At 62.5% G+C, this 114,504-nt stretch carries 108 protein-coding genes, 2 tRNA genes and 1 riboswitch (2 of these 111 cut by a window edge); of the genes, 65 read left to right on the top strand and 45 right to left on the bottom strand.

All coding sequences use genetic code 11. The features are described 5' to 3' along the window. The 6 genes from FKL89_RS14005 to FKL89_RS13980 form a co-directional block, all read right to left on the bottom strand. On the bottom strand, positions 1-234 hold the 5' portion of the coding sequence (locus FKL89_RS14005; protein WP_156863393.1) for a hypothetical protein. 303 nt of this gene lie to the left of the window's left edge; 234 of the gene's 537 nt are visible here — the first part of the coding sequence; it begins with the start codon at positions 232-234; its stop codon lies off the left edge, out of view. Positions 235-356: 122 nt separating this feature from the next. Continuing rightward, positions 357-1,523 carry a hypothetical protein gene (locus FKL89_RS14000; RefSeq protein ID WP_156863392.1) on the bottom strand — a complete coding sequence of 389 codons (1,167 nt, stop codon included), beginning with the start codon at positions 1,521-1,523 and terminating at the stop codon, positions 357-359. Positions 1,524-1,526: 3 nt separating this feature from the next. Then, positions 1,527-1,889 carry a hypothetical protein gene (locus FKL89_RS13995; RefSeq protein ID WP_156863391.1) on the bottom strand — a complete coding sequence of 121 codons (363 nt, stop codon included), beginning with the start codon at positions 1,887-1,889 and terminating at the stop codon, positions 1,527-1,529. A 379-nt stretch (positions 1,890-2,268) separates the two neighbouring features. Beyond that, positions 2,269-3,597, bottom strand: a complete 1,329-nt coding sequence (locus FKL89_RS13990) for a TRAP transporter large permease (protein WP_156863390.1) — start codon at positions 3,595-3,597, stop codon at positions 2,269-2,271. Next, complete coding sequence (locus FKL89_RS13985; protein WP_238363364.1) at positions 3,594-4,157, bottom strand: TRAP transporter small permease; 564 nt, start codon at positions 4,155-4,157, stop codon at positions 3,594-3,596. The genes FKL89_RS13990 and FKL89_RS13985 overlap by 4 nt, the downstream gene beginning before the upstream one ends. A 66-nt stretch (positions 4,158-4,223) precedes the next feature. Continuing rightward, positions 4,224-5,255, bottom strand: a complete 1,032-nt coding sequence (locus FKL89_RS13980; protein WP_181955198.1) for a TRAP transporter substrate-binding protein — start codon at positions 5,253-5,255, stop codon at positions 4,224-4,226. Positions 5,256-5,409: 154 nt separating this feature from the next. On the opposite strand from FKL89_RS13980, the gene FKL89_RS13975 reads away from it, so the two are divergent. After that, entirely contained in the window at positions 5,410-6,312 is a 903-nt protein-coding gene (locus tag FKL89_RS13975; protein ID WP_156863389.1) for a LysR family transcriptional regulator, read from the top strand. Between the two features lie 10 nt (positions 6,313-6,322). Here the strand turns inward: FKL89_RS13975 and FKL89_RS13970 are convergent, their stop codons facing one another. Beyond that, complete coding sequence (locus FKL89_RS13970; RefSeq protein WP_156863388.1) at positions 6,323-7,234, bottom strand: LysR substrate-binding domain-containing protein; 912 nt, start codon at positions 7,232-7,234, stop codon at positions 6,323-6,325. Positions 7,235-7,384: 150 nt separating this feature from the next. On the opposite strand from FKL89_RS13970, the gene FKL89_RS13965 reads away from it, so the two are divergent. From FKL89_RS13965 to FKL89_RS13925, 9 genes are read left to right on the top strand one after another with little or no spacing between them, the layout of a single operon-like run. Next, positions 7,385-8,095, top strand: a complete 711-nt coding sequence (locus FKL89_RS13965) for a substrate-binding domain-containing protein (RefSeq protein ID WP_238363363.1) — start codon at positions 7,385-7,387, stop codon at positions 8,093-8,095. A 43-nt stretch (positions 8,096-8,138) separates the two neighbouring features. Further along, positions 8,139-9,167: an amidohydrolase family protein gene (locus FKL89_RS13960; protein ID WP_156863387.1), complete on the top strand. Its 1,029-nt coding sequence runs from the start codon at positions 8,139-8,141 to the stop codon at positions 9,165-9,167. A 1-nt stretch (position 9,168) separates the two neighbouring features. Further along, positions 9,169-9,861, top strand: a complete 693-nt coding sequence (gene ligK / locus FKL89_RS13955) for a 4-carboxy-4-hydroxy-2-oxoadipate aldolase/oxaloacetate decarboxylase (protein ID WP_156863386.1) — start codon at positions 9,169-9,171, stop codon at positions 9,859-9,861. A gap of 10 nt (positions 9,862-9,871) precedes the next feature. After that, positions 9,872-10,726 carry a transporter substrate-binding domain-containing protein gene (locus FKL89_RS13950; protein WP_156863385.1) on the top strand — a complete coding sequence of 285 codons (855 nt, stop codon included), beginning with the start codon at positions 9,872-9,874 and terminating at the stop codon, positions 10,724-10,726. A gap of 57 nt (positions 10,727-10,783) precedes the next feature. Continuing rightward, positions 10,784-11,785 carry a Bug family tripartite tricarboxylate transporter substrate binding protein gene (locus FKL89_RS13945; RefSeq protein WP_238363362.1) on the top strand — a complete coding sequence of 334 codons (1,002 nt, stop codon included), beginning with the start codon at positions 10,784-10,786 and terminating at the stop codon, positions 11,783-11,785. 46 nt (positions 11,786-11,831) lie between these two features. Beyond that, entirely contained in the window at positions 11,832-12,764 is a 933-nt protein-coding gene (locus FKL89_RS13940) for an amidohydrolase family protein (RefSeq protein WP_156863384.1), read from the top strand. Positions 12,765-12,766: 2 nt separating this feature from the next. Continuing rightward, a complete protein-coding gene (gene ligA / locus FKL89_RS13935) occupies positions 12,767-13,216 on the top strand; it encodes a protocatechuate 4,5-dioxygenase subunit alpha (RefSeq protein ID WP_156863383.1) in 450 nt (149 codons plus the stop codon). A 2-nt stretch (positions 13,217-13,218) separates the two neighbouring features. Further along, on the top strand, positions 13,219-14,076 hold the full coding sequence (locus FKL89_RS13930; RefSeq protein ID WP_156863382.1) for a class III extradiol dioxygenase subunit beta: 858 nt from the start codon (positions 13,219-13,221) through the stop codon (positions 14,074-14,076). Beyond that, on the top strand, positions 14,073-15,029 hold the full coding sequence (locus FKL89_RS13925) for a Gfo/Idh/MocA family oxidoreductase (RefSeq protein ID WP_156863381.1): 957 nt from the start codon (positions 14,073-14,075) through the stop codon (positions 15,027-15,029). Before FKL89_RS13930 ends, FKL89_RS13925 begins: the two co-directional genes overlap by 4 nt. A gap of 13 nt (positions 15,030-15,042) precedes the next feature. Here the strand turns inward: FKL89_RS13925 and FKL89_RS13920 are convergent, their stop codons facing one another. After that, positions 15,043-15,945: a LysR family transcriptional regulator gene (locus FKL89_RS13920; RefSeq protein ID WP_156864709.1), complete on the bottom strand. Its 903-nt coding sequence runs from the start codon at positions 15,943-15,945 to the stop codon at positions 15,043-15,045. Between the two features lie 151 nt (positions 15,946-16,096). On the opposite strand from FKL89_RS13920, the gene FKL89_RS13915 reads away from it, so the two are divergent. Together FKL89_RS13915 and FKL89_RS13910 are read left to right on the top strand one after the other, a co-directional pair. Further along, positions 16,097-16,438, top strand: a complete 342-nt coding sequence (locus FKL89_RS13915; RefSeq protein ID WP_238363361.1) for a protocatechuate 4,5-dioxygenase subunit alpha — start codon at positions 16,097-16,099, stop codon at positions 16,436-16,438. A 32-nt stretch (positions 16,439-16,470) separates the two neighbouring features. After that, positions 16,471-17,307 (top strand): class III extradiol dioxygenase family protein, encoded by an 837-nt coding sequence (locus FKL89_RS13910; RefSeq protein ID WP_156863379.1) that lies wholly within the window; start codon positions 16,471-16,473, stop codon positions 17,305-17,307. 196 nt (positions 17,308-17,503) lie between these two features. On the opposite strand, the gene FKL89_RS13905 is transcribed toward FKL89_RS13910, so the two are convergent. Next, positions 17,504-17,580: transfer RNA gene (locus tag FKL89_RS13905), tRNA-Pro, on the bottom strand. A gap of 78 nt (positions 17,581-17,658) precedes the next feature. Continuing rightward, a complete protein-coding gene (locus tag FKL89_RS13900) occupies positions 17,659-18,726 on the bottom strand; it encodes a polyprenyl synthetase family protein (RefSeq protein ID WP_156863378.1) in 1,068 nt (355 codons plus the stop codon). A gap of 432 nt (positions 18,727-19,158) precedes the next feature. On the opposite strand from FKL89_RS13900, the gene rplU reads away from it, so the two are divergent. After that, positions 19,159-19,515, top strand: coding sequence for a 50S ribosomal protein L21 (rplU, locus tag FKL89_RS13895; protein ID WP_156864708.1), 357 nt, complete (start codon positions 19,159-19,161; stop codon positions 19,513-19,515). A 12-nt stretch (positions 19,516-19,527) separates the two neighbouring features. Then, positions 19,528-19,800 carry a 50S ribosomal protein L27 gene (rpmA, locus tag FKL89_RS13890; protein WP_156863377.1) on the top strand — a complete coding sequence of 91 codons (273 nt, stop codon included), beginning with the start codon at positions 19,528-19,530 and terminating at the stop codon, positions 19,798-19,800. 99 nt (positions 19,801-19,899) lie between these two features. Here the strand turns inward: rpmA and lptG are convergent, their stop codons facing one another. Continuing rightward, entirely contained in the window at positions 19,900-20,967 is a 1,068-nt protein-coding gene (gene lptG / locus FKL89_RS13885) for an LPS export ABC transporter permease LptG (RefSeq protein ID WP_156863376.1), read from the bottom strand. Beyond that, positions 20,964-22,088: an LPS export ABC transporter permease LptF gene (lptF, locus tag FKL89_RS13880; protein ID WP_156863375.1), complete on the bottom strand. Its 1,125-nt coding sequence runs from the start codon at positions 22,086-22,088 to the stop codon at positions 20,964-20,966. The genes lptG and lptF overlap by 4 nt, the downstream gene beginning before the upstream one ends. Before the next feature lie 86 nt (positions 22,089-22,174). On the opposite strand from lptF, the gene FKL89_RS13875 reads away from it, so the two are divergent. The 4 genes from FKL89_RS13875 (at position 22,175) to FKL89_RS13860 (ending at position 28,012) form a co-directional block, all read left to right on the top strand. Then, positions 22,175-23,650: a leucyl aminopeptidase gene (locus FKL89_RS13875; protein WP_181955197.1), complete on the top strand. Its 1,476-nt coding sequence runs from the start codon at positions 22,175-22,177 to the stop codon at positions 23,648-23,650. Positions 23,651-23,709: 59 nt separating this feature from the next. After that, a complete protein-coding gene (locus FKL89_RS13870) occupies positions 23,710-24,132 on the top strand; it encodes a DNA polymerase III subunit chi (protein ID WP_156863374.1) in 423 nt (140 codons plus the stop codon). Positions 24,133-24,244: 112 nt separating this feature from the next. Further along, on the top strand, positions 24,245-24,889 hold the full coding sequence (locus FKL89_RS13865; RefSeq protein ID WP_156863373.1) for a hypothetical protein: 645 nt from the start codon (positions 24,245-24,247) through the stop codon (positions 24,887-24,889). A 267-nt stretch (positions 24,890-25,156) separates the two neighbouring features. After that, entirely contained in the window at positions 25,157-28,012 is a 2,856-nt protein-coding gene (locus tag FKL89_RS13860; RefSeq protein ID WP_156863372.1) for a valine--tRNA ligase, read from the top strand. 53 nt (positions 28,013-28,065) lie between these two features. Here the strand turns inward: FKL89_RS13860 and FKL89_RS13855 are convergent, their stop codons facing one another. After that, on the bottom strand, positions 28,066-29,235 hold the full coding sequence (locus FKL89_RS13855; RefSeq protein ID WP_156863371.1) for an ABC transporter substrate-binding protein: 1,170 nt from the start codon (positions 29,233-29,235) through the stop codon (positions 28,066-28,068). A gap of 172 nt (positions 29,236-29,407) precedes the next feature. Here FKL89_RS13855 and FKL89_RS13850 point away from each other — a divergent pair, with 172 nt between their 5' ends. Beyond that, the gene (locus FKL89_RS13850; RefSeq protein ID WP_156863370.1) at positions 29,408-30,346 is read left to right on the top strand and encodes an LD-carboxypeptidase; all 939 of its coding nucleotides are present in this window, start codon (positions 29,408-29,410) and stop codon (positions 30,344-30,346) included. 12 nt (positions 30,347-30,358) lie between these two features. Here the strand turns inward: FKL89_RS13850 and FKL89_RS13845 are convergent, their stop codons facing one another. Both FKL89_RS13845 and FKL89_RS13840 read right to left on the bottom strand, forming a co-directional pair. Next, positions 30,359-30,928 (bottom strand): GNAT family N-acetyltransferase, encoded by a 570-nt coding sequence (locus FKL89_RS13845; protein WP_156864706.1) that lies wholly within the window; start codon positions 30,926-30,928, stop codon positions 30,359-30,361. A 30-nt stretch (positions 30,929-30,958) separates the two neighbouring features. Continuing rightward, entirely contained in the window at positions 30,959-31,441 is a 483-nt protein-coding gene (locus FKL89_RS13840; protein WP_156863369.1) for a GNAT family N-acetyltransferase, read from the bottom strand. Between the two features lie 244 nt (positions 31,442-31,685). Here FKL89_RS13840 and FKL89_RS13835 point away from each other — a divergent pair, with 244 nt between their 5' ends. The 3 genes from FKL89_RS13835 to FKL89_RS13825 all read left to right on the top strand — a co-directional run bounded on the left by FKL89_RS13835 (position 31,686) and on the right by FKL89_RS13825 (position 33,288). Next, positions 31,686-32,288: a ferritin-like domain-containing protein gene (locus FKL89_RS13835; protein ID WP_156863368.1), complete on the top strand. Its 603-nt coding sequence runs from the start codon at positions 31,686-31,688 to the stop codon at positions 32,286-32,288. A gap of 222 nt (positions 32,289-32,510) precedes the next feature. Beyond that, entirely contained in the window at positions 32,511-32,882 is a 372-nt protein-coding gene (locus tag FKL89_RS13830) for a c-type cytochrome (RefSeq protein ID WP_156863367.1), read from the top strand. A gap of 133 nt (positions 32,883-33,015) precedes the next feature. Beyond that, positions 33,016-33,288, top strand: a complete 273-nt coding sequence (locus FKL89_RS13825; protein WP_156863366.1) for a hypothetical protein — start codon at positions 33,016-33,018, stop codon at positions 33,286-33,288. Between the two features lie 87 nt (positions 33,289-33,375). Here FKL89_RS13825 and FKL89_RS13820 read toward each other — a convergent pair whose 3' ends face one another. The 3 genes from FKL89_RS13820 to FKL89_RS13810 all read right to left on the bottom strand — a co-directional run bounded on the left by FKL89_RS13820 (position 33,376) and on the right by FKL89_RS13810 (position 36,749). Next, positions 33,376-33,855: a YbaK/EbsC family protein gene (locus tag FKL89_RS13820; protein WP_156863365.1), complete on the bottom strand. Its 480-nt coding sequence runs from the start codon at positions 33,853-33,855 to the stop codon at positions 33,376-33,378. A 132-nt stretch (positions 33,856-33,987) separates the two neighbouring features. Beyond that, complete coding sequence (locus tag FKL89_RS13815; protein ID WP_170293821.1) at positions 33,988-35,616, bottom strand: DEAD/DEAH box helicase; 1,629 nt, start codon at positions 35,614-35,616, stop codon at positions 33,988-33,990. A gap of 218 nt (positions 35,617-35,834) precedes the next feature. Then, a complete protein-coding gene (locus FKL89_RS13810; protein WP_156863364.1) occupies positions 35,835-36,749 on the bottom strand; it encodes a LysR family transcriptional regulator in 915 nt (304 codons plus the stop codon). Between the two features lie 158 nt (positions 36,750-36,907). On the opposite strand from FKL89_RS13810, the gene FKL89_RS13805 reads away from it, so the two are divergent. From FKL89_RS13805 to FKL89_RS13790, 4 genes are all read left to right on the top strand, one after another. Continuing rightward, entirely contained in the window at positions 36,908-37,855 is a 948-nt protein-coding gene (locus tag FKL89_RS13805) for an NAD-dependent epimerase/dehydratase family protein (protein ID WP_162527520.1), read from the top strand. Positions 37,856-38,037: 182 nt separating this feature from the next. Continuing rightward, a complete protein-coding gene (locus FKL89_RS13800; RefSeq protein ID WP_156863362.1) occupies positions 38,038-38,457 on the top strand; it encodes a rubrerythrin family protein in 420 nt (139 codons plus the stop codon). A 298-nt stretch (positions 38,458-38,755) separates the two neighbouring features. Beyond that, complete coding sequence (locus FKL89_RS13795; RefSeq protein ID WP_156863361.1) at positions 38,756-40,108, top strand: (Fe-S)-binding protein; 1,353 nt, start codon at positions 38,756-38,758, stop codon at positions 40,106-40,108. A 25-nt stretch (positions 40,109-40,133) separates the two neighbouring features. Next, on the top strand, positions 40,134-40,718 hold the full coding sequence (locus FKL89_RS13790; protein ID WP_156863360.1) for a DUF3501 family protein: 585 nt from the start codon (positions 40,134-40,136) through the stop codon (positions 40,716-40,718). A gap of 67 nt (positions 40,719-40,785) precedes the next feature. On the opposite strand, the gene FKL89_RS13785 is transcribed toward FKL89_RS13790, so the two are convergent. Then, a complete protein-coding gene (locus FKL89_RS13785; protein WP_156863359.1) occupies positions 40,786-41,877 on the bottom strand; it encodes a TonB family protein in 1,092 nt (363 codons plus the stop codon). 616 nt (positions 41,878-42,493) lie between these two features. On the opposite strand from FKL89_RS13785, the gene FKL89_RS13780 reads away from it, so the two are divergent. Next, entirely contained in the window at positions 42,494-45,847 is a 3,354-nt protein-coding gene (locus FKL89_RS13780) for a carboxypeptidase-like regulatory domain-containing protein (protein WP_156863358.1), read from the top strand. A gap of 210 nt (positions 45,848-46,057) precedes the next feature. Here the strand turns inward: FKL89_RS13780 and FKL89_RS13775 are convergent, their stop codons facing one another. Together FKL89_RS13775 and FKL89_RS13770 are read right to left on the bottom strand one after the other, a co-directional pair. Next, positions 46,058-47,230, bottom strand: coding sequence for an MFS transporter (locus tag FKL89_RS13775; RefSeq protein ID WP_156863357.1), 1,173 nt, complete (start codon positions 47,228-47,230; stop codon positions 46,058-46,060). After that, positions 47,227-48,492 carry an MFS transporter gene (locus FKL89_RS13770; protein WP_156863356.1) on the bottom strand — a complete coding sequence of 422 codons (1,266 nt, stop codon included), beginning with the start codon at positions 48,490-48,492 and terminating at the stop codon, positions 47,227-47,229. The genes FKL89_RS13775 and FKL89_RS13770 overlap by 4 nt, the downstream gene beginning before the upstream one ends. A gap of 18 nt (positions 48,493-48,510) precedes the next feature. On the opposite strand from FKL89_RS13770, the gene FKL89_RS13765 reads away from it, so the two are divergent. After that, positions 48,511-50,250: a thiamine pyrophosphate-binding protein gene (locus FKL89_RS13765; protein ID WP_156863355.1), complete on the top strand. Its 1,740-nt coding sequence runs from the start codon at positions 48,511-48,513 to the stop codon at positions 50,248-50,250. Next, positions 50,247-51,491: a TCR/Tet family MFS transporter gene (locus tag FKL89_RS13760; protein WP_156863354.1), complete on the top strand. Its 1,245-nt coding sequence runs from the start codon at positions 50,247-50,249 to the stop codon at positions 51,489-51,491. The genes FKL89_RS13765 and FKL89_RS13760 overlap by 4 nt, the downstream gene beginning before the upstream one ends. 16 nt (positions 51,492-51,507) lie before the next feature. Here FKL89_RS13760 and FKL89_RS13755 read toward each other — a convergent pair whose 3' ends face one another. The 4 genes from FKL89_RS13755 to FKL89_RS13740 form a co-directional block, all read right to left on the bottom strand. Further along, the gene (locus FKL89_RS13755; RefSeq protein ID WP_156863353.1) at positions 51,508-51,867 is read right to left on the bottom strand and encodes a hypothetical protein; all 360 of its coding nucleotides are present in this window, start codon (positions 51,865-51,867) and stop codon (positions 51,508-51,510) included. A 100-nt stretch (positions 51,868-51,967) separates the two neighbouring features. Beyond that, positions 51,968-52,411 carry a roadblock/LC7 domain-containing protein gene (locus FKL89_RS13750; RefSeq protein ID WP_156863352.1) on the bottom strand — a complete coding sequence of 148 codons (444 nt, stop codon included), beginning with the start codon at positions 52,409-52,411 and terminating at the stop codon, positions 51,968-51,970. After that, positions 52,401-52,964: a GTP-binding protein gene (locus FKL89_RS13745; protein ID WP_238363360.1), complete on the bottom strand. Its 564-nt coding sequence runs from the start codon at positions 52,962-52,964 to the stop codon at positions 52,401-52,403. The genes FKL89_RS13750 and FKL89_RS13745 overlap by 11 nt, the downstream gene beginning before the upstream one ends. Positions 52,965-53,005: 41 nt before the next feature. Beyond that, positions 53,006-53,761: a helix-turn-helix domain-containing protein gene (locus FKL89_RS13740; RefSeq protein WP_156863351.1), complete on the bottom strand. Its 756-nt coding sequence runs from the start codon at positions 53,759-53,761 to the stop codon at positions 53,006-53,008. 468 nt (positions 53,762-54,229) lie between these two features. Between FKL89_RS13740 and FKL89_RS13735 the strand changes: the two genes are divergently transcribed. After that, the gene (locus tag FKL89_RS13735) at positions 54,230-54,898 is read left to right on the top strand and encodes a LysE family transporter (RefSeq protein ID WP_156863350.1); all 669 of its coding nucleotides are present in this window, start codon (positions 54,230-54,232) and stop codon (positions 54,896-54,898) included. A gap of 157 nt (positions 54,899-55,055) precedes the next feature. Here the strand turns inward: FKL89_RS13735 and FKL89_RS13730 are convergent, their stop codons facing one another. The 4 genes from FKL89_RS13730 to FKL89_RS13715 form a co-directional block, all read right to left on the bottom strand. Beyond that, entirely contained in the window at positions 55,056-55,541 is a 486-nt protein-coding gene (locus FKL89_RS13730) for a YqaA family protein (RefSeq protein ID WP_156863349.1), read from the bottom strand. 440 nt (positions 55,542-55,981) lie between these two features. Further along, positions 55,982-56,536 (bottom strand): AAA family ATPase, encoded by a 555-nt coding sequence (locus tag FKL89_RS13725; protein WP_156863348.1) that lies wholly within the window; start codon positions 56,534-56,536, stop codon positions 55,982-55,984. Continuing rightward, a complete protein-coding gene (pnuC, locus tag FKL89_RS13720) occupies positions 56,533-57,150 on the bottom strand; it encodes a nicotinamide riboside transporter PnuC (RefSeq protein ID WP_156863347.1) in 618 nt (205 codons plus the stop codon). Before pnuC ends, FKL89_RS13725 begins: the two co-directional genes overlap by 4 nt. Before the next feature lie 23 nt (positions 57,151-57,173). Continuing rightward, on the bottom strand, positions 57,174-59,363 hold the full coding sequence (locus tag FKL89_RS13715; RefSeq protein WP_156863346.1) for a TonB-dependent siderophore receptor: 2,190 nt from the start codon (positions 59,361-59,363) through the stop codon (positions 57,174-57,176). A 62-nt stretch (positions 59,364-59,425) separates the two neighbouring features. Further along, a riboswitch (TPP riboswitch) is annotated at positions 59,426-59,528 on the bottom strand. 167 nt (positions 59,529-59,695) lie between these two features. Here FKL89_RS13715 and FKL89_RS13710 point away from each other — a divergent pair. Next, positions 59,696-61,156 carry a high affinity choline transporter 1 gene (locus FKL89_RS13710; protein ID WP_156863345.1) on the top strand — a complete coding sequence of 487 codons (1,461 nt, stop codon included), beginning with the start codon at positions 59,696-59,698 and terminating at the stop codon, positions 61,154-61,156. A gap of 24 nt (positions 61,157-61,180) precedes the next feature. Here FKL89_RS13710 and FKL89_RS13705 read toward each other — a convergent pair whose 3' ends face one another. Genes FKL89_RS13705 through ubiB form a run of 3 tightly spaced genes read right to left on the bottom strand, consistent with a single transcriptional unit; the run spans position 61,181 to position 64,846 of the window. Then, positions 61,181-61,954, bottom strand: a complete 774-nt coding sequence (locus FKL89_RS13705) for an SDR family oxidoreductase (protein ID WP_156863344.1) — start codon at positions 61,952-61,954, stop codon at positions 61,181-61,183. Next, entirely contained in the window at positions 61,951-63,279 is a 1,329-nt protein-coding gene (locus FKL89_RS13700) for an FAD-binding oxidoreductase (protein ID WP_156863343.1), read from the bottom strand. Before FKL89_RS13700 ends, FKL89_RS13705 begins: the two co-directional genes overlap by 4 nt. 19 nt (positions 63,280-63,298) lie before the next feature. Continuing rightward, positions 63,299-64,846, bottom strand: a complete 1,548-nt coding sequence (gene ubiB / locus FKL89_RS13695; protein WP_156863342.1) for a ubiquinone biosynthesis regulatory protein kinase UbiB — start codon at positions 64,844-64,846, stop codon at positions 63,299-63,301. A gap of 66 nt (positions 64,847-64,912) precedes the next feature. Here ubiB and FKL89_RS13690 point away from each other — a divergent pair, with 66 nt between their 5' ends. The 3 genes from FKL89_RS13690 to FKL89_RS13680 all read left to right on the top strand — a co-directional run bounded on the left by FKL89_RS13690 (position 64,913) and on the right by FKL89_RS13680 (position 68,073). Further along, the gene (locus tag FKL89_RS13690) at positions 64,913-66,376 is read left to right on the top strand and encodes a sensor domain-containing diguanylate cyclase (RefSeq protein ID WP_156863341.1); all 1,464 of its coding nucleotides are present in this window, start codon (positions 64,913-64,915) and stop codon (positions 66,374-66,376) included. 53 nt (positions 66,377-66,429) lie between these two features. Then, entirely contained in the window at positions 66,430-67,644 is a 1,215-nt protein-coding gene (locus tag FKL89_RS13685) for a COX15/CtaA family protein (RefSeq protein ID WP_156863340.1), read from the top strand. 84 nt (positions 67,645-67,728) lie between these two features. After that, a complete protein-coding gene (locus FKL89_RS13680; RefSeq protein ID WP_156864703.1) occupies positions 67,729-68,073 on the top strand; it encodes a YXWGXW repeat-containing protein in 345 nt (114 codons plus the stop codon). Positions 68,074-68,208: 135 nt separating this feature from the next. Here FKL89_RS13680 and mog read toward each other — a convergent pair whose 3' ends face one another. Beyond that, entirely contained in the window at positions 68,209-68,808 is a 600-nt protein-coding gene (gene mog, locus FKL89_RS13675) for a molybdopterin adenylyltransferase (protein ID WP_156863339.1), read from the bottom strand. A 24-nt stretch (positions 68,809-68,832) separates the two neighbouring features. Beyond that, positions 68,833-69,345, bottom strand: coding sequence for a ribosome biogenesis factor YjgA (gene yjgA, locus FKL89_RS13670; RefSeq protein WP_156863338.1), 513 nt, complete (start codon positions 69,343-69,345; stop codon positions 68,833-68,835). 228 nt (positions 69,346-69,573) lie between these two features. Between yjgA and pmbA the strand changes: the two genes are divergently transcribed. The 4 genes from pmbA (at position 69,574) to FKL89_RS13650 (ending at position 74,371) form a co-directional block, all read left to right on the top strand. Continuing rightward, positions 69,574-70,908, top strand: coding sequence for a metalloprotease PmbA (pmbA, locus tag FKL89_RS13665; RefSeq protein ID WP_156863337.1), 1,335 nt, complete (start codon positions 69,574-69,576; stop codon positions 70,906-70,908). A 166-nt stretch (positions 70,909-71,074) separates the two neighbouring features. Continuing rightward, complete coding sequence (locus FKL89_RS13660) at positions 71,075-71,680, top strand: TRAP transporter small permease subunit (RefSeq protein WP_156863336.1); 606 nt, start codon at positions 71,075-71,077, stop codon at positions 71,678-71,680. 14 nt (positions 71,681-71,694) lie between these two features. Next, positions 71,695-73,530: a TRAP transporter large permease gene (locus tag FKL89_RS13655; RefSeq protein WP_395705910.1), complete on the top strand. Its 1,836-nt coding sequence runs from the start codon at positions 71,695-71,697 to the stop codon at positions 73,528-73,530. A gap of 97 nt (positions 73,531-73,627) precedes the next feature. Next, a complete protein-coding gene (locus FKL89_RS13650; RefSeq protein WP_156863335.1) occupies positions 73,628-74,371 on the top strand; it encodes a pseudouridine synthase in 744 nt (247 codons plus the stop codon). Positions 74,372-74,466: 95 nt separating this feature from the next. On the opposite strand, the gene FKL89_RS13645 is transcribed toward FKL89_RS13650, so the two are convergent. Both FKL89_RS13645 and FKL89_RS13640 read right to left on the bottom strand, forming a co-directional pair. Then, on the bottom strand, positions 74,467-75,555 hold the full coding sequence (locus FKL89_RS13645) for a TRAP transporter substrate-binding protein (RefSeq protein WP_156863334.1): 1,089 nt from the start codon (positions 75,553-75,555) through the stop codon (positions 74,467-74,469). A gap of 252 nt (positions 75,556-75,807) precedes the next feature. Next, positions 75,808-76,896 carry a TRAP transporter substrate-binding protein gene (locus FKL89_RS13640; RefSeq protein ID WP_156863333.1) on the bottom strand — a complete coding sequence of 363 codons (1,089 nt, stop codon included), beginning with the start codon at positions 76,894-76,896 and terminating at the stop codon, positions 75,808-75,810. A gap of 275 nt (positions 76,897-77,171) precedes the next feature. Between FKL89_RS13640 and FKL89_RS13635 the strand changes: the two genes are divergently transcribed. Further along, entirely contained in the window at positions 77,172-78,437 is a 1,266-nt protein-coding gene (locus FKL89_RS13635; protein WP_156863332.1) for a putative Na+/H+ antiporter, read from the top strand. 21 nt (positions 78,438-78,458) lie between these two features. On the opposite strand, the gene FKL89_RS13630 is transcribed toward FKL89_RS13635, so the two are convergent. Beyond that, a complete protein-coding gene (locus tag FKL89_RS13630; protein WP_156863331.1) occupies positions 78,459-80,024 on the bottom strand; it encodes a glycosyltransferase in 1,566 nt (521 codons plus the stop codon). Further along, positions 80,021-80,623 carry a MarR family winged helix-turn-helix transcriptional regulator gene (locus tag FKL89_RS13625; RefSeq protein ID WP_156863330.1) on the bottom strand — a complete coding sequence of 201 codons (603 nt, stop codon included), beginning with the start codon at positions 80,621-80,623 and terminating at the stop codon, positions 80,021-80,023. Before FKL89_RS13625 ends, FKL89_RS13630 begins: the two co-directional genes overlap by 4 nt. Positions 80,624-81,433: 810 nt before the next feature. Here FKL89_RS13625 and glyA point away from each other — a divergent pair. The 4 genes from glyA to FKL89_RS13605 all read left to right on the top strand — a co-directional run bounded on the left by glyA (position 81,434) and on the right by FKL89_RS13605 (position 84,388). Next, the gene (gene glyA, locus FKL89_RS13620; protein WP_156863329.1) at positions 81,434-82,693 is read left to right on the top strand and encodes a serine hydroxymethyltransferase; all 1,260 of its coding nucleotides are present in this window, start codon (positions 81,434-81,436) and stop codon (positions 82,691-82,693) included. Positions 82,694-82,774: 81 nt separating this feature from the next. Beyond that, a complete protein-coding gene (locus FKL89_RS13615) occupies positions 82,775-83,539 on the top strand; it encodes a hypothetical protein (protein ID WP_156863328.1) in 765 nt (254 codons plus the stop codon). A gap of 271 nt (positions 83,540-83,810) precedes the next feature. Then, positions 83,811-83,886 (top strand) — tRNA-Lys (locus FKL89_RS13610). Between the two features lie 139 nt (positions 83,887-84,025). Next, on the top strand, positions 84,026-84,388 hold the full coding sequence (locus tag FKL89_RS13605) for a nuclear transport factor 2 family protein (protein ID WP_156863327.1): 363 nt from the start codon (positions 84,026-84,028) through the stop codon (positions 84,386-84,388). 37 nt (positions 84,389-84,425) lie between these two features. On the opposite strand, the gene FKL89_RS20505 is transcribed toward FKL89_RS13605, so the two are convergent. The 4 genes from FKL89_RS20505 to dctP all read right to left on the bottom strand — a co-directional run bounded on the left by FKL89_RS20505 (position 84,426) and on the right by dctP (position 87,271). Beyond that, on the bottom strand, positions 84,426-84,959 hold the full coding sequence (locus FKL89_RS20505; protein WP_337786212.1) for an extracellular solute-binding protein: 534 nt from the start codon (positions 84,957-84,959) through the stop codon (positions 84,426-84,428). Then, entirely contained in the window at positions 84,923-85,456 is a 534-nt protein-coding gene (locus FKL89_RS20500; protein ID WP_337786211.1) for a type 2 periplasmic-binding domain-containing protein, read from the bottom strand. Before FKL89_RS20500 ends, FKL89_RS20505 begins: the two co-directional genes overlap by 37 nt. A gap of 186 nt (positions 85,457-85,642) precedes the next feature. Beyond that, positions 85,643-86,173 carry a hypothetical protein gene (locus FKL89_RS13595; protein ID WP_156863326.1) on the bottom strand — a complete coding sequence of 177 codons (531 nt, stop codon included), beginning with the start codon at positions 86,171-86,173 and terminating at the stop codon, positions 85,643-85,645. Positions 86,174-86,287: 114 nt separating this feature from the next. Continuing rightward, complete coding sequence (gene dctP / locus FKL89_RS13590) at positions 86,288-87,271, bottom strand: TRAP transporter substrate-binding protein DctP (protein ID WP_156863325.1); 984 nt, start codon at positions 87,269-87,271, stop codon at positions 86,288-86,290. A gap of 254 nt (positions 87,272-87,525) precedes the next feature. Between dctP and FKL89_RS13585 the strand changes: the two genes are divergently transcribed. Continuing rightward, a complete protein-coding gene (locus FKL89_RS13585; RefSeq protein ID WP_156863324.1) occupies positions 87,526-88,227 on the top strand; it encodes a class I SAM-dependent methyltransferase in 702 nt (233 codons plus the stop codon). A gap of 98 nt (positions 88,228-88,325) precedes the next feature. Continuing rightward, the gene (locus tag FKL89_RS13580; RefSeq protein ID WP_156863323.1) at positions 88,326-88,844 is read left to right on the top strand and encodes a DUF1569 domain-containing protein; all 519 of its coding nucleotides are present in this window, start codon (positions 88,326-88,328) and stop codon (positions 88,842-88,844) included. Positions 88,845-88,868: 24 nt separating this feature from the next. Here the strand turns inward: FKL89_RS13580 and FKL89_RS13575 are convergent, their stop codons facing one another. Further along, entirely contained in the window at positions 88,869-89,780 is a 912-nt protein-coding gene (locus FKL89_RS13575) for an amidohydrolase family protein (RefSeq protein ID WP_156863322.1), read from the bottom strand. Positions 89,781-89,868: 88 nt separating this feature from the next. On the opposite strand from FKL89_RS13575, the gene FKL89_RS13570 reads away from it, so the two are divergent. The 3 genes from FKL89_RS13570 to FKL89_RS13560 are packed head-to-tail and all read left to right on the top strand — an operon-like array spanning position 89,869 to position 92,633. Continuing rightward, complete coding sequence (locus tag FKL89_RS13570; protein WP_156863321.1) at positions 89,869-90,642, top strand: GntR family transcriptional regulator; 774 nt, start codon at positions 89,869-89,871, stop codon at positions 90,640-90,642. 37 nt (positions 90,643-90,679) lie between these two features. Then, a complete protein-coding gene (locus FKL89_RS13565; RefSeq protein ID WP_156863320.1) occupies positions 90,680-91,648 on the top strand; it encodes a tripartite tricarboxylate transporter substrate binding protein in 969 nt (322 codons plus the stop codon). A 25-nt stretch (positions 91,649-91,673) separates the two neighbouring features. Then, complete coding sequence (locus FKL89_RS13560; protein ID WP_156863319.1) at positions 91,674-92,633, top strand: Bug family tripartite tricarboxylate transporter substrate binding protein; 960 nt, start codon at positions 91,674-91,676, stop codon at positions 92,631-92,633. Positions 92,634-92,667: 34 nt separating this feature from the next. On the opposite strand, the gene dusA is transcribed toward FKL89_RS13560, so the two are convergent. Further along, positions 92,668-93,741 carry a tRNA dihydrouridine(20/20a) synthase DusA gene (gene dusA, locus FKL89_RS13555; RefSeq protein WP_272953698.1) on the bottom strand — a complete coding sequence of 358 codons (1,074 nt, stop codon included), beginning with the start codon at positions 93,739-93,741 and terminating at the stop codon, positions 92,668-92,670. A gap of 262 nt (positions 93,742-94,003) precedes the next feature. On the opposite strand from dusA, the gene FKL89_RS13550 reads away from it, so the two are divergent. Both FKL89_RS13550 and FKL89_RS13545 read left to right on the top strand, forming a co-directional pair. Beyond that, on the top strand, positions 94,004-94,570 hold the full coding sequence (locus FKL89_RS13550) for a DNA-deoxyinosine glycosylase (RefSeq protein ID WP_238363359.1): 567 nt from the start codon (positions 94,004-94,006) through the stop codon (positions 94,568-94,570). 40 nt (positions 94,571-94,610) lie between these two features. After that, a complete protein-coding gene (locus tag FKL89_RS13545) occupies positions 94,611-95,588 on the top strand; it encodes a tripartite tricarboxylate transporter substrate binding protein (protein ID WP_156863318.1) in 978 nt (325 codons plus the stop codon). Between the two features lie 10 nt (positions 95,589-95,598). On the opposite strand, the gene FKL89_RS13540 is transcribed toward FKL89_RS13545, so the two are convergent. After that, positions 95,599-96,372 (bottom strand): enoyl-CoA hydratase-related protein, encoded by a 774-nt coding sequence (locus FKL89_RS13540; protein WP_156863317.1) that lies wholly within the window; start codon positions 96,370-96,372, stop codon positions 95,599-95,601. A 179-nt stretch (positions 96,373-96,551) separates the two neighbouring features. Here FKL89_RS13540 and FKL89_RS13535 point away from each other — a divergent pair, with 179 nt between their 5' ends. The 15 genes from FKL89_RS13535 to narH all read left to right on the top strand — a co-directional run. Further along, on the top strand, positions 96,552-97,013 hold the full coding sequence (locus FKL89_RS13535; RefSeq protein ID WP_156863316.1) for a DUF1801 domain-containing protein: 462 nt from the start codon (positions 96,552-96,554) through the stop codon (positions 97,011-97,013). A gap of 249 nt (positions 97,014-97,262) precedes the next feature. Beyond that, the gene (locus FKL89_RS13530; RefSeq protein WP_156864699.1) at positions 97,263-98,438 is read left to right on the top strand and encodes a benzoate/H(+) symporter BenE family transporter; all 1,176 of its coding nucleotides are present in this window, start codon (positions 97,263-97,265) and stop codon (positions 98,436-98,438) included. Positions 98,439-98,749: 311 nt separating this feature from the next. Next, positions 98,750-99,499, top strand: coding sequence for an urease accessory protein UreD (locus FKL89_RS13525; protein WP_238363358.1), 750 nt, complete (start codon positions 98,750-98,752; stop codon positions 99,497-99,499). A 12-nt stretch (positions 99,500-99,511) separates the two neighbouring features. Then, positions 99,512-99,814 (top strand): urease subunit gamma, encoded by a 303-nt coding sequence (locus FKL89_RS13520; RefSeq protein ID WP_156863314.1) that lies wholly within the window; start codon positions 99,512-99,514, stop codon positions 99,812-99,814. Between the two features lie 7 nt (positions 99,815-99,821). After that, positions 99,822-100,211, top strand: coding sequence for an urease subunit beta (locus FKL89_RS13515; RefSeq protein WP_156863313.1), 390 nt, complete (start codon positions 99,822-99,824; stop codon positions 100,209-100,211). Further along, a complete protein-coding gene (gene ureC, locus FKL89_RS13510) occupies positions 100,208-101,941 on the top strand; it encodes an urease subunit alpha (RefSeq protein WP_156863312.1) in 1,734 nt (577 codons plus the stop codon). Before FKL89_RS13515 ends, ureC begins: the two co-directional genes overlap by 4 nt. Positions 101,942-102,113: 172 nt before the next feature. Further along, positions 102,114-102,617: an urease accessory protein UreE gene (gene ureE, locus FKL89_RS13505; RefSeq protein ID WP_156863311.1), complete on the top strand. Its 504-nt coding sequence runs from the start codon at positions 102,114-102,116 to the stop codon at positions 102,615-102,617. 2 nt (positions 102,618-102,619) lie between these two features. Next, positions 102,620-103,309 carry an urease accessory protein UreF gene (locus FKL89_RS13500; protein ID WP_156863310.1) on the top strand — a complete coding sequence of 230 codons (690 nt, stop codon included), beginning with the start codon at positions 102,620-102,622 and terminating at the stop codon, positions 103,307-103,309. Beyond that, complete coding sequence (gene ureG, locus FKL89_RS13495; RefSeq protein ID WP_156863309.1) at positions 103,306-103,941, top strand: urease accessory protein UreG; 636 nt, start codon at positions 103,306-103,308, stop codon at positions 103,939-103,941. Before FKL89_RS13500 ends, ureG begins: the two co-directional genes overlap by 4 nt. Positions 103,942-104,178: 237 nt before the next feature. Then, a complete protein-coding gene (locus FKL89_RS13490) occupies positions 104,179-106,143 on the top strand; it encodes a type IV pili methyl-accepting chemotaxis transducer N-terminal domain-containing protein (RefSeq protein WP_156863308.1) in 1,965 nt (654 codons plus the stop codon). Between the two features lie 25 nt (positions 106,144-106,168). Then, positions 106,169-106,894, top strand: coding sequence for a response regulator (locus FKL89_RS13485; protein ID WP_156863307.1), 726 nt, complete (start codon positions 106,169-106,171; stop codon positions 106,892-106,894). 166 nt (positions 106,895-107,060) lie between these two features. Then, entirely contained in the window at positions 107,061-108,314 is a 1,254-nt protein-coding gene (locus FKL89_RS13480) for an MFS transporter (RefSeq protein ID WP_156864698.1), read from the top strand. A gap of 21 nt (positions 108,315-108,335) precedes the next feature. After that, complete coding sequence (locus FKL89_RS13475; RefSeq protein WP_156863306.1) at positions 108,336-109,991, top strand: MFS transporter; 1,656 nt, start codon at positions 108,336-108,338, stop codon at positions 109,989-109,991. Between the two features lie 38 nt (positions 109,992-110,029). Next, positions 110,030-113,818, top strand: a complete 3,789-nt coding sequence (locus FKL89_RS13470; RefSeq protein ID WP_156863305.1) for a nitrate reductase subunit alpha — start codon at positions 110,030-110,032, stop codon at positions 113,816-113,818. 13 nt (positions 113,819-113,831) lie between these two features. Beyond that, positions 113,832-114,504 carry the beginning of a nitrate reductase subunit beta gene (gene narH, locus FKL89_RS13465; protein WP_156863304.1) on the top strand. 851 nt of this gene lie beyond the right edge of the window, so the window shows 673 of its 1,524 coding nt (coding positions 1-673); its start codon is at positions 113,832-113,834; the stop codon falls past the right edge of the window.

Here is a 114,504-nt window from a genome sequence, read left to right as displayed (position 1 = left end):
CAGCCCGTCAAAGGCTGGTTCGACCACACCGTTGCCGTCTATATCCAGCATGCACTGCGGGATGAATCGCTCGCCTTGCCAGAACCCGGCGAAAACGCGGTAGCCGCCTGCAGCACCGGGACCAGTGGTTGCTGCTTCCCCAACAGTCGCGACGATGCGGTAGCTGCCCGCAGCCATCGGTGCCGACCCGGCAAGGGCAACGTCACTGACAATTGCGTAGGGGCCGCCGGACATGAGCGGCGCCGCCTGCGACATCGGCGGGTTAGCCGCACAAACGCAGGCAAGGGCAACGATCGCCGCGTTTCGGCATCGTCTGCCAATCTTGTCGCGCCACCGGGCAGAGGAGGCCTCCATCTTCAAAACACCATCAGCGTGAAAGTCGCGCTGATGGTGTTGTTGGTGCCGTCGCTGATGAAGGTGAACACATCCACCTGCGTCGAAGAAAAGCGCCGATAGTTGGCCCCGATCTTGTATCCACCAGAGGCGAAGCTGCCAGCAGAGTTGAACTCGGCAGCAACCGAATACAGTCGGTTGGTCACATCAAACGGCAATGTCACCCGAATCCACCCGGACGCGACCGACGTAATGCTGATGCCGCAGTTGGTGTTGGGACTGGACGCGCCACTCACGCCGTTGTAACACTTGTTGATGTAGGCACCCGATGGTCCGTTGCCAACCACTTCGACGGCCGCCTTGATGATGCCGCCAAACGATGCGGTTTGCGTTGCCGTGCCATCAACGTAAAGGGCGCGGGCACCTTGGCTGTTGAGTGCCCGGGCGTAGACACCAAAGCCATCCGCGCTGCTGCTCACACCGAACACGCCAACTGCGTTCGTCACGTTGGCCTCACCAATGACACCGATGCCGCCGCTGCCGAGGCCCTTGCCATAGACGCCCGCTGCGGCTGTGGTGGCGGTGGCCGAGCTTTGGCCGAACACACCGGAGCCAGTGACGCTGACGCCCGAGACGCCGGCGCCGGTGCCGGCACCAGAGCCATATACGCCGGGTCCGGTGCCGCTGGTGTTGTAGCCGACCACACCGCCGGAGCTGGCCCCGGCTGATTCACCGCGCACGCCTTCGAACGAACTGCTGGTACCCCAAACGCCCACCGACGAGATGCTGTTGCCACGCACCCCGGCGCCGCTGGTGCTGGTGCCCATGACCCCCGTTCCGGCCGTGCTCTGGCCGCGCACGGCTTCGCCCTCACTGGCGCCGTAGACGCCGTAACCGGCCCCGGACACGTTGTAACCAACGACACCGCCACTGGCGGTGCCGGCCGTTTCGCCACGCACGCCCTCAAAACTGTTGCTGGCACCGCGAACACCAACGCCGCTCGTGCTGATGCCCTGCACGCCGGTTGCGCTGCCGCCATCCGCGTAAACCGCGGTGGTACCACCGCCGACGACATGCAGCCGGCCCGACAGTGGATTGGCCGTGCCGACACCGACGTACCCGTTCGGCGCCGCCGCCACGTAGCGGCTGGCCGGTACGCCACCCAGCTGCTGCGCATTGAGCGTTTGCACCGCCTAAGGAGAGGAAGCGATCGGGTGGCGCGGCGCCAGCAGCACAAAGGCACTGGGCGAGTTGCCAGGACGCACGCCAATCTCCAGGTATCGGGCCGAGCCGTCGAAGACGTTGGCCCCGAAGTCGAGCGCTACCGTAAAGATGCCGGCGTCCACTGCTACGGCAGGCAGCACCATCGCCGTCCCTTGCTGCACGCCGGTGCCTACGGCGCTGGTATCGAACAGGCGGAACTGCAGGTCGTAGCTGCCAGTGGCTGGCGCCCCTCCGTCGGTCAGCTTCCCCTGATAGGAGAAGGCTGTGGTTTGTGCGTGCGCTACCGTCGAGAGCACTGCCGTCGCGCCCGCGATGGTGCTCAAAGTCAACAAGCGAACGCACCGCGCTGTTGCCGCGCGAACTGCAGCCAGTCTTCCGTACAGCATATGCACCCCCGTTTGATGCCACGTCAGACGGCATCGATGGAGAAATTGTGCCAACTTGGGCGGCTGCCAGATCGCAGGCGGCATAAAAAAATTTGCACCTGGCTTGGTCGCGCGATCAGCTATTCGTTGAAATGACGACTGCAAACGGGCTACATGTGCGTTTTTATGAAAAGTCGACTTTCAGCGATTTACCGCGCAGAGCCCAATGAAAAAGCCATTCTATCGATCAGGCTGTTACCTTCAACGCACTGCACCGGGTGGGGCGTTTGCGAGGCGCGTCGACGGACCCGGCGAGAAAACTCGCCGGGATGGTCCAAGGGGAAGCCTAGTGCCCGGTTCCGACCAGGAACAGGCAGATGGCAGGGAAAGCCAGCAGCAGGGCGATACGGATGAAGTCGGACGCGAGGAACGGCATGACGCCCTTGAAGGTTTCCGACAAAGGCACATCTTTCGCCAGGCGGTTGATGATGTAGACGTTCATCCCGACGGGTGGATGCACGAGGCCGATCTCCACCACCATCAGCGCCAGGATGCCGAACCAGACGCTCTTGTCGGTGGCGCCCATGCCGTGGAACTCGAGTCCCATCACGATCGGGTAGAAGATCGGGATGGTGAGCAGGATCATCGCCAGCGAATCCATCACGCAGCCGAGCACCACGTAGATCAGCAGGATCACAATCATCACCAGCATCGGCGACAGATTGCTTGCCTTCACCCAGGTGGCCAACTCCACCGGCATCTGTGACAGCGCCAGCGCGGTGTTGAGCATGTCGGCACCGAGCAGCACCAGGAAGATCATCGCGGTGGCATTGGCGGTGCCGAGCGCGCTATCCAGGATGCCTTTCATGCGCATGCCACCGGTCACGATAGCCAGAATGCCGCAGGCGGCGGCACCGATGGCTGCCGCTTCGGTCGGGTTGGCCCAGCCACCGTAGATGCCGACGATCACCACGATGAACACGCCGATCACTGGCAACACCTGCAACAGCGCGCGCAGGCGATCCGGCCACGGCACACGCGGGCCGGCGGGGCCGGCGGCGGGGTTGAGCGTGACCATGATGCGCACCACAATCATGTAGCCGATCATCGCAATGATGCCTGGCACCACTGCTGCCATGAACAGTTTGCCGATCGATTCCTGGGTCAGGATGGCATAGATCACCAGCGGTACCGACGGCGGGATCATGATGCCCAGCGTACCGCCGGCCGCGAGGGCACCGGTTGATAGCGCGCCGGAGTAACCGAATTTGCGCAGCTCGGGCAGGGTAACCTGGCCCATCGTCGCGGCGGTCGCCAGCGACGAGCCGCAGATGGCGCCGAAACCGGCGCAGGCACCGATGGCAGCCATCGCCACGCCGCCACGCAGATGTCCCATGAACGCGGCGACGAAGCGGAACAGCGCCGCGCTCAGCCCACCGTGGGTCGCGAACTGCCCCATCAGCAGGAATAGTGGAATGACAACAAGATCGTAGTTCGACAAGCGGGCGTAACCGACCTGTTTAAGGATATTCAGCAGGGGAGTGAACTCCCAGCCGGTGAGCGCAAGGTAGCCGCCCGCACCAGTAACAAACATCGCGATGCCAATGGGCACACGAATGACCAGCATCACCATCAGGATGGCGAAGATGATGCTGCCGACGGCGATACCACTCATGGTTTCACCTCAGTTACCGGCACGTTGCGCAGGCCCCAGCAGTGCACCATCATGTAGATGCCCACCACGCCGAGCAGTGCGAAGCCTGGCACCATCAGTGCCTGCGAGATCCATTGCGGAATGCCGAGGATCATGCTGGTTTCGCCTGACTCCATGACGGTAATGGCGCCGGCCGCGGTGCGCCAGGCGAGCAGCAGGCCAACCAGCCCCACCAGCAGCGAGCCGAACGCGTCCAGCGTCTGCACGATGCGCGGCGGCATTTTGGCGGTGAAGAAGTCCACTTTCACATCGCCCCGTTTCATGTGGCAATAGGCGAAGAAGAGGGCAGAGGCGAATGCCGCAGTCATCTGCAGTATTTCGACATCGCCAGGCACCGGCGCTGACGCCAGCTTGCGGCCCACGATGGAAACAATACTCATCACTACGAGGGCGACGAAGATCACGCCACCCAGAATGGCGGCCCAGCGCGAAATGGTCAGCAGCATGCGGCCAATGGGGCCGAATTCGGACGCGCCCATCGCTGCATCTGCCGCCGCATCAACGGCAATCGGCTCTTGCATGTCAGTTTTTCCGTGAGGGATTGAAGGCAGGTGCCTGCCGGCACCCACCTGAGGGAGCGACTTGACTTACTTGGTCGCCGAATGTTTGGCGATCAGGGCGCGGGCACCGTCAAGCAATTGCTTGCCATTGACGCCCTTGGCCGTGACCTCTGCCACCCAGGCGTCGATCAGCGGTTGACCAGCTTTCTTCCAGTTTTCCAGCTCGGTTTTCGGGATCACGTTGAAGGTGTTTTTCGAGGCGAGCTTCTTGCCCTCACCATCGGCCTCGAGGAAGATCTTGCCGATCTGGCCTGAGAACGCCTGACCGCTGTTGGCGTCGATGACCTTCTTCAGGTCTGCAGGCAGAGAGTCGTACTTCTTCTGGTTCATCGCAAAGACGAAGGTCGATGTGTAGAACGCCGGCTCGCTCGGATCGGTCTCGGAATGGAACTTCACCAGCTCCTGAATCTTTACCGAAGGCACCACCTCGTACGGCACCACGGCGCCGTCGATCACGCCCTTGGCGAGCGCTTCGCCGACTTGCGGCACCGGCATTGCGACTGGCGTGGCGCCCAGCGCAGCGAGGAACTTGTTGGTCTGGCGGGTCGGTGCGCGCAGCTTCAGGCCTTTCAGGTCCGCCATGGTGCGCACCGGCTGTTTGACCATATGGAACACGCCGTCGCCGTGCACGTGAAAGGCGATCGGATGCACATCCTTGAACTCGGTTTTGTCGTACTGCTGCACGTAGTCCCAGACCGCCTTGCTGGTTGCCTCGGGGTTCTGCATCATGAACGGCAGCTCGAAAACTTCAATCAACGGGAAGCGGCCGGCGGTGTAGCCAGGGAGGGTCCACACCACATCGACGGTGCCGTCGCGCACCTGGTCAATCAGTTGTGGTGGCGTGCCGCCCAGTTGCATCGACGGGTACACCTGACACTTGATGCGGTTGTTCGATTCCTTGTTGACCTTGTCGCACCACGGCTGGATGAACTTGGCGTTGGCGTAGGAGCCGGCGGGCAGGAAGTGATGCACCTTGAGGGTGACTTCCTGAGCGCAGGCGAATGTCGTAAGGGCACACGCGGCAACCCCAAGACTGAGTGAGCGGAACGAAATGGCCATAAAACCTCCTTGAAACAATTAGGGCAAAGTCAATTTGCCATGCCCCAGACACGAAACGAATTTTCTTCCAGCGGGCAATGCTGGACGAGATACGGACAAAGGTAGCGTGATAACCAAAGGTTATCATTCGGCTTTCTTTGGTCACTGATAACCGATGAAACTCAACGCGCTGCAGGCGCTTGTCGCCGCGATCGAGGAGGGTAGTTTTCGCGGCGCCGCGCGCCGTCTCGGCGTGTCGCAACCAGCGCTGACCAAGACACTGCGGGAGCTTGAACTCGAACTGTCTACCACTCTGGTGGAGCGCTCTACGCGCGGCGTGAGCCCGACGTTGCAGGGCAAGGTGCTGTATGAGCGCGCGCTCAACGTGCAGCGCGAGTTGGCAGCAGCAACAGATGCCATCAACCAGATGGGCGGCAACATGGTGGGCACGCTGTCTGTTGGCGCCGTGCCGCTGGCGGTGATGCTGCTGGTACCGGAGGCGGCGCGAACGTTCGGTCGTGACTTCCCCGGCGTGAAGCTGCGCATTGTTGAAGAACTCTACCTGGCGCACTTGCCACGTTTGCGGCGGCGGGAGGTAGACATCGCCATTGGCGGCGTACCGGACGACCTGGCCAGTGGTGAGTACAGCGTTGAGCCGCTGATGGAAACGCGCATGATTCCCGTACTGCGACGCGGGCACCCACTGGCGAATGCCAATTCCCTGGCCGACCTTGGCCGCTCAGGATGGATCTATACCGGGGTGACGAGCGATACGGGCTATGCAACCGCCCTGTTTGCACTGCATCAATTGCCGGCGCCGGCGGCTGCCGCGTCGGTGACTTCGACCCTTGCGTTGCTGGCCATGCTGGCCAACAGCGATCACATCGGCTTGCTGCCGGAGCAACTACTGGCGCACCCGCTGGCTGCGCAGTTTGTCGTGGCCCCACCCATTGCCGAAGCGGGCTTGCCGCTGCAGATCGGCGCGATTGCCCGTCACGAATCGCTGGTGCTGCCGTCTGTGCGGCACTTCATGGCTCACTTGCATCGGGCGGCTTACCGCTTGAAGCGGGAGCCCTAACCCGTGACCATCACTGCCTGCGCAGGCTGTCGCGCAACAGATTCTCGAGAATGCGGCTTGCTTCCTGCTGCGTCCGTGTGCTGGCACGTTGCGAACTGGTCGCCAGCGAAAGGCGAGTCATCAGCGGCGGGTGGGTGATCTGGCGCACTTCGTAGGCACCAGGCCGATTGGCGCTGGCCACCGCTGGTGACGACAGCAGGGCGTGCCCGGCGCCATCAGCTACCAGATCAAGGATGGCAGGTACGCCATCAATCTCGAGTGCGATGTTGGGCCGCGCGCCGATCGCAGCCAGCGCGGATTCGACGTGCATGCGGATCGCGTTGGGGCGACTCGGGATGACCAGCGGAAATTCAGGCAGCCGCGCCAGCGGCAATGGGTCAGGCGGCGCCCGCCGTTCACTTCCATGCGGACGGGCGGAGACGAGGAAAAGCTCTTCGTCGCCCACGTTGCGCAATTCGATTTCGGGTACCGGTTGCGCGTTGTAAAGCGCGACGACATCGAGGCGTCCGGCGCTGAGGCCGTCAAGCAGCGCCGCAGATAGCCCTTCGCTGATGGAGAAGGTTGCGTCAGGCATCTGTGCGCGTAGCGCCCGCGTCAGCGGCACCGCCAGCGCACGCGCGACTGACGTTGGTAACCCGATCGCTACCCGTCCGGCCAGGCTGCCACGGATGCCGGCCATGTCCTCGCGGGCACGCTGCGCCTGATGCAGCAGGCCACGAGCGTGTTCCAGCATGCGGTTGCCGGCCTCCGTCGGAATGGCGCCGCGACCGTTGCGCGTCAAGAGCGTATGCCGCAATTCAACCTCAAGCAGACGCACCTGCCGGCTGAGGGCCGGTTGTGCAATACCAAGCGCTGCTGCCGCTCGCGAGAAGCTGCCGAGATCGGCGACGCGGACAAAGTATTCAAGTTGCTTGAGGTCCAACGTACTCGTCCTCGTGTAGTCGCGAGCTTGCGCATGCCGTTGTGTGGAGCCGATTACATACGGGCAAACTTCTATGCTATGCCAATTTGCTATATCTGATAGCTTCATTTCGCATTCAGTTTTGAACTGGTCTGGCGGGAAAATGGCGTCATGAATCGTGCAGACACGTCCCAAATCACGCCATTGCGCGGTATTTCGTCGATGGCGACGAGGCAGTTGCTGGCTGAAATGGCGGCTGGCCGGGCGTCCACGGGCCGCACGCCGCTCACGCTGGAATCCGTTGGCGGTGTCGATGCCGCGCGCCGGGTGCGCGAAGGCGAGGCGTTCGATCTGGTGTTTCTGGCGTCTGACGCCATCGCCAAGCTCGCCGCGAGCGGTCATGTGCTTCCGGCGAGTCAGGTGAATCTGGTGCGCTCCCAAGTCGCGGTGGCAGTCAAGGCCGGCGCGACAGCGCCCGATATTTCGACTGAAGCAGGCGTGCGTCAGGTTGTTCTGCAGGCGGCGACAATTGGCTACTCCACCGGTCCGAGCGGCACATCACTGCTGGCGCTGTTCGAGCGCTGGGGAATCCTCCGCGATGTACAGCCGAAACTTCGGCAAGCCCCGGCTGGCGTCCCGGTCGCGGCAATGGTTGCCAGCGGAGACGCGGCGCTCGGTTTTCAACAGCGCAGCGAAATGGTAGACGCCTCCGGTATTCAGGTGATTGGGGACTTGCCGGCAGAAATCGCCATCGAGACCATTTTTTCCGGGGCTGTGTGTGCGGTGTCACTTCGCGCAAATGAAGCGCGCGCCGTACTCGCCGATTTTGCGTCAGCCGATCGGGACGAAGTGAAACGCCGCAACGGCATGGCGCCATTCTGAAGCGGCGACCCAACAAGCAACGACAGCAAACAGGTAACCCATCATGATCATCGATTGCCATGGCCACTATACGACGGCCCCGAAGGCGCTGGAAGACTGGCGCAACCGCCAGATTGCCGGCATCAAAAGCCCGTCGGAAATGCCCAAAGTCAGTGAGCTGAAAATCAGCGACGACGAGCTACGCGAGACGATTGAGGCGAACCAGTTGAAACTGATGCGCGAGCGCGGCTCGGACCTGACGATATTCTCGCCGCGTGCGAGCTTCATGGCGCATCACATTGGCGACTTCAATGTGTCCTCAACCTGGGCTGCGATCTGCAATGAACTTTGCTTTCGCGTGAGCCAGCTTTTCCCGGACAACTTTGTGCCGGCAGCGATGCTGCCGCAGTCGCCCAGTGTCGATCCGAAGACCTGCATTCCGGAGCTTGAACGCTGCGTGAAAGAGTATGGCAACGTCGGCATCAATCTGAACCCTGATCCCTCGGGCGGGCACTGGACCTCGCCGCCGCTGACCGACCGCCTCTGGTACCCGATCTACGAGAAGATGGTCGAGTACGACATCCCGGCGATGATCCACGTCAGCACCAGTTGCAACGCGTGCTTCCACACCACTGGAGCACACTATCTGAATGCCGATACTACCGCCTTCATGCAATGCCTCGAAGGCAATCTGTTCAAGGACTTCCCAACGCTGAAGTTCCTCATTCCCCATGGTGGCGGTGCGGCACCCTACCACTGGGGGCGTTTCCGCGGGCTCGCCGACATGATGAAGAAGCCGTCACTGGACGAGCATCTGCTGAACAACATCTATTTCGACACCTGTGTTTACCACCAGCCGGGAATCGACTTGCTCACCAACGTGATTCCAGTGAAGAACATCCTGTTCGCCTCCGAAATGATCGGCGCTGTGCGCGGCAAGGACCCGTACACCGGCCACTACTTCGACGACACCAAGCGTTACATCGATGGCGCGAAGACGCTCAGCGCCGATGACCGCATTGCCATTTACGAAGGCAACGCGCGCCGCGTCTTCTCGCGCCTCGACGCGCAACTGAAAGCAAAGGGCAAGTGATATGACTGCACTCAACAACCTGGGCATCGTCAAACGCAATATCGTGCGCGCCGACCGTGCCGCGGCGGATCGTCTGGCGCAGTTCGGCGCGGCTACCGTGCATGAGGCAATGGGCCGCGTTGGCCTGATGAAGCCCTACATGCGGCCGATCTACGCGGGCGCACAGGTGTCCGGTACGGCGGTGACCGTGCTCTTGCATCCGGGCGACAACTGGATGATGCACGTGGTCGCCGAGCAGATTCAGCCTGGCGACATCGTCGTCGCCGCGATTACTGCGGAATGCACCGACGGCTACTTTGGTGACCTGCTGGCGACCAGCTTTCAGGCACGTGGCGCGCGCGCGCTGATCATCGATGCCGGTGTGCGCGATGTGAAAACGCTGACCGAAATGAAGTTTCCGGTGTGGAGCAAGGCGATCTCGGCCAAAGGCACGATCAAGGCGACCATCGGCTCGGTGAATATCCCCGTGGTGTGTGCCGGTGCGCAGGTCAATCCCGGTGACGTGATCGTTGCCGATGATGACGGGGTGACCGTGGTCCCAGCTGCGATCGCCGGTGCGGTGGCGGACGCCGCTGCGGCACGCGAAGCGAACGAAGGTGACAAGCGCGCCAAGCTGGCCAGCGGTGTGCTCGGGCTCGATATGTACAAGATGCGCGAGCCGCTTGCCGCTGCCGGTCTCAAGTACATCGATTGATCGCCGCCGGATGCGTCTAGTCCACCACTCCCGTCGTGCCTGGCTTGCTGCTGGTTCGACCGCGCTTGCCCTGTGCGTGCTCGCGGGTTGCGCGGATCTGCCGGTCGTGCAGCGGGCGAATGCTGTTCCCGCGCAAGGGCAAGGCGGGAACATCAGCGCGCAGGCGCGGGCCGAGCTCGCGCCGACTGGCACGCTGCGGGTCGGCGTGTATCGGGGCAGCCCCACCTCGCTGGTTGACGGGCGCGATGGGCAGCCTGCAGGTATCGCGCACGACCTCGGTCATCTGTTGGGCAAAGAACTTGGGTTGCCGGTTCGCGTGGTCGAATTTCCTCGCGTGGCGCTGGTGCTTGATGCGCTGAAGGCGGGGCAGGTGGACCTGACATTCACCAACGCGACCGAGAGCCGCGCGCGTGACATGGACTTCACTGCGGCTTTGGTACGTCTGGAGCTTGGCTACCTGGTGCCGTCGACTTCGACCATGAAGGCAACCGGTGACGTTGATCACGCCGGCGTGCGTGTCGGCGTGAGCGAGGGAAGCACGTCGCAGGCCACGCTGGGCCGGGTGCTGCGGCAGGCGACCGTGGTTCCGGTGGCGAACCTCGACCTTGCACGCGCCATGCTGACTCGCGGTGAACTGTCGGCATTTGCCACCAACAAGGGCATCCTCAACGAAATGGCGGATCGCGTGGCTGGTGCGCGTGTGCTCGATGGTCGCTGGGGCGAAGAGCACCTGGCGATCGCCGTGCCCAAGGCTCGCCCGGCAGCGGGGGAATACCTGCAACGGTTCGCCCGCCAGATCAAGGCCGACGGACGACTGCAGGCGATGGTGACACGTTCGGGCTTGCGTGGTGTCGCACAGGATTGACCGACCATCGCGGCTCCAGCACTGCACAGACATCATGAAATTTGAAGGAGATTACCAATGGCTGCAACGCTGACTTTCTGTCGCTCCATGCATCTTGCGTTGGGGGCGTTTTCACAGGTTGCTACAAGCCTGATCGCGCCCACTGTTGCCGCGCAGCCCGCAAGCTACCCGGCCAAACCGGTCAAAGTGCTGGTGGGTTTCACAGCAGGGGGCGCGGTCGATCTGGTGGCACGCACGTTGGGTCAGGCAATGTCCCCCGCGCTAGGGCAGCCGATGGTGATTGAGAACAAGCCCGGCGCCGGCACCAACATTGCCATGCGAGCCCTGATCGATGCGCCCGCCGATGGCTACACCCTGATGGTGACTGCCAACTCGGTTGCTGCCAACCCGGCGCTGTTTCAGCCAGCGCCGTTCGACCCGGAGAAGGACATCGCACCGGTCGCGTTGATCGGCCGTGTCCCCGTGGTGATCGCCGCCAACACCGCGTCGCCCTACGGCAATGTTGCCCAGCTGATCAGCGCTGCAAAACAGAAGGCGAACAGCGTGAGTTACGGCTCGCCGGGCAACGGGTCCACGCCGCACATGGCCATCGAATTCTTCAGCCGTGCCGCAGGCATTGATCTGCAGCACGTACCGTACCGCGGCGGCAGCCAGGCGATTACCGATGTCATCGGCGGGCAGTTGCCACTGGTGGCCGTCAATGCGCTTGAAGTGCTGCCGCACGTCAAGGCTGGCAAGCTGCGCGTGCTCGCGGTGCTGAGCCCGAACCGGTCGCCCATTTATCCGGACGCGCCGACGATTGCCGAGTCGGGCTTTCCCGGCTTTGAGGCATCAGTCTGGTATGGCTTCATCGCGCCGGCCAACACGCCAAAAGCGATCGTGACCCGTCTGCATGACGAAGTGCAGAAGGCCTTGCAAAGCAAGGAGGTACGGGAGCGACTTGCCAATGCTGGTGGCGAGGTGCTGCCTGGCAGCAGCGAGCAGTTCGCCGGCCTGATTCGCAACGAACGCCAGCGTTACGCCAAGCTCGTGCGCGAAGCGAATATCAAACCGGATTGAGCGCCTGTGCCACCGCATCAATCCAGCCGACCCAACAGGAAACGAAATGAGCAGACCCACTTCCGGCGCCTTTGAGAAGACCGCCAACTGGCTTGACTGGTTCGACGGTCCGACCAAACCCGCCTTCACCTTGCCCGCTGGCGCAGTGGACGCCCATTGCCACGTGTTCGGTCCCGGCGCCGAGTTCCCCTACGCGCCCGAGCGCAAGTACACGCCGTGCGATGCCAGCAAGGCGCAACTGTTTGCATTGCGTGACCATTTGGGCTTTGCCCGCAATGTCGTGGTGCAGGCCACCTGCCACGGCGCCGACAACCGGGCGATGGTCGATGCCTGCGTCGCCTCACAGGGCAAGGCGCGTGGTGTGGCCACTGTGAAGCGCACGGTCACCGATGCTGAATTGCAGGCAATGCACGCGGCGGGTGTTCGCGGCGTGCGCTTCAACTTCGTCAAGCGCCTGGTCGACTTTACGCCGAAGGACGAACTGCTGGAAATTGCCACCCGCATTGCGCCGCTGGGCTGGCACGTGGTGATCTACTTCGAGGCGGTTGATCTGCCGGAGTTGTGGGACTTCTTCACTGCGTTGCCCACCACCGTGGTGGTTGATCACATGGGGCGACCGGATGTCAGCAAACCGCTCGACGGCCCGGAGTTTGAGCTATTCGTCAAGTTCATGCGCGACAACCCGAAGGTGTGGAGCAAGGTGAGTTGCCCCGAGCGACTGTCGGTGACCGGCCCGAAAGCGCTGAACGGCGAACAGGCTGCCTACCGTGACGTGGTGCCGTTTGCACGCCGTATCGTGGAGAGCTTCCCGGACCGCGTGCTCTGGGGCACCGACTGGCCACACCCGAACCTGAAAGATCACATGCCCGATGACGGCCTGCTGGTTGATTTCATTCCGCATATCGCGGTGACGCCAGAGCTGCAGCGCAAACTGCTGGTGGACAATCCGATGCGGCTTTACTGGCCGGAGGAGCGCTAAACGTGTCACTGGAAAAACCTTACCTCGACGTTCCCGGCACCACGATCTTCGATGCTGACCAATCGCGCCGTGGCTACCACTTGAACCAGTTCTGCATGTCGCTGATGAAGGCGGCCAACCGCGAGCGCTTCAAGGCGAACGAGCGCGCCTATCTCGACGAATGGCCCATGACCGAGGAGCAGAGACAGGCTGTGCTCGCACGAGACCTCAACCGCTGTATCGGGCTGGGGGGCAACATCTACTTCCTCGCCAAGATCGGGGCCACGGACGGGAAGTCATTCCAGCAAATGGCGGGCAGCATGACAGGCATGACCGAAGAGGAATATCGCAACATGATGCTTGCGGGTGGCCGTTCACCCGAGGGCAACCGCTATACCGGCGAAGATGGCGATGCGCAGGCTCACCGCCAGCCACAGGGGGCCGCAGGGCGAAACAAGGGACAGGCAGTTTGACCATGGCAAAAATCACCGCATCCGTCTTCACTTCGCACGTCCCGGCCATCGGTGCCGCGCTCGACCTCGGCAAGGACAAAGAGCCCTATTGGCAGCCGCTGTTCAAGGGCTACGAATATTCCAAGCAGTGGATGAAGGACAACACGCCCGACGTGATCTTCCTTGTCTACAACGACCACGCTACTGCGTTCAGTCTGGAGATGATCCCGACTTTCGCCATTGGCTGTGCTGATCAGTTTCAACCGGCGGACGAAGGCTACGGTGCGCGGCCAGTGCCGGTGGTGCAGGGGCACCCTGAGCTTGCGGCGCACATTGCGCAATCGGTCATCCAGCAGGATTTCGATCTCACCATCGTCAACAAGATGGACGTTGATCACGGCCTGACAGTGCCGCTCTCGCTGATGTGCGGGCAGCCTGCGGCATGGCCCTGCCGGGTGATTCCGTTCGCGGTCAACGTGGTGCAATACCCGGTGCCCTCGGGCCGTCGTTGCTACAACCTGGGCCGCGCCATTCGCAATGCCATCGAATCCTACGATGAACCCCTCAACGTGCACATCTGGGGCACCGGCGGCATGAGCCACCAGTTGCAGGGGCCGCGTGCTGGCCTGATCAATGCCGAGTGGGATAACAAATTCCTGGATCGCCTTATTGCCGATCCGGATGACCTCGCCAACGTGCCGCACATTGAATACGTGCGTGAGGCAGGCAGTGAGGGCATCGAGCTGGTGATGTGGCTGATCGCACGCGGTGCCATGAGCGACAACTTCGGTGGCCCTCCACCCACCGTCAAGCACCGCTTCTTTCACGTCCCGGCGTCAAACACGGCGGTGGGCCACCTGATTCTGGAGAACAAACAATGAGCAAGACCATCAAAGTCGCACTGGCAGGCGCCGGCGCCTTCGGCATCAAGCATCTTGACGCGATCAAGCTGATCGACGGCGTGGAAGTGATCTCGCTGATCAGCCGCGATCTCGACAAAACGAAAGAGGTCGCCAGCAAGTACGGCATCGGTCACGTCACCACCGATCTCGCCGACAGCCTGGCACTGAAAGAGCTGGACGCAGTGATTCTTTGCACGCCCACGCAGATGCACGCCGCGCAGACGACCGCCTGCCTCAACGCGGGCAAGCATGTGCAGGTGGAGATTCCGCTCTGTGATGTGCTGAAGGAAGGCGAGGCCGTCGTCGAGTTGCAGAAGAAAACCGGGCTGGTGGCCATGTGTGGCCACACCCGTCGCTTCAACCCGAGCCATCAGTGGGTGCACAAGAAGATCAGGGCGGGCGAATTCAACATCCAGCAGATGGATGTGCAGACCTATTTCTTCCGCCGCACCAACATGAACGCGCTGGGCCAGCCGCGGAGCTGGACGGACCACCTGCTGTGGCATCACGCTGCGCACACCGTGGATCTGTTCGCCTATCAGTGCGGCAGCCCCATCGTGCAGGCCAATGCCGTACAGGGGCCGATTCATCCGGCGCTGGGCATCGCGATGGATATGTCGATTCAGCTGAAAGCAGCCAACGGCGCGATCTGCACGCTGAGCCTCTCATTCAACAACGACGGCCCGCTCGGCACCTTCTTCCGCTACATCGGTGACACCGGTACCTATATCGCCCGCTACGACGATCTGGTGAACGGCAAGGAAGAAAAGATCGACGTCAGCAAGGTCGATGTTTCAATGAACGGCATCGAACTGCAGGACCGCGAATTCTTCGCCGCCATCAAGGAAGGCCGCGAACCCAACGGCAGCGTCGCGCAAGTACTGCCCTGCTATCAGGTGCTCAACAAGCTGGAGCGGCAACTGGCGCTGTAGTCCTGCCGTCAGCCTACAGTTTGAGCGTGGCGACGCAGGCCAGCACTTGCTCGCGTAACCAGCGAAACGCAGGGTCGTCGTGGTAGCGGCGGTGCCAGACCAGATACATCGGCATGCGCGGGCATTTGATCGGCACTTTGGCGTCGGCGAGGCCAGCGAGCAGGTGGGTGCGTAGCCGCCCCGGCACAGTGGCGAGCAGCGTTGTCCCGCGCAGGAACGGCGTGATACCGGCGAAACCGGGCACCATAATCCGAAAATGCCTCGTGATGCCGTGCGCCGCCATCCAGTGATCAAGGTCGAGTGGGCGCCGGGGTTGGTAGACAACGGTGACGTGCTCGGCGTCCAGGTATGCCTTGCGCGTAATGGGCGCATCGCGCATTGCCGGGTCGTAGAACACGCGATAGTCATCTTCGAAGAGCTGTCGTTGCACAACATCGCTGCCATCCGGTGGGCGCGGTGTGATGACGAGCTGGCAGTGCTCGTCGCGCAGCATCTCCAGCGACGGAATGCCTGAGGGAATGACGCGCAGCGTAACGTTCGGTGCGCTCTCGCGCAGCCTCGCCGCGAGAGCCGGCAGCAACAGGTCGCGCTGAAAATCGTTCGCAGCGATGGTGACGGTGGCGGTCCACGATGCGGGCTGCCACTTGGGGGCGCGGCTGAATTGCTCCAGCTCGTGCAGAAGGCCGAGCGCGCGCTCGGCAAGGCTCAACGCATGTGCAGTCGCCACGATGCCGCGCCCCGATTTGACGAAGAGCGCGTCGTGCGTGATCGCGCGCAACCGGTCGAGCGTATGGCTGACGGCGGATTGTGTGACCCCGAGTCGCACGGCTGCTGCCGTGACTGATTGTTCCTCCGCGACAGCGACGAGCACGTTCAGCGCACGCGCATCAATCTGCAACCAATCGATTTCGTTCATGGAATAGATGATGAAGCATCTATTTATTGAAATCAAGGCCTTGGTCAGAATGTGGTTATTCGAGTGCGCAGTTGGCGCGTCGCCGGCAATGCTGACGAATGCGGCAAACGATATCGCCCCCGGCACAACATTCATCCAGCAGGAGCCTCGCGTGAGCGAATACCCCCCCATCCCCGGCACCACCCTGTTTGACGGCAGTCAGGCCCGCAAGGGCTATGCCCTCAACAAGATGTGCTTCTCCTTCAACTCGGCGGCGTGCCGTGAGGAGTTTGTGCGTGACGAAGAAGCGTACATGCATAAGTACGGCCTCAACGAAGAGCAGGCGGCAGGCATCCGCGGTCGCGATGTGCTCGGCCTGATCCGTGCTGGCGGCAACGCCTACTACCTCGCGAAATTCGCCGGCATCCTCGGCCTCAACATGCAGGACATCGGCGCGTTGCAGACTGGCATGACCGTGGACGAGTTCAAGGCCAAACTCAAGGCGTATGCCTAAGCCGACCAACCAAGGATAAGCAGAGAAATCACATGGCAAAAATTGTCGGCATGCTCACCACGTCCCACGTCCCCGCGATCGGGGGCGCGATCGCGAAAAACCTGCAGCAGGATGCGTACTGGAAGCCGTTTTTCGATGGCTTCATCCCCGTGCGGAAATGGCTTGACGAGACCAAGCCAGATGTTGCGGTCGTCCTTTACAACGATCACGGCCTGAACTTCTTCCTCGACAAGATGCCGACCTTCTCGGTCGGCGCCGCGCCCGAATATCACAACGCGGACGAGGGCTGGGGCATCCCCACACTGGCGCCGACGCGCGGCGACGTTGATCTGTCGTGGCACCTGATCAACAAGCTGATTGATCGCGAGTTCGACATCACCACCTGCCAGGAGATGCTGGTGGATCACGCGTTCACCATTCCGCTGAAACTCTTCTGGCCGCAAAGCCCGTGTCCGATCCCGGCAGTGCCGGTTTGCATCAACACCGTGCAATTCCCGCTGCCTTCAGCCAGGCGTTGCTATGCCTTCGGTCAGGCGGTGGGTGATGCGATTCGCAGCTGGGACAGCAACAAGAAGGTGGTGGTGATCGGCACGGGCGGCCTGTCGCACCAGCTGGACGGCGAACGTGCTGGCTTCATCAACAAGGACTTCGATCTCAAGTTCATGGACAGCATGATCCACGACCCGGCGTGGGCGACGCAGTTCTCGATCCATGAACTGGTGGAAAAGACCGGTACGCAGGGCGTGGAGCTGTTGATGTGGCTCGCAGCGCGCGCAGCGGTGCCGGGCACGCTGAAGAAGATCCACAGCAACTATCACATCCCGATTTCCAACACGGCCTCGGGGTTGATGGCGCTGGCGACGGTTTAGGCCGTACAGACTAGCTGCGAGGGGGGCGAGTGCTTGCCGGGCATTGCATTGAGGCCGCGGCAGCCAGTAGCGCGGCACGGACACAACGCCGGAGCGCAGAGGCTTCGCGCCTACGACCGGCGAGTCGTGACGACGTGTGCGCGCAAACGCCCAGGCAGACAGGCTGACCGCGCTATTGACTTGGGAAGAATGGAATTGGTCGGGGTGAGAGGATTCGAACCTCCGGCCTCTACGTCCCGAACGTAGCGCTCTACCAGGCTAAGCTACACCCCGACTTGGACTCGACTGATCGGTGCCGTGTACAGGCATCGCAGCCGAAGCAGTTTGACGATTCAGACGTCTGCTGACAACTCAGACGTTGCGTTTAACTGCGTAAGAACATAATTCTAGCATCCATTGCTTGGCTGCGCTATCTGGCAGCGTGGCAATCTCCGCTGCGGCGGCCTGCGCTTCGCTCTGGGCCCGCGCCAGCGAACTATCCAGCGCGCCGCAGGACTCGAGCACCTCCATGACCTGCTGGAACTGTTCAGGCTCCACGGCATGCGGTTTTGACAAAACGCTACGCACCAGTGCCTTGCCTGCGTCGCTGCCGCGTTGCAGTGCAAGGATGATGGGCAGTGTCAGTTTGCCTTCTGCCAGGTCGTCCCCGAGGCTCTTGCCGAGCGTGCTGGCTTCGCCGCGATAGTCAAGCACGTCGTCGGCAATCTGGAAGGCCACGCCGAGTCGCCGGCTGTATTCAGACATCGCGCGCTCGGTGCGCGCGTCAGCGCCGGCAGCGATAGCCCCCAGCGCACCGGCCGCCTCGAACAGCTTGGCGGTCTTGGCCTCGATGACCTGCATATAGTCCGCTTCGCTCAGGTCGAGCCGACCCAGCGCCATCAGCTGCATCACTTCGCCTTCAGCGATGCGGTTGGTGGCTTCAGACAGCAGCTCCAGCACGCGCAGCTTGCCGGTGCCAACCATGACCTGAAACGCCCGGCTGTAAAGGAAATCGCCCACCAGCACGCTGGCAGCATTGCCGAATTCGGCGTTGGCGGTGGCACGACCGCGGCGCAGGTCGGATTCGTCCACGACGTCATCATGCAGCAGCGTGGCGGTGTGGATCAGCTCCACCGTGGCCGCGAGGTCGATGACCAGTGGCGACAGTGGATTGGTGCCCAAGGCCTGCGCCGACAGAAACACCAGCACCGGCCGCAGGCGCTTGCCGCCCGCAGAAACGATGTAGTCTGAAATGGCGCGAATCAGTGCAACGTCCGAATCCAGCGTGGCACGCAACCGGGTGTCGAGCGCGCCCAATTCCGCCTGCAGATGCCGCTGCAATCCGGCAGCCGTCCGGCCAGACTGGCCCGGCGTGCGTTCCGCTGGGGCTACAGGTGGCACGGCTTGCACGGGGCGAGAGCCAACGACTTCAGAGTACATACAGCAAATTGTAGCCAGCGGGGTGAGTAGTGACTGACGGCGTGCTCCGATATCGGGCATGCGTTTGCGACGCTGCTAGCGGCCGCCGCCATTTCGCCGTTGCAGTCGGCAAGTGTGTCTTGCTGCTTTGCCTGGCCGGTAGCTAGCTATCAGCTTTCTAATGAAACGACCATTTTACATGGCTTAAAGCGCAAATATTATGAAAGTCGACTTTGCCATATTTATGCTGTCAGCCCAATTAAATTGGTAATTTCGTTGAAAAGCTGTATCGTTGGCAGTCAACTGTCGATCAGTCTGCTCATTGCCGTCGAGCATGGCGGTCGCGACTCGTGCGCTTGCTCCTCGCATTGGCCCACGCTATAATCGTCGGCTCTCTGCACGTAGCACGTATTGCGCGCCGGGAAAGTCAATCAAATCAAAGGTTTGTTATCCATGTATGCGGTCATAAAAACCGGCGGGAAGCAGTATCGCGTATCCGCTGGCGAAAAATTAAAGGTAGAACAGATACCTGCAGACATCGGCGCAACCATCACTTTCAGTGAAGTGCTCGCCGTTGGTGCGGGCGCTGATGTGGTGTTTGGCGCGCCCCTCGTCGCAGGGGCAAAAGTCGATGCAACGGTCATCGAGCACGGCAAGGGCGACAAGGTTCGCATCTTCAAGATGCGTCGTCGCAAGCACTATCGCAAGAGCCAGGGCCATCGTCAGGGCTACACCGAGGTGCAGTTCTCGGCAATCTACGGCGCCGACGGCAAGGAACTTGCCAAAGCCGAAGCCGCTGCGAGCAACTAACAGGAGTCAGTCATGGCACATAAAAAAGGCGGCGGCTCAACACGCAACGGTCGCGATTCCGAATCGAAACGCCTGGGCGTCAAGTCCTATGGCGGCGAACTGATCAACGCCGGCACCATCATCATGCGCCAGCGTGGTACCACCATCCATCCGGGCGTCAACGTCGGCATGGGCAAGGATCACACGCTGTTCGCGACGGTCACCGGTACGGTGCAGTTCGTGATCAAGGGCGAGAAGAATCGCAAGTACGCGAACATCGTTCCGCTGGCAGCTGCTGCTGAGTAACGCGCTCTTCGCGAGAAGGCAAAACTCTCGCGCAAATCAAAAAAGCACCCTCGGGTGCTTTTTTGTTGTCTGCTGCATTCGCGGTGTCGGACGTCGCCGTTACCTTCGCTCCAGCCGGTAAATCATCGCCGTCGCAGCAGACAGGAAGATCAGTCCGGGCAGCATCGCGCCGAGGAATGGCGGCCACTCGTGCAGCAGCGCGAGATAGGAAAACAGCCGGTTGAACACGATGAACACCAAGCCGAGCAGGATGCCAACGAAGATACGCATACCGACGCCGCCGGCGCGCTGCTGGATCTGGGCGAACGGCAGCGCCAGCAGCACCAGCACGCAGGTGGCGAGCGGGTAGAAGAACTTTCCCCAGAGCGCGACTTCGAACCGTCGCGAATCCTGCCGGTTTGCCTGCAAGTGCGCGATGTATTCCCACAGGCCGCTGATCGACAGCCGTCCCGGTTCAACCTGCAGCACCGACAGCATGTTCGGTGTAAGCACCGAGCGCCATTCGGCCTTGTCACTCTGCGACACTGTGACCTCGCGACCAAAGCTGGTTTCGGTCACACGATCAAGCGTCCATTGCTGGCCGCCGAGGAAGGTCGCCGCCTCGGCAGTCATGGTTCGCCCGAGATGCGTGGCGTCGCGATACTCGAACACGCGTACCTTGCGCAACGATCCATCCGGCAGCACGCTGCCGATGTTGATGAATGTGTTGCCGTCCTTGAACCAGAACCCAGATTCAAAGGCACGTGCGACGTAGGGGCGAGCGCCGGCAAACGCGCGCACGCGCAACACCAGCTGCTCGGCGCGAGGCACCACATATTCACCAATCACGAATACAGCGCCGGCGACAACCAGACTGACACCGAACAGCACCATGGCCACCTGCAGCACCGACACGCCGGACGTACGCATGACGCCATACTCGCTGTTGCTGGCCAGTTGTGCCAGTGCGAACAGGGTACCGATCAGCGCAGCCACCGGCAACAGTTCATAAAGGTGACCGGGGATGGTTGCCGCCACCAGCACCAGAAACTGCGCGGCATTCAATGCGCGCAGCGAGCCCAGTTCGGCGAGCAGGTCGTAAAACACCCATAGCATCAGCAGCGCCGCCAATACCAGCAGCGTAGAGGCGGCGACTTCCTTTGCCAGGTAGCGGCTCAGCGTTTTCATGCCGCGCTTCCGTGGTCGGTGGTCGTGGCTTGCGTGCGGCTGCGCCAGATGAACACCGCACCCCGGTACCGATAGTAGAAGACGCCGGCAACGATGGCTGCCAGCGACAGATGAAAGACCAGCAGGGCTGCGATCAGCCCGATGCGCTGCTGGTCAATCTGCGCCTGAATGATGTTCATCACGTTCAGCGAGATCATCAGCAGCAGGATCGCGATGATCAGATTGATCGACCGCCCCAGCCGCGGATTGACGTATGCCAGCGGGATTGCCAGTAGCGCCAGCGCGATACCCGCGATGGGGACGGAAAGCCGGTAAAACACCTGACCGAGGCCCGATGGCGTGCCCTCCTGGAGCAAGGCAATGGTGTCCTTGGCGCGTTCTTCCAGCGGATCATCCTTGACCTCGTTGCCCGTCATGCGAATGCCGTAGCGATCAAAACTGGCAAATTCGTACTCGTTGGGCCCCGCCTGTGCGCTGGTGTGCTTTACGCGATTGCCCTTTTCGAGGATCACGTAGCGGTCACCGGTCTTGTCCTGGTAGAGAAAGCCTTGCAACGCACGCACCAGCCACTGCCCATTGGGGTCGTCGGCAAACACAAAGACGTTCTTGATGGTGCCGTCGATCAGGTTGACACCTTCAACGAAGTACACCTGCTTGGTCTTGCGCAGTTCCTGAAAGAGTCCCGGGGCAAGCACCGACAGCTCGTCGCGCGCCTCGAGAATCCGCCGGTACTCAATCGAGCGCCGCTCGGCCCATGGCGACAGCACGGTCGACAGCACCATCGCGATCACCAGCATCGGCAACGCGAAAGTGAGTACCGGCCGCACCCAGGAGAGCAGGCTTTGCCCGCTCGACATCCAGATCGCCATCTCACTGTCGCGCCACCCGCGGGAAAGCGTCAGCAGGATCGACACGAACATGGCGATCACGATCAGCGGCGGCAGCTGCGAGATCAGGCGAAAGCCCACCAGCGGAATCAGACCATCGGTCGGCAACGAACCAGCGGAGGCTGCGCCGATCAGCTTGATCAGGAATTGCGTGACAAGGATAGCCACCAGCACCACGAAGACATAGATCGCGTTGGTGGTCAGCTCGCGCAGCAGGGCGCGTCGGAAGATCATGGGGGGGCGGCGGAGCGCGCGGGCGCTTTGGCGATAATTGCAGAGTTTACCTACTGAACCATTTTTGTAATAAGGAAGATCGAACCATGATCGACTTTTCGCTGCGCGCCGACCATCCGTCCAATACCAAGACCGATGTCGTCGCGGTTGCCGTACACGAGGGCCAGAAGCTCTCCTGGGCGGCGCAGGACATCGACAAGGCCAGCAAGGGTGCGCTGGCTGCGGCGGTGAAAGCCGCGTCGTTTGCCGGGCGCGCCGGCGCGGTGCTGCCGCTGTTCAATCTGACAGGTGTGAGTGCCGCCCGCGTTGTCGTCTACGGTGCTGGCAGTGGCAACGCGCTGAGCGCCAAGGACGCGCGTGCGACGGGCCGCGCCCTGGCAGCGTGTGCAGTTGAGCTGGAGCAGGCCGAGCTGACGGTATTCCCGCTGGCAGAAGGTGCCGTTGATGCCATGCAGCAGATGGTGCTGGGTGTCTCCGACGCGACCTACCGCTTTGATGAAACCAAGGGCACCAGCACCAAGCCGAAACCTGCCCTCAAGCGCGTGCGCTTCGGCATGCCGGAGGCTGCGGCCAAGGCCGCACCGGCGGCGCTCAAGAACGCAGTGGCGATGACGCACGGCATCGAGTTCACCAAATACCTCGGCAATCTGCCGGCCAATCACTGCACGCCGACACGCCTGGGCGACGAAGCGAAGAAGCTCGCCAAGTCGCACGGCCTCAAGGTGACTGTGATGGATCGCAAGGCGATCGAAAAACTGGGCATGGGCTCGTTCCTTTCGGTGACCAACGGCAGTGAAGAGCCGCCACGTTTCATCGTGTTTGAATACAGCGGCGGCAAGAAGGGTGACGCGCCGACGGTGTTTGTCGGCAAGGGCGTCACCTTCGATACCGGCGGCATCTCGCTGAAACCGGCGGGTGACATGGACCACATGAAGTGGGACATGTCCGGTGCCGGCACGGTGTTCGGCGTGATGAAAGCGGTGGCCGAACTGAAGCCCAAGCAGAACATCGTCGGTCTCGTCGTCGCCTGCGAAAACATGCCGTCGGGCAAGGCCACCAAACCCGGTGACGTGTTCAAGAGCATGAGCGGGCAGACCATCGAAGTGCTCAACACCGATGCCGAAGGCCGTCTGATCCTCTGCGACGCGCTGACCTACGCCGAGCGCTTCAAGCCGAAGGCGGTGATCGACATTGCCACCCTGACCGGCGCCTGTGTGGTTGCGTTGGGCAGTCACAACGCCGGCTTGTTCGCCAGCAACGACAAGCTCGCGGATGACATCCTCGCCGCCGGCAAGAAGATGAACGACCGCTTCTGGCGCATGCCGCTGGAGGAGGACTATCAGGAAGCGCTCAACTCCAACTTTGCCGACATGGCCAACGTGGCCGGTCGCGAAGGCGGGGCGATCACCGCCGCCTGCTTCCTGTGGCGTTTCACCAAAAAGTACGACTGGGCGCATCTCGACATCGCTGGCGTGGCCTACAAGGGCTCGGGCAAGGAGAAGGGCGCAACTGGTCGTCCGGTCGCAGCACTGGTTGACTATGTGATGGCCAACGAAAAGTGAGCGATGCGCAGTGAGTATGGCGTCGATCACCGTTTACATGCTCACTGCTCGCTGAAGCAATGACCGAAATCAGCTTCTACTCCGGCGTTGCCAATCCGCTGTCGGCGACCGCGAAGCTGGTGGCGAAGGCCTATGCGCAGGGGCGGCGGGTGCGGGTGGTGACACCCGATGCCGCCGCCACCGCAACGCTGGACAAGCTGCTCTGGGAACTGGAGCCCGAAGGGTTCCTGCCGCACGTCAACCTGGCCTCGCCGCATGCGGCGAAGACGCCGATCATCGTCGACCACGCGCGCGAGCACAGCGGCGCGATCGACGTGCTGATCAATCTTGGCACCGAGCCGCCGCCATTCTTCGCCCGCTTCGAGCGCATGTTCGAGATCATCGGACGTGATGACGAGGGCGCCACTGCCGGGCGGGAACGCTGGAAGTTCTACAAAGAACGCGGCTATCCGCTGACGCATACGGTGATGCAGGCGAACTAGCGCGGTGGTCTCGTCGCCCGCTGGCGACAGGGCAGCACGCTGATGACAACAGCATTGCAGACAGCCCAAGACGCGGGCTTTCTACCGACACTTTTGCGCGCATAATGTTTGCATGAGCACGCCCGCCGCCAAAGATCTGCTTGCGCAAGCTGACCGCATGATGCGTCAGCGCGTACCGGAAGAATTGCCGGTGCTGACCGATCTGATTGTCGAAGAGATCGAGATTGGCGATACCGAGGCACCGCGTCCCACGCTGGCCGCACCGCCGGCGATTGCCCGCACGCAGCCGGCGCCGGCAACAGCTGCTGTGCCCACTGTGCGTAAACCGGCGCCGCCCGCTCCATCGGTGCCCGCGTCGTCTGCGGCGCCGGGCAGTGCCGCCAGCGCGAATGCTGCGCCACGCGTTGGCCCGCCGCCGGCGTTGCGCGATACAACGCCACACACGCCCATTGCCGCGGCGCCGAACACGGCCAGCGGGGCCAGCGCCCGCGAGCAATTCAACGCATTGCTGATCAGCCGGCTGGAGGAAATGCGCCACAGCGTCTACAGCCAGGTCATGCAGCAACTTGAGCTACATGCTGCCGGTTCGCTGAAAACGCATTTGCGTGAGTCGTTGACGGTGGCGCTGGCCGACATTGCCCGCGACATCGCTGATCAGGTCGCCGAAGACACGTCAACGCAGGTGCGCGACGTCGTTTCCCGCGCCGTGGATGGCGAGATCGCGCGTTTGCGCGAGCAGTTGTCGAAGCGGCGTTAAGTCGCGTCTTGGGTGGCAGGGCGTTGAAACCGCCGCTGCCAATCAGGCTCGGTCAACGCACCGCACATCGAGGCGTGCAGCTTTTTGTTGAAATCCTTATTAAAATTGGGCTGCGAGCGGTAAAACGGCAAATATCGACTTTTGAAAAAATTGGCGATCTCGCCCTTATTGGATAAAGCTTTTACGGAAAAGCTGTAACTCTCGCGGTTACAATTTTCGCTTCCGCTAATTCAATGCTGCCGCGCCCGTCGCGGCGTTTTTGTCGCCATGTCCGCCACTGCCAACAGCCCGGCCGCCCAAAGCGCGCTCGATTCCCTCTCCAAGTCATTCGAACCGAAAGCCATTGAATCCAGGTGGTATCCGGTCTGGGAGAGCGCGGGCTATTTCGTCCCCAGTGGCGACGCGTCGAAGCCGGGCTACACCATCCAGTTGCCGCCACCGAACGTGACTGGCACGCTGCACATGGGCCACGCCTTCCAGCAGACGCTGATGGACACCATGATCCGCTACCACCGGATGAAGGGCGACAACACCAACTGGGTCGTTGGCACCGATCACGCCGGCATCGCCACGCAGATCGTCGTGGAGCGGCAGTTGCAGGCGCAAGGCAGCTCGCGCCACGACCTCGGCCGCGATGAATTTACCAAACGCGTGTGGCAGTGGAAGGAGCAATCCGGCTCCACCATCACTCGGCAGATGCGTCGCCTCGGCGCGTCGGCCAACTGGAGCTTCGCTGATGCCAGCGGCGCCAACCAGGGCTACTTCACGATGGACAGCCACATGTCGAAAGGCGTGGTGGAGACGTTCGTCAAACTGTTCGAGGAAGGGCTCATCTACCGCGGAAAGCGCCTGGTGAACTGGGACCCGGTGCTGCAGTCCGCCGTGAGCGATCTCGAAGTGGAATCGGTCGAGCGCGACGGCCACATGTGGCACATCCTCTACCCGTTCACGCACGGCCCGATCGACGGCGTCCGGGGCATGCACATCGCCACCACGCGGCCGGAAACGATGATGGCCGACGGCGCTCTCGCGGTGCATCCCGAGGACGAGCGTTACAAGCATCTGATCGGCAAGATGGTCGACATCCCGCTGATGAATCGCAGCATTCCGATCATCGCGGATGATTTCGTTGATCGCGAATTCGGCTCCGGCTGCGTGAAGATCACCGGTGCCCACGACTTCAACGACTACGCCTGCTCGCTGCGGCACAACCTGCCGCTGATCACCATCTTCACGCTCGACGCCCACGTCAACGAGAACGGCCCCAAGGCCTATCAGGGCATGGACCGTTTCGATGCGCGCAAGGCGGTGCTGAGAGACCTCGAAGCGCAGGGCTTCCTCGAAAAGGCCGTGCCGCACAAGCACATGGTGCCGGTGTGCGAGCGCACCGGCCAGATCGTCGAACCGATGCTCACCGATCAGTGGTTTGTCGCCACCAGCAAGCCGACCGCGAAGCACGAGAAGGGCCTTGCCGGCCGCGCGCTGGAAGCGGTGAAGAAGGGTGACATCCGCTTCTTCCCCGAACACTGGGCGCAGACCTACAACCACTGGCTGGAGAACATCCAGGACTGGTGCATCTCGCGCCAGCTCTGGTGGGGGCATCAGATTCCGGCGTGGTACGACGCCGATGGCAAGGTTTATGTCGCACGCAGCGAGACCGATGCACTGAAGCAGAGTGGCGGCAAACCACTCACGCGTGACCCGGACGTGCTCGACACCTGGTTCTCCTCCGCGCTGGTGTGTCACACCACGCTCGGCTGGCCAGACCAGGCGCGCTTTGAAAAGGACAGCGCGTATTTGCCGAGCAACGTGCTCGTCACCGGCAACGACATCATCTTCTTCTGGGTCGCCCGCATGGTGATGATGACGCTGCACTTTACTGACAAAGTGCCCTTCCGCGACGTCTACATCAATGCGATGGTGCGCGACGCCGAAGGCAACAAGATGAGCAAATCGAAGGGAAATGTGCTTGACCCGATCGACCTGCTTGATGGCATTGAGCTGGAGCCACTGGTGGCCAAGTCCACCACTGGCCTGATGCTCGCGTCGCACAAGGAGAAGGCGGAGAAGTACATCCGCAAGAACTTCCCGACCGGCATCCCGGCTTACGGCGCCGACGCGGTGCGCTTCACTTTCGCGTCGCTGAGCAACATGTCGATGACGCTTAACTTCGACCTGAGCCGCTGCGAGGGCTACCGCAACTTCTGCAACAAACTGTGGAACGCCACCCGCTTTGTGCTGATGAATGTGGAAGGCAAAGATTGCGGCATTGACGGCGGCGAGCAGAGCCTGTCGTTCGTCGACCGCTGGCTGCTCGGCCGCCTGCAGATCGCCAAGCGCGACATCGCCGAAGGCCTCGACAGCTACCGCTTTGATTTCGCCGCCAAGGCGCTCTACGAGTTCGTGTGGGACGAATACTGCGACTGGTATGTGGAATGCGCCAAGGTGCAAATCACTGATGCCGACAAGGCAGGCAATGCCGCCGCCGCACGCGGCACCCGCAGCGTGCTGGTACGCGAGCTGGAAGCCACACTGCGTCTGGCGCACCCGATCATGCCTTTCATCAGCGAGGAGCTGTGGCAAAAGGTGGCACCGCTGGCGGGCAAGTCTGGCGCGTCAATCAGCACCCAGCCGTTCCCGAAGTACGGCGCCGAACGCATCAGCGCCGAGGCGAATGCAAAGATGGCGGTGCTCAAGGAATTGGTCACCTCGTGCCGCACGCTGCGCAGCACGATGAAGATCTCGCCGGCAGAACGCGTACCTCTAATCGCGACGGGAGATGCGGTAACGCTGCGCGAATTCGCGCCTTATCTCGCCGCGCTGGCGAAGCTTTCGGAAGTGCGCATTGTTGACGCGCTGCCAGCTAACGACGCCCCTGTGCAGGTGGTTGGTGACTTCCGGTTGATGCTCGAAATCAAGGTTGATCCGGTGGCCGAACGCGCCCGCCTCGACAAGGAGATTGCCCGCCTGACGGCCGAAGTCACCAAGGCCACCGCCAAGCTCGGCAACCCGGCCTTTGCTGACAAGGCACCGGCGGCGGTGGTCGCTCAGGAGAAGGAACGTCTTGCCGGTTTCAGCGCCACGCTGGAAAAGATCACCGCGCAGCGCAAGAACCTCGGCTGACCCGTCGCAGGCAGACGGAGCGGCGCTGGCCGCTCCCTCACCGCAGTGCGGTGTCAGTGCACGAACTGTCCGTTGCCTTTGACTACGACGGTATCGACGTAGCTCAGCCCGGTACGGTCATTCGGGCCGTAGCGCAGCCGCAATCCGCCAAGATCAGTCTCACGCAAACCCTCCAGCGCACTCACCAGTGATTCGCGCGTTACGCGTGGCCCTGCACGCTGCAGCGCCAGCGTCAGCACGCGCGCGTTGATGTAGCCCTCCAGTGAACTGAAACTCGGCTCCGCCTTCGGTGCCACCTTCTCCAGCGCGACGCGATAGTCGCGCACGATATTGGGGGTGCGTGCCCAAGGGAACGGCACTACCTGGGTGAACACCAGTCCGCGCGCGTCCTCGCCGAGCAGCTTCACCATCTGCTGCGCGCCCGAGTTGACCGCCATGAAGCGCGTCTGCCGCTCGAATTTGCGGTCGGCCTTGAAGATCGCCGCGATCGTGCTGTAGCTGCCGTGGTTGAACACGACGTCGATCTTCGCGTCAAAAATTTTCTTCGCCAGTTCTTCGGGTGTTGCTTTGGCATCAAGCGGAAGTGCCAGCGCCAGTGTCTCGCCTTTGGCCGCGAGCAGCTTGCGTACGTTGGCCAGGTGCTTTTCGCCATTGGGGTTGGGCGAGTAAAGAAAACCAATACGTTTCTCGCCGAGCTGCAACGCACTGGCAATCAGGCGCTCGAACTCGTTGTAGTGTGCTGCGCGGATCGGAAAGCTGTAGCGGTTGAATGGCTCGCGCAGATCAGGGGAGCCGGCCGCGCAGCCAACCTGCGGGATCTTCAGCTCCGTGGCCACCTGCAGTCCAGCCACGCAGGGCCCGCCCTCAGCGCCAGAGAACAGTGCCAGTACGTCCGGCATGGCGGCCAGCGAACGGCTATTGGCAGTAGCTTTGGCGCTGTCACCGGCATCATCCAATGTGCGCAGCTCGATGTGACGGCCGACAACACCGCCCGCGCGGTTGAATTCCTCGATGTGCGCCAGCACGCCAAGCACGATGCCGCGACCATGCTCGGCCAGACTACCCGAGGTGGCGATACTTTGCCCGATGAAGATGGGCGGCTGTGGCGCTTGCGCGCCCACACTCGTCGTGTGGAGCAAGCCCAGCAGCGGCAACGAACACAGCATCGCCAGTTGGCGGAGACGGATTCCCGTGCGGGTTGCGGGGAGTGGCTTCGTGTGCATGCGTCAGCGAGCCTTGTGGCTGGAGTACCAATCGGAGACAGGCGGCAGGTGCATTGAGTCCGCCGTCGTCCTAATATCCCACAGCGCGCCCGCTGGCTTGGTGATTTGCGTCACAAAACAACCACGCTGATACGCTTGTCGTATCGTTGTCGTCACCGACTAAGAGAATTCCTTGTCGATCTGCCCGTCACGCCCCGCCATTCCCTTTGCCTTCGCAACCATCGCGCTCTCCGGCAGCGTCGATGCAGAGCGCCTGCGCCGTGGCCGCGAGCGGCTCGCGCTGCTCGGCACCCACATTGACGATGAAATTGACGCCACCGCACAGTGGCGCTACTTCGCGGGCGACGATGGCCAACGGTTGACGTCGCTGCATCGGGCGCTGGCGAGCGAGGCCGACGTGGTGCTGTTTGCGCGTGGCGGCTATGGACTTTCGCGTCTGCTGGATCGCATCGACTGGAGCGACGTCGCTGCATCCCGAAAAGTGTTTTGCGGCTACAGCGACGTGACCGCCTTTTCTCTCGCCGCGCTGGCGCGTGCGAACTATGTCACCTTCGCCGGGCCGGTGACTGCCGGCGAGTTTGCGCAGACCGAGAACGACGACGCGAGGAACTTTGCCGAACGTCACTTCGTCGCGCTGCTGTCGTCGGATCGCTACGTCTACCCGACCGCAACCAGCGACGTCGATCACGGCAATGGCGCCGTGCGCGGCACGCTGTGGGGCACCAATCTGGCGATGATCACTCACCTGGTCGGCACGCCCTTCATGCCGCAGATCGACGACGGCATCCTGCTGCTGGAAGACATTGGCGAGGCGCCCTATCGCGTGGAACGGATGTTCTGGCAGCTCAAGCACGCCGGTATTCTCGACCGCCAGCGCGCGATCATCCTGGGCGCGTTTACCGACTGCGAACCGGCCGCCGGCATGCGCTATCCGTACAGTCTGGTCGAGGCGATCGAAACCCTGCGCGAAATCGCGCCGTGCCCGGTGCTGACTGGCTTCCCGTTTGGCCACATTCCGGCGAAAGTGACACTGCCGATGGGCGCACCGGCCGAGATCGCCATCAGCGGCACGCAGTACACCCTGTCGGTGCGTGACTACTTCAGTCGCTGAGATTTCTCGTGCTCAGGCGAGCGCGATCCGATACAGAAACCCGGCATGGTTGCCGAACGCCGCCGGCTTGGTGAACGCTTCCACGAACACGCCACCGTTGGCCAGGATCACGCGTTGCGACGGCAGATTGTCGGGGTCGGTGGTGATGTCGATATGCGGCAAACCGAGCTCGCGAATTTCCAGCAGCATCTGCGTTAGCGCCTGTGTTGCGTACCCGCGCTGGCGCTTCCACGGCACCACCGAGTAGCCGACGTGGCCCAGCACATGCCGCGGTAGCGCTGCGGTGCCGGGCTGCCAGCGCGCGCTGATACTGCCGCAGAACGGCGCTTCCGGATCATCGTCCCACATCCACCGGTTGAAGCCCGGAATGCGGTTGACCTGACTGCCGTCGGGCAGGGTCACCAGCGGGCCTTTCGCCTCGCGGTCTTCCATGCTGTCGATGAACCGTGTTGCATCGGCGTCGATGCGGGCAAGTATCTCCTGCGCCGCGACAGCGCCGCGCACGTTGTCGGGCGAATAGCCCTGACGCAGCGCAGCAACGTAGGCAGGCAGGTGGTCAAGTGTTGGCCGGACGATACGCATCGTCATTGCTGTCATCCCTTCATGTGCGGCTCACTTCGCCGCCAGCGCGGCCAGTGAATCACCGGTAGTGCGCACAATTCGCCAGTCGGGCAGTATCTTCGCGCCCATCGCCTCGTAGAAATCGATCGAAGGCTGGTTCCAGTCCAGCACGCTCCACTCGAAGCGCCCGCAATTGCGCTCCACCGCGATCTGCGCGAGTCGCACCAGCAATGCCTTGCCGTAACCTTTGCCGCGACATTCCGGCTTGACGAACAGGTCTTCAAGGTACAGCCCGCGACGCCCGAGGAAGGTGGAGAAATTGTGGAAGTACAGCGCAAAGCCCACGGCGCGGCCATCCTCCTTAGCCATGATGCACTCGATCACCGCGTTCGGCCCAAACAGTTCACGCTCGAAGTCAGCCGGCGTGCTGACCATCAGGTGTTCCAGCTTTTCGTAAACGGCAAGCTCGCGCACGAGCGCTTCGATATCGCGAACGTCATCGCGGGTGGCGGTGGTGATTGCAAATGTAGTCATACACAAAATGATAACGAAACAAGCCGTGCAAGTTGCCCCTGCGCGGCGGGGGAGATGTCGGCGCAGCCGACAGAGGGGTAGGTGGCGTCACGCAAGCACGGCGATAAGGCGACCAACCCCTCCGTCGCTCTGCGACACCTCCCCTGCGTTGCAGGGGAGGCTTGCATGCATAACAAAACCGGATGCCAACGGCATGCGTAAGGCACGGCGTCAACCAACTTTCCCCACGCACAAGGAGTGCAACATGAACACTATCGTCAATGGCGAGGCGTCGTCACGTGTTTCGTCACGCCGCCGCTTTCTGGCTACCACCGCAACGCTCTCCGCAAGCACCGTGGCGCTGCTTGCTGGCAACAGTGCGCTGGCGCAAGCCGGACAAGGCATGGCGGGCAATACCGCGGCCGACGTCGGCATCTTGAACGTCGCGCTCGGGTTGGAGCACGAAGCGATCAACGCCTACCAGCTCGGTGCCAGTAGTGGCTTGCTGCAGAAGCCGGTGCTCGACATTGCGGTGTCGTTCCAGTCGCACCACAAGGCGCATCGCGACGCGCTGATCGCCACCATCCAGAAGCTTGGCGGCAAGCCGGTCGAAGAAAAGAAGCTCGACGACTATGCGAAGGCACTGAACGCCGGTGCGCTCAAGAATCAGGCCGACGTGCTCGATCTCGCCGCTCGCCTGGAATTGGGCGCCACCAACGCCTACCTCGGCGTGATCCCGTCGTTCAAGGACACGGCGCTCGCCAAAGTCGCCGCCCGCCTCGCAGCCGACGAGACGATGCACTGGTCGATCCTCGCCAACGCGCTGGGCCGGCCGTTGCCCGCGATGGCGCTTTCGTTCGGCGCGTAACTCAGTAGCCTCAACTAGCACTTCCATTCGCGGTGACCCTTCGACTTCGCCCAGGACTAAAGGCTGCACTCACCACTCACCTCCGTTCGTGGTGAGCTTGTCGAACCATGAACGACACACCGCAGGGCAGTCGGAACGGATCAATTGCTCGACGCCTCTCCCCGCTGGACGACCGCTCTTCCCGGTCGTCCTTTTTTATTCTCGCCACAGAAAGTCAACGCCATGCCAACGAAGCTCTCGTTAATCCTCGTGTTGCCGTTCGCGGTGCTCAGCGCATCACTCAGCACCAGCGTGTCCGCAGATGCCGTGCGCGGCAAGACGCTCTACGAAAATCGCTGCATCGGCTGTCACAGTGTTGAAGAAAATCGCGTTGGCCCGAAACACCGCGGCGTCGTTGGCCGCAAGGCGGGCAGCGTGAAGGACTATGACTACTCGTCCGCCCTGAAGGCCAGCAAGATCGTGTGGGACGTCGCGCTACTGCAGCGTTGGCTCACCAACCCCGAAGCCCTGATTCCGGGCCAGCGCATGGGCTACTCGGTAGACGAAGCAAAAGATCGGCTTGATCTGGCGGAGTATTTGGCGACGTTGAAGTAGTACCAATCTTGTAGGCTGGGTCGCGACCCAGCGAATTGCTTGCCGAGGGGCGCGCTGGGTTTTCAACCCAGCCTACGTTTTGCGTAAGATGTCTTCTCGCTTATGCTGTAGCAACTGAGAAAAGGGAGGCGCTATGACAATGATTGTGATGTTTATCGGCGGGGCATTGCTGTTGCTTGTGTCGGCGATCCTGCGCTTCGAACCGAATGCAAAAGTGTTGACCCACTACGGGGACAATACTCCATCAAAGAAGAATCGTTGGGCGGCAGGTTACCTACTTGCTCTGGCTACCCTCAGTTTTCTGGGAGGCGCGATAACTTTGGCGAACCCAGGATTTGCTTCAGGTATTTTTGCTGCGTGGCTCGCAGCAGTTTTCGTGACCGGAATTTACGTTGCGAGCAAATAGCTAGTAGACCGGACAAACATAGCGTTATCCGGAGCTCCGTGGCACCGCTGCCTGGTGGATAGCGCTGCGCGCATCCACCCTACGGCTCTAAACACGAACCGCGCCCACCCGCGCCCCACTAAGCCGCCCCAACTCCTCGGTCGCAACCTCAAACATCGCATGCGGCGTGCCGCCTGCCGGGAACACCGTAGCGAAGCGGAACAGGTCTTCGTCCATGACAATGGTGCCGGGTCTGGCGTGGGCGATGGGTGGCACGCCGCCGATGGCGTAGCCGGTCTGTTCTCGCACGAAGTTGGCGTCGGCTTTGGCGAGCGTGATGCCGGTGAGTGCCGTGACTTTCTTCTCGTCGACGCGGTTGGCGCCGCTGGTGATCACCAGCACCGATGTGCCGTCCGCCGCGTTACGGAAGATGATGCTTTTGGCGATCTGCGCAACGTCGCACTTGAGCAGTGCCGCGGCTTCGGCGGCGGTGCGGCCGGGATGTTCGAGCTCGATGACTTGTGCGGCGCTGCCGTTGGCGGCGAGCCAGTCTTGCACTTTCTGCGCGGATGGGGAGAGGGAGGGCATTGATGAAACTCGGTTGGTTTCGATCAATGCTAACGCGGCAATGTACGCCGCTCGCCCAATGCATGAGCGGCTATGCCGCGACCTGCGTTTGCTGCCGGGAGTCGCGGCGGAGCCGCTCCCACAATTCGCTAATTAGCTGGCGACGGCTTCCGCCGCTTGCGGCGTTTCTGCGGCGGATTCCACCACCGGAGCAGCGGCCGCAGCCACGCTGGCGACGACCGGCGCATGCCGCACCGGTGCCTTGAGCAGCACGCAGATTTCGCGGGTCGCCTGGCGTCCGAGCGCGTTGTTGCGGCCACCACGTGCGCCGCGTGCATTGGACACGCTGACCGGCTGGTCAGGGTTCAGGTCGTAGTGCGACTTGTCGCGCGGACCGCGATCGCTGTTCGGGCGCGGCTCGGTCATTGAGCGGCGCACTTCGCCGCCGCCTTCACGTGGCTCGCGGCGCGGGCCGTAGCGATCGCCGTAGCGCGAGAGATCGGGCATCGGCTGCTCATCGAGCTTGCGCTTGATGAGCTTTTCGATTTCGGCGAGCAGCTTGCCGTCGTCGGGCGATACGAACGAGATCGCAGTGCCGCTGGCACCCGCGCGACCGGTGCGGCCGATGCGGTGCACGTAGTCTTCGGCCACGAACGGCAGCTCGTAGTTCACTACCGTCGGCAGTTGATCGATGTCGAGGCCGCGCGCGGCGACGTCGGTGGCGACCAGGATGCGCGTGGTGCCGTTCTTGAAGCCGTCGAGCGCCTTGATGCGCTCTTCCTGCGATTTGTCGCCGTGAATGGCATCGGTGGCAAAGCCGTCACGCGCCAGCTCGCGCGCGAGGCGGGCCGTCTGCAGCTTGGAGCGCGAGAAGACGAGCACCTGCGTGAGGTTCTGCGAGTTCACGAGATGGCCGAGCAGGCGGCGCTTGTCGTCGCCATGCACGCGGAACATCTGCTGCGCGACATTGGCGGCCGATTCATTGCGGCGCGCGACTTCGATCAGCGTCGGCGACTTCAGCATGCGATCAGCAAGCTTCTTGATTTCGTCGGAGAACGTCGCCGAGAACAGCAGGCTTTGCCGCTTCTCGGGCAGCATGCCGATGATGCGCACGATGTCAGGGATGAAGCCCATGTCGAGCATGCGGTCGGCTTCGTCGAGCACCAGCACTTCGACCTGATTGAGCGCGAGGTTCTTCTGCTCGATGTGGTCGAGCAGGCGGCCCGGCGTGGCGACGAGGATCTCGACGCCGGCGCGCACGGCGGCCTTCTGTTCCTTGATGTCGACGCCGCCGAACACCACCGTGGAGCGCAGGCCCGTGTGTTTGGCGTAGGTTTCGACCGATTCTTCGATCTGGATCGCCAGTTCGCGCGTGGGCGCCAGCATCAGCGCACGCACGGGATGGCGGGCGGGCGAGGGCGAGGTGTTCGCGTGCTTGAGCATACGGTTCAGGATCGGCAGTGTGAACGCGGCCGTCTTGCCGGTGCCAGTCTGGGCGCCGCCCATGACGTCCAGCCCGGCCAGCACGACCGGGATCGCCTGCGCCTGGATCGGCGTCGGCTTCACGTAGCCGGCGTCGGTCACTGCGCGGAGGATCGGCTCGGCAAGGTTCAGTTTGGCAAACGTGATGCCGTCGCTGGCGTCCGCTGCGGCGGGCGGCGTCACCGGTGCCTGCGGTTGCGCCGGCGCGGCTTGTGCATTGATGGCAGTATCAGTGTCGGCTGGTGCAGCCTCGGCGGTCGTGGAGTTTGGGACCGTTTGATCGATGAGTTCATTTGTCATTGCCCAAATTTTATGCGATTTCTGCGTCGCAGCAACGGCAATTCTGCTGCGCAAACCCGCATCAAATCGTTGTGATGGACAAAGCAGCTTTCATCCAAAATGCCCTTTTTATTTGGGCTTCAACCATAAAAGTCAATAAAGTCGACTTTTGCTTAAAACATGCTCATAGCCCTTATTGAATGGTGCTTTCATGAAAAAGATGTATCCGCCAGATTGCGTCACGATGTGATGCCCATCGCCGGCGGCAGCGTCCGGGCGAGAAAGTCGAACACCGTGCGGATTCGGGCGCTGCCGTGAATTTCGCGATGGGTTGTCAGCCAGACGGGTAGCGGCGGAATCGGCAGGTCCGGCAGCAAGCGCTGCACGCCGGGGTCACGTCCGGCGAGATACGTCGTGGTGAATGCGATGCCGTAGCCGGCGCGCATCGCCTCCCAGTGCATGACGTGATCGTCACTGCGCAATGCGAATGACTCGTGGGTGGCGTCTGCGCCGAGCATGCGGAAGCCGCGCAGCATGGTGTCGTCGGTGTCGAAGCCGATCAGACGGTGCTGCAGCAGCTCGTCGGGCGTGGCAGGGGCGCCGTAGCGTTTGATGTAGTGGCGATGGGCAAAGGCGCCGACGGCGACTTCGCCGAGCTTGCGCGCGACGAGGCTGCCCTGTGCCGGTTGCACCATGCGAATCGCAATGTCCGCCTCGCGACGCAGCAGGTTCTTCACCTCGTTGCTGGTGACCACTTCGATCTGGACTTCTGGCGCCTCCTGTGCCAGCTTTGTAAGGAGCGGTGGCAGCACGAATGCAGCGACGATCTGGCTTGCGGTGATGCGCACCGTGCCGCGCGCCGTCTGCCCGCTGCCGGAGACTGCGCGTGTCAGCGCATCGGCGCTGGCCTGCATGCCGCGCGCGTGCTCGGCGATTACGCGCGCCTCAGCCGTTGGCAGCAGTCCGCGCCCGGTGCGTTCGAACAGGCTTACACCTAGCTGCGTTTCCAGGGCTTCAATATGGCGGCCGAGGGTTGGCTGCGACTGCTTCAGCGCCCGAGACGCGCGCAGCAGGCTGCCGTGCTCAATTACGGCAAGAAAACTGGGCAGCAGCGCCCAGTCAAACGGCGGCGAGGCAGGTTGGATCGGTGGCATGGTCGGGATCGCAGCTTTTGATGCACGTTATACGATAGTGAATAGCTGGATTGCAATGATATGTAATTGTTTTATTGTCTCAGCCTCTCAATAATCTCCCGTCATCATCGCAACAAACGCCAGTCGCCTGCGGCGGCCGGCGACCACGGGTGAACGAAGTGAGCAACACCGCCGTCATTTTGGGCAGCAATGGACGCCTCGGTCGCGAGCTGGTGAAAGCCTTCGCCGCTGCCGGCTGGACCACGTACGCAGTCGCCCGCAAGCCACGGTCCGGCGGTGAGCCTGTCAGTCCGCTGGTGCGGCAGATCGAGGCCGCGGTGGATGACACCGAGGTCATTCGCCGAGCGGTAGGGACAACGGATGTCGTGGTGTTTGCGGCCAACCCGCCGTACACGCGCTGGCCGCAACAGGCACTGCCCATGCTGCAGGCAGCAATCACGCTCGCTGCCACGCTGCATGCGCGCCTGATGTTCCCCGGCAACGTCTATAACTTCGGCGCCAACATGCCCGCGCGGTTGCTGCCAGACACGCCGCAGCGCGCGACCACGCGCAAGGGCCAGGTGCGGATTGCCATGGAGCAGGCGCTCGCGGACGCGGCGGCCCATCGTGGTGTGCAATCGGTCGTCATCCGTGCTGGCGAATTCATCGGTGGGGGCGTCGGCAACTGGTTCGATAACACCATCACCAAGTCAATCGGCAAGGGGCGCCTGACTTACCCCGGACGCGGCGACGTTACGCATGCGTGGGCATACCTGCCTGACCTCGCACGCGCATTCGTCGCCGTTGCCGCCGTGCGCGCGAACCTGCCGGCACACCTGCGATTGCACTTCCCGGGCTACACGCTGACCGGCGACGAACTGTGCGCGGCCCTCGGACGGGTGGCGGGTCGCCCGCTGCGGGTGGGCGGGATGCCTTGGCCATTGCTGCGCGCCATCTCGCCACTGGTGCCGATCCTGCGCGAAATTACCGAAATGCGCTATTTGTGGGAGGTACCGCATGCGCTCGATGGCGGTGCCTTGCAGGCGATGATTGGCGAAACGCCAGTCACCCCGCTGGAGGACGCGTTGCGGGCAGCGTTGCACGAGCTGGGCTTCCTGCACGGGTAACCCGGCGCTGCCGTCAGGCGGGCCTGCACGGACGCAACCATGCGTGGCGCCAAGACGTGTGTGATCGGCTGTGACGATCAGAATGATGCAAAAAAATCGTCACAGGCGATTACTGAACGGGTGATACTTCGATCTGAGCCTGACGACGGTCGGGCCAAATCTGGATCAACAGGAGTGCACCTATGAACCTCAAAGGTACGAAGACCCATCAGAACCTGAAAGACGCGTTCGCCGGCGAAAGCCAGGCCAATCGCCGTTACCTCTACTTCGCAAACAAGGCGGACGTTGAAGGCCAGAACGACGTGGCAGCGCTGTTCCGCTCCACTGCCGAAGGCGAAACCGGTCATGCCCACGGTCACCTCGACTACCTCGCAATGGTGGGTGATCCGGCGACCGATATGCCGATCGGCGCCACGCGCGACAACCTGAAGTCCGCGGTCGCTGGCGAAACGCACGAGTACACCGACATGTACCCCGGCATGGCCAAATCGGCACGCGAAGAAGGCTTCGACGAAATCGCCGACTGGTTTGAGACGCTGGCCAAGGCCGAACGCTCGCACGCCAATCGCTATCAAAAGGCGCTGGAAGCGCTGCAAGACTAAGCGCTGCTGCGCAGCGCAGGACGACGCACGCTGCGCGTGCCAGGACGACGGCCTGGGCCATGCGGCCCGGCCTAGGACGGCGGCGGCGCCTGCGGCTGGCCTAGGACGCGAGCAGATGGCCGATGGCTGTCTCCCGTCGACGTGTAGCGTAATGCGACTCGTTGATTGGGGCGTGGCGTATCGCAACCTTGCGTCCTAGCGAGCAAATGCGAGCGTCGTCCTAGGCGGCGCGCAGCGCACGCCGTCGTCTTAGCGCGCAAAGCGCGCGACGTCCTTCTCACCACGGAGAACCAAGCTAATGTCACGCGAAGGCAATCTTGAGGCGCCGACACGCCACCCGATCGACTGGAAGAACCCGGACTTCTGGAACGAAGACAAGCTCAACCACGAGCTTGAGCGCGTCTATGACATCTGCCACGGCTGCCGCCGCTGCGTGAGCCTGTGCAATGCGTTCCCGACGCTGTTCGACCTGATTGACGAATCGTCGACGATGGAAGTCGACGGCGTCGCCAAGGCCGACTACATGAAGGTGGTGGACCAGTGCTATCTGTGTGACGTCTGCTACATGACGAAGTGCCCGTACACGCCGCCGCATGAGTGGAACGTGGACTTCCCGCACCTGATGCTGCGTGCCAAGGCCGTCAAGTACAAAAAGGGCGAAGTGCGCGCCGCCGAGAAGTTCCTGGCATCGACTGACACGCAGGGCAAATTCGCTGGCATCCCGATTGTGGTGCAGGTGGCCAATGCGGTGAACCATTCGTCGTTTGGTCGCGGTGTGATGGAGAGCCAGCTCGGCGTCGACAAGGACGCCTGGATCCCGTCGCTCGCCACCAAAAAATTCCGTTCGCAGGCCAAAGCCGCGCCGAAGACTGCTGCTCCGGCAAAGAACGGCGAACGCACCCCCGGCAAGGTCGCAATCTTTTCGACCTGCTATGTAAATTACAACGAGCCCGGCATCGGCATGGACCTGCTGGCCGTGCTCGCGCACAACGACATTCCGTACGAAATCGTCAACAAGGAAAAGTGCTGCGGCATGCCAAAGCTGGAGCTGGGCGACTTGGATGGCGTCGCGGAACTCGCGTCGTTCAATCTGCCGGTGCTCGCGAAATACGCACGTGAGGGCTACGCGATTCTCACGGCGATTCCATCGTGCACGCTGATGTTCAAGCAGGAGATTCCGCTCTTGATGCCCGACAACGCGGATGCGAAAGCGGTGCAGGACGCGATGTGGGATCCGTTTGAGTACCTGATCGCGCGACAGAAGGACGGCTTGCTGAAGACCGATTTCAAAGCCGAACTGGGTGCGGTGAGCTATCACATTCCCTGTCACAGCCGCGTGCAGAACGTCGGCAAGAAGACCGAGGAGATGTTGAAGCTGGTGCCCGGCACCACGGTCAACACGGTGGAGCGCTGTTCGGGCCACGCCGGCACCTACGGCGTGAAGAAAGAGCATCACAAGACCGCGATGAAGATCGGCAAGCCGGTGTTCCGCGCGATGATGAGCAACGCGCCCAAATACATCTCGTCGGATTGCCAGTTGTCAGGACATCACATCGAGCAGGGCATTCGCGAAGGGCAGTTTGGTGACGTCAAGCCCGAGCTGGCACATCCGATCAGCCTGATCGCGAAGGCTTACGGTCTTTCGAAGTAACCAACTTAGCAAGCAAATTGTGGATATGGCAGCACTGACCCACTCCGACCTCATGACCCTCGAGGCCTACAGCAAGTACCTCAAGGAAAACAAACCGAAACTGATCGCACACCGCCGCGCGCGCACTGTGCATCTGGGTGAACACATCACCTTGCAGTTTGAAGATCGCGAGACGATCCAGTATCAGATTCAGGAGATGCTGCGCGTCGAGAAGATCTTCGAGGAAGAAGGCATCCAGAGCGAGCTTGATGCCTACAACCCGTTGATCCCGGATGGCAGCAACTGGAAGGCGACGATGCTGATCGAGTACGCTGACATCAACGAGCGCCGGCGTGAGCTGGCACGCCTGATTGATGTCGAGGATCGCATGTTTGTTGAGGTGGAAGGTCAGCCGCGTGTGTACGCGATCGCCGACGAAGACCTCGATCGCGAGACCGACGAGAAGACCTCAGCGGTGCACTTCCTGCGCTTTGAATTCACTGCACCGATGCGTGCCGCGCTGCTGGCGGGTGCGGGCGTCAAACTCGGCTGCGATCACACCAACTATCCGCAACACATCGAGATCGCGCCGGAGCAACTGGCCTCCCTGGTGAAGGACATCCGCGCGTAGCTCGCCGGCAGTGCCGGTAGCCGGCAGGTTGTGCTGCGGCGCGCGCGGCGCCGCAGTCAGTCACCCATCAGCGGCTGAAGCTGATTTCCGCCATGGTTGAGAACGCTTCGCCGGTGGGCTCATAACGCCACTGCTGCAACGCAGCGGATACGGCACGATCGAACACCCGTCGCGGGTTCGCTTCAACGATTTCGACACCGGTGACGGCGCCGCTGGCATTCACTTGCAGGCGCGCACGAACGGTGCCGCGATCGGCATCCACACCACGCGGGAAGATCGGCTCGACCCGATTGACCAGTTTGATTTCACGTGCTGCCGGCGCTGGCGCCGGACGTGCGGCAGCGGGCGCAGCCGCCGGCGTCGTGGCGACCGGTGCTGCGGCGACTGGCGCCGGGGCCGGAGCCGGTGTCTGGGCAGCTGCGGGCGGGGTTTGCGCCGGGGCGGCCGCAGTGGTGGTGGCAGCCGGTGCACTGGTTGCTGCTGCTGCTTGCGTCGCTGGCGCTGCCTTGGCCTGCTGGGCCGCTGCGGCCTTGGCGGTAGCAGCCGCCTCTTTGGCGGCCTCGCGTGCCGCTTCCTTTGCAGCCTCTTTGGCGGCTTCCTTTTCCCTGGCGGCGATTTCGCGCGCATTTGGCGTCGTCGTCGGCGCCGCCGCAGCGACGGCAGCGGCACCGCTTCGTGGCAGCGCGATGTCAGCCGAGTCGAGTGAGCCGGTCGCCGCAGGCGCACGCGGTGCCGCCGCCTGCGGAGCAGCGCCCGGTTGCGTGGCCGGCGTTGGCGCGGACGACTTGGGCGCCGAGGAGCCGCTCATCAGCCACCACACAACGGCGACTGCGGCAAGCGCGGCAGCGCCGATGCCGACGAACAGCGGTGTTTTGGATGAGCCGGTGCCGGACGATGCGCGCTGCATTCGCAACTGCATCGGGTCACCGCTGCTGGCGTCGGTCGTGGCAAGCCCAAGTTTGGCAAAGCGTTCCAGCGCGTGATGAATCTCCTCTACCGGCAGCGCGATGTTCTGCGCGAGCTGGTCGGCAGTGACGGGCTGGGTGAGGAGGGAGAGCAGCTTGCGCTGGCGCACCGAAAGACCGGTGGAGGCGAGCTTTTTTTCGTCAGAGGCGAGCGGCGTCGCACTCCACAATGCGGCCGATTCGTAGGTAGACATGGTGATGGTGACCTGCAGCGTAAAAGTTGTTTTTGGAACTAACGGTCACGACTGCACTGCCAACCGGCACATCACTTTTCTGTGCCCCTGTGTTGCGCGGTTTGCAACGAGTCGGTTCGCTGTTCAACGGGCTTTTGGCCGGTTGTTGCGCGAACATCGGGTGTTCTATCAGATGTTTTTACGGTTGCGCGCGATTTTTTCGCTAACCGGGCACAGAACACCTGCCTGCAATGCGTGGACAGCTTTTTGCGTGAAAGCGCGTCGGATATGGGCTTGGAGCATATTTTCAGCGAAAGTCGACCTGTTGCATTCGTGCGACTCGACGGGCGGCCCGCGTACATGCGCCTCACCGCCCGCTGTCATCTGCTGCGGGCCGTGAGGCGTGCGCACCGCACTCCGCCGACGCAAGAAAACCTTACTCCCATCAGTGGATGTCTGCAAGAATCAGAGCGACACAAAGAAGCAAAGACACGGCGCGAATGTCGCGAACGGCAGCAGCAATGACCTGCCGCGATGCCACTCCAACATTCGCGATCAGTATCGGGGTTCAATTTTTTGCCGAGTTCAATTGCCATGGGGTAAGAACCAGCCTCGCGGCAACGCATGGGCACACACAATGACAAAAGCAATCCTTGTCCACCGGGGTCTACGGCGCGTTGCAGCCGCCGCGCTTGCCGTGGTGACGCTGGCCGGTACACAGGCGCAGACCAACGCACCGTTCATCAATCCGACCAAGCCCACCGCCGAGCAGATGGCGCTGGCGGCCTCGCGGGGGCTCTACACCGGACAGGTGCTCCACTTTGGCGAGTCAGTGCCGGTTGCGGAAATGACCGACGTGCCGACCGGCGTGTTGCGCAAGCGCCTGGCGTCGGACCCTTTTTACGAAACGATCAACTCGAGCAACCGTCGTCCGATGCGGGTGGCCGACAAGTCGATGGCCGGCAAGCCAGACGGCGCGCTGTGGTCGGAGCAGACCCGGGCGCCGATCCGCAACCTGCCCAATCCGGCCACTGTGCAGTTCGACGGCATCGTGTTCACTGACACCACGGCCATCGGCCAGGGCTTCCTGCCGCCGGACACCACGGGTGCAGTCGGCCCCAACCATTACGTGCAGGCGGTCAACTCGGCGTTTCGCGTCTGGGACCGCGCAGGTGCAGCCTTGACGGCGACCATTCCGTTTTCAACACTGTTCGGCACGCTGTCAGGCGCCTGCCGTACGGCGAACGACGGCGATCCGGTCGTGCTGTACGACCAGCTCGCCGATCGCTGGCTGATCAGCCAGTTCTGCACGCTGGCGGACCCCAACAATCACCAGCTCATTGCCATCTCGAAGACGCCCGACCCGACTGGCGCGTACTACCTGTACGACTTCCAGATGCCGAACAACAAGTTCAACGACTATCCGAAGTTCGGCCTGTGGCCCGATGGCTACTACATGACCGACAACCAGTTCAACCAGGCCGGTACGGCGTTTCAGCAGTCTGGCGTGTTTGCGTTTGACCGTGCCAAGATGCTGGCCGGCGATCCGACGGCAAGTTTTGTCTACTTTGACACGGCAGTGCTGTTCCCGCCGGGTGGTGTCAACGGCACCTACGGCATTGGCGGTATCTTGCCGGGCAGTCTTGATGGATTGGCGCTGCCGCCAGCCGGGGCGCCAGCGCCGTTCGCCTACTTCCAGGCGGTCGAGTTTGGCGACCCTGCCGATCAACTGCGCATTTTTGATTTCAAGGTTGACTTCGCGACGCCCGCCAACTCCACGTTCACCGAACGGACTGGCAGCCCGCTGACGGTGCCGGCGTTTGACCCGCGGCCAGGCTCCGCCACCACCCGGAGCGTGGTGCCGCAGCCGTCCACTACAGTGGGCCTTGACGCTCTCGAAGATCGCCTGATGTTCCGTCTGGGCTATCGCAATCTCGGCACCAGCGAGTCGCTGGTGATGACCCACACGGTCAATGCTGCAACCTACCCGGCGTATCGCGCGGCGGTTCGCTTCTACGATTTGCGCCGCAGCACGCCGACTGGTGCCTTCAGCGTCCGCGAGGCGCAGACATTCGATGGCGGCGCTGCCGACACTGCCCACCGCTGGATGGGTAGTGTTGCCATGAACCATCAGGGCGACATCGCGCTGGGCTACAGCGTATCCAGCAGTTCGGTTTCGCCGTCGATCCGCTATGCCGCGCGGCTTGGCACCGACGCCGCCGGTACCGGCCTGGTCAGCGGCGAGCAGAGCATCATTGCTGGCTCGGGGGCGCAGACTTCCGCTTCATCGCGCTGGGGCGACTACAGCCAGATGTCGCTCGACCCGGTGGACGACTGCACCTTCTGGTTCACGCAGGAGTACCAGGCGAGTGCGGCGTCGGCCGCATGGCGAACCCGCATTGCCAAGTTCGCGCCGGGGACCTGTACGCCGTCGCCGCGCGGCACCATTTCCGGTACCCTCACCAATTGCTCTACCTCGGCACCTGTGAGCGGCGTCACCGTCTCCATCACCGGCGGTTTTTTGCGCGTCACCGGGGCTGCGGGAACCTACAGCGCCGCAGTGTCGCCGGGAACGTACACCGCGACGGCACGCCTCGCCGGCTACAACAGTCTGACGTCGGGCAGCCTGGTGGTGACCAACGGTGGCGTCGCAACCTTCTCTGGCTGCCTCACTCCGGTGCCGATCGTGAACTCCGCGCTGCCGGTAGTGATCACTGCGGAAGACGCCGTGCTATTGAACAGCGCGGCAGACCCCGGCGAGCGCCTGACAGTCAGCTTGCCCCTGGTCAACGTCGGCACCGCCAACACAACCAATCTGGTGGCCACGTTGCAGGCCAACGCCGGGGTTACCAATCCGAGCGCGGCCGCCACCTACGGCAGCGTCATCGCCGGCGGTGCGGCGGTATCGCGGCCGTTCACCTTCAAGGCTGCTGGCACCTGTGGCGACAACATCACGCTCAACCTGAGCTTGCAGGACGGCGCGACCAATCTCGGCACGGCGAGCTACACGATGCGCCTTGGCAGCACCCCGGCGCCGTATTTCATCGAAGCCTACGACGGCGTGACCGCACCCGCGCTGCCGGGTGGCTGGACAACCGCCATCAGTGGCGGGCTGACCGCGTGGACGACAGTGGCGACCGGACCGGTCAACAGCACCCCGAACGTCGCCGTCGCACCGAGTGCTGCGGCCGTGGGCAACACTGAGCTCATCTCGCCCGCTATCGCGGTGCCGGCGGGTGGCGCGCAGCTGGCGTTCCGCAACCTCTACAACCTGGAAAGCGGCGTCAGCAACTACTTCGATGGCATGGTGCTCGAATACAGCGTCAATGGCGGTGCGTTCACTGACATCACCAGTGGCGGCAACGCGTTTCTGACCGGGGGCTATACGGGCACGATTTCGGCCAGCTTCGGCAGCGCGATCGCCAGCCGCTCGGCGTGGAGCGGTTTGTCGGGTGGCACCACGGCGGCGCCGACGTATATCAACTCGGTGATCAATCTGCCGGCTGCGGCGGCGGGCCAGATGGTACGGCTGAAGTGGCGTGTCGCCACCGACAGTTCGGTTTCCGCCACGGGTCTCGCGGGCGCGCGTATCGACAACATCACTTTGACCGCGTTGTCGGCGTACTGCGGCATTCCGCGTGCGCTCGACGTCGATCTCAACGGCGGCTATGCTGGCGCAACCGACGCCGTGATCATGCTGCGCTACCTGCTTGGTTACCGCGGCAATGCCATGATCGCCAATGCGCTCGGGGGCGGCGCCACACGCACCACGGCCGCCGCCATGTTGACCCATCTCGACAGCATCCGTCCGCTGCTCGACATCGACAACAACGGCAGCGTCGACGCACTGACCGATGGCCTGATGATCCTTCGCTTCATGCTCGGCCTGCCGCAGGCGGCCGTGGTTGCCGGCGCCGTCGGCCCGGCCGCCACGCGTGACGCCGCGGCGATCATGAACTATCTGGTGACGATCACACCGACGGTGCCCTGACCGTTGACGGCAAGCTGCTGATACACGGGCGCGCATATCGCCGTTGACTCAGCAGCTTTTCTGTCAAAGTACCGTTGTAAAGGGCCTCAAAGGCAGAAACGCAAAATATCGACTTTTGCCAAAAAGCAGCGCTGAGCCCAATTAAATCGAGGATTTTGCCGCTGAGCTGCTTCGTTGCGGCGGATCTCGCGCGCGGTGCCGGCGACGCTGTTACCTGTTGCGCCGCTCCGCCCGCCACGACAGCGCCAGCGCTGCCAGTAGTACCACGGCACCGACCACCGGCAGCGTGCTGTAGCTGCTGCCGGCGATCACGGCGCCGCCAAGCGAGGTGCCGATCGCCTGCCCCAGATAGATCATGCTGGTGTTGAGCGCAATGCTGGCGCCAGCGAGCGCGGGCGAGGCGGCCACCAGTCGCGCCTGTTGCGAGGAGTTGTTGGCGAACACGCCGCCACCCCAGGCCAGTGCACCCAGCACAAAGCCCGCCCACGAAGCACCAGCGGCGGCCAGCACCAGCATGCCGGCGCACATCGACCACAGCGACAGCGTCACGTTCGACGTCGGGCCCGCGGTGCCGATGCGCCGCGTCGCCCAGACGTTGCCGATCACACCCGCGAGGCCGAACAGCACCAGTGCCAGTGACAGCGTATTCGGTGACGGGTCGAGCGTGTGCGCAACAAACGGCGCGATGTAGGCGAAGGTGGTGAACTGGCCGGATGCCGATACCGCTGTAACGACCAGAATCGCGATCAGCGCCGGGTGCTGCACTACCTGCCGCCACGCGTCGCGTGAGAGTGACGTGCCGTGCAGCCCGGCGGGCACCACACGAAGCACCCATATCACGCCGAGCACGCAAAGTGCGGCGAACAGGCCAAACGTCTGGCGCCAGCCGAGGTGCGCACCGAGCCATGCCGACAGTGGGCTGCCGGCCACCGAGGCGACTGACCAGCCGAGGAAGACCGCAGTGATCGCCGCCGCCCGGCGCTCCGGCGCGATGACGATCCCAAGTGTTGCTGCCGCTTGCGGAGTGAACACTGCGGCGCCCAGCAGCGTGATTGTCCGCACCACGATCAGCACGGTCAGACTGGGCGCAAATGCACACAGCGCGTGCCCGATCGCATAGAGCGTCAGCGAGCCGGCGAGCACAGTGCGGCGATCAACGCGTGAGGTCAGCGTGGCCAGCACCGGCGAGCCGATGCACATTGCTACTGCCGCGACGGTGATTAGCAATGCCGTCTGCGGCACGCTGGTGCCGAGATCGCCGGACAGCACCATCAGCAATCCCGGCGCCAGCATGACACCGGTGCCGATCAGGAAGTTGCCGAAGGTGAAGGCGTGGACGTACCGCCGCTCGCTGCGATGTTCGTTTTCGGTAGCGCGACTCACGAGGCTGCGGACGGCTGCTCGCGCTGCCGGCGGGTGACTTGCCCGATGGCCAGTCCGATCAGCATGGCCACCAGCATCGCCGTCGCAGCGCCGAAGAAGATCGAGCGCGGCAAATCATGGTCCATCAGCCAGCCGAAGATCGGCGCCGACACGGCGAGACCAGCATCGAGCCCCGAGTAGACCGTGCCATAGACGCGCCCGGTGGCGCCAGCAGGTGTTGCCCGTTTGATCAGCAAGTCGCGCGATGGCCCGGCCACGCCGGTACCGAGGCCGGCGAGCATCACCAGCAGCAGCGTGCCGACACTACCCGCCACGCCGGTCGCCGCGACGATCAGCAGGATTGCCGAGCCACTCAGGGCGGTGGCGATGATGCGCTCCGGGTCAGCCCACTGGCGGCTGATGGCGAAGCCACCGGCGAGCTGCCCGATCGCGCTGCAGACGAGGTAGCCGGTCAGCGCGGTGGCCGCCAGCGTCAGTTTGAGGCCAGCGGTTGCCTGCAATGCTGGCGTCGAGAAATTCTGGATCGCTGAATTGCTGAAGGTAATGACGAAGAAGAATGCAAAGCAGAGCCAGACCACCGGATGCCGCAAAAAGCCGAAGCTGGATGCCGTGTGCGATGTTGCCCCGCCACCTGCGGCAGCGGCTGCGGTCGCCTTGTGGATGGTGTGCCGGGTGTCGATCGCGTCGCGGAAAGTCACGGCCACCGCCAGCACGCCGAGGGCGAAGACGGCTGCGCTGCCGAGCGCATAACGCCAGCCAAACACCTGCGCCAGCATCACCATGACAAAGGTCGCCGAGGCGTAGCCCAGCGTGCCACTGAGGCCGTGCGCGCTGTAGGCATGGCCGATGCGTTCGCTCGAAATCCGCTGGTTGATGATGCTGAAATCCACCGGATGGAATGGCGAGTTGCCGATGCCAAGCAGTATTGATGCAACCACCAGCAGTGCGTAGCCGTCCGCCATCGCGGCAGTCAGTGCTGCAATGGCAAACAGCGTCAGCCCGCCAAACATCACCACGCGCGCACCGACGCGATCGACGATGAAACCCGCCGCGGCCTGTCCGAGGGCAGAGACCAGATAGAACAGGCTGGCCAGCGTGCCGAGCTGGGCGAACGACAGCGAAAACTCGGTCGCCAGCCACGGAAACAGCGGCGGTAGCAGAAGCTGGAAAAAATGGGAGGTGCCGTGGGCGAGGCTGACAACGCTGATGGTCGTCGCCTCGGCCCGAAATGTCGCCTCGGGCGCGGCGATGGAACTGCTCATTTGGTTAAGCTTACACGTATGACGACTTCTGCATTCCCCTCCCGTTCCGGTGGTCATCTGATCGCCGATGCATTGATTACCCACGGTGTTGACACCGCCTTCGGCGTGCCCGGTGAAAGCTACCTCGAAGTGCTCGATGGCCTCTACCAGCACAAGGAAGACTTCCGCTTCGTGATTTGCCGGCAGGAGGGCGGCGCGGCGTTCATGGCCGAGAGCTACGCCAAGCTCACCGGCAAGCCAGGCATCTGCCTGGTCACCCGAGGACCCGGCGCCACCAATGCCGCAATTGGCGTGCATACGGCGTTTCAGGATTCATCGCCGATGATTCTGCTGGTCGGGCAAGTGGGCAATGACTTCGTCGAGCGCGAAGCGTTTCAGGAAGTTGACTATCGCCGCATGTTCGGGCCGATGGCGAAGTGGGTCGCGCAGATTGACGACGCCGCCCGCGTTCCGGAATACATGGCGCACGCCTTCCAGATTGCGACCAGTGGCCGCCCGGGGCCTGTTGTGCTGGCGCTGCCGGAGGACATGCTCGCCGCGACCGCGAGCGTCGCCGAGGCGCGGCCGTATCGCGCCGTGCAGTCGCATCCGGGTAACGCCGATGTGGCGCGTGTGCGTGAGCTGCTTGCGGGCGCCGAGCGGCCGTTCGTGATCGTTGGCGGTTACGGCTGGAAGCGTGCGGCCGCGAAGCAACTGCGCGAGTTTGCGGAGGCGAACGACTTGCCGGTCGGCTGCGCATTCCGCTTTCAGGACACGCTCGACAACAGCCATCCGAACTTCGCTGGCGACGTCGGCATCGGCATCAACCCCAAGCTCTTCGCCCGCATCAAGAACGCCGACGTGGTGTTGACCATCGGTGCGCGGCTCGGCGAGATGACCACCTCGGGCTATACGCTGTTTGAGGTGCCGACGCCGAAGCAGACGATGATCCACGTGCACGGTGACCCCAATGAATTGGGTCGCGTGTATCAGGCGGACGTCATGATTGCAGCAGGTGTGGCGGAGTTCGCGGCTGCGATGGCGGGCACGAAACTCGATGAAATCAAGGCGGCGTCGCGCAAAGCCGCGCTCGCTGAAGTGCAAGCCGATCTCGCTGCCTGGCGTGGCCTGCCGCCGCTCTACAAGAATCGTGCTACACCGGCGAAGCTCAATCTGTGGGAAGTGGTGCAGACGCTGAAGCGTCTGGCGCCGAAGGACAGCATCGTCACCAACGGCGCTGGCAACTTTGCCACCTGGGCGCATCGCTTCTGGCCGTATGCCGGCATCGAGCATTGCGATAAATCGCAGCTCGCACCCACCAGCGGCGCCATGGGTTACGGCGTGCCCGCTGCGGTGATGGCGTCGATCGTGGCGCCCGAACGCACGTCGATCAACGTCGCCGGCGATGGCGACTTCATGATGACCTCGCAGGAGCTGGCCACTGCCGTGCAGTACGGCGGTGCGCCAATCTGCATCGTGTTCAACAACGGTATGTACGGCACCATCCGCATGCATCAGGAGCGCGAGCATCCGTCGCGGGTGTACGGCACCCAGCTGGTGAACCCCGACTTCGCCAAGTACGGCGAAAGCTTTGGTGGCAAGGGTTTCACGGTCACCACCAACACCGAGTTTGACGCTGCCTTTGCCGAGGCGCTCGCCTTCACGCGTAACGCGAAGAAGCCTGTGGTGATTGAGCTCACGGTCGATCCGCAGGATCTCACACCCGGCGCCAGCCTCGATACCATCACGGAGAACGCGCGCAAGGCAAAGAGTCTGTGAGCAACGCCGTGGCGACGCAGCGGCTGCAACCCGCCTTCGCGTTCATCTTCGCGGTGGTGTTGCTGGATGTGATTGCCATCGGCGTGGTGATCCCGGTGCTGCCGAAGCTGATTGAGCAGTTTGCGGGTGACGCGGCGCACGCGGCCGAGATCAACGGCCTGTTCTCGATGAGCTGGGCGCTGATGCAGCTGATCTTTTCGCCGGTGCTTGGCGCGCTGTCCGACCGCTTCGGCCGGCGCCCGGTGATTCTGATCTCCTGCTTCGGTCTGGCGCTGGATTTTTTCTTTGCCGCGCTGGCGCCCTCGCTCGTGTGGCTGTTCGTGGCACGGGTGATCGGCGGTATCACCATGGCCAACATGTCCACGGCGGGTGCCTACATCGCCGACGTGACGCCACCCGAGCAGCGCGCTGCAAAGTTCGGCATGCTCGGCGCGGCGTGGGGCATAGGCTTCGTGCTCGGGCCCTTGCTGGGCGGCGTATTCGGCGCGATGGACCCACGCCTGCCGTTCTGGATTGCCGGTGGCATTGCGCTGATCAATGCGGCTTACGGCTTTTTCGTGTTGCCTGAATCATTGCCGTCCGAAAAGCGCAGCGCCTTCCGCATCAAGGACGCCAATCCGTTTGGTGCGTTGAAGCTGCTCAACTCCACGCCGCTGCTGAAGCGGCTGTCGATGATCAATACGCTTTATCTGTTGGCGCACCATGTGCTGCCTGTCACCTTCGTGCTGCATGCGGGCTACCGTTTTGGCTGGGACGCAAAGATGGTGGGTTTTACGCTGGCGATGGTCGGTGTGGCCAGCATCATTGTGCAGGGCGGACTGGTCGGCAAAGTGGTGAAGGCCATCGGTGAGCGCAAGGCGCTGCTGGCAGGCCTTGCCTCGGGGGTTGCTGCACTGACCATCTACGGTCTGGCGCCGCAGGGGCACTGGTTCTGGGCTGGCATTCCGTTCGGTGCCTTCATGGGGCTGTTCGGGCCGGCAGCGCAGGCGCTGATGACGCGCGAAGTGGCGGCGGAGCATCAGGGCCAGCTGCAGGGCGCCAATTCGAGCCTGATGGGGCTGACCGGTCTGATCGGCCCGCTACTGTTCTCGTACGTGCTGTCGTGGGCGATCGGTGCCGGCAAAGGCTACGGCGTGCCCGGCGCAGCGTACCTGCTGGCGGCTGCGTTGCTGGCGATTGGCGTTGCACTGGCGGCGGGCGTGCACGTCGTGCCGGCCCGTCGCCCGGAAAGCGCCGGGTAGCCGGCGCGCTGACGCGTCAGATTTTCAGTTCGGCTTCTACGCCGGCGGCCTTGTGGCGCGCCAGTGCGAGGTTCGACTTGCTCTTGTCGAGTACCAGATAGATGAAGAGGCCCGGCGCCGCCTTGATCGGCCGGATGATGTGAAACTGCTTGCCGAGGGTGATCAGCATGTCCTCGATCGTGTCGTCAAGTTTGAGTGATTGCATCGTGCGCATCTTGGCGCGGACGACTTCGGTGTTGCCGGCGGCCGCCAGCATGATGTCCATGCCCGAGCCCTGACTGCCCAGCAGCATGCCGCTGTTGCTATCGACGATGGCTGCGCAGGCGGCGCCGTCAATGTCCATAAGGCTTGCAAGTGATTCGTTGATGTTTGCCATGTTTTTTCCGGTGAAGCAGCGATACTGCAAACTCTTGATTCTGATGACCAACCGCGACGCGAGTTTGCATTTGCGCGCGTTCGGCGTGTTTTGGGGCCGGTCAGTTATCGGGCAGTTGTTTCAGGTGCGCCACAAAGGCATCCAGCGCCCACAATGTGCGACCAAGCAGCGACGCGGCGGACACGGCGACACACACCGTACAGGGGATGCCCAGCGCCTGCACAGGCTGGAAGACGATGCGGCCGCTGGTCGATTCGAGCAGCATGCGGTCACAGCCATCAAATGCCACTTCCTTGGTGATTGCCCGCGAGATGGCAGCCAGCGAGCTCGCCATCGCGGCGAGGTTCTGCGAACGGAAGCTCTGATCCGGGCAGTGCGATGCGATCTCGAAGCCGTCGATGGTTGCCAGCATCGACGCGCGCAGATCGGGTTGCTCGCCAGCAAAGCGGTGGAACTCGGCAGTCAGACGGGCGATCTTGTCGGGTGGAATTTTCATGGTCATGGCCAGGGCGGCCGCGCTGCCTGCGTGATTGTTAGTCGACATGGGATGCATCCTCCGACGGTTCTTCCAGCTCGACGCTGATCATCGAGAACAGCAGCGAGAGCACATCGAGCATCTGCTCGCGGTCGCGAACATCGGCGCTGAGCACCGGCACTGGTGCATCAGCGTGGGTCGACAGCGTCTGCGCGAACGCCTGAATCTGCTCCTCGCTGGCCGGTCGCGCGATGACTACGGCCACCACCGGACTGGTTGCTGAGGCTTCGGCCTCGCGGATCAGCGTCAGCGCGCTGTCGAGCGCGCCGTGATCAGCCAGATCGACCAGGATGACCGCACCGACCGCCAGCGACATCAGCCACTCTCGCATGAAGGCAAAGCGCTCCTGACCGGGGCTGCCGTAGATGTGCAACTCCTGCCCTTCGGCGAGGTGAATGACGCCGTAGTCAGCGCCGACCGTGGTGGTCTCTTTGGCTGATGTGGCAAGGTCAAGATTGGGCACATCGCAATCGACCGCCAGCTCACCGCAAAGCGTGCGGATGGCGGTCGATTTGCCGATCCCCATCGGACCGAACAGGACAATGCGGGGTGCGCTGGACAAGGCTATTGCTTCCGGTTTTCGGGATGACGATTGGTCGCCAATCAGGCGTGTGCACCCGACAACCAGGCGCGCACACGGCCAAGGAAGCCGCTGCCACTTGCGGCGGCACTGGCAGCGCCACTGCGGCTGCCGTCAGCGCTGCGCCCGGCGAACAGGCTGCCCAGCCGGCTTGCCGGCTTGCGCCCGCGGGCGTCGGTTCGCGATATCGCCTTGAGTGCGCGCACACGCGCCAGTTCATCCACCAGCGCCGATGCAGATTGCTCGCTCAGGCCGCTGGCGCGGGCAAGCTCGGTGACTGTCATCGCGCGCTTGCTCAGCATCGCGGCTGCGTTCTGGTACGCGCGTGAGCGGAAGTTGCCGGAAAGTACCGGCCAGTAACTGAGCGAGTAGCGGGTGCGCCGGTTGTCACTGCCGCGGTTGTCAGCGCGTTCGGCGCGCTGCTCCTGCTGGCTTGGCGAATCGTTGAGGTGTGGGTAAATGGACGAGTCGAGCAGGCGCAGCGCAGCCATATCCAGCGCCGACAGCAGGGTGACCAGGCGAATGTTGTCGGGGGCGAGAACTACGTCACCGTCGCGCAGATGCGGCCCGGCGTCACTTTGCGAAGCAATCCACAGGCGGACCTGGTTGCGCGCCTGTGCGGTGTCCGCATCCAGCATGCCCGGCACGCAGCAGACGAGGTCGGCACTTGCCGCTGGCGCAAAACTCCAGTCGGCCATGCTCCGCGTTTGCGCGACACCAAGGATCGTCTCGAACGGCTTCCGTAGCGTGGAAGGCAGGTTTTCGGTCGAAACTTTCAAGCACTTTTTCATGATGTCGGCGTTCTTCAGCCAGGATTTCCAGCTTTGGTCTTGCGGTGGGCAGCGTGGTTCGCCGCCAACAGGATCGCGCGTTTTGCGCGTAGATGACATACAGTTACAACGATATAGACATAAGAATGATCCGATGTAAGATGTCTCATGTCCTGATGCAGGGCCGAATATTACCGGCTTGCGCATCGCAAATTGACATTTGTCATTGTTTGCTGATGCTGCAAATCATTTTCCATAGTTGAGCGTACAACCAACAAATCGGACCGGTGCGACTGCGACGGATTTGCGCCCGAAATTGGTGCGGATACCCCGGCATGGCGCTTGCGGGTACTTGGCAGGTCGCAAGGCCGTTGCCGCGTTGGCGACGGTCACCGGTCGGCCGGCGTTCGGTGACGATCCGGCCAGGGCGGCCGGTCTACGCCTGCGCAAATACCAGCCAAGCCATTACCCATTGCCATGACCACGCTGTTCATCTCCGCCTTTCTTCTGGGTCTGATCTTCAATGCCGCCCCTGGTGCCGTGTTCGCCGAGACGGTGCGTCAGGGCGTGCGCGGTGGCTACCGACCTGCACTGGGGGTGCAGTTGGGCTCGCTGGTCGGTGACGCGCTGTGGGCGGTGCTTGGACTGGTCGGCATCGGGCTCCTGCTGCAGCTCGACTGGCTGCGCTGGCCGATTGGCGTGGCGGGCACGCTGTATCTGCTGTGGCTTGCCCGTGATGCGTGGCGGGCTGCGAGCGTGGAGTTCTTGGTGGCCGGCGATGCCGGTGTCACGCAGCGCTCGGCGACGCGGGCCGGCGTGCTGCTCTCGGTCACCAACCCGCAGAACATTGCCTACTGGGCCGCGCTCGGCAGCGCGATGGGCGCTGTCGGCGTACACGAACCTTCAGCCACCGATTACGGCATCTTCTTCGCCGGCTTCATGGTGTCATCGGTGGTCTGGGCGTTCGTCTGTGCGGCCATTGTGGACCGCCTGTTCGCCCGCTCCGGCCAGCAGTGGGCCAAACTGACCTATCGCCTGTGCGCGGTGGCCTTTGTGGCGCTCGCGCTGGGCACCTTGCGGGATTTGATTGCGCCCGCCGAGTTGCAGCCGGCAAAAGCAAAGGCGGGAGTCAGCGCGCCGAAATAGCGATCTTCACCATCAGCTCCATCAGCTTTCTTCTGAAAAGACCATTGGACGAGGGCTCAATGCAAATTTCATGGCAAAGTCGACATTGTGCCAAATCGCAGGCTGAGCCCTTATCGAATGGGCATCTCAGCACCGAGCTGATGCCTGGTGCGCGCCGCTAACCGATCTGAAATTGCCCCGGCCAGATCCACAGTGCGCCCGCCGTCATCACCACGTAGCGCAGAAATTTGCCGAGCCCGCCCCACAGAAAGCACGGCCAGAACGGCAGCTTGAGCCACCCTGCGACGGTGGCCAGCGGGTCGCCAATGATGGGCAGGAACGCAAAGAAGCAGGCCCGCGGGCCGAGCCGTTCGAGCCACGCCAGCGCCTTGGCCTGCACCGATGAATGCTTGTAGCTCTCATAGGCGCGCTTGGCGCCAAAACCCATCCACCAGTTGATGGCGCCGCCGAGCGCGTTGCCCGCTGTGGCAACCAGAATCGCTGGCCAGAAGAGTTCAGGATTCAGCTTGATCAGGCCGAATACCGCCGGTTCGGACCCCATGGGCAGCAGCGTCGCCGACACCAGTGCCACGACAAACACGGTGGACAGTCCAAACTGCGGCAACGCCAGCCACTGCAACACACTCGCAAACCACGCTTCCATGCGGGGCATTTTGCCGCAGGCGGCGGGATTGCAAGAGGGCCCGTGCGCTCGACGATCGCCCTGTAACGCGGTAGGATCGCCTGCTTAATGTTCTCGTCGGGGCAGGTTTGCAGTGAATAGTTCCAGTCGTCCACCATGGTCCGGGCAGCGCGTGCACCCGGCAGTTCGTGGCTTGGCGTGGGTCTTTGTCGCGTTCGCTTTGGTCGCGGTTGTTGGCGGAACCGCTGCGATTGCGAAAGAAGGCTGGCCTTCCAACTGGCCGCTTCGCCTGTATCTGACAATGGGCGGGTCCGTGTATTTGTTCACGGTGTTTCTGTTCGTCGCGCTGAAGGGCCGAGCGCCAGTTGGCTGGATTCCATGGTGGTCGCGCGAGGATTATGTTGGCGATTCACGAATGTGAACTGGCAATCCGAATTTGACCCATCTCCCGCGCGTATTTGCTAGCTCGAACGCGTCAGCGCCTTCACTGCTTCATCAAGGCGCAAGTTACCGCCTCCCTTCACCTGCGCGAACGGCAGCCCGAGCGTGGTGAGCTCGCGCGTCATCATGTCGTGGATTTTGAGTTGCGCATCGGCGCTGTCGCGCAGGAAACCATCGGCCACCCAGCCCAGATCGGGCATGCAGAGCAGCGTCAGCGCGTAGCGCTGGTGCAACGCTCTTGCGCGGGCGTAGAGCGAGCCATCACCAAACACATAGTCGCTGTAGATCGCCGTGGTCAGCGGCGCGGTGTCGCAGAAAACAAAGGGCAGTCCCGACGTACCCGCAGCATGCGGCGCAGCGGCTCGCGCCTTGGCCGCTGCTACCAGCTCGTGGACGTGCTGCGTCTCCAGAATCAGGGCCTGCTCATCGCGATACGGTGTACGGCCTCGTTCATCGCAGAACGCGCGCAGATACTCGGGCACCCAGGGGCAATCAAAGTGCACGGCCAGTTGCTGCGCGAGTGTCGTTTTGCCGGTGCTTTCGGCACCGAGAATGCAGATGAGTTTGGGCGTCATCGTGACACCATTTCGCTGCGCGCCAGCCGTTCTCGCCAGCCGATCCAGCCCCAGATCGCCAGGCCGAAAAAGATCACGTACAGCACCACCGTGAGCGTGAGCCCCTTGTAGGCGAATAGCGCCACGCTGGCGGCGTTGACGATCAGCCAGATCGGCCAGTTCTCGATGAACTTGCGGCCCAACAGCACGGTACCCACTACGCTGCCGGCGGTGACGAAACCGTCGGCCCAGGGCACGTCGGAGTCAGTGATCGCGCGCAGCAGCAGCGCGCAGCCGAGCCAGGCGACGGCCCAACCGGCCACCGTGATTGCGACGCCCTGCGAGTCCAGTCGCGCGATCCGGAGCGGCGCGCTCGACCCGGCGCGATGACCGCGCAGCCACTGCCACCAGCCCCACAGCGCGGCCACGGCAAAGAAGACATTGACACCGGCCTCGCCATACAGCTTGCTGGCGTAGAACAGCCATGCGTAAAGGACGCTGGCGATGATGGTCAGCGGCCAGCCCCAGTGGATCTCGAACACGTTGCAGGCGATGTTGGCCAGCGCCAGCACGAAGGCGATCACCTCCAGCCAGGTGACGGCGGTGCCGAGCAGGGTGAAGGCGGTGTCGAGCATGGCGCTGCAATGTCAACGATGGGCTAGAAGTCCACCGTCACACTCGCCCGCACGGTACGAGGCGTCGATGGGAAGAGATAGACGCCGCCCCAGTAGGTGGTCGGCGCTTCCCGCCAGTAAACGCGATTGGTCAGGTTTTCCACGTTGAGCCGCCACAGCGTGGACTTTCCGGCCAGTTTGACCTGATAGCGCACGCCTGCATCCAGTTGCCACGCGCTGGGCAGCGCCACGCTGCCGTCCGCCGTGGCAGTCTTGCCGGATTCGTACGTGGCGAGTGCGTTGAGCGCCAGGCCGGGGACGGCGGCGACCTTGTAATCGGCAAACAGCGATGCCTTGCTGCGCGGCACGTTGGTCACGCGCTGATCGACGAGTGCCGGATCAACCGCGCGGGTGTACTTCGCGTCGAGCAGCATCAGGCTCGCCTGCAGCGAAAGCGCTTCGTCGAGGCGGCCAGTCGCGGCAAGTTCGACGCCACGGTGGCGCGCTTCCTTGCCGCCAGCAACGCGGCGCGGAATCCCGCTCGTTGTCGCGACGTCGTCAGCGTAAGGCTTGTCGATACTGAACGCAGCGGCGGTTAGCAGCATGCGCGGATTCAACTGCCACTTGCCACCGATCTCGACCTGCTTGCTCTTGAGCGCCGGCAGCGCTTCGCCGTAGTTCACAAAGCGCGACGGCCGGTTCGGCACCGCCTCCAGCTCGGCGCCCTGGCCCCACGACGCATAGAGCATGGTGGCGCTGGAAGGCGACCAGGCGAGGCCGGCCCAGGGTGTGGCGACCGTCTGATCGTAGGCAACCGCGCGCGACCCATCGCTTCGCTCGCTGGCGCGATGCAGGCGGGACACACGCACGCCCGCAAACGACTGCAATTGCGCGCCCAGATCGCTCTGCAGCGACGCGTAGCCCTCTACCGCGCGCTCGCGACTGTTGGTGTTGAGTTCGGTAAGCGAAGGGTCCGCCGGCAGTGCGACCGGGGCGAAGATGTTGGTGCTGCCGACGTAGTTGTAGGCCTGCGTCGGCGGCAGATCATTGCGCACGCTGCGGCCAGACAGGCCGAAACGCGCGTCATGGCGTACGCCCAGGGCATTGAAGCGCCCGGCAACCGATGCGTCCCAGCTTGCCACCTTGCGCTTTTCGCCTTCGCTACGGAAGTCATACACATCGACATCGCCGTTGGCGCAGAGGCCGGGATACACGTAGGTTGGTGCGTTGGAGCAGCCATCCGGGAAGGCCAGGCGATCATTGATGCGCGATTGCTGCACATTCGCTGCGACACGGGCGCTCCAGTCGGCATTGAAGCGGTGCTTGAGAGCAAGTTCTGCCGTAGTGACCTTCGCCTGGAACGGCAGGGACCATGACTGGTTGTTCAGATTGAGTCGCGGATTGACGGGCGCGGGCAGGGTGTCGCCGCCGCCATCACCGTCGCGATCCAGCAGGCCGAGGCCGGGGACCGACGGCTGGCTCTTGCGGTGATATTCAAAGTCCGCACTCAGCGATGTTTGCGCTGACAGTTGGGTCGCCAGCGCGAGGCTGGCAAACTGGCGGTCGCCACCGGCGCGATCAAACTGGTTGCGCAGGCGTTCAGCTGCCACGTTCAGGCGCGCACCGATGCTGCCGAGCATCACGTTGCTATCCACATGCACCCTGGCACCGCCGCGTTCGTCGGTGGCAAGCGTCGCGGTGGTGAATGCGTCCCTGAGCGGAGCCTTGGTGACATAGTTCACCAGGCCGCCTGGCGCCGACACGCCCGACTGCAAACCGGCGACCCCTTTGAGCACTTCGATGCGTTCCTTGTTTTCCAGTGCAATGGGCGCGTAGTTCGAAATGGCGAGGCCATTGCGACAGAAGTTGCCGGCCTGATCAAGCAGAAAGCCGCGTACCGACAGGCTTTCGATGTAGCCCGTAGTGTTGTAAGCGTCGGCGAGTGAGGCATCCAGCTTGAGCAGGTTGGACAGTGATTGCGTCGCGGTGCCCGCCAGCAGATCGGCGCCGATCACGGTAACGCTTTGCGGCGTCTTGGCAAGCGGCGCGCTGAAGCCACCGACATCGGCGTTGTCGATGTCGAGCACCGGTGCCGATTTGGCCGTGATGGTGACGGTGTCCACGCGCTGCGGTGACGATGTGGTCGTCTGGCCGACTGCGTTCGTGGTGGCGAGCGCAGTGGCGACAGCCGCCGCGACGGCAGTGATGGGGGAGGGAGTGAAAGTAGTTGCCATCGAAAGTCCTGAATCGACGGCAGGGTCAAGTGCACGAATGGCCCGACCAGAAACGGTGCGGACTGATATCTGCGACGCTTCCCTGCGCAAGTATTACCTTGATCAAGTTCCAGGGTGTCATCTCAGCCCGGTGGCTTGCGCCGCCGAGCACCCCTAGCGTTGGTGGGCATGCAATCTGCATGTCCGGATGCGAATTGTAGCGGCGCGCAAACCCGTACACTTGCGCCTGTTCAAAATTCGAGCGCTGGCGGCGGTGTGCCGCATGGCGCCGGGCCGGGCGCGCTGAACGTCATCCGGCCTCTGCGGTAATTGAGGCGATTCAGGGGTAAGGCATGCTGCTTGCGTTCGTTTTTCTCTATCTGCTGGTGACGATCGGTATTGGCCTGTGGGCGGCGAAGCGGGTGAAGAACACGGCGGACTACGCCATTGCCGGTCGCCATCTGCCGCTGATCATGATCGTTACCACGACGTTCGCGACCTGGTTCGGCAGCGAGACGGTGCTGGGCATCGGCGCCAAGTTCGTGCAGGGTAATCTGGGTACCGTGGTTGAGGACCCATTCGGCGCCTCGTTCTGCCTGATTTTCGTCGGCCTGTTCTTCGCCGCGAAGCTCTACAAGCAGACGCTGCTCACCATCAGCGATTACTACCGTCAGCGCTTCGGCAAATCGGTGGAAATCCTCTGTTCGATCATCATCATGCTGAGCTATCTCGGCTGGGTCGCGGCGCAGGTCACGGCCCTCGGTCTGGTGTTCAACATCCTCTCGCATGGCGCCATCAGCTTCGAATGGGGCATGGTGATCGGGGTTGCCTCCATCCTGATCTACACGCTGTTCGGTGGCATGTGGAGCGTGGCGCTGACCGACTTCATCCAGATGATTGTGCTGGTCGTGGGGCTGTCCATCATTGCCGTCATGGCCGGCCACATGGCCGGCGGCGCCGACAAGGTGATCGACTACGCGCAGAGCAAGGACATGTTCCGCTTCTTCCCGGAGCCGAACGCGAAGGACATGATCTTTTTCTTCGCCGCAGCAATCACCATGATGCTCGGTTCGATTCCGCAGCAGGACGTGTTCCAGCGCGTGATGTCCGCCAAGGACATCAAGGCTGCCACGCGCGGCCCCGTGATCGGCGGCATCTGCTACCTGCTGTTCGCCTTCGTGCCGATGTTCCTGGTGGTGGCTGCGCTGATCATCATGCCCGAGCAGACCGCCGAGTTGCTGAAAGGCGACACGCAAAAGATCCTGCCCACGCTGGTGCTCGAACACATGCCGTTCGTGGCGCAGGTCATCTTCTTCGGCGCGCTGCTTTCCGCCATCAAGTCCTGTGCGTCGGCGACTCTGCTTGCGCCAAGTGTGACGTTCATCGAAAACGTCTACAAGCACTGGAACAAACACATGAGTGACCAGCAGACACTGAAAGCCATGCGCATCGCCGTGCTGGTGTTTTCGGTCATGGTACTTGGCTACGCGATGGCATCGCGCGGCACCAAGATTTACGACATGGTGTCCGGTGCGTATCAAGTGACGCTGGTCGGCGCCTTTGTCCCGCTGGTCTTTGGCCTCTACTGGAAGCGTGCCACCACGCAAGGCGCGATCGCATCGATCATTCTCGGCGTGCTGGTCTGGCTCGCCGTCATGCTGTTGCCGGGTTGGGGGGAGGCGTTCCCGCAGCAGCTCGCGGGCGTCCTTGCGTCACTGACCGGGATGCTGATCGGCTCGCTGGCGCCGCAGTGGATTGAAAACCATCGCGGTCACGTGCACCACTTCGTTGGGTCACCGGAAGGGCAGGCGTAGCGCGGCAAGTTCCGGGCATCGTGGTCAGAACTTCAGTCGTTTGAAAATCCGCTCGGGTACATGCTTGATGATCAGCATGATCAATGCCCAGAATCCCGGCAGATAGACCACGTCGCGCTGCCTGTCGATCGCTTTCAGGACGCCTTCGGCGATGGCTTCGGGCGTGGCCCACAGGGCGCCTTTCTTTGTGATGTGCGCGGTCATCGGCGAATCGATGAAACCCGGCTTGACGGTGACGACGTGCACGCCGCGCGTGGCCATACGCGCACGCAGGCCCGAGCAGAACGCGGTGAGCCCCGCCTTGGCGGCGCCGTAGGCGTGGTTGCTGCCGCGCCCGCGATCACCCGCGACGGAGGAAATCGCCACCACCGTGCCGCCGCCCGCGCGCTCGCATGCAAGTGCCAGCCGCTGCGCCCACTGCGCGGCGCTGACGAAATTGAGTGTGAGCTCGTAGTCAAGATATTCGGCGCTGGTTTCGGCATGCGCTGAATCGGTGAGACTGCCGTGCGCGACCAGCGCAACGGCCGGCGTTGTGGTCGCGCAGAGGCTCTCGATGAAGACAAGGTCAGCAAGATCGCCGGCATGGGTGCTGGCCGACGCTGCGCCACGCATGCGCGCATCTGCCGCCACGCGATCCAGCGCATCTTGATTGCGCCCGACCAGTGCCAGCGTTGCGCCGCGTGCTGCCCACAGCCGGATTGCCGACTGGGCAACGGCGGAGGTGGCACCGACTACTACAACTTCGCGCGCTGTTGCCGCCGTCGTTGACTTTGCTGTCGACGCAATGTTGCCGCTCATGTCTGCGGTCCTTTCTGATGAACATCTGCAGTGACGCGGCGCCAGAACGACGACGAGATCGCCGGGTCGCGCGCGGCCTCCAGCTCGCGCCAGCGCGGGAAGAAGCGCTGGAACATCGCCGCTGACATGCGCGCGTCCTTGGCCGGGTAGACGCGACCGCCGACATCGGCGACCATCGCATCAGCCCGATCCAGCGCACGGCGGTCACGTTCATCGGGCGCCGGGATATCGAGCGCAACCGTGGTGCCCGCCATCGGGAAGCTCATGATGCCGGGCGAGGGTACATCGCCGAACGTTTTGATCACGGCGAGGTAACTGGCCACGCCCGCCTCGCGCAGATGCGCGAGGATTCGCGGCACTGTCTCGCGTGCTGCCAGCGTGGGCACCACGAACTGATACTGGATGAAGCCGCGGCGGCCATAGGCGCGGTTCCACCCGTTCACGGCGTCGAGCGGGAAGAAGAACGGCCAGATCGGGATCACCGATCGCTGCGCGGTCTTGGTCGCGTGCAGCCGGTAGTACAGCGCGTTGAAGGCCCTGGCACTCCAGCGGCCGAGCACCCATTGCGGCGCATCGATTGGCACCGTGAGTCGCGCCGGTTGCGGCGCGAGCCATTCGTCGGGACCGTCGCAATGTCGGCCACGAAAGAACACGCCGCGCAGATCACGGTCCAGCGTGTCGATCCAGCCAACGGTGTATTCCCACGGCTTGCTGTCGGCGTCGAGTTCGAGATAGCCGTCAATACCGGCGCCGCTGCGTCTGCCGCCGAAGAGACGAATCTCCTGCTCGATGCCGGGGCCGGGGATTCGTTTGAGTCGAATATCAGTGTCGAGCATCAGCCCGCTTAGGCCCAAACCGGCGACAGTTGTTGCGAATCGCGGGTGGTCGGGCGAAATACGAACGGCAGTGGCGCAATCGCTACGAGCGAGTGTCAACGATTCGACAAAGCCGCCAAAGCTGCCCGCAACGTGATGATTCTTGCCATGCACATCGTTGGCAATTGCGCCGCCCACCGTTACGTAGCGCGTACCGGGCACGACGGGCAGAAACCAGCCGCGCGGCAACATCACTTGGGCGATATCGGCCAGTGTCGCGCCGCTCTCACAACTCAGCACACCGCTTACGTTGTTGAACGCTAGCAGCCGGTCACGCCGGAAGTTGTGCAGCAAGGTGCCGCCGTCATTGACGCAAAGATCGCCATAGCTGCGACCCAGGCCGCGTGGCAGGAAGTTTGAAGTCGGAAGCGGCGCGTCGCCAGCGTATGCGTGCTCATGGGAGACGCGATAGCCGCGTCCCCAAGGCTGATCGAGCGACAGCGGCGTCATTCGTCTGCCGCGCCGTGATTCATTCCAGCAGCAGCGATATCCACAGCGTGCCCAGAATGGCCAGCAGGCAGAAAGCGATGATGGCGAGCCAGACGTTGGTCCACAGTGACCGCGTGTGGATGATGACCGGTGCCGGCGGCTCGGCGCGCCGCTCCAGCGCCTGATGAATCAGTCTTGGCAACTGCGGCAGCGCCGACGACAAATAAGGTGCCTGTTCGGTCAGGCGCTTCACAATCGCCTCGGGGCCGACCTGATCGCGCATCCATTTTTCGAGGAATGGCTGCGCTGTGGCCCAGAGATCGAGGTAGGGATCAAGCTGGCGACCAAGCCCTTCCACGTTCAGCAGCGTCTTTTGCAGCAGCACCAGCTGCGGCTGAATCTCGACGTTGAAGCGGCGTGACACCTGAAACAGCCGCATCAACACTTTGCCGAACGAGATGTCGGCCAGCGGCCGGTCGAAGATCGGTTCGCAGACGCTGCGAACGGCGTTTTCCAGCTCGTCCACGCGGGTGCCCGGCGGTACCCAGCCTGATTCGATGTGCGCCGTCGCCACCCGGCGGTAGTCGCGACGGAAGAACGCAAGGAAGTTCTCCGCGAGATAGCGGCGGTCAACATCGGTCAGCGTGCCGACGATGCCGAAGTCCATACCGACATACTGGCCCAGATGCGCCGCATCGGTGCGCACGGCGATATTGCCCGGATGCATGTCGGCATGGAAGAAACCATCGCGGAACACTTGCGTGAAGAAGATTTCCACGCCATCGCGCGCGAGCTTTTTGATGTCAACACCTGCCTCGCGCAGGGTATCCACCTGGCTCACCGGCGTCGCGTGCAGGCGCTCCATCACCATCACGTTCTGCTCGCACCAGTCCCAGTGCACCTCGGGCATGTAGAGCAGCGGCGAGCCGGCGAAATTGCGGCGCAGTTGTGAGCAGTTGGCGGCTTCGCGCACCAGATCGAGTTCGTCGTGCAGATATTTGTCAAACTCGGCGACCACTTCGCGTGGCTTCAGGCGCCGGCCATCGGCACTGAACTTTTCAACCCAGCCGGCGAGCACACGCAACAGCGCCATGTCGCTCTCGATCACGGGCTTGATGTTGGGCCGCAACACCTTGATGGCGACCTCGCGTGATTCGAAGGTATCACCCTCCTTGAGCTGGATCGAGCCGAAATGCACCTGCGCCACGCTGGCGCTGGCCACGGGTTGCCAGTCGAAGCTGGCGAACACCTGCTCGACCGGGCGGCCGTAGGCGGCCTCGAGCACGCGGCGCACGTCCTCGGCCGGAAACGGTGGCACGCGGTCCTGCAGCCGCGAGAGTTCGCTGGCGATGTCGGGTGGGATCAGATCGGGCCGGGTGGACAGCACCTGCCCGAATTTGACGAAGATCGGGCCCAGTGACTCCAGCGCACGGCGCAGCCGCTCGCCGCGCGGCATGCTGTGGCTGCGCGCACCGAGCAGTTTGCCGAGGCCGCGCAGCAGGGGATTGGGAGCATCGTGCAGCACGAACTCGTCGAGCCCGTAGCGATGAAAGACGGCAACAATTTTTGCCAGACGGAAGAGACGCATGCCCTGATTCTATGGGGCCGTACTTTCCCGGTTGTCTTTCGCCATGACCACGACGACAATGGCGCGATGTTGTCGTCTGCTTCATCCACTGATCCCGCTGCTCCCGATCCGCTCTTTGATCTGGCGCCCGTGTCACTCTGGCTGGAGGACTTCAGCGGGGTCTACGAGCTGCTGCAATCGTGGCGCAGCGACGGCGTGACCGACATTCGCCGCTTCCTGACCGACGATCCGGCAGCGATCGGCAAGTATTTTTCGCGAATTCGGGTGCTCAAGGTCAATCAGCGCACCCTTGATCTCTACGGCGCAAAGGATCTCGATGCGCTGCTGGCGGCCGGCGACCGCATTTTCGACAACAGCGACCAGAACGCGGCGATCGCTGAAATCAGCCAGCTGTGGAACGGGGCTCTGTCCTATCGCACCGAGACCATCAACTACGCACTCGATGGCAGCCGCCTCGACATCCGGCTCAACGTCAACCGGCTGGCTGATGCGGCCCGCCCGTGGGATCGCATGCTGATGGCGATCGAGGACTTCACTGCCGAGAAGCGGGCGCGGCAGGCGGCCGCCAGCAACGAGGCCTATGCCCGGGGGCTGTTTGACCTGTCGCCGGTATCGCTGTGGGTGGAAGACTTCAGCGAGGTGAAATCGCTGCTCGATGATGTGCGCGAGCAGGGCATTACCGACTTCCGCACCTTTGTCGACGTGCATCCCGAGTTTGTGCAGTCCTGCATGGAGCGTATTCGCGTCGTGGATGTCAACCGCCAGACCCTCAACCTGTTTGGCGCGAGCAGCAAGGACGAGCTGCTGGCGCGGCTGCCGGAGATCTTTCGCGATGAAATGGGGCGTTCGTTCGCCGAGCAACTGCTCGACTGCTGGCATGGCAATCTGTTCCAGTCGCGCGAAACGCTTAACTACTCGCTGCGCGGCGATGCCATCAATCTGCACATGCAATGGGCGGTGCTGCCGGGCCATGAGGCAGACTGGGATCTGGTGCAGGTTGCACTGACCGACATTACGGCACGCAAGAAGGCAGAGTCCTACCTTGAATTCCTCGGCAAGCACGATGCGCTGACCAAGCTGCGCAACCGCGCTTTCTACGACGATGAAATCGCCCGGCTCAACCGCCGTGGACCGTTCCCGGTGGGTGTGCTGGCCGTCGATTTGAACGGCCTCAAGCGTGCCAACGACGAGTTTGGTCACGCCGCTGGCGATGCCCTGCTGCGTCGTGCGGGCGAAGCGCTGAAGAAAGCCCTGGGCGATACCGCGCAGGTAGCCCGGGTTGGGGGTGATGAATTTGCCTGCCTGCTGCCGCGTCACACCGCCATCGAAATGGCGACCCTGATGGAGAGCCTGAAACTCGTGGTCGAGCTGAACAACCAGTTCTACCAGGGACCGGCGCTGTCATTCTCGATTGGCACCGCCGTCTGTGAGCGCGCCGGCGAGCTTGATCGCGCCCTGCGGGCGGCGGACGATGCCATGTACGCGGCGAAGCGGGTTTACTACCAGGGTGGCGCTGACCGCCGCGGGTGAGGGGCGGAACGCGCGCGTGCCCGTGCTGTGTTGGCCGCGCCTAAAATTGCGGTTTGCCTCGCCTGCAGGCTGCACACACCGAACTGCCCATGCCTTCGTCCGAGCCAATCATCTGGCAATTCTCGCTGTCCACGGTCAACGCGATCATGTGGGTGGCGCTGCTGCTGCTGGCGCTCTGGTTTGGCTTCCGCTTGCGCTGGGGGCGACTGGTCGCACTGGTCGCGTTCCTCACCTTCGACCTGATCGTATTCGGCGGCTTTGTCCGTCTGACCGACAGCGGCCTTGGCTGCCCGGACTGGCCCGGCTGCTATGGCCAGTTGCTGCCAGCACAGGCCAGTGCGCAGATCAATCAGGCGATTGCCGAGCAGGGCGGTACGCACGGGCCGGTGAGCCACGGCAAGGCGTGGATCGAGATGCTCCATCGCTACCTGGCGTCGTTCATCGGTGCGCTGATCCTGGTGATGTTCGTGCGGGCGCTGCTCGCGCAGCGCCGCCGTTCCGGCGCAACACTGACTGATGCTGCGACACCGGTGAACTGGTACTGGCCGGCGCTGTTGCTGGTCGTGGTAATCGCGCAGGGTATGTTCGGTAAGTGGACAGTCACGCTGAAACTGATGCCCATCGTGGTGACGGCGCACCTGATGGGCGGCATGCTGCTGCTGGCGATGCTGCTCTGGTTCTGGACGCGGCAACGACAGCGCGAGGGCGACACCCGGGCGATGACGGTGGCTGTATCCGGCCGTACTCGCGTGCTGGCTTGGCTGGCGCTCGCCGTGCTGACGGTGCAGATATTTCTGGGCGGCTGGGTCAGCACCAACTACGCAGTGCTTGCCTGTGCCGATTTCCCTGGCTGCAACGGCAGCCTGACGCCGCAGGTGGATTGGGCCGAGGGATTTGCATTCGCGCGCGCGCTGGGGCGCAATCCAGATGGCAGCTTTCTGTCGATAGAGGCATTGCGTGCCATTCACTGGGCGCATCGCTGGGGAGCGCTGATCACCACCGTCGTCGTGATCGCAGCAGCGCTGGCGCTGATGCGCGCGCACGCCGCGCTCAGGCAGCAGGCAATCCTGATCAAGCTGGTGCTGCTGGCTCAGATCGGCATCGGGATCGCCACGGTGTTGCTCGACCAGCCGATCGTGCTGGCCACTGCGCACAACGCGATGGCCGCGCTGCTGCTGGCAACGCTGGTGGTGGCGACGTGTCGCGTCAGCGGTCTGCGCGAATGGCAGCCGTTCGCAATTTCGACCAATCTGCGTAAGCAAAAGTAACAGTGGTATCTGGCGTCAACCTCGCGTTGACGCCGTTCGTTGGCAGGGAGTCAACGCGGGAAATGCCCCGCACAGGAGGCCCTCATGCGCATTCGTTCAATTTCACCCCTGTCCATTCGCCCGCTCGGCTCGATACTGCTCAGCGTTGCCGCCGCCGCCGTACTCACCGGCTGCGTCGTTGCAGCGCGGGTGCCTGGCCCGATCGTCTATGTCGATACGCCGCCGCCGGCCGCCTATGTGGAGCCGATCCCGGCGACGCCCGGTGCTGGCTATGTGTGGATTGGCGGCTACTACAGCTGGGTGGGTGGCCGCTACCTGTGGAACCGTGGGCACTGGACCTTGCCGCCAGCCGGCTACCGCACATGGAACACCGGCTACTGGCATCGTGACTACCGCGGGCACTACTGGGTACCCGGTCACTGGCGCTAGCAACTTTTTGATCAGACCCCCATTGGATGTGGGCTAAATAACCGAAATCGATAAAAGTCGAGTTTTGGGTAATTGTGGCTGACAGCCCAGTTGAAATGGGGGTTTCGCGGAAAAGCTGATACCGGTGCGCGGCGTTCAATTCGACGCTGCTGGCGCCGGCCGGATCGCGTTTTTCGGACGGAACGCCTTGCAGACGGTGTCGTTGGTTTCGATGTAGGGGCCGCCGATCAGGTCGATGCAATAGGGCACCGCAGCGAAGATGCCATGCACGCTGGCCTTGCCGTCGGCATCGCGCAGCCCTTCCAGCGTCTCCCTGATGCTCTTGGGTTGGCCCGGCAGGTTGATCACCAGCGCGTTACTGCGGATCACCGCCACCTGCCGTGACAGGATCGCGGTCGGCACAAAGTGCAGGCTGATCTGCCGCATCTGCTCGCCGAAGCCCGGCATCACCTTGTGCGCAATCGCCAGCGTGGCTTCCGGCGTGACGTCGCGTCGCGCCGGTCCGGTGCCGCCGGTAGTGAGCACCAGATCGCAGTGCTCGACGTCGCAAAGCTCCACCAGCGTTGATTCGATCAGCGGCTGCTCGTCAGCGATCAGCCGCGTTGCCCAATTGACCGGATTCCTGAGTGCGGCGCCCAGCCACTCCTGTAACGCCGGAATGCCCTTGTCCTCGTAGACGCCAGTGGAGGCGCGATCGGAAATGGAGACAACCCCAATTTTTACTGCGTCAAACACGTTGCCAGCCCGCCGTTTTACTGTTCAGATTTTTGTCATCGCGCGATAGACCACGCGAAACACCTGCCGTGATGCCGCTGGCGCCTCGCCACGCGCCGCCTGCGTGCGAGCCTTGCCGATCAGGGTTGCCAGCTCCTCGCGGTCAACCTCGGGCTGCGCCGTGAGGAACTCGCTCAGCGCATCGGGTTCGGCGATCAGCCGCTCGCGCCAGCGCTCGCTGGCCTTGAACGCGGTCTTGTTGGCCCGGGTGCCGGTTTCCCAGCGATCAATCTGGGCGCGGATCGGCTCCGGGTCCACGTCGCGCATCAGCTTGCCGATGAACTGCATGTGCCGGCGCCGCGCTTCGTGCTTGCCCACGCGTTCCAGCTCGTCGAGCGCGTCGCGCAGGGCTTCGGGCAAATCGAGCTGATCGAGGTGATCACGGCTTAGCGTGGTGAGGGTTTCGCCCAGCTCCTGCAGCGCGTGCATGTTCTTCTTGAGCTGCGTCTTCGACGGTTCGTCGACGACCGGACGTGGATTCTTCGGGGGGCGGGCCATGCCACGATTTTGCCGCAAGGCCACTCGGCTATGCTTGAGAAGCGCTAAACAAGTCCCTCGCGAGCCGCGCATCGACGGACTCGGGCGGCTGGTTTCGTTGCAAAGCCTCGTCGTAGCCCCGCTACGACTGCGTTTTGCGCCTCGCCATCCATCCCGATCCGCCGCGCGCAGCTTCGCGGGGACTTATTCAGCGCTTCCCTTGTCGACCGTCTTTTGCCTGCTGCTGCCATGTCTTTTGCCCTCTCGTCCGATGCTCTCCGTGATGTCGCGCTCGCTGCGCTGGACCGTGCCCGCCGCGATGGTGCCGATCAGGCCGAAGCCGAGGTGACGCAGGGGAATGGGCTCAACGTGACGGTGCGGCTGGGCGAACTGGAAACGCTGGAGCACAACGTCGACAAAGGGCTCAGCGTGACCGTTTACGTTGACGGCCGCAAAGGCAACGCGAGCAGCGGTGACTTTTCGCCGGATGCAGTCAACGCCGCCGTCGACAAGGCGCTGACCATCGCCAAATACACCAGCCCCGATCCGTTTGCCGGCCTGGCCGATGCCGCACTGATGGCGAAAGATATTCCTGATCTTGACCTCTATCACCCGTGGGCGATCGATGCCAATTCGGCCATTGCGATTGCCAAGCGCTGTGAGGATGCCGGCTTCGCTGTCGATGAGCGCATTGACAACAGCGAAGGTGCGTCGGTCAGCGCCAGCGAATCGGAATTCGTCTATGCCAACTCGCACGGCTTTTGCAGCGGCTACAAGGGCAGCGCGCACTACATCGGCTGCGCAATGGTCGCCACCGATGGCGACAACATGGAGCGCGACGACTGGTACACCTCGCATCGCGTGCCAAATGCGCTTGAGGCTGCTGAGGCGGTCGGGCGCAAGGCGGGCGAGCGGGCTGTGGCGCGCCTCAACCCGCGCAAGCTGGCCACGCAAAGCGCACCAGTGCTGCTGACACCACAAATCGCCGGCGGCTTTATTGGTCACGCGATCAGCGCGCTGTTTGGCGGCTCGCTGTATCGCAAGACCTCGTTCCTGCTCGACAGCATGGGCAAGCCGGTGTTTGCACCGCTGGTCGATATCGTGGACGATCCGTTCATTGCGCAGGCCTACGCCAGCTCGCCGTTTGATCAGGAGGGCGTCACCTGCCAGCGGCGCAGCATCATCGAAAAGGGCGTCGTGCGGGGCTACTTTCTCTCTGCTTATTCGGCGCGCAAGCTCGGCATGCAGTCCACCGGCAATGCCGGCGGCAATCACAATCTGCTGGTGACGCCGACGATGCGGGGCGATACCGCTGTGCTGGCCAGACAAATGGGGCGCGGTCTTGTCGTCACCGAGCTGATGGGGCAGGGCGTCAATCCAGTGACTGGCGACTATTCGCGCGGGGCCGCCGGCTTCTGGGTCGAGGGCGGCGAGATCGCCTATCCGGTGTCAGAGATCACCATCGCCGGCAACCTGCTCGATCTGTATCAGCGTATCGTTGCCATCGGCGACGACATTGACCGTCGCGGCTCGAAACTGGTGGGCTCGCTGCTGATCGAGTCGATGCAGATCGCTGGTACCTGACCACGTACTGACCAAACAACGCAAACTTGCGCGGTGCAACCGCTGACCGCGCTTTTTTTGTTGTCGATCAAATCATTGTGCATGGCATCACGCGGGTAAACGCCGTATGCAAAGCGTTTGAATCCGGCAAGAATTTCTTGCAATGCAACAAACGGGGAGTTAACAAATGCAGGGCCTGCTTGCACTAAGCAAAGCCGTCGACAAGCTCAACACCGGGATCGGCTGGTTGATGATGTGGATGATCTTTGCTTCAACAGTCATCAGTTGTGTCAATGCCATCGTACGCAAGGCATTCGACATCGGCTCCAACGCTTTTCTCGAAGTGCAGTGGTATTTGTTTGCGACATCCTTCCTGCTGGCAGCGGGTTACACACTGCTGAACAACGAGCATGTACGCATCGACGTAGTCTCGGGCCGCTTTTCCAAACGCGGGCAAATCTGGATCGACATCATCGGCTTCGTGCTCTTCCTGCTGCCGGTCTGCTTCGCGGTGCTTTGGTTCTCGATGCCCTGGTTTCTGCAGGCGTTGCGCTCCGGTGAGACTTCAGCGAACGCCGGCGGGCTGATCCTGTGGCCGGTGTACGCCATGCTGCCACTGGGTTTTTCGCTGCTGCTGCTGCAGGCATTTTCCGAGCTGATCAAGCGTTTCGCCTTTCTGAAAGGCTTGATCGACGACCCGACCGCCAAGAAGGGTGAGAAGTCGGCTGAAGAAGAGCTGGCTGAAGAAATCCGTCGTCTGGCCGAGGCCAACGCGCAAGGCAGCAAGGCGTAAGGGAACCCATCATCATGCTGCAAGCAATCATCAACAATATGGCCCCGATCATGTTCGCGGGCCTGATCGTCTTCCTGCTGTTCGGCTTCCCGGTGGCATTCAGCCTCGGTGCCTGCGGGTTGTTCTTTGGCTTCATCGGCATCGAACTGGGCATCCTGCCCGAGTCGCTGCTGCAAGCACTGCCGTTGCGGATTTTCGGCATCATGAAGAACGAGACGCTGCTGGCGATTCCGTTCTTCACATTGATGGGGCTGATCCTCGAACGAAGTGGCATGGCCGAGGATTTGCTCGACACCATTGGTCAGTTGTTCGGCCCGGTACGTGGCGGTCTCGCCTTCGCCGTGATCTTCGTCGGCGCGCTGCTTGCTGCGACCACCGGCGTGGTGGCGGCTTCGGTGATCTCAATGGGGCTGATCTCGCTGCCGATCATGTTGCGTTACGGCTACGACCGGCGCCTGGCGAGTGGTGTCATTGCCGCCTCCGGCACGCTGGCGCAGATCATCCCGCCGTCGTTGGTGCTGATCATTCTGGCGGACCAACTCGGTCGCAGCGTAGGCGACATGTACAAGGGTGCGTTCATTCCCGGCTTCATTCTGACCGGCATGTACGCGCTGTACGTGATCGGCGTTGCCTTCATCAAGCCGGCCTGGGTGCCAGCGTTGCCACCGGAAGCCCGCACCATCCGCGAAGACAACGGCAAGTCCGGCCTGCCCTCGTTGTTGGCTCTGACCATCATCTCGACGACCGCCGCGGTTGTCTTTGCCCAGAACTACGGCGCCATCCTGACCTGGTGGAAGGGGCAACCGCCACTCTCCGTGCCGCTCGATGAAACGATTGTCGTAGCAATGTGCGTTGGTGTGTTGATCGCGTTTGTTGCGGCCGTGGTCAACAAGCTGACGGGCTGGGGCCTGCTTTCCCGCATGGCTGAGCGAGTGACTTTCGTTCTGATCCCGCCGCTGCTGCTCATTTTCCTGGTGCTCGGTACTATCTTCCTCGGCATCGCCACACCGACCGAAGGGGGCGCGATGGGCGCCATCGGCGCCCTGGTGATGGCAGTCGCACGCGGCCGCCTCAGCTTCAGCCTGCTCAAGCAGGCGCTCAATACCACCGTGAAACTGTCCTGCTTCGTGGTGTTCATCCTGATTGGTTCCACCATCTTCAGTCTGGTGTTCCAGGGGGTCGATGGTCCGAAGTGGGTTGAGCATCTGCTGACCGGCCTGCCGGGCGGCCAGGTGGGTTTCCTGATCGTGGTGAACATCCTGATCTTCGTGCTGGCGTTCTTCCTCGACTTCTTCGAACTGTCGTTCATCGTGGTGCCGCTGCTGGGCCCGGTGGCAGAGAAGCTGGGCATCGACCTGATCTGGTTCGGTGTGCTGCTTGGCGTCAACATGCAGACTTCGTTCATGCACCCGCCGTTTGGTTTCGCGCTGTTCTACCTGCGCAGTGTGGCGCCGGTGAAGGAATACACCGACCGCATCACCAAGAAACTGGTGCATCCCGTCACCACCATGCAGATTTACTGGGGTGCGGTGCCGTTTGTGCTGATTCAGATTGTGATGGTTGGTCTGATCATCGCGTTCCCCGGAATCGTGTCCGGCGGCCTCGACAAAGAGGTTAAGGTCGATCTCGACAAGGTGAAGATCGAACAGCCCGCGGAAGAAAAAGGCCAGGATAAGGAGCGCAGCATGGACGAATTGTTCAAGCAGGGCACGCCCCCTGCCAACAGCCCCGCGCCCGGCGCTGCGCCGGCGGTTCCGGCCGAACCCGCCGCACCTGCAGGCGGCAAGAGCGAGGACGACGCCATGAAGGCGATCCTCGACGCTGTGAAAAAGGAAGAAGGGAAGAAGTAGACTACCTTCCCGCCCTGACAAAGAGCACCCGCGGGTGCTCTTTGTTTTTGTGTCGACGATCCACCCATCTCCTCATCCCAATTCATCTGATCGCGTCATGACTGAACCTGTCCGACTCTCCAAGCGCATGAGCGAGCTCGGGCTCGCTTCACGACGTGAGGCCGATGCGTGGATCGAGCAGGGTTGGGTGCATGTTGATGGTGCGCCCGCAGTACTCGGTCAGAAAGTGCTGCCGCATCAGAAGATATCCATCGTACGCGCGGCCGCCGCTGAGCAGGCGAGTCGCGTCACCGTGCTCATTAACAAGCCGATCGGCTATGTCAGTGGCCAGGCGGAGGATGGCTACGAACCCGCGGTCGTCCTGGTTCGCCCGGAGAACCGCTGGCGTGAGGATCGCGCGCCGCTACGCTTTCAGCGCGAGCAGTTGAAGAGCCTGGTGCCCGCCGGGCGGCTCGATATCGACTCGACTGGACTACTGGTGTTGACGCAGGACGGTCGCGTCGCGAAGCAGCTGATTGGCGAGGACTCCGGCGTGGAGAAGGAATATCTCGTGCGCGTGCAGTCGCTGCGCGGCGGACGCCTGCCCGATGCCGAGCTGCGTCGCCTGAACCACGGTCTCGCACTCGACGGCGCGGCGCTCAAGCCCGCGAAGGTCTGGTGGCAAAACGAGGACCAGCTCCGCTTCATCCTGCGCGAAGGCAAGAAACGCCAGATCCGTCGCATGTGTGAACTGGTTGGTCTGAAAGTCGTGGCGTTGAAGCGCATCCGCATCGGCGGCGTGCTGCTCGGTGATTTGCCGATCGGCCAGTGGCGCTATCTGAGAGCCGACGAGAACTTCTGACTCGTATCCCTCCCGAGGCCTGGCGGGCGCAAAAAAGCCCGCAGGGCGAACGCCGTGCGGGCTGCATGTGAACTGCGGAGAGATCGTGAAAGCGGTTACAGCTTTTGCGACTGCATGAAGCGGTCGAAACGCGCCTCAGTGAAGCGGAACCAGAGGTTCTGATCGCTGCGGAACTTCGAGAAATCCTCGTAGATCTTCTTCCACGCCGGGTTCTTGGCCGACAGCTCGGAGTACATGTCCATCGACGCCTTGAACGCCGCGTTCATGATCTCGTCACTGAAGGCATGCAGTTTGGTACCGCTGGCAACCAGCTGCTTGAGCGCAACAGGATTCTTCACGTCGTACTTCGCCTGCATGTCGACGTGAGCGTGCGATGCGGCCGCCTCGACGATCGCCTTGTATTCCGGCGTCAGTGCATCCCATGCCTTCTGGTTGACGTAGAGATCAATCTGCGGGCCGCCTTCCCACCAGCCGGGGTAGTAATAGTTCGGCGCCACTTTCGAGAAGCCGAGTTTCTGGTCATCGTACGGGCCGACCCATTCAGCAGCGTCGATGGTGCCTTTTTCCAGGGCCTGATAAATCTCGCCGCCGGGAATGTTCTGCGCCACCATGCCGAGGCGCTCGCAAATCTTGCCAGCGAAGCCGCCGACACGGAATTTCAAACCCTTCACATCGGCGAGTGACTTGATCTCCTTGCGATACCAGCCGCCCATCTGGGCGCCAGTGTTACCCATCGGGAAGTTGAGCATGTTGTAGCGGGCGTAGAACTCGCGCATCAGCTTCATGCCGTTGCCTTCGTACATCCACGCACTCATCTGGCGGCTGTTGAGACCGAATGGAATGGCGCAGCCGAGCGTAAAAGCGTCGTCCTTGCCGAAGTAGTAGTAAGCGCAGGTGTGGCCCGCTTCCACGGTGCCGTTCTGCACCGCGTCCACCACGCCGGGCGTCGGCACGATTTCGCCCGATGCGTGCACCGAAATCTGGAATTTGCCGCCGGTCATCTTGCTGACCTGCTGGGCGAACACTTCCGCACCACCATAAATGGTGTCGAGCGACTTCGGGAACGCCGACGTCAGGCGCCAACGGACGGCCGGGGATTGGCCAATGACGGCCGGGGCGCCCAGGATGGCACCGGCCGTGGCGCCAGTCGCGGCTGCCTTGCTCAAAAAATCACGACGCTTCATAGCAACTCCAAAACTGCCGTGACGCGGTCACGGCGAAACAGACAACAACAACGCCCCATGCGAGGGGCGCCATTGCAACAGATTTTAGGGAGCGTCGGCGACCGCAGTTTGCGCGGTGTCAATTCATCTGGACAAGCGTACGTCGCATCCGTCGGGCGGTGGCTTGGACAGCCAGTCAGTTCGTCATGTTTGTAAGCAACAAAAAGCCCGCAGGGCTTGCGCCGTGCGGGCTGTGCGGCTATCGCGAGCGGGTTACAGCTTTTGCGACTGCATGAAGCGGTCGAAACGCGCTTCAGTGAAGCGGAACCAGAGATTCTGGTCAGCGCGGAACTTGGCGTAGTCGTCGTAGACCTTCTTCCAGTTGGCGTTCTTCGCCGAGATTTCTGCGTAAAGCTCCATCGATGCCTTGAACGCCGCGTTCATGATCTCATCGCTGAATGCATGCAGCTTGGTGCCGCCGGCGACCAGTTGCTTCAGGGCCGCCGGGTTGCGTGCGTCGTAGCGCGCCTGCATGATCACGTGGGCGTGCGAGGCAGCGGCTTCGACGATCGCCTTGTATTCGCCGTTGAGCGAATCCCAAGCCTTCTGGTTGATGAAGAAGTCGAGCTGCGGGCCGCCTTCCCACCAGCCGGGGTAGTAGTAGTTCGGGGCTACCTTGTTGAAGCCGAGCTTCTGGTCATCGTACGGACCGACCCATTCGGCGGCATCGATGGTGCCTTTTTCCAGTGCCTGGTAAATCTCACCGCCGGGGATGTTCTGCGGCACCATGCCCATGCGCTCGCAAACCTTGCCCGCAAAGCCACCGACGCGGAACTTGAGACCTTTGAGGTCGGCCGCGGTCTTGATCTCCTTGCGATACCAGCCGCCCATCTGCGCGCCGGTGTTGCCACCTGGGAAGTTGATCATGTTGTATTTGGCGTAGAACTCGCGCATCAGCTTGAGGCCATTGCCTTCGAACATCCAGGCGCTCATCTGGCGGCTGTTGAGCCCGAACGGAATCGCGCAGCCGAGGGCGAACGTCTCATCCTTGCCGAAGTAGTAATACGGGGCGGTATGGCCGGCTTCAACGGTGCCGTTCTGCACGGCATCAACGAGGCCCGGCGTTGGCACGATTTCGCCAGCGGCGTGCACCGAGATCTGGAACTTGCCGCCGGTCGCCTTGCTGACTTCCTGCGCGAAGACTTCCGCAGCGCCGTAAATCGTGTCCAGTGACTTCGGGAATGCCGACGTCAAACGCCAGCGGACTGCCGGCGCCTGGCCGATGACGGCGGGGGCGCCGAGGATGGCGCCGCCGGTGGCCGCGCTGGCTGCCGCCTTGGTTAGAAAATCACGACGTTGCATGCTCTCTCCTTGAGTGCTTGAGTGATTGGGCTCGCCACCGGAACGGTGGGCAATGCTGCGGTCCGTACTGCTTCTTTTCGACCTTGGCCCGAATTGTATGGTTGTCAAAACACCCTGACTTCATGGGTTTTCCCCATCTTTGACGCATGGGGAGCGAGCTGTTGCAATGCCTACAATAATCTTGTCGCCCAAGTAGCTGGCAAGCGCGCGTGGCGGCGCCGCACGGCAGCTCAGCGTGCACCAATTTCATGCTTCGTTGATCGACCGGGATGCCGATGAATCCAACCACCACCGAGACCGTTGCCGCCGTGCTGTTTGTGCTGGCGATCTTGCACACCTTCCTGGCGCCAAAGATTGCGTCGCTCGGCCACCGGTTTCCAAAGCATGAAGGCCTGTTTCACCTGCTCGGAGAAGTCGAGGCGGTGTTCGGCCTGTGGTCTGGTGCGCTGCTGATTTTTCTGTTCGTCACCGGCGGCATGAAGGCCGGCACTGACTACATTGATGGGCGCAATTTCACCGAGCCGCTGTTCGTCATCGCGATCATGGTGGTGGCAGCCAGCAAACCGGTGCTGCATGTAGCCAAGCTGGCGGTGACGGGGCTGTCGCGCATGTTGCCGTTGCCGCGGGCGGTAGCGTTTTACTGGATTATCCTGACCGTGGTGCCGCTGCTCGGGTCGTTCATTACCGAGCCTGCTGCAATGACGCTGGGCGCGTTCATGCTGCGCGACCGCTTCTACAAGGCGGGGCTCTCGGCGCGGCTGCGCTACGCCACCTTGGGCGTGCTGTTCGTCAACGTGTCGATCGGCGGTGTGCTGACTCCTTACGCCGCGCCCCCGGTGCTGATGGTGGCTGCCAAGTGGGACTGGAACATCGGCTTCATGATCAGTCAATTTGGCTGGCGTGCCGCACTGGCGGTGGCGATCAACGCGGCGGTGGCGGCGACGCTGTTTTTCAATGAGCTGCGGCCGCTGCGCAGTACGTCGGATGGAGCGTCCGAAGGGCGGGTGCCGTTTTCCGTGTGTGTCACGCATGTGCTGCTGCTTGCCGGCGTGGTGGTGTTCGCGCACCACCCGGCGCTGTTCATGGGCATCCTGCTGCTCTTTCTGGGTATCGCCAGCGCCTACCCGCAGCACCAGGACCGCCTGATCCTGCGTGAGGCACTGATGGTGGGCTTCTTCCTGGCTGGACTGGTGGTGCTTGGTGGCATGCAGCAATGGTGGCTGCAGCCGCTGCTGCTCAAGATGTCCCCGGATCAGGTGTACTTCGGCGCCACGGCGCTGACGGCCATCACCGACAACGCGGCGCTGACCTACCTGGGCTCGCTGGTTTCCGGGCTGACACCGGAGTTCAAATACATGCTGGTCGCGGGTGCCGTCACTGGTGGCGGCCTCACGGTGATCGCCAACGCGCCAAACCCCGCAGGCTACGCCATCCTCAAAGGTTTCTTCGACGACGAACACATCAGTCCCTTGTGGCTGCTGGCTGCTGCGGCAGGGCCGACTTTCGTGGCAATCATCTGCTTCTGGGCGCTTCCGACCTGATTCCGCGGGTGGCTTGCTGCGCTAGGCGACCGCATCTTCCAGCGCTGCAGGCTGGTCAAACGGCGCCAGCGCAGCGGGCAAGTCGGCCAGCGAGTTGATCCAGCGCGCCGGCGGGCGGCCGCTGGCCAGGCCATCCGGCACCCCACTGCCGACAACGATAAGCGCATCTACCGTGGACGGCGGGCAGTTCACCCATTGTCCTGTCGTCCCACTCACCGCGATCAGCCGCATCGGCAACCGCGCATCGTCGAGTGCCCGCAGATGGGCGATGACATTCGACGCACACTCGCCATGACGTAAACAGCCGCCACCGATGCGGGTGAACGCAATATTTTGTAGCGGGGTGCCATCGCAGACCATATTGCTGAACGTGACATCGCTGGCGATCGTGAAGTCGGCGAACAAGCGTTTGCGGAGCGTATCAACCAGTAAGTGACAGTAGCCGCTCACCAGACCCACTACATAACCACGCCGCTTGAGTGTGTTGATGACACCAATGGCCCGGACGTCAATTACCAGACCGCCGGCAACGGCCAGCAGTTTTTCCTGGGGGACGAAGCGGAGCAGCGATGCGTTCAAGCGACCAGTGTCACCCCCGTCATGGCGTGTGGCATCTGCCAACGGCGCCGGGAGACCCAGGGCGTTGGCGATATTGACATGAAGGTTGCCAGCGCAGATGGCAGTGTCGAGATCGATCAAAACCACACGGCTATTGGGCCGGATGCGTTGCACGGTGCGCTCAAACGACGCCCGCTCCTGCCTCTGCACTTCGAACATCGCCTGCAGGTGATCGATGGTTACGCGGCCGGCCGTCGCAGCCCGGTCAAGAATTACCCGGTGAATCTCTACCGCCATATCGGCGAGGGCGGTGAGCGACTGGCTCTCGTGATCGATGGTGCCGATATCCACTTCCTCGATGCGGGCGCCGGACCGATGCGCGTCAATCAGAATGCCGACGTCCACGCCGTAACCTGCCTCAAATTTGAGCTGACGCAGTAGCGCCTTGCGGGCGGCGACGATGCCACCCAGTGGCTGCGCCAGCCGCGCCAGCTCCGGGAAAAAGACACGCAACATCGGTTTTGCAGTGAGCTCGGTAACGCGACCGGCCGCACGTCCGAAAGCGGCCTTGACGAGATCAGCACGGCCCGCGCGAATTGGCTCGGCGAGCCGGCTGACTATCTCCGGCTGCATGCCGGCAAGATCGCCATCAAGGAAGACCACGATGTCGTGTGCGGCGGCATTAAGCCCGTCAAGCATTGACTCGCCCTTGCCCAGCATCGAGCTGGTCAGCACATGTGCGCCCGCAGCCTCAGCCAGCTCGTGCGTGGCGTCAATTGAGCAGTCGTCGATCACAATGACTTCTGTGCAGGCTGTATCGGACAATGCATAACGCACGACGTCGGCGATTCGGCGTTCCTCGTTCAAGGCCGGAATTACCACGCTGACGGGTGACGGCAACGCGTGCGGGCGAGTTGGCGGTGTGCTGCGGCCGTCGGTGCTTCGTGCAAAAGCAGTCCGCAATCCGGCGAGCAGGCCAGAAAGGCTCGCCAGCAATCGCTGCAGCGCGCCGCCTGCACGGGACGTCATCGTGGGCGACTTTGCCGGCGGGCGCGCGGCCGTCGTCCGCCGGTGTCAAGAATTTCGGCCAGCGGAGTATCTGCGGCGGAATCCAGAGTTGTGATGTCAAGTTGTGCCAGCAAGGGCTCGAGCGCCGCAGTCAAGGCCTCGCGCTGCCAGTCGCTGAGTCGCTCGATTGCCGCCGGCAGGATGCCCTGGTGAGGGCCGCTCGTTGAGTCAAGTACACGTTCACCGGCGGCGGTGGCGGCGAGTGTCACCCAGCGCCGGTCTGACGCCGACGATTGCTTTTCCACCAAGCCTGCGCGCACCAGCACCATGACCAGATTGCTTGCCGTGGTCTGATGAATGCTCATGCTGCGCGCCAGCTCCGTCACCCGGATAGCCGGGCGCCGCCGCACTTCGGCGAGTGCCCAGAGCTCCGCACCGGTCAGCCCGGTTTGCACGCGTGCTTCCACAAACTGGTTTCTGGCTGCCTGCATCAATGCGCGGAACCGTCGCAGCAGACCCATCGTGTCTTGGGCGTCAACGCGATCAGTGCCCTCGTTCCCGGCGATGGACGTCGCAACAGGAGTAAACAGGTTCTGCGTCGGTCGGGCTGGCCGAGTCATGGGGTCATCTGCTCCGTAAAAAGGCCGCCCGCATCGCAGCGGGCGGCAACTGTGACCGCCCTCCCTCCTGAAAGAGGACGTACGCCAGTCTATTGCATTTGTTACAAATGCATATCAGGGATGACCCGCTTGCTGCTCACGGAATTTGCCTGCGATCGTGCCAGCCCGGGCGCAGGGCCAAGCTGGGATTGATGATTGGCGGTTGCCGCTCGCACCCGCGCAGCGGGTCGGTCCGTGTTGCCAATGGTGCAATCCCGTTCAGACTGACGGTTGACGCCATGCTGAAGCGTTTCATCGACGACGAACACATCAGGCCAATCTGGCTGTTCTGCCCCGGCGCCAGGCTCCACCGGGGACGCCATCGTCTCGGTCTGGAGGCTGCGGCAGTTCGGGACATAACAGGGGCAGCTGGCGCATACAGCTTTTCTCGAATGGTGGCGTTCGATCAGGGCTAAGAGGGGCATTTAGCTATAAGTCGATAAATGGCGATTCCTGCGTGAATTCCCTTTACAGATGGACTTTGCAGAAAAAGCTGTTGAGGCTGGCCGTCCCTCACAACCTATAATCGCGGCAGGCATGTAACTGGCGTAAGCGTCGATCCCGAAGCATCGTTTTGGGGCGTCGTCTGAGAGGGAGCCACCCTCAGGAAGCATGCTGTTGCGGCTGGGGCACCGGTCGCAAATCCGCCGTCCGCCTGGGCATGTGCCGTCTGCGCCCCGCGCCTCTGTGCGGGTTGATCTGAGCGCACGCCATGCCGCGTGTTCATGTCAGCCGACGGTGCACCAATCATCGTTTTGAAAGGACATGCTCATGAACGCCCGCCCGGAATTTTTCACCTCGCCGCTCGCCGCCGTTGACGCCGAAGTCTTCGCCGTTATCAACGCCGAAAACCAGCGCCAGGAAGATCACATCGAGCTGATCGCCAGCGAGAACTACACGTCGAAAGCCGTGATGGAGGCGCAGGGCTCGCAGCTCACCAACAAATACGCTGAGGGCTACCCCGGTCGCCGCTACTACGGCGGCTGCGAGTATGTTGACGTCGCGGAGACGCTCGCCATCGAGCGACTGAAAACGCTGTTCGGTGCGAAATTTGTGAACGTGCAGCCGCACTCCGGCGCGCAGGCCAACACGGCGGTCTACTTCGTGCTGATGCAGCCGGGCGACGCCTTCCTCGGCCTCTCGCTCGCCGAAGGCGGCCACCTCACGCACGGCATGGCGCTCAACATGAGTGGCAAGTGGTTCAAAGCCAACGCTTACGGCCTGACCGCTGCCGAGACGATTGACTACGACGCCATGCGCGCCAAGGCGCACGAGGTGAAGCCGAAGATGATCATCGGCGGCGGCTCGGCGTATTCGCTCAAGTGGGATTGGGCGAAGATGCGCGAAATCGCTGATGAAGTGGGCGCGTATCTTTGGGTCGACATGGCGCACTACGCAGGCCTGATCGCCGCCGGTGTGTACCCGAACCCGATGCCGCATGCGCATGTGGTCACGAGCACCACGCACAAGACGCTGCGCGGCCCGCGCGGTGGCGTGATCCTCACCAACGATGAGGACCTCGCCAAGAAGCTCAACAGCGCCGTGTTCCCCGGCCTGCAGGGCGGCCCGCTGATGCATGTGATCGCGGCGAAGGCGGTGGCCTTTGGCGAAGCGCTCAAGCCCGAGTTCAAGACCTATCAGGAGCAGGTGCTCAAGAACGCCGACGTGCTGGCAAAGACGCTGGTCGAGCGTGGCCTGCGCATCGTCAGCGGCGGCACCGAATCGCACCTGATGCTGGTCGACCTGCGCGCCAAGAAGATCACGGGCAAGGACGCTGAGGCCGTGCTGCATAAGGCGCACATGACCTGCAACAAGAACGCCATCCCGAACGATCCCGAAAAGCCCATGGTCACCAGCGGCATCCGGCTCGGCTCGCCGGCGTTCACGACGCGCGGCTTCAAGGAGGCCGAGGCGAAGATGGTCGGCAACTTCATCGCCGACGTGCTCGATGCGCCGAATGATGAGGCGGTGATTGCTCGCGTGCGTGGTGAAGTGGCGGCGCTTTGCGCGCGGTTTCCGGTCTACCGATAACCGTCAATTCCGTTCGTGGTGAGCTTGTCGAACCACGAACGCGATTGGTCGTAGGGCGGGCATTGCCCGCCTTGTGAACGCATGAGCATAGAGACAGTGCCGCTTACTGTTGACGACCTCGTTACCGGAGTTGGTACCGGCGACATGACAATCGGTGATAGGCGTCAGCGATTGCTTGATTTGCTTGCGCGTGACGAAAGTGCAAGAAATCGGATGGCTCAACTTGTCCGCGAGAAAAATCAGAATGAACAGCGTCGGAGTGCTGCGCTACTAGCATTGCACATCAACGCTTGGGACGACGCGGCGAATGAGGGCTGGTACCCCAATGCGTTCACACCGTTCTCGTCCTCAATTGATGTGATCGGCGGCAGTGATTCCTCGCTGGATGCATTCATGCTTGAACACCTCAAGCGTGACCGAGACAAGCTCCTCCATCACCTCGCGGCGAGGCACAATCACCGCTCGGCGATTTTGGTTGAGGCGTTTCAACTTTTGCGCGAACAGAGATTTGTCGCGGCAATTCCGATACTTCTGTCCCAAAGTGACGGCATTTGCCACGACGGTCTTGGGGCATATCTTTTTACTGACGCAAATGAGCGAAAGCAGAGCCTGCCAAAGGTTTTCGCAACTAAAGATTCGTTCGCGAAACGCAACTCATATTTTCTCGAACGCGTGCGGTCATATAGTGATCGCATGGACGCGGCACAATCCTGCAATAACCTGTGTACGCTAAATAGGCACGGCGTCATGCACGGCGCCAAATGGCATCTCGACTGCGGCACGGAACTAAATGCCTATAAGAGTCTGTCTTTGCTTGCGTTTGTCTCGTTCTTGTTGTTCGATTAGAAAGCGAAACCTGTAGCTCTTAGCTCGTAGGGCGGAACGCTCGCGGTTCCGCCTCGTTCCATCGCCGAAGGCACTTCAACGACGCAACATCTCGCCACCGCATGCGGCGGGACCGCGAGCGTCCCGCCCTACTTTCATGGCTTTGGGACGGGGCACGTTGTCGTTCGGCCAAGCGTTTGCAGTGATAGGGCCGGGTACACGCGCCACATCGCTATGCTGACTGAGATGTCCCCGCGCGACTTACGCTAGAATTTCCATTCGTCACGGCGATGGGTCGTTAGCTCAGTTGGTAGAGCAGCGGACTCTTAATCCGTTGGTCGTAGGTTCGACCCCTACACGGCCTACCACTTGCCTGATGCCTTTCGCGTGAGGGTTCCCTTGCGCTTCTCCCCCGAATCGCCTCTGTTCTGCGCTTTGTGTAGATCGAACCTTGCGCGCGATGTTGGGCTACGATGTTGCCGACATCCATGACAGCCCGGCGCAACTATGCCCACCACTGCCACGCTCGAACGCTTTATCGCCCGCGTTGAATCAAACGCCCATGCCGAGGCGATTGAGGAGTTCTACACCGAGAACGCGTCGATGCAGGAGAACAACGCCGCGCCGCGCATCGGGCGCGACGTGCTGGTTGCCGGCGAGCGCAAGGTGCTGGCGCGGGCCGCACGCGTGACATCGCAGTGCATTCGCCCGGCATTCGTCAACGGCGATCATGTGGTGATCCGCTGGGTATTCGAGTTTGAATGGCTCGACGGCCGCAGCGGGCGCATGGAGGAGCTTGTCTGGCAGCGCTGGGAAGGCGAACGCATCGCCGAGGAAAAGTTCTTCTACGACCCGGCGCAGATGAAGTAGTCACCGCGCTGCCCGGACTTCGCCGGGACGGTGCGCGCTACGGCGCCGCGTACACCTCTTTGTCCCACTTGGCGAGCAAACGCTTGCGCTCGACGGCATCGCCGTATTTGCCGAAGTCGTAGTTGATCAGATTGACGTCGGCAATCTTTACGGCGAGCGCCGGTGTTGGCGTGTTGCGGTTCGACATGGTCTGGTAATTCTTGGTGTCGGCAGCCAGCTTTTGCGATGCCGGGGTCAGCGCCCAGTCGTAGAACTTGCGGGCGGCGTCCGCATTGCGGGCATTCTTGATCAGGCTCATGGACGCCACCTGATAGCCGGTGCCTTCGCATGGTGCCACCACGCTGACCGGAAAGCCGGCGGCGATGTCGGGGCTGGCGTCGTCGAGAAAGGTCACCCCGATCCCGGTCTCACCGCGTGCCGCCGCCTTGATGGCGCCGATGCCAGTGCGCGGATAGTTGTTGGTGTTCTTGTGCATCGCGCGCAGCAGGTTGAACGCCTTGTCCTCACCGAACAGTTGCACGAAGGTGGCGATAGTCATGTAGGCGGTGCCCGACGCGTTCGGGTTCGCCATCTGCACCTCGTTCTTGTACTCCGGTTTGGTGAGGTCCGCCCAGCACTTCGGGGGGCCAGATTCTTTTTGCCCAGCACGTCACGGTTGTAGCCAAACCCGAGCACGCCGGCGAATAGCCCGACTGTGCGGTACTTCGAGCGCTCGGCCTGGGTCCGCGCCCAGTCGTGCAACTGCGGCAGCAGTGGCGACTGGTAGGCCTCGGTCACGTCCTGTTCCGCCGCCTGCAGGTGTGCATCACCGGTGCCGGCGTACCAGACGTCGTATTTCGGATTGGCCTTCTCGGCGATCAGTTGCGCCAGCGCTTCGCCTGCGGCCTTTTGTGTCATGTTGACCCGCACACCGGTCTCGCGCTGGTACTGGCCAACTACTGCCTCGCACCAGGCAACCGGCACACTGCACATCACATTGATCTGCCCCTCTGCGCTGGCTGCACAGGCCGCCATTGCCGCGCCGATCGCGACCAGCGATGACCACTGGCGCACTCTGTTTGACTTCATGGGAATCTCCTCCGGGCAATCGTTTCCGGCGGCGACGTTCGTGCGGTGCCGCTACGGTGCAAGCAGTCTAGCCCCCGTGCTTCGCCAAGGCGCGCCTACTGTCCGGAAATGCGGAGAAGGTGGGCACGCCAGATCAGCCCAGGGCATGCTTGGTTCGGCGCGTTACCGGCGGGCGCCAGCAGCCTGCTAGGGCGTCACCAGCTTGCGGTCGCCATCGCGCAGCGGGAACATCTTCGGATACCAGGTGGCAAGGAAGCCGGCGTCGCCGGCGCGGTCGTACAGCGGGTCGCAGACGACAGCGCGATAGCTCCATTTGGCGAAGTCATGAATCGGCACGCTCTGGTCGCGGTTGAGGATGACGAAGGCGTGGTTCCAGCTGCCACGATAGACACCGAAGTATTCGACCGGCCTGATGCCCTTCTCCTGCAGGTAACGATAGGCGAGGGCAGAAAGCTCGGAGCAATTGCCGGTCTGCGTGCTGAGCGCCTGCTTGCGCCATTCGTCAACGAAGGTCTCCCAGTTCGCTTCCTTGTGGGCGTACTCGCGACGGGTGACCGCATCGAGCCACATCAGCCCGGCGCGCGCGACGAATTTTTCGGTCATCTCAGTGGGGTGGCGGATCCAGCCACCGCCCGTGTTCAGGCCACGATAGCGCACGCTGCCCTGCACGTGGCGGACGGCAGCCTTGGCGGCGGAAAGATATTCGGAAAAGACCACGATCGGCTCCTCGTTGTGCCTTCGCGCGGAAGGCAGATGCTTGTCCCTGCCTTCCACATAGCGCGAGAAGTCGAAATCAGGCTCACCGGGTCGCCGCAGCAAACCCGGCGATGCTCAGCGATTGCTGAGAATGGCTACCAGCTCGGTACGCATCTCCGGGTCTTTCCAGTACTTCTGGTGCAGCGGCTTCATGCGGCTCAGGTAGGAGCCAAAGTCGAGCGGGCGATCGAAGGTGACGCCCGCCTTCACCGCGATGGCGCGCGATTCCTCGACCCGCTTGTTCCACAGCTCGCGCATCAGCAGCGCGGACTTGCGGCCTTCGTCCGCGATCAGCGTCTGATCTTCCTTCGCGAGCTTCTTCCAGTTCGCTGCGCCGATGATCAGCGCCTCCGGCAGAACCATGTGATCGGTCAGCAGCATGTGTTTGGCGTACTTGTAATGGCCCGATGACACAAAGGAGGGCAGGTTGTTCTCGGCGCAGTCGATTTCCTTGCGCTCGAACGCTGCGGCGACGTCCTTGTACGGGATTGACACCGGGGTGGCGCCAAGATGCGATGCCATTTCCTTGAACACTTCGGAGCCGATCACGCGGATGCGCAGGCCCTTGAAATCGCGCGGGCTGGCGAGCTTGACGCCGGCACAGTAAAACGAGCGTGAGCCGCCGTCGTACCAGCCCAGGTTGACGAAGCCGACTTCACCCAGACGCTTTTCGAAGGTGCGCCCCATCTCACCATCGAGCAGGCTGAACATGTGCTTCGAGTCGGAGAACAGGAACGGCAGGTTGAGCGCCTTCATGCTCGGCACCGCTTCCGACAGCATGGCGAGGTTGAATTCGCCCATTTCCAGCTTGCCGTCTTTCAGCATCTTCTGCGCTTCGGCCTGATCGCGGATGACGTCGGTGCCAATCACGTCAATCTGAATGCGTCCGCCGCTCTTTTTGCCCACTTCGCTGGCGAAGCTGCGGGCCGCGATGGTGACCGGATAGTCATCCGGGTGAATGACCCACAACCGCATGCGCGTCTGGGCTGCAGCGTTACCGATGGCGGCCATCGCAAGCAGCATCGCTAGCGTGGCATGCCATTTTGGTAGCGTAAACATGAAATACCTCCTGTTGGTCGTTTTTATATAGCTATCGAAGACGTATTGTGAAAAATGATAGCGCTATCATACTAACGACACTGCGACTGCCATGCAACGATGGCGGCGCCAAATCTGCGCGTGAATGGGGGACTTTCGGCACAACGTCGAAGTGAATCGGAAAATGCCCATGCCGATGACATAAATGCCCGGGCGGCCAGCGCAGCACGAAGAGCAGCACTGCGACGCTACGATTGAGGTTTTGGGGCCCGACCATGACGCCGACTGCAACAACCGTGGCTGCCGCTGAATCGGCGGGCGGGTCGCAAATACAGTTCTGGGACCGCGCGGCGCAGGGCAAGGTATTTGCCCACCCCCTTGATGGCGAGCGCTTCCAGCGAGTGGTACCGGCCACCGCCGCCGTGCTTGACTACGGTTGCGGGCGCGGGCGGCTGTGTGGCGAGCTCGGAAAGTCTGGCTACCGCAATGTGGTCGGCGTCGACTACTCGCCCGAGATGATCGCCACCGCGCAGCGTGAACATCCCGGCGCCAGGTTTGACGTGGTTGATGGCGCGACGCTGCCCTTCGCCGATGGACAGTTCGATGCAGTCGTGCTGTTTGCCGTGCTGACATGCATCGCTGATGATGCCGCGCAGCGCGATCTGATCGCCGAGTTGCGCCGCGTTCTGCAGCCCGGAGGCCTGTTGCTGGTGAGTGACTATCCGTTGCAAGGTGACGCTCGCAACGTCAGTCGCTATGACGCATTTGCTGCAGAGACCAGCACCGACGCTGCGGCGCGGTCCGTGCTGCCTTACGGAGTCTTCCGCCTGCCCGACGGCGGCCTGGTGCGGCATCACACGATGGCGTGGTTAGCCGCGCTATTCGCCGATTTCACTGTGCTGGATCAGGTGATGTTCGATGCGAAGACGATGAACGGCAATGCTGCACGCATCGTTCAGTGGTGGCTGCGCGCCTGAGTAACCTGAGTTGGTAGAGCTTTTGCCCTGTAGGCTTTCGCGCTGTTTGGCCGACAATTCCGCATCAGCCAACGTGGCAAATACAGGATACGACTCCCATGAATCGCAGAATCGTCCTTGGCGCCGGCGTGGTAGCGGCTGCTGCCACTGCGGGATGGATCGCCCTGCCGAGCGGCAAGCATCCGCTGACCGTTGCTGCGGCGACTGACGCGCTGGCCCGCTTGCGCGGCACGAAAATCAACCATGCGGGTGGCTGGAATCCGGCGCAGGTGTTCGCGCATCTGGCGCAGAGTATTGAGTATTCGATGACTGGTTTTCCGCAGCCGAAGTCGCCGCTTTTCCAGAGTACGGTGGGCGCGGCGGCGTTTGCCGTGTTTCACTCGAAGGGCGCGATGAAGCACAGCCTCACCGAGCCCATCCCCGGCGCTCCAGCTATTGCCGCCACCGATGACCAGACCGCAGCGCTGGATCGGGCGCTGAAAGCACTCGCCGACTTCGACAAGTTCAACGGTGCGCTGCAACCTCACTTCGCCTACGGGGCGCTCGACAAAAAGGCTTACGCTGCGGCGCATGCAATGCATGTCTACAACCATCTGACCGAGTTTTCTGTCGCTTGACGAGTTCCACTGCGGCTGCAGACGTCAAGCCCGCCAGTACAGGGCCGCAGGGTTGTCAGCCAGGATTGCAGCGCGGGTAGCGTCGTCGGCAATCAGCCAATCGAGTTGACTGCGCAAACGGTCGTAGTCGGCATGCGCCTCGTGATTGGTGCACGGCCAGTCACTGCCCCAGAGCAGACGCTTGCTGCCCAAAACGTCAAGCCACAGGCGAGCAAGCGCGCGAGCATGGTCGTTGCCCGGCATTGAACCACTGCGCTCGTCGCTGCCCCCCAGCCGATAGACACCGCTCAAGGTGATGTAGACGGCATCACCATTACCTGCTCGCCGCTGCACTGCACGCAAAGTCGGGTCGTCTGCGTTCGCTGCAGCAGGCTTGGCGAAGTGATCCAGCACCACCGTCACGCCCGAAGGCACCCATGGCAGCAGGGTGGCGATCCGGCCGACATCTGCATGCAACTCGAGATGCATCCCGCTCGCCATCAGGTTGCCCCACCACGCTGAGGGCAGGGCGCGCAGGTGCTCGGCATCGTCGTTCATTCCCATCAGGTTGAGGCGTATGCCGCGTACTCCGGTGTCATGAAGTCGCCTCATCTCGACCAGATTGACGTTGTCTGCGACCACAGCGACCCCGCGCAAGGCCTCGGGCGCTTGTTGCAGCGTTTGCAGCAGCAGGCGATTGTCAGCGCCGAGAAAACTGGGTTGCACCACGATTCCACGCCCGATGCCTGCTTTGCCCGAAAGCGCGCGCCAGTCTCCAAACGATGCCGTGTAAGCCGGCTGGTAACGGGCGCCGGGACTGCTCTCCCTGGCGGTGAACACATGGAAGTGGCAATCACAGGCGGGCGGGCAGGCGACGCAACCTGACTCGCGATCCGGTTTGCCGGAAGCGAGGGGGGCAGGGCTGGCAGAGCTGGCAGAGGGGCTGCTGATTGTCATGGCTGGAATTCTAGACCTCTAGAGGACTATAATTTGCGGAAATCTTGCGAATATCGTCTTCTGCTGTCCCTGCCAATCCCTTTGCTCCATGTTTTCTTCCAGTTCCACGGTTGAGCCGATTGTTGCTGCAACTGCCGCCGGCCTGAGCCGTTATGGCTCGCTGGCGTCCACGCTGCGCGGTCACATCCTGAGCGGTGAGTGGGCTCCGGGCAGCGCTATTCCGGCTGAAACCCAGCTGGCGAAATCCTGCGGCGTGGCGCTCGGAACCATGCGTCAGGCGATTGCCGTGCTGGTCAGCGAAGGCCTGCTGGAACGCGTCCACGGCCGCGGTACCTTTGTGTCCAACGGTATTGGCGGCGCCAGCCTGCTGCGCTTCTTTCGCTTCCGCGCCGCGTCGCCCGCTGCGGCGACCACGGCGGACGAAGTGCCGCAATCCCGCATCGTCGGCAAACGGGTGCTCAATGCCCCGCAAGAGGTCACGACGGCGCTGGGCCTGCCGCCCGGCAGCCGCGTGCTGGCGCTGACGCGCGTCCGCTCGCTGAATGCCCGGCCCTGCCTGTATGAGCGGATCTGGCTGCCGCTGCCGATGTTTGACGCGCTGGTGCCGCTCAACAAGTCGGAGTGGGAAGATTTGCTGTATCCGATGTTGCAGCGGCTGGCTGGCGTCACCGTGCACAAGGCCGAAGACAACGTCACCTTTTGTCTGGCGACCGACGATGTTGCCGCCGCCTTGCAGTTGCAGCCAGACGCGCCCTGCGCTCGCGTAGCGCGTATCGCCTTCGACATGGCGGGGCGTCGCGTCGAGCTGCGCCACTCGTTCGGCGACGCTCTTTCCTTTCACTACACGGCGCAACTGCGCTAGCGGCAACACGCACACCGATATCTCCGGAGGAACCATCATGAGTCGAAATGTTCTGTACGCCGTGGCGGCGTCGTTACTGGCTATCGTCGCCGGTGCGGCACACGCCCAGACATGGCCCACCAAGCCAATCACCCTGGTGGTGACCTATCCCGCTGGTGGTGGCGCCGACACCATGGCTCGCCTGATCGCGCCGAAGCTGGGCGAAGCGCTGGGACAACCCGTCATCATTGAGAACAAGCCCGGTGCCAGTGGCCAGATCGGCGCATCCGCTGTGGCCAAGGCGGCGCCTGATGGCTACACGCTGATGCTGGATGCGTCGTCGTTCGCAGTGAACCCGGCACTGTTCCCCAGGCTGCCGTATGACAGCGACAAGGCGTTCCGGCCGGTCGGCGTGATTGCGCTGTTTCCCAATGTGCTGCTGGTCAATCCGTCGGTACCGGCGGCGTCGGTGAAAGAGCTGGTCGCGCTGGCCAAGGCAAAGAAGAACGGGGTGTCTTACGCCTCGTCTGGCAACGGCTCGGCGCAGCATCTGGCTGGTGCGATGTTCGAGAGCGCGGCCGGTGTCGACATGCTGCACGTGCCCTACAAAGGCGGTGCACCGGCGCTCAACGATGTGATTGGGGGCCAGGTGCCGGTGTTCTTCGGCAACCTCGCCTCCACGCTGCAACACGTGCAGGCGGGCAAGCTGAAGCCGCTGGCGGTGACCAGTGCCCGCCGGTCGCCGATTCTGCCGGCAGTACCGACGATGGCAGAGGCGGGCGTTGCTGGCTACGAGGTGTACGAGTGGAATGTGCTGTTCGCCCCGGCTGGCACTTCCGAGGCGATCATCGGCAAGCTGGCTGCAGCGCTGCAAAAGACGCTTGACGCTGCCGACGTGAAGGCACGCATCGCCCAGCTCGGCGGCGAAATCCAGACCGCAAGGCCAGACGCGGCGCAGCAGTTCGTCCGCCAGCAGACCACACTTTGGGCCAGGCTCGTTCGTGAGCGTGGCATTTCCGTCGACTGACTACCCGAAAGCTTAGAGAGAACTCATGATCAGAAAATTGCTAGCGCTTGCCCTGGCCGGCGTTTCATTGACCGCAACGGGCCAGCAGTGGCCGACCAAGCCAGTCCGCTTTGTGGTGCCGTTTGCGCCGGGTGGTACCAGTGAAATAGTTGCCCGTGCGGTGGCACAGGAACTATCAACGGCGTTGGGCCAGACAGTGTTCGTGGAGAACAAGCCCGGCGGCGCCGGCGTGATCGCCATGACCGAAGTGTCGAAGGCTGATCCCGATGGCCACACCATCATCCTCGGCCACGTTGGCACCCTGGCGGTGAATCCCTATGCCATGCCGAAGCATCCCTACGATGTGAACAAGGAGTTTGCCCCGGTGATCCTGCTGGCGCGGGTGCCGAATGTGCTCGCCGTCGCGCCGGATGTTCCGGCGAAGACGCTCAAGGAGTTCGTCGCGCTGGCCAAGGCGAAGCCGGATTCGATCACCTATGGCTCGGCAGGCAATGGTTCTTCCGGCCATCTGGCGATGGAGTATTTCATGGCGGAGAGCGGCATCAAGGCCACCCACGTGCCCTACAAGGGGACCGGGCCTATGCTGCAGGACATTCTTGGCGGTCGCGTGCAGGCGACCTTCACTGGCGCCCCGGCACTGATGGGGCAGATCAGCGCCGGCAAACTGCGCGCGCTGGCCGTTGGCTCGCATGAACGCATGGCTTCGTTGCCGAATGTTCCGACGGTCGCTGAGAGTGGCTACAAGGACTTCGAGACATCGCAGTGGTACGGCATTCTGGTGCCGGCGAAAACGCCGAAAGTGATTGTCGACAAGCTCGCCGCCGCCGCTGACAAAGCGCTCAAGAGTAGTGGCATCACCGCCAAGTTTGCCAAGGATGATGCCCGTGCTGGCGGGGGTACCCCCGAGCAGTTCGCGACGTTCATTCGCAAGGAACAAGCCACCTGGAAGCGCATCATCGAAAAAACCGGGCTCAAGATCGAGTAGCCGCAGGTTGCGCTTGCTGCGGCTCGGCGAGGGTTCAGCCGCTCAGCGCATCGAGCAGCGGCTGCCGGTGGTCGTCGTAGTCGCTCTGGTAGGGCATGGCGCGCCGCAGCAGCTCGGGATCATTGTCGTTCAGCAGGCGGGCGTCGGACAGCATGCGCCGCCACGCCTTGCCGCCTACCTGCCCGCTATAGAGGCCAAGCATGTGGCGGGCAACATCGCGCACCCGGGTGTGAAACTGCTGGCCGCGGGTCGCTTCGATCTCGCGGGCGGTGTATTCGATCATCTGTTCGACGATCTGGTCGCGCGACGGCAGCGGCGTGCCGAACAGGGCGTTTTCCGTGTGCGCCAGCATGTAGCTGTCGTGATACGCCGCGCGGCCGAGCATGACGCCGTGGGGCTGTGAGGGCACCGTGCCGACGGACCCATCCAGCAGATCCAGGCACTGCTGAGCCGTAGTAATGCCGCCGTTCAGCACCAATATCAGCGAAGGGAAGTCCGTGCGAAGGCGAGTCACCACGTCGTAGCGCAACGGCGGTACTTCGCGGTTTTCCTTCGGGCTCAGTCCCTTGAGCACGGCGTTGCGGGCATGCACGATGAAGACACGGCAACCCGCTTCGGCGACGGTGCCGACAAAGTCGCGCACGAAATCGTAGCTTTCGTTGTAGTCGAGCCCGATGCGGTGCTTGACGGTCACTGGCACGCCCGACGGCACGGCGTCAATCATCGCCTTCACGCAATCGGCTACCAGCGTCGGCTCGGCCATCAGGCAGGCACCGAAGGCACCGCGCTGCACCCGCTCGCTGGGGCAACCGCAGTTGAGGTTGATCTCGTCGTAACCAAAATCAGCGCCCAGCTTCGCGGCGCGGGCGAGGTCCTCGCGCTCGCTGCCACCCAGTTGCAGCGCGACCGGATGCTCGACTGCGGTGAACTTCAGGTGGCGGCGATGCTGCTCGGCGTTGCCGTAAATCAGCGGGCCGGTGGTCACCATCTCGGTGTACAGCCGGGCGCTGGGCGCGAGGTGGCGGAACAGTACGCGACAATGGCGGTCAGTCCAGTCCATCATCGGCGCCGTGGTCAGGCGCCACGCGTTGTGGTCAAGTGCGGTCAAGGAGGAGCAGGGGTGGACGCGAAGCTGGTATTTTCGCAGCCGGCCGCATCCCCCGGCGCGGGGTTGGGTCGGGCGCGCACTGAAGGAGACGTGCGGCGGATAGTCAATGCGCAGAAAAGTGAAGGCAACATTGCCAGCATCTTTGCAACGAAACCCTTATTCATTATGGGATAAGATGCTGAAAAGCATAAAAGTCGACTTAATAACGAATTTGCTGACGAGCCCATCGCCAATGCGGTTCTTGCTAAAAAGCTTATAGTCCATGGCGGCCAAATTTCGACCGCAATCAGCGGCCACCATGCCGCCGCAGACGACGAGTCGGGTAGCCAGCTTTCCGCCCATCGCTTTGCCCAACGCCAGAGTACTGATCCTCGGCAGCATGCCGGGGATGGCATCGCTGGCGGCGGGGCAGTATTACGCTCATCCGCGCAATGCCTTCTGGCCGATCATGGCCGCCTTGCTCGGTTTTGATCCCGCAATGCCGTACGTCGAGCGGACGCGGGCCCTGCTGGCGGGTGGCATTGCGCTGTGGGATGCGCTGCAATCCTGTGTACGCCCCGGCAGCCTGGATTCCGCCATCGACCAGAGCACGATGATCGCCAACGATTTCGCCGGCCTGTTCGCCCGCTGTCCGCACATTGACCACGTCTATTTCAACGGCGCCGCCGCCGAGCGCTGCTTCCGGCTCGGCGTGCTGCCGGCGCTCGCGGGGTTCGATCTGCCCTGTACGCGATTGCCGTCCACCAGTCCGGCGCACGCCGGTCGCTCGTTCGAGCAGAAACTGGCGGCCTGGCGGGCGGTGATGCAGCATCGGCAAATGCCGCAATAATTGCCGGTAACCCCGCCGCATTGGGGCAAGGAGGAAATCGATGAAACTGACCACTACAGCCGGCCTTGCGCTGGCGCTGACCACCTGCGCGTCGCTGTTGCTCGGCAGCAGCAGCGCGCTGGCGCAGGCCTACCCGAACAAACCGATCACCATGATCGTGCCCTGGCCCGCCGGTGGATCGACTGATCGCCACCTGCGCGCGCTGGCCGATCTCGCCAGCAAGCATCTTGGCCAGAGCATCGTGGTGCAGAACCAGCCAGGCGGGGGCGGCACCCTGGGCCCCGGCAACATGGCGCTGGCGGCGAAGCCCGACGGCTACACCATCGCGCAGTACCCGATGGGCATGCTGCGCATTCCGCACATGCAGAAAACGATGTGGCACCCGCTCAACGATTTCAGCTTCATCATCGGTGTGTCGGGCTACACCTTCGGCTTTGTGGTGAAGGGCGACTCGCCGTACAAGTCCTTCAACGAGTACATCGAAGCCGCGCGCAAAGCGCCGGGCAAGATCGACTACGGCTCCACCGGCACCGGCACTTCGCCGCATTTGCTGCTGGAAGAGCTGGCAGCCGGCGCCGGCGTGCAGCTCAACCATGTGCCGTTCAAGGGCAACGCTGACCTGATGGCCGCGCTGCTCGGCGGTCACGTGATGGCCGGCAGCGATGCCAGCGGCTGGGACAAATACGTCGATGGCGGCCAGATGCGCCTGCTCGCCACCTTTGGCGAAAAGCGCACCAAACGCTGGCCCAATGTGCCCACTGCGAAGGACCTCGGCTACAACGTGATCGGCAATTCGCCCTACGGTCTGGTTGGGCCGAAAGGCATGGACCCGGCCGTGATGAAGACGCTGCATGATGCCTTCAAGAAGGCGATGGACGACCCGAAGCACCTCGAAGTGCTCGATCAGCTCAATCAGGACCTCTGGTATCGCAGCGGTGAGGATTACGCCAAATGGGCGCGCGAGACCTTCGCCAAGGACAAGCTGCTGATTGAGCGCCTGGGGCTGGCAGCGAAATAGCGGCGAATTGTCAGGAAGCGACGCGCTTGAAATCCGGCGCCCGCTTCTCGGCGAAGGCGCGGAACGCCTCGGCGGCCTCCGGGCTCTTCAGGCGCTCGGCAAAGACAGCGCTTTCGCGGTCCATCGTCTGCGCGATGAGTGCTGCATCGCGCATCAGGCGCTTGGTGGCGCGCAGGGCACCGATCGGCTTCTCGGCCAGCGTGTGCGCCACCGCCAGTGCCTTGGCGTGCAGTGCCTCCGGCGCCACCAGATGCCGCGCCAGACCCCATTCGACGGCAGTCTTGCCATCGACGGGCTCACCGAGCGCGAACAGGCTGTAGGCACGGGCGTAGCCGATACGCGCCTGCATCAACAGGCTCGACGCCGCTTCGGGGACAAGAGCGAGATTCACGAACGGCGTGGTCAGCCGCGCCTGCTCGGTGACACAGACGACATCGCAGTGCAGCAGCATGGTGGTGCCGACGCCGACGGCGAGACCGTGCACGGCGGCAACGATCGGCTTGTCGGCAGCGGCGAGACCGTGCAGAAAGCGGTTGACGTGACGCTCGGCGGGGCCCGCGCCGGCGGAAATGGCCGCGAAATCACCCAGATCGTTGCCCGCCGTGAAACAGTCACTCGAACTGCGCAGCAGCACGCAACGAATGGCCGCGTCGTCTTGGGCGCGCTGCAGGCCGTCAGCGAGTGCGCCGTACATCGCATTGGTCAGCGCGTTTTTCTTGTCGGGGCGATTGAGTGTCAGGGTCAGGATCGGCCCGTCAACGGCGATGGTGACGTGTTCGGTCATGGCGAACTTCCTCCTTGTTGCGTGGCGCAAGGATAGCGGCTGCCATTTGTCGCCGGTTAGTGCTCCGATTTCAAACGGCAAATGAGTTTGACTTGGGGAGTGGGTTTGCCGCGTGCAACGCTGCCACAGCTCAAGTATTGCCTGTTGGCAGGTTCGCCGTTGCGCTGCAAAATCTACCCATGCCAAAGTCATCGCCATCGCTCGCGCGCATCGAGCCACCAGCACTGCCTCAAGCAGTGGCGATGAAGCTCGCGGAATATCCGCCAGTGATCCGTCAGCGCGTGCTGGCGCTGCGCGAGATCGTATGCATGGTCGCCGCAAAGACACCCGGCGTCGGACCGCTGGAGGAGTCGCTGAAATGGGGTGAACCTGCCTTTGCAACTGCCGACAGCAAAAGTGGCAGCACCGTGCGCATCGCGTGGCGGCCGAAGCAGCCGTCGCAATACGCGATGTATTTCAACTGCCAGACCACGCTGGTCGATTCGTTCAAGACGATGTTCCCGACCGCGTTCCGTTACGAGGGCAACCGCGCGCTGGTGTTTGAGCAGGGCGACGAGATCGCCGTCGAGGCACTACGGATCTGCATCGCGATGGCGCTGACTTACCATCGTGAGCGGAAAGCAGCGAAGGCGCCGCGCTGACCGGTTTTTAGCCTTGTTCGGTGGTCAGCTTGGCGGCGTAAGCCATATTCATAAAGGGCTAATTGGCTGAAACGGCGCATAGTCGACTTTCCACGATTTGACTGCCTTAGCCCAATGCGAATAAGGCTTTCACCACAAAGTTGACTGGCCCGAGATTGACTGATGCCAAGCCGGCATGATGCGCGCAGCGGCAAGCGATCCGCTGCATCGCTCTGCAACAATGGCGTTCGCTTTCCTGCCCTGCACCGCATGTCCTTCTTCCGCGATTTGTCCCTCTCCGCCGTCGTCACCGGCTTCGTCGTCGTCCTCGTCGGCTTCACCAGCACTGGGGCGCTGGTGTTCCAGGCGGCGCAATCGCTCGGGGCGAATCAGGCGCAGATCAACTCCTGGATGTGGGCGCTTGGCCTCGGCATGGGACTGGCCACTATCTTGCCGTCGCTTTACTACAAAAAGCCAGTGGTCGCGGCCTGGTCCACGCCGGGTGCCGCGCTGATCGCAACCAGCGCCACGGGCGTGGCGGGATTGACGATGGCGCAGGCGATCGGGGCTTTCGTCGTCTGTGCAGTGCTGATCGTCCTTGCGGGCGCGACACGGCTGTTTGAGCGGCTGATGAACCGTATTCCGGTGGCGATCGCCTCGGCGATGCTGGCGGGCGTGTTGCTGCGCTTTGGTATCGAGGCCTTCGTGGGCGTCAAATCGGCGCCAGTGATGGTGCTCACGATGTTTGCGGCGCATCTGCTGGGCAAGCGCTTCTGGCCGCGCTATGGCGTGGTGGGCGTGCTCGCCGTGGGCGTGGCCTGCGCGCTGATGACCGATTCGCTCAAGTGGGCCGCGGTGAGTGTGGAGTGGGCAACGCCGGTGTGGGTGACGCCGGAGTTTTCGCTACCGGCCATCATCGGCCTCGCGCTGCCGCTGTTTCTGGTGACGATGGCGTCGCAGAACATGCCCGGCGTGGCGGTGATGCGCGCGTCGGGATACGACACACCGGTGTCGCCGGTGATCACGACCACCGGCGTGATCAACCTGATATTCGCGCCGTTTGGCGGCTATACGCTCAACCTCGCCGCCATCACCGCCGCCATCTCGATGGGACCGGAGGCGCACGAGGACCGCGACAAGCGCTACACCGCTGCCGTGATGGCGGGAGTGTTTTATTGCCTGATCGGGCTGGTCGGCGCCATCGTTGGCGGGCTGTTCGCGGCCTTCCCGAAAGAGCTGATCATCGCGCTTGCTGGCCTTGCGCTGATGGGCACCATCGGCAATGGCCTCGCCGCCGCCACCAGAGATGAGGGCGACCGTGAAGCCGCGATCATCACCTTCCTCGTCACCGCGTCTGGCCTGTCCCTTGCTGGTATCGGCAGTGCATTCTGGGGTTTGGTGGCAGGCGTGCTGGCGATGGTGGTGCTGAAGTGGCGCAAGGCTTAATTATTCCCCTCCCACCTCGTGGGGGAGGGGCTAGGGGGTGTAGCGGGGGTTTCGAAGAGCCTGCTCCTCGCCCGCGTAACGACGCCGGCATGCTTGCCGGCGTGCGCCCTGCAAGGGAGGGGGGCGTAACCACGGGGAGTAGCGATGTTTCCGCTCGCACCCATCCCCCTCTCCCCAACCCCTCCCCCACCGGGGGGGAGGGGCTCCAGGCTGGATGGTCGGCACAGCTCAAGCTGCGATTTGAAGCGACGACACTCGCGGGCGCGTCGCGCACGGTGCTGCGCGAACGCAGTCATGTGGGCCCGCTGCGCGTGCTGAAGCCACTCTATCCTGAGGGCGATGCCGTGTGCCACGCAGTGCTGGTGCATCCGCCAGGCGGCATCGTCGAGGGCGACAGCCTGTCGGTCGAAGTCAAGGTAGATGCCGGTGCCAGCGCCCTGATCACCACGCCGGGCGCACAGAAGTGGTATCGCTCGTCGGGCCGGACGGCGTCGGCGGAGACTCATCTCACCGTGGCCGACGGTGCCTCGCTCGAATGGCTTCCGCAGGAGGCAATGGCCTACGACGGTGCACGCGCGCAGCAGCTGTTCACCATCGCGCTGGCACCAACGGCGCGTTTCTTCGGCTGGGAAATGCTGTGCCTGGGCCGCACAACGCGCGGCGAGCGGTTTGCGAGCGGCGAGTTCCGGCAAGGCATCCGATTGGTGCGTGCCGGCAGCGATGCACCGTTATGGCGCGAATCCATGCATCTGGTCGGCAACGATCCGTTGCTGACGTCGCCGCTGGGCCTGCGCGGCCTGCCGGTGATGGCCACGGCATGGATTGCCTTGGGCGGTGTCGCTGACGGCGGTGGCACCGACGTGGTGCTGGCAAAGGTGCGCGATGCGCTGGCGGGTGAGCCACTGGCGGCAGCGTCGGCGCCGGATGAGGGGCTGATTGTGGTCAAGGCCATCGGCGATGCGCCGGAGGCGGTACGCAACTTGCTGATTGCTGTCTGGAAAAGCATACGATTGCAGGTGTTTGCGCGTGAGCCGCAACTGCCCCGCATCTGGAGCACCTGACCAGGATTGACGATGGATCTAAGCCCGAGAGAAAAGGACAAGCTGCTGATTTTCACGGCGGCGCTGCTGGCCGAACGGCGCCGTGCGCGCGGTCTCAAGCTCAATCATCCCGAGGCGATTGCCTTCATCACCGCCGCTGTGCTCGAGGGCGCGCGCGATGGGCGTACCGTGGCGGAGCTGATGAGCTATGGCGCCACTATCCTCAAACGCGACGACGTGATGGAAGGCGTGCCCGAGATGATTCCGGATATTCAGGTCGAAGCGACGTTCCCGGACGGCACCAAGCTGGTGACGGTTCACTCCCCCATCCAGTGAGGCAAGCATGATCCCCGGCGAAATCCTCACGCTTGATGGCGACATCGAACTCAACAGCAAACGCAAGACGCAGACGATCGCAGTCGCGAACAGCGGCGACCGACCGATCCAGGTTGGCTCGCACTATCACTTCTTCGAGACCAACAACGCACTCCAGTTTGACCGCACCGCCGCGCGGGGCATGCGCCTCAACATCGCGGCGGGAACGGCGGTGCGTTTCGAGCCAGGACAATCGCGCACCGTCGAGCTGGTCGAACTCGCCGGGAGCCGCACGGTCTATGGCTTTCAGGGCAAGGTGATGGGGCCGCTCGCCAGAGCGAAATCAGCTGGAAAAACGGCGACGAAGAAACCCGCCAGCAAGAAGCCGGCATCAAAGAAAGCCGGAGGCAAGCGATGAGCACACTCTCCCGCCGCGCCTATGCCGAGATGTTTGGCCCGACTACGGGCGACCGCGTCAGGCTTGCCGATACCGACCTGTTCATCGAGGTCGAGCGCGACCTGACGACCTATGGTGAAGAGGTCAAGTTCGGCGGCGGCAAGGTGATCCGCGACGGCATGGGCCAGTCGCAATTGCCTGCCGCCAAAGTGGCTGACACCATCATCACCAACGCACTGATTGTTGACGCGAAGCTTGGCATTCTGAAAGCCGATATTGGCCTCAAGAACGGCCGCATCTGGAAGATTGGCAAGGGCGGCAACCCTGACGTGCAGCCGAGCGTCACGGTGCCGATTGGCGCCGCAACCGAGGTGATCGCTGGTGAAGGCATGATCGTCACCGCCGGTGGCATTGATTGCCACATCCACTTCATCTGCCCGCAACAGATCGAGGAAGCACTCGCGAGCGGCGTCACCACCATGATCGGTGGCGGCACCGGGCCGGCAGCAGGCACGAGTGCGACGACTGTGACGCCGGGCATCTTTCACATGCGCGAGATGCTGCGTGCAGCGGATGCCTTCCCGATGAATCTCGGCTTCCTCGGCAAGGGTAACATCAGCCAGCCAAAGCCAATTGCAGAACAGATCGAGGCCGGCGCGATCGGCCTCAAGCTGCATGAGGATTGGGGCACCACCCCAGCGGCCATCGACAACTGCCTGACGGTTGCCGACAAGTACGACGTGCAGGTGGCAATTCACTCCGACACGTTGAACGAATCGGGCTTTGTCGAAGACACCATCGCTGCCACGCGTGGGCGCGGCCTCTGCGCCTTTCATACCGAGGGCGCGGGCGGTGGTCATGCACCGGATATCCTCCGGGTGATCGGCAGCGACAACTTCCTGCCGTCGTCGACGAATCCGACGATGCCTTACACCGTCAATACGATTGACGAGCATCTCGACATGCTGATGGTGTGCCACCATCTCGATCCGGCGATTGCCGAGGATCTGGCGTTCGCCGAATCGCGCATCCGCCGCGAGACGATAGCCGCGGAGGACATCCTGCACGACCTTGGCGCCATCTCGATGATGTCGTCCGACTCGCAGGCGATGGGGCGCGTGGGCGAGGTCATCACCCGCACCTGGCAGACGGCGCACAAGATGAAGGTGCAGCGCGGCTGGCTGGCGCCCGAGGCGAAGAAGCCAGCGTTCGTCGATGGCGAATCGCGCAACGACAACCATCGCGTCAAACGCTACGTCGCCAAGTACACCATCAACCCGGCGATCTCGCACGGCGTCTCACACGAGGTGGGCTCGCTGGAAGAGGGCAAGTGGGCCGACATCGTCATCTGGCGGCCGGCGTTCTTCGGCGTCAAACCGTCTATGATTCTGAAAGGCGGTCAGATTGCCTGGTCGCTGATGGGCGATGCCAACGCCTCGATCCCGACGCCGCAGCCAGTGCATGGGCGCCCGATGTTTGGCGCCTTCGGCAAGGCGTTGCAGTCGTCGTCGCTGACCTTTGTGTCGCAGGCCGCAATGAAGCTCGGTGTGGCGAAGAAGTACGGTCTGCAGAAAAACATCGTTGCCGTGAAGAACATCCGCAAGATCCGCAAATCGCACATGGTGCTCAACGCGTACCAGCCGCACATGGAGATTGATGTTGAGACCTATGAAGTTCGGGCTGATGGCCAGTTGCTGACCTGCGAGCCGGCGAAAGTGCTGCCGATGGCGCAGCGATATTTTTTGTTTTAGTAGCGATGACGATGCCCCGCTCCGAGCGCCATCGATTGACCCCTCCGTCGCTTCGCGACACCTCCCCTACTGCGCAGGGGAGGCTTTCCGACTTGTCTCCCCTACACCGTAGGGGAGATGTCGGTGCAGCCGGCAGAGGGGTTGTCCGCGCCGCCACGATACTGACCGCCCTATGCAACTAGCCACCCACCTCGTCCCCCGCGAAATCCAGGCCGTCGAGTCGGTCGAGTTGACCTTCGACCAGCGCGAACGCTCGCGGCTGCGCGTCGCGCTCGCGAGCGGCGAAGAGATTGGCATCCAGCTCAAGGTCGGCACCATGCTGTCACATGGCGACAAGCTCGCGCTGGATGATGGCCGCATTGTCGAAGTCATCGCAGCGGACGAAAGCCTGCATGAAGTGCGTGCCGCAAACGTCACGCAACTTGCGCGCATCGCTTATCACGTCGGTAACCGGCATGTGCCGCTGCAAGTGGAAGATGACCACTTGCTGATGCTGCCCGATCATGTGCTGCGGGCGATGGTCGAGGGCCTCGGCGGCCGCGTGACTGAAGTTCGGCGCGGCTTCCAGCCAGAGAGCGGGGCCTATGGCCATAGCCATGTCCACCACTCGCACGACGATGAAGGCCACGGCGGCCGCATTCACGACGGTCTGTCACCCCGCAATCAGGACCGATAGCGATGCCCGGCGTGCCTCGCCTGCTGCAGCTCGCATCGCCTGCGCTACCTGTTGGCGCTTACAGCTACTCGCAGGGCCTCGAGTGGGCCATCGAGTGCGGTGATGTGCACGACGCCGCCACAGCGCAGCGCTGGATCGAGGATCATCTGGCACTGGTCGTGGCACGTTTTGAGGCGCCGGTCTATGCGGCTTGTCATCGTGCGTGGCTTGCTGGCGATGCCGCCTCGCTAAACCGGTTGAATGCCGAATTTCGCGCTTCGCGCGAGTCAACGGAACCACGCGCCGAGACGGCACAGGTTGGCTTCTCTTATGCCGCGTGGTGTCGCGAAGTGGCACCACTCACCGACGTGCAGCGCACGACGCTCGCTTCGATCGAGTCGGTCACTGCGCCGGTTGCGGCGAGCCTCGCGGCCGTCGCCAGTGACCTCACCGTCGCCGATGGCCTCACCGGCTATCTGTTTGGCTTTGCCGAGAATCAGGTGATGGTGCTGGCGAAGGCGCTGCCGATGGGGCAGATCGCAGCGCAGAAGTTGCTCTTCGCTCTGGCGACGCCGGGTGGCGCGGTAGGGTCCGCAGTGCAGTTAGCGATAAAGCTTGGCGAGCGCGAGGACGACTGGTCCAGTGCGTCGCCGTGGCTAGCCATCGCCCAGATGAAACACGAAACGCAGTACACAAGGTTGTTCCGCTCATGAGTAACGATACCCCCCAACACGGTCCGCAGCATGGTCCATTGCGCGTCGGCATCGGCGGCCCGGTCGGCTCCGGCAAGACGGCGCTGACGCTGGAGCTGTGCCGCCGCTTCCGGGAGTCGCACAACATCGCGGCCGTCACCAACGACATCTACACCAAGGAAGATGCGCAGTTCCTCGTCGACCACGCGGCGTTGCCAGCCGACCGGATCATCGGTGTCGAGACTGGAGGCTGCCCGCACACGGCGATCCGCGAAGATGCCTCGATTAACCTCGAAGCCGTGGACCGCCTCAACAAGCGTTTTCCGGGGCTTGACGTGATCTTCGTTGAGAGCGGTGGCGACAATCTTGCTGCTACGTTTTCGCCGGAGCTGAGCGATCTGACGATCTACGTGATTGACGTTGCCGCGGGCGAGAAAATTCCCCGCAAGGGTGGCCCCGGCATCATGAAGAGTGATCTGCTGGTGATCAACAAGATTGATCTCGCGCCTTACGTTGGCGCTTCACTTGAAGTGATGGATCATGATGCAAAGAAAATGCGCGGCAAGAAGCCGTTCGTGTTCTCGAACCTGAAAACGGGCAAGGGCGTCGACGAAATCGTCGCCTTCATCAAACACCAGGGCATGCTGGGCTAGTCCGGGCGGCGCGAGCCAGCTTGCCGCATCAAGCTCACGGCTTTCAGCTTTCTGGTGAAATGGCGTATGTAATGGGCTGGAGGTTGATTTTTCCAGAATGTCGACTTATGGCATTTTGCGGCTACGAGCCCTGTTCAGAGGTCGTTTCCTGAAAAAGATGTACTGTGGGCATCCTGGATTTGCGGTATTTTTGCGACCAGTCAACCAGGCGCAGTCCGCCGGGGCTAGACTCGCCGGATGCGAAATCGACGTTACTGGAGCTTGGGCGCGAAGTTGGGACTGGTGGCAACGCCGTTCCTGCTGCTGGCCTTGCTCGCGATTTCGCTGACGCTCTGGGTGTCCTGGCAGCTTGATGGCGGTGCGGCTGCCGTCAACGAGGCCGGTCGCATGCGCATGCAGGCATATCGCATGTCGCTGGCACAGGCGGCCAACGATCCGGTGAGCCTGCGCGCGCATATCAGCGAGTTCGAGCGCAGCGTCGAATTGCTGCGCAATGGTGATCCCGAGCGGCCATTGTTCGTGCCCTGGGACGAGCAGGTCATTGAGCGCTATGCCGCGGTCGAAACTGCGTGGCAGGCGTTCCGGCCAACCATATCGACGACCGCGAATCCGCAGCTCGGGGCGACGACAGCATCATTTGTGCAGCAGATCGACGGGCTCGTCGTCGCCATTGAGCGCCACATGTCGCGCTGGACGGCGATGCTGCACCTGCTGCAACTGGCGACCATGGCACTCGCCGTGCTGGGTGCTTCGGCGCTGCTCTACACCGGGTATCTGTTTGTGCTGGAACCGGTTGGGCAGCTCAAGCGGGCGACCGAGCAGATTCAGCGCGGTGACCTCGGGGCTCGCGTTAGTGCGGTGGGCAACGACGAATTCGCAACGCTGGCCAGCGGCTTCAACGGCATGGCGGAGCATCTCGAGTCGATGTACCGCAACCTTGAAGGCAAGGTGGCCGAAAAAACCGCCCAGCTTGAAGAGAAGCGCTCGCGGCTGGAGGCGCTGTACGGTTTTACCGCGCTGGTAGCCGCCACCACTACGCTGGAGGCGCTGGCGCGTGGCTTCGTGGAACAGGTCGCCAAGGTCGTGCATGCTGACGGTGCGGCGCTGCGCTGGTCCGACGAGGACAACGAAAAGTACGTGATGCTGGCATCGACCGGCCTGCCGGAGGCCATGTCAGCCGAGGAGCACTGCCTGATGGCGGATCAGTGCAATTGCGGCATGCCTTCGGCGCCGCCCGGGGCGCGGGTCATTCCGATCCGCGCGGATCATCCGACGCACCTGCCGCATTGCGAGAAGGCTGGCTTCAGTACGGTTGTTTGTGTACCGGTGCGACATCACGAACAGATTCGTGGCGAAATTGATCTCTTCTTTCACGCGCACTACGACCTGTCCGAGGCCGAACGCTCGCTGCTCGAGGCGCTCGCCACCCATCTCGCCGCCGCGATGGAAAACCTGCGCCTGGGAGCGCTGGAGCGCGAAGCAGCTGTGGCGCAGGAGCGAAATTTCCTCGCGCGCGAGCTGCACGATTCGATTGCGCAGTCGCTGGCCTTTCTCAAGATGCAGGTGCAGTTGCTGCGCGACGCCCAGGCGAGCGGCGATGCTGAACTGATCGCCCAGGTGGTGGGCGAAATCGACGAAGGTGTACGCGAGAGCTACAGCGATGTACGCGAACTGCTGCTGCATTTCCGCACGCGTGCCAGTGAAGAAGACATTGAACCGGCTTTGCAGACAACGCTGCGCAAGTTCGAACATCAGAGCGGCATCCGCACCGAGCTTTCGATGCAGGGGCACGGCATTCCGCTGGCACCGGACATGCAATTGCAGGTGCTGCATGTGGTGCAGGAGGCACTCTCGAATGTGCGCAAGCACTCGCGGGCGACGCGCGTGTGGCTGGACGTACAACAGCAACCGCAGTGGCGCTTCGAAGTGCGCGATAACGGACGTGGTTTCACCCCGGGCGATGGCAAACTGGACGAAACCCACGTTGGCATGCGCATCATGGCGGAGCGCGCCGAGCGGATTGGCGGCACGCTGGAAGTGTTCTCCACGCCCAGCCATGGTTCGTCGGTCGTGCTGACGCTGCCGGCTGAGGCACGCGCTGTATCTGCGGTTGCCGCAGGGGCAGAGGCCACGCTGCCGACGGGAGAACGGCGCCGGGCCGATTCGGAAGCCAGCGTGATTGCTGCCAGAATGGTTGCCTGATCCCGTCTGCGCTACTGACTGTGCAATGAATACTGCTGTTTCCCCGTCGTCCGCTGGCCCGACCGTGAAGCCCGTGCGCATTCTGGTGGTTGACGACCACACGCTGTTCCGGCGCGGGCTTACCGCCATCCTCTCGCGCAGCAGCGAGCTCGCAGTGGTAGGCGACGCTGGCGACGCCGGCCAGGCACAACGACGCGCCGAGGAGCTGCGACCGGACCTGATCCTGCTCGATAACCATCTTCCGGGTGTGAATGGCGTCGACGCCGTGCCCGCGCTGAAGGCGGCACTGCCGGATGTCCGCATCATTTTGCTCACGGTCAGTGAGGATGAAAATGACCTCGCCTCGGCGCTGCGTGCGGGGGCCAACGGCTATCTGCTGAAGACGATGGATGCCGACGCACTCGTTGCATCCATCCTGCGGGTGATGCGCGGCGAAAGCGTGGTGGCGGACGAAATGACCAGCAAGCTGGTCGCTGTCTATCGCGGGGCGGCGTCAGCTGGCGGCGCGCCCGCCGCAGCGACTGACGATGTGACGATTCCACCAGGATCGTCGCCGCTGGCACAGCTATCGCCTCGCGAACTGGAGATTTTGCGCGCGATCTCGCGGGGCGAGAGCAACAAGGTGATCGCACGCCAGCTCGGTATCGCTGAACCGACGGTGAAGATTCATGTGCAGCATGTGCTGCGCAAACTCAATGTGGCGTCCCGCGTGCAGGCCGCCGTTATCGCGACCAGCCATCTGCAGACTTGATCTGCCGCAACGTTCAGTTGGGCGATTGCCGGAGTAGTTCTTCCGGACTATACGCGGGCGTCTCGGAATAGTCCTTCCAGCCGCTGCATGATGCGTCTTCTGGGGGATACCGCAAACGCGGCCTGAATCCCAAAATCTCTTCCATCGATTGCCAGGAGTGCAAATGATGGAACAAAGAGGGAAAGCGCTTTCGGTGTTGATTGCAAGCACACTTGCATTCACCGTCTGCTTCATGGTGTGGATGATGTTCGGCGTGATCGGTATTCCGATCAAGAAAGCACTGAACCTCAACGCGACCGAGTTCGGCCTGCTGACGGCGACGCCAGTGCTGACCGGTTCGCTGATTCGGGTGCCACTCGGTATCTGGACTGACAAGTACGGCGGCCGTATCGTCATGACCATCCTGATGGCCTGCACCGTGCCGGCCATCTGGCTGATGGCGTACGCTACGGAGTACTGGCACTTCCTGGTGATTGGCCTTTTTGTCGGCCTCGCGGGCGGTTCCTTCTCGGTTGGCACGCCCTACGTTGCCCGCTGGTTTCCGAAGAAGCAGCAGGGCTTTGCAATGGGTGTCTACGGTGCCGGCAACTCGGGCGCTGCGGTTAACAAATTTGTAGCGCCTGCCATCGTGGTGGCCTTCGGATGGACGATGGTCCCGCAGGTCTACGCCGCCATCATGCTTGGTACCGTGATCATCTTCTGGTTGTTCAGCCACAGCGATCCGTCGCATCTAGTGGCGTCGAACACGAAATTCACCGAACAACTGAAGGCGCTGAAGGATCCCAAAGTGCTGAAGTACTGCCAGTACTACAGCATCGTGTTCGGCGGCTATGTTGCGCTGAGCCTGTGGATGGTGCAGTACTACGTCGGTGAGTATGGCCTGGACATCCGGGCTGCCGCACTGCTGGCCGCATGCTTCTCGCTGCCCGGCGGCGTGCTGCGCGCGATTGGTGGCTGGCTGTCGGACAAGTACGGTGCCCACAGCGTCACCTGGTGGGTGATGTGGGTGAGCTGGATCTGCCTGTTTCTGCTTTCGTATCCGCAGACCGATTTCACCGTCAACACGGTGAACGGTGCGAAGACGTTTCACATCGGCCTCAATGTCTACACCTTTACCGCCCTGATGGCCGTGCTCGGTGTGTCCTGGGCATTCGGCAAGGCCAGCGTGTTCAAGTACATCAGCGACGACTATCCGAAAAACATCGGCACCATCAGCGGCATCGTCGGGCTTGCCGGTGGCCTTGGCGGCTTCGTGTTGCCGATCATGTTCGGCGCCCTGATGGACATCACGGGCGTTCGCTCCAGCGCCTTCATGCTGATGTATGGCGTGGTCTGGGTGTCGCTGATATGGATGTACTGGACGGAAGTGCGCCGTACCGAAGTGATGGGGCCGCGCAGCAGTTCGGCCGGCGTCAAGTAGCGAATTTTTGAGGAGACAATCGTGTCAACCGCGAATCAAACCATCACCGCGACGCCCGCAGCAGCGGGCCGGGGTGACGTCGCCGACTGGCGGCCCGAGGACGAGAAGTTCTGGGACGCTACCGGCAAGAAGATTGCCTATCGCAATCTGTGGCTATCGGTTCCTGCATTGCTCTGCGGCTTCGCCGTCTGGGGCATGTGGGGCATCATCACCGTGCAGATGCTCAACCTGGGTTTCCCCTTCACCCAGGCTGAGCTCTTCACGTTGACTGCGATCGCCGGCATTTCCGGCGCGACGATGCGCATCCCGGCGTCGTTTCTGATCCGTCTGTCAGGCGGCCGCAACACGATTGCACTGACCACTGCCATGCTGCTCGCCCCGGCGATAGGTACTGGTATCGCCCTGCAGCATCCCGAGTGGCCGCTGTGGGCGTTTCAGCTGATGGCGCTCTGGTCCGGCGTGGGCGGCGGCAACTTTGCCAGCTCGATGTCGAACATCAGCACCTTCTTTCCCAAGCGCCTGCAGGGCACCGCGCTCGGCCTTAATGCCGGCATCGGCAACTTCGGCGTCACCACCATGCAGATCGTCATTCCGCTGGTGATGACGATCAGCCTGTTCGGCGCCTTTGGTGGCGACGCGATGGTGCTCAAGAAGGACAGTGGCTGGATCTTCGGCAAGATTGCTGCCGGTACGCCTACCTGGATCCAGAACGCCGGGTTTGCCTGGGTGCTCTCGCTGGTGCCGCTGTCGATCGCCTGCTGGTGGGGCATGAACAACCTGAAGACGGTATCACCCAATACAGGGAACCCGATCACCGCATTCGCCAAGATCACCTATCTCTACACACTGGCGTTTGTGCCGTCGATCGCGATTCTCTACCTCTACCTGCCGAAGCCCACGGGCCTCGGTCTGCTCAACATGTGGGTGGCGATCCCGCTCGACATCATTGCTGCACTGCTGATCATGAAGCTGGCGGCATTCGGCACCATGAAGGAGAACATCGCCAAGCAGTTCGCCATCTTCCGAGACAAACACACCTGGTCGATGACGGCGCTTTACATCGTCACCTTCGGCTCCTTCATCGGTTTCTCGATGGCACTGCCGCTGTCCATCACGGTGATCTTCGGTATCAGCCATGTGCCAGACGCCGCCGGCGTGATGCAGCACACGCTGAAGAATCCGAATGCACCGTCGGCATTTACCTACGCCTGGATGGGCCCGTTCATCGGCGCCGCCGTGCGCCCGATTGGCGGCTGGATCTCGGACAAGTGGGGCGGTTCCATCGTCACCCAGATCATTTCAGCGATCATGGTGGTGGCTTCGGTGGCTGTCGGCTACGTGATGATGCAGGCTTACGGCTCCGCAAAGCCGGAAGAGTATTTCCCGACCTTCCTCGGCTTGTTCCTGCTGCTGTTTGCTGCGAGCGGCATCGGCAATGGCAGCACTTTCCGCACCATCGGCGTCATCTTTGACCGCCAGCAGGCGGGCCCGGTGCTGGGCTGGACGTCTGCTGTTGCGGCGTATGGCGCCTTCATCGCTCCGGTCGTGATCGGCGACCAGATCAAGCGTGGCACGCCGCAACTGGCGATGTACGGCTTCGCAATCTTTTACGGCGTTTGCCTGATCCTGAACTGGTGGTTCTACCTGCGCCGCGACGCGTACGTCAAGAACCCCTGATCTGACCACACCCATTCACCATTGTTGAGGGCCGTTTCATGAGCCATTTTCTCGACCGACTGACCTACTTCTCGCAGCCGCGCGAGTCCTTTGCCGACGATCACGGCGTGACCACCGGTGAAGACCGCACGTGGGAGGACGCCTATCGCAACCGCTGGGCGCATGACAAGATTGTCCGCAGCACCCATGGCGTGAACTGCACCGGGTCCTGTTCGTGGAAGATCTATGTCAAGGGTGGCATCGTCACCTGGGAAACGCAGCAAACGGACTACCCGCGCACGCGTTGGGACATGCCGAACCACGAGCCGCGCGGCTGCGCTCGCGGCGCGTCGTACTCCTGGTACCTGTACAGCGCCAATCGGGTCAAGTACCCGATGGTGCGCGGCCGTTTGCTCAAGGCCTGGCGTGAAGCGCGGCTGAAGCACGACCCGGTAGCGGCATGGACGTCCATCGTCAGCGATGACGAGACGCGACGCAGCTACCAGCAGGTGCGCGGTCTCGGTGGCTTCGTACGTTCCAGCTGGGACGAAGTCAACGAGATCATCGCAGCAGCCAACGTCTACACGATCAAGAAGTACGGCCCGGATCGCGTGATTGGCTTCTCGCCGATTCCGGCGATGTCGATGGTGAGCTACGCTGCCGGCAGCCGCTATCTGAGCCTGATCGGTGGCGTCTGCATGAGCTTCTACGACTGGTACTGCGACCTGCCGCCGTCAAGCCCGCAAATCTGGGGCGAGCAGACCGACGTGCCGGAGTCGGCAGACTGGTACAACTCGACCTACATCATCGCGTGGGGCTCCAATGTCCCGCAAACGCGCACACCGGACGCGCACTTCTTCACTGAAGTCCGCTACAAGGGCGCGAAAACCGTGGCAGTGACGCCGGACTACGCGGAGATTTCCAAGCTCTGTGACCTCTGGCTGCACCCGAAACAGGGTACCGATGCCGCACTCGCGATGGCGATGGGGCATGTGATCCTGAAAGAGTTCTACGTCGACAAGCGATCGGCGTACTTCGACGATTACGCCCGCCGCTATACCGATCTGCCGTTACTGGTGCTGCTGAAGGAGCACACGATGGCCAGTGGTGAAACGGTGCTGGTGCCGGATCGCTATGTGCGAGCTTCTGACTTCAACGGCAAGCTTGGGCAGGCGAACAATTCCGAGTGGAAGACGGTCGCCTTCGATCAGGACGGCAAGGTTGTGCTACCGAATGGTTCCATCGGGTTCCGCTGGGGGCCAGAAGGCCGGGCCGATCAAGGCCAGTGGAATCTCGAATCCAAGGAAGCGCGCCACGGCAACGACGTGAAGCTGCAGCTGTCGGTGCTGGAAGGTGAAGCGCCAAGCGATCAGACTGCGCGCGTGGGGTTCCCGTACTTCGGTGGTATCGAAAGTGAACACTTCCCGCACCAGCCGGGCGACGACGTCTCGGTACGCACGGTGCCGGTGCGGCGCATCATGCTTGGCAAGGAAGGCGAGAAACGCGACGCCCTGGTTGCCACGGTGTTCGACCTCCAGCTCGCCAACTACGGTGTCGCGCGTGGCATCGCTGGCGAGCAGGCCGCACAGAGCTACGACGACACCGCCCCCTACACGCCCGCCTGGCAGGAGGCAATCACCGGCGTGCCCCGTGCGCAGGTGATCACGGTTGCACGGCAGTTCGCTGACAACGCGGACAAGACGCACGGCAAGTCGATGGTCATCATCGGCGCTGCGATGAACCACTGGTACCACTGCGACATGAATTATCGCGGCATCATCAACATGCTGATGATGTGTGGCTGCATTGGTCAGAGCGGCGGTGGCTGGGCACACTATGTTGGCCAGGAAAAGTTGCGGCCGCAAACGGGCTGGACGGCCCTCGCGTTTGCGCTCGACTGGATCCGCCCGCCGCGGCAGCAGAACAGCACCAGCTTCTTCTACGCTCACACGGATCAGTGGCGCTACGAGAAGCTCGGTATGGAAGAGGTGTTGTCGCCGCTCGCGGAGAAATCCAAGTTCGGCGGCAGCATGATCGACTACAACGTGCGGGCCGAGCGCATGGGCTGGCTGCCCAGTGCGCCACAGTTGCAGACCAATCCGATGCAGGTGGTGCGCGATGCCGCCGCCGCCGGTGCCGATCCCAAAGTCTGGGCCACACAGGCATTGAAGGAAGGCCGGCTCAAGATGAGCTGCGAGGATCCAGATGCCCCAGAGAACTGGCCGCGCAACATGTTTGTCTGGCGTTCCAACCTGCTTGGGTCCAGCGGCAAGGGGCACGAGTACTTCCTCAAGCATCTGCTCGGCACCAGCAATGGTGTCCAGGGCAAGGACCTTGGCAGCGACGAGGCCAAGCCTGAGGAGGTCACCTGGCATGAGCAGGCGCCGGAAGGCAAACTGGATCTGCTGGTGACGCTTGACTTCCGCATGAGCACTACCTGCCTCTACTCGGACATCGTGCTGCCGACGGCATCGTGGTATGAGAAGAACGATCTCAATACGTCCGACATGCACCCGTTCATTCATCCTCTGTCAACAGCGGTGGATCCGGTGTGGCAGTCACGCAGCGACTGGGATATCTACAAGGGCTTCGCCAAAAAATTCAGTGAAGTCTGTGTCGGTCACCTCGGTGTCGAGAAGGAGCTGGTGCTTACACCGCTGATGCACGACAGCCCCGCCGAGCTGGCGCAGCCGTTCGAGGTCAAGGAATGGAAGAAGGGCGAGTGTGATCTGATTCCGGGCAAGACAGCACCGCAGATGACGGTGGTCGAGCGCGACTATCCGAACGTCTACAAGCGATTCACGGCACTCGGCCCGCTGATGAACAAGGTGGGCAACGGCGGCAAGGGCATCGCCTGGAACACCCAGGATGAGGTCAAGCAACTGGCTGAACTCAATGGCGAGGTGACGGCTGAAGGCGTGACCTGCGGCATGCCGAAAATCGAAAGCGATATCGACGCCTGCGAGGTGATCCTGCAACTGGCGCCGGAAACCAACGGTCATGTCGCCGTCAAGGCGTGGGATGCGCTCGGCAAGCAGACCGGCCTGGATCACACCCATCTGGCGCTGCATCGTGAGGATGAAAAGATCCGCTTCCGTGACATCCAGGCGCAACCGCGCAAGATCATCAGCTCGCCTACCTGGTCTGGTCTGGAGAGCGAAAAGGTCAGCTACAACGCTGGCTACACCAATGTGCATGAGCTGATCCCGTGGCGCACGCTGACCGGTCGTCAGCAGTTCTACCAGGATCATCCGTGGATGCGTGCCTTCGGCGAGGGCTTCACCAGTTACAGACCTCCGGTTGACCTGAAGACGACAGCCGGGATTCACAACATCAAGCCGAATGGCAACGCCGAGATCCTGCTCAACTTCATCACGCCACACCAGAAGTGGGGTATCCACAGCACCTACAGCGACAACCTGCACATGCTGACGCTCAATCGCGGCGGTCCGGTGATCTGGTTGTCTGAAGATGACGCAAAGAAGGCGGGTATCGTCGACAACGACTGGGTTGAACTATTCAACGTGAACGGAGCAATCGCTGCGCGCGCGGTAGTGAGCCAGCGGGTGAATCCGGGTATGACGCTCATGTATCACGCGCAGGAAAAGATTGTGAACACCCCGGGATCGGAGATCACCGGTATCCGTGGTGGTATTCACAACTCGGTCACCCGCATCGTGCTGAAACCGACCCACATGATTGGCGGCTACGCCCAGCTTTCATACGGCTTCAACTACTACGGCACCATCGGCACCAATCGCGACGAATTCGTGGTGGTGCGCAAGATGAACAAGGTGGACTGGCTGGATGCGCCGGCAGATGCCACTCAGTCAATGCAACACGCCTGAGGAGCAAGAAACCATGAAAATTCGTGCACAAATCGGCATGGTGCTGAATCTCGATAAATGCATCGGCTGCCACACCTGCTCGGTCACCTGCAAGAACGTCTGGACAAGCCGTCCTGGCGTCGAGTACGCCTGGTTCAACAACGTTGAGACCAAACCCGGCATCGGCTATCCGAAAGAGTGGGAGAACCAGGACAAATGGAACGGTGGCTGGGTCCGCAAGAGTGACGGTTCAATCGAACCACGTCAGGGGGGCAAGTGGAAGCTCCTGATGCGGATTTTTGCGAATCCGAATCTGCCGCAGATTGACGACTACTACGAGCCCTTCACCTTTGACTACGAGCACCTGCACAACGCGCCCGAAATGAAGACGGCACCCACTGCGCGCCCGCGCAGCCTGATCACGGGCAAGCGCATGGAAAAGATCGAGTGGGGCCCGAACTGGGAAGAAATCCTTGGCGGTGAATTCAGCAAGCGCAGCGTCGACAAAAACTTCGACGACGTGCAAAAGGACATCTACGGGCAGTTCGAAAACACCTTCATGATGTATCTGCCGCGGCTGTGCGAGCACTGTCTGAATCCGGCGTGCGTGGCCAGTTGTCCGTCCGGGTCGATCTACAAGCGCGAGGAAGACGGCATCGTGCTGATTGACCAGGACAAATGCCGCGGCTGGCGGATGTGTGTGTCCG

Origin of the sequence: Casimicrobium huifangae (genome assembly GCF_009746125.1) — a bacterium.
GTDB lineage: Bacteria > Pseudomonadota > Gammaproteobacteria > Burkholderiales > Casimicrobiaceae > Casimicrobium > Casimicrobium huifangae.
Note: the sequence above shows the minus strand (reverse complement) of the source record. Positions and strands in the feature narration are given on the sequence as shown.

Coding starts and splice junctions, on each gene's coding strand:
- FKL89_RS13990 (WP_156863390.1), bottom strand. CDS start 3,597: ATGAGTGGTATCGCCGTCGGCAGCATCATCTTCGCCATCCTGATGGTG.
- FKL89_RS13985 (WP_238363364.1), bottom strand. CDS start 4,157: ATGCAAGAGCCGATTGCCGTTGATGCGGCGGCAGATGCAGCGATGGGC.
- FKL89_RS13980 (WP_181955198.1), bottom strand. CDS start 5,255: ATGGCCATTTCGTTCCGCTCACTCAGTCTTGGGGTTGCCGCGTGTGCC.
- FKL89_RS13975 (WP_156863389.1), top strand. CDS start 5,410: ATGAAACTCAACGCGCTGCAGGCGCTTGTCGCCGCGATCGAGGAGGGT.
- FKL89_RS13965 (WP_238363363.1), top strand. CDS start 7,385: ATGAATCGTGCAGACACGTCCCAAATCACGCCATTGCGCGGTATTTCG.
- FKL89_RS13960 (WP_156863387.1), top strand. CDS start 8,139: ATGATCATCGATTGCCATGGCCACTATACGACGGCCCCGAAGGCGCTG.
- ligK (WP_156863386.1), top strand. CDS start 9,169: ATGACTGCACTCAACAACCTGGGCATCGTCAAACGCAATATCGTGCGC.
- FKL89_RS13950 (WP_156863385.1), top strand. CDS start 9,872: ATGCGTCTAGTCCACCACTCCCGTCGTGCCTGGCTTGCTGCTGGTTCG.
- FKL89_RS13945 (WP_238363362.1), top strand. CDS start 10,784: ATGGCTGCAACGCTGACTTTCTGTCGCTCCATGCATCTTGCGTTGGGG.
- FKL89_RS13940 (WP_156863384.1), top strand. CDS start 11,832: ATGAGCAGACCCACTTCCGGCGCCTTTGAGAAGACCGCCAACTGGCTT.
- FKL89_RS13930 (WP_156863382.1), top strand. CDS start 13,219: ATGGCAAAAATCACCGCATCCGTCTTCACTTCGCACGTCCCGGCCATC.
- FKL89_RS13925 (WP_156863381.1), top strand. CDS start 14,073: ATGAGCAAGACCATCAAAGTCGCACTGGCAGGCGCCGGCGCCTTCGGC.
- FKL89_RS13920 (WP_156864709.1), bottom strand. CDS start 15,945: ATGAACGAAATCGATTGGTTGCAGATTGATGCGCGTGCGCTGAACGTG.
- FKL89_RS13910 (WP_156863379.1), top strand. CDS start 16,471: ATGGCAAAAATTGTCGGCATGCTCACCACGTCCCACGTCCCCGCGATC.
- FKL89_RS13900 (WP_156863378.1), bottom strand. CDS start 18,726: ATGTACTCTGAAGTCGTTGGCTCTCGCCCCGTGCAAGCCGTGCCACCT.
- rplU (WP_156864708.1), top strand. CDS start 19,159: ATGTATGCGGTCATAAAAACCGGCGGGAAGCAGTATCGCGTATCCGCT.
- rpmA (WP_156863377.1), top strand. CDS start 19,528: ATGGCACATAAAAAAGGCGGCGGCTCAACACGCAACGGTCGCGATTCC.
- lptG (WP_156863376.1), bottom strand. CDS start 20,967: ATGAAAACGCTGAGCCGCTACCTGGCAAAGGAAGTCGCCGCCTCTACG.
- lptF (WP_156863375.1), bottom strand. CDS start 22,088: ATGATCTTCCGACGCGCCCTGCTGCGCGAGCTGACCACCAACGCGATC.
- FKL89_RS13875 (WP_181955197.1), top strand. CDS start 22,175: ATGATCGACTTTTCGCTGCGCGCCGACCATCCGTCCAATACCAAGACC.
- FKL89_RS13870 (WP_156863374.1), top strand. CDS start 23,710: ATGACCGAAATCAGCTTCTACTCCGGCGTTGCCAATCCGCTGTCGGCG.
- FKL89_RS13865 (WP_156863373.1), top strand. CDS start 24,245: ATGAGCACGCCCGCCGCCAAAGATCTGCTTGCGCAAGCTGACCGCATG.
- FKL89_RS13860 (WP_156863372.1), top strand. CDS start 25,157: ATGTCCGCCACTGCCAACAGCCCGGCCGCCCAAAGCGCGCTCGATTCC.
- FKL89_RS13855 (WP_156863371.1), bottom strand. CDS start 29,235: ATGCACACGAAGCCACTCCCCGCAACCCGCACGGGAATCCGTCTCCGC.
- FKL89_RS13845 (WP_156864706.1), bottom strand. CDS start 30,928: ATGCGTATCGTCCGGCCAACACTTGACCACCTGCCTGCCTACGTTGCT.
- FKL89_RS13840 (WP_156863369.1), bottom strand. CDS start 31,441: ATGACTACATTTGCAATCACCACCGCCACCCGCGATGACGTTCGCGAT.
- FKL89_RS13835 (WP_156863368.1), top strand. CDS start 31,686: ATGAACACTATCGTCAATGGCGAGGCGTCGTCACGTGTTTCGTCACGC.
- FKL89_RS13830 (WP_156863367.1), top strand. CDS start 32,511: ATGCCAACGAAGCTCTCGTTAATCCTCGTGTTGCCGTTCGCGGTGCTC.
- FKL89_RS13825 (WP_156863366.1), top strand. CDS start 33,016: ATGACAATGATTGTGATGTTTATCGGCGGGGCATTGCTGTTGCTTGTG.
- FKL89_RS13820 (WP_156863365.1), bottom strand. CDS start 33,855: ATGCCCTCCCTCTCCCCATCCGCGCAGAAAGTGCAAGACTGGCTCGCC.
- FKL89_RS13815 (WP_170293821.1), bottom strand. CDS start 35,616: ATGACAAATGAACTCATCGATCAAACGGTCCCAAACTCCACGACCGCC.
- FKL89_RS13810 (WP_156863364.1), bottom strand. CDS start 36,749: ATGCCACCGATCCAACCTGCCTCGCCGCCGTTTGACTGGGCGCTGCTG.
- FKL89_RS13800 (WP_156863362.1), top strand. CDS start 38,038: ATGAACCTCAAAGGTACGAAGACCCATCAGAACCTGAAAGACGCGTTC.
- FKL89_RS13795 (WP_156863361.1), top strand. CDS start 38,756: ATGTCACGCGAAGGCAATCTTGAGGCGCCGACACGCCACCCGATCGAC.
- FKL89_RS13790 (WP_156863360.1), top strand. CDS start 40,134: ATGGCAGCACTGACCCACTCCGACCTCATGACCCTCGAGGCCTACAGC.
- FKL89_RS13785 (WP_156863359.1), bottom strand. CDS start 41,877: ATGTCTACCTACGAATCGGCCGCATTGTGGAGTGCGACGCCGCTCGCC.
- FKL89_RS13780 (WP_156863358.1), top strand. CDS start 42,494: ATGACAAAAGCAATCCTTGTCCACCGGGGTCTACGGCGCGTTGCAGCC.
- FKL89_RS13770 (WP_156863356.1), bottom strand. CDS start 48,492: ATGAGCAGTTCCATCGCCGCGCCCGAGGCGACATTTCGGGCCGAGGCG.
- FKL89_RS13765 (WP_156863355.1), top strand. CDS start 48,511: ATGACGACTTCTGCATTCCCCTCCCGTTCCGGTGGTCATCTGATCGCC.
- FKL89_RS13755 (WP_156863353.1), bottom strand. CDS start 51,867: ATGGCAAACATCAACGAATCACTTGCAAGCCTTATGGACATTGACGGC.
- FKL89_RS13750 (WP_156863352.1), bottom strand. CDS start 52,411: ATGTCGACTAACAATCACGCAGGCAGCGCGGCCGCCCTGGCCATGACC.
- FKL89_RS13735 (WP_156863350.1), top strand. CDS start 54,230: ATGACCACGCTGTTCATCTCCGCCTTTCTTCTGGGTCTGATCTTCAAT.
- FKL89_RS13730 (WP_156863349.1), bottom strand. CDS start 55,541: ATGGAAGCGTGGTTTGCGAGTGTGTTGCAGTGGCTGGCGTTGCCGCAG.
- FKL89_RS13725 (WP_156863348.1), bottom strand. CDS start 56,536: ATGACGCCCAAACTCATCTGCATTCTCGGTGCCGAAAGCACCGGCAAA.
- pnuC (WP_156863347.1), bottom strand. CDS start 57,150: ATGCTCGACACCGCCTTCACCCTGCTCGGCACCGCCGTCACCTGGCTG.
- FKL89_RS13715 (WP_156863346.1), bottom strand. CDS start 59,363: ATGGCAACTACTTTCACTCCCTCCCCCATCACTGCCGTCGCGGCGGCT.
- FKL89_RS13710 (WP_156863345.1), top strand. CDS start 59,696: ATGCTGCTTGCGTTCGTTTTTCTCTATCTGCTGGTGACGATCGGTATT.
- FKL89_RS13705 (WP_156863344.1), bottom strand. CDS start 61,954: ATGAGCGGCAACATTGCGTCGACAGCAAAGTCAACGACGGCGGCAACA.
- FKL89_RS13700 (WP_156863343.1), bottom strand. CDS start 63,279: ATGACGCCGCTGTCGCTCGATCAGCCTTGGGGACGCGGCTATCGCGTC.
- ubiB (WP_156863342.1), bottom strand. CDS start 64,846: ATGCGTCTCTTCCGTCTGGCAAAAATTGTTGCCGTCTTTCATCGCTAC.
- FKL89_RS13690 (WP_156863341.1), top strand. CDS start 64,913: ATGTTGTCGTCTGCTTCATCCACTGATCCCGCTGCTCCCGATCCGCTC.
- FKL89_RS13680 (WP_156864703.1), top strand. CDS start 67,729: ATGCGCATTCGTTCAATTTCACCCCTGTCCATTCGCCCGCTCGGCTCG.
- yjgA (WP_156863338.1), bottom strand. CDS start 69,345: ATGGCCCGCCCCCCGAAGAATCCACGTCCGGTCGTCGACGAACCGTCG.
- pmbA (WP_156863337.1), top strand. CDS start 69,574: ATGTCTTTTGCCCTCTCGTCCGATGCTCTCCGTGATGTCGCGCTCGCT.
- FKL89_RS13660 (WP_156863336.1), top strand. CDS start 71,075: ATGCAGGGCCTGCTTGCACTAAGCAAAGCCGTCGACAAGCTCAACACC.
- FKL89_RS13655 (WP_395705910.1), top strand. CDS start 71,695: ATGCTGCAAGCAATCATCAACAATATGGCCCCGATCATGTTCGCGGGC.
- FKL89_RS13650 (WP_156863335.1), top strand. CDS start 73,628: ATGACTGAACCTGTCCGACTCTCCAAGCGCATGAGCGAGCTCGGGCTC.
- FKL89_RS13645 (WP_156863334.1), bottom strand. CDS start 75,555: ATGAAGCGTCGTGATTTTTTGAGCAAGGCAGCCGCGACTGGCGCCACG.
- FKL89_RS13640 (WP_156863333.1), bottom strand. CDS start 76,896: ATGCAACGTCGTGATTTTCTAACCAAGGCGGCAGCCAGCGCGGCCACC.
- FKL89_RS13635 (WP_156863332.1), top strand. CDS start 77,172: ATGAATCCAACCACCACCGAGACCGTTGCCGCCGTGCTGTTTGTGCTG.
- FKL89_RS13630 (WP_156863331.1), bottom strand. CDS start 80,024: ATGACGTCCCGTGCAGGCGGCGCGCTGCAGCGATTGCTGGCGAGCCTT.
- FKL89_RS13625 (WP_156863330.1), bottom strand. CDS start 80,623: ATGACTCGGCCAGCCCGACCGACGCAGAACCTGTTTACTCCTGTTGCG.
- glyA (WP_156863329.1), top strand. CDS start 81,434: ATGAACGCCCGCCCGGAATTTTTCACCTCGCCGCTCGCCGCCGTTGAC.
- FKL89_RS13615 (WP_156863328.1), top strand. CDS start 82,775: ATGAGCATAGAGACAGTGCCGCTTACTGTTGACGACCTCGTTACCGGA.
- FKL89_RS13605 (WP_156863327.1), top strand. CDS start 84,026: ATGCCCACCACTGCCACGCTCGAACGCTTTATCGCCCGCGTTGAATCA.
- FKL89_RS20505 (WP_337786212.1), bottom strand. CDS start 84,959: ATGGCGAACCCGAACGCGTCGGGCACCGCCTACATGACTATCGCCACC.
- FKL89_RS20500 (WP_337786211.1), bottom strand. CDS start 85,456: ATGAAGTCAAACAGAGTGCGCCAGTGGTCATCGCTGGTCGCGATCGGC.
- dctP (WP_156863325.1), bottom strand. CDS start 87,271: ATGTTTACGCTACCAAAATGGCATGCCACGCTAGCGATGCTGCTTGCG.
- FKL89_RS13585 (WP_156863324.1), top strand. CDS start 87,526: ATGACGCCGACTGCAACAACCGTGGCTGCCGCTGAATCGGCGGGCGGG.
- FKL89_RS13580 (WP_156863323.1), top strand. CDS start 88,326: ATGAATCGCAGAATCGTCCTTGGCGCCGGCGTGGTAGCGGCTGCTGCC.
- FKL89_RS13575 (WP_156863322.1), bottom strand. CDS start 89,780: ATGACAATCAGCAGCCCCTCTGCCAGCTCTGCCAGCCCTGCCCCCCTC.
- FKL89_RS13570 (WP_156863321.1), top strand. CDS start 89,869: ATGTTTTCTTCCAGTTCCACGGTTGAGCCGATTGTTGCTGCAACTGCC.
- FKL89_RS13565 (WP_156863320.1), top strand. CDS start 90,680: ATGAGTCGAAATGTTCTGTACGCCGTGGCGGCGTCGTTACTGGCTATC.
- FKL89_RS13560 (WP_156863319.1), top strand. CDS start 91,674: ATGATCAGAAAATTGCTAGCGCTTGCCCTGGCCGGCGTTTCATTGACC.
- FKL89_RS13550 (WP_238363359.1), top strand. CDS start 94,004: ATGGCGGCCAAATTTCGACCGCAATCAGCGGCCACCATGCCGCCGCAG.
- FKL89_RS13545 (WP_156863318.1), top strand. CDS start 94,611: ATGAAACTGACCACTACAGCCGGCCTTGCGCTGGCGCTGACCACCTGC.
- FKL89_RS13540 (WP_156863317.1), bottom strand. CDS start 96,372: ATGACCGAACACGTCACCATCGCCGTTGACGGGCCGATCCTGACCCTG.
- FKL89_RS13535 (WP_156863316.1), top strand. CDS start 96,552: ATGCCAAAGTCATCGCCATCGCTCGCGCGCATCGAGCCACCAGCACTG.
- FKL89_RS13530 (WP_156864699.1), top strand. CDS start 97,263: ATGTCCTTCTTCCGCGATTTGTCCCTCTCCGCCGTCGTCACCGGCTTC.
- FKL89_RS13520 (WP_156863314.1), top strand. CDS start 99,512: ATGGATCTAAGCCCGAGAGAAAAGGACAAGCTGCTGATTTTCACGGCG.
- FKL89_RS13515 (WP_156863313.1), top strand. CDS start 99,822: ATGATCCCCGGCGAAATCCTCACGCTTGATGGCGACATCGAACTCAAC.
- ureC (WP_156863312.1), top strand. CDS start 100,208: ATGAGCACACTCTCCCGCCGCGCCTATGCCGAGATGTTTGGCCCGACT.
- ureE (WP_156863311.1), top strand. CDS start 102,114: ATGCAACTAGCCACCCACCTCGTCCCCCGCGAAATCCAGGCCGTCGAG.
- FKL89_RS13500 (WP_156863310.1), top strand. CDS start 102,620: ATGCCCGGCGTGCCTCGCCTGCTGCAGCTCGCATCGCCTGCGCTACCT.
- ureG (WP_156863309.1), top strand. CDS start 103,306: ATGAGTAACGATACCCCCCAACACGGTCCGCAGCATGGTCCATTGCGC.
- FKL89_RS13490 (WP_156863308.1), top strand. CDS start 104,179: ATGCGAAATCGACGTTACTGGAGCTTGGGCGCGAAGTTGGGACTGGTG.
- FKL89_RS13485 (WP_156863307.1), top strand. CDS start 106,169: ATGAATACTGCTGTTTCCCCGTCGTCCGCTGGCCCGACCGTGAAGCCC.
- FKL89_RS13480 (WP_156864698.1), top strand. CDS start 107,061: ATGGAACAAAGAGGGAAAGCGCTTTCGGTGTTGATTGCAAGCACACTT.
- FKL89_RS13470 (WP_156863305.1), top strand. CDS start 110,030: ATGAGCCATTTTCTCGACCGACTGACCTACTTCTCGCAGCCGCGCGAG.